Genomic DNA, 89,174 nt, shown 5'->3' on the forward strand with positions numbered 1-89,174 from the left:
CATCACCGCTTGCATGATCGCGCTGGTCACGACGGTGGAGGCGGGGGCGAAGGGGGCTTCGATGCCCTCGTGGGTGAGCTCGGCGTCGCCGACCGCGATCTTGCTGTCGAGGACGATGTCGCAGTGGTCCTTGAGGAAGGTGCCGGAGACGTGGCGGGACTTGGTGTCGGTCGCGTAGGCCACCGAGGTGACGCCGATGACCTTGAGGCCGATCGCGCGGGCGTTCATGGCCATCTCGACGGGCAGCGCGTTGCGCCCGGAGAGGGAGATGATCACGAGGACGTCGCCGTCACTGGCCGGGCTGCTGTCCAGGACCGCCCCGGCGAGGCCGTCGACGCGCTCCAGGGCGCTGCCGAGGGTGGCGGGCATGACGTCGATGCCGGCGGTTCCGGGGACGGCGAGGAAGTTCATGAGGGCGAGCCCGCCGGCCCGGTAGACCACGTCCTGCGCGGGGAGCGAGGAGTGCCCGGCGCCGAAGGCGAAGAGCTTGTTCCCGGCGGCCACGGCGTCCGCGATGACGGTGCCGGCCTCGTTGATGCGGGTGGACTCCTCGTCCCGTACCCGCTCCAGCAGACCGATCGCGGCGTCGAAGAACTGACCGGCCAGCTTGCTCTCGCTCATACGCCGATGGCCTTCCGGGGTGGGAGTGGGTGAGGTTGTCGTCCGTGTCCGCCGCTCACCGTGCGGTCTGGACCAAGGGCGTGTCAATACGAACGTCGATCCAAGGGGCGAAAGGCCCGGTGGGCGGCGTAATGAGAGGCGGACGGGGGGTCCGGGGGCGTGTTTCGGGGCAGTCCGGAACGGCCCTTGACGTCCAGCACGGGACGGTTGTCGGCACGATGGGTCAGAATTGGGTGCAGGGCCAGCGCACGCAATCCGAGGGGCACGAATGTCCGGACTGATCGATACCACGGAGATGTACCTCCGCACCATCCTCGAACTGGAAGAGGAAGGCGTGGTCCCCATGCGCGCCCGTATCGCCGAGCGGCTCGACCAGAGCGGCCCGACGGTGAGTCAGACGGTGGCGCGGATGGAGCGCGACGGCCTGGTGGCCGTCGCCAGCGACCGGCACCTGGAACTGACCGAAGAGGGGCGCCGGCTGGCGACGCGGGTGATGCGCAAGCACCGTCTCGCGGAGTGTCTGCTCGTCGACGTCATCGGCCTGGAGTGGGAGCAGGTGCACGCCGAGGCCTGCCGCTGGGAGCACGTGATGAGCGAGGCGGTGGAGCGGCGCGTACTGGAGCTGCTGCGCCACCCGACGGAATCGCCGTACGGGAACCCGATCCCGGGGCTCGAGGAACTGGGCGAGAAGGCCGAGGCCGATCCCTTCCTGGAGGAGGGCATGGTCAGCCTGGCGGAGCTGGACCCGGGCGTGGAGGGCAAAACCGTGGTGATCCGCCGGATCGGCGAGCCGATCCAGACGGACGCGCAGCTGATGTACACGCTGCGGCGGGCGGGCGTGCAGCCCGGCTCCGTGGTCAGCGTGACCGAGTCGCCCGGCGGTGTGCTGGTCGGCAGTGGGGGCGAGGCCGCGGAGCTGGAGGCGGACATTGCCTCCCACGTGTTCGTGGCGAAGCGCTGACGATGCTGGTGAAGCGCTGACGATCCTGGTGAAGCGCTGACGTTCTGGTGAAGTGCTGACGATCCTGGTGACGTGCTGACGCACGGACGTTCGATCAGGTCGCCAGTGCGAGCGAATCCGGCTGGTGTCGGCGCGTGCGGGCCGGTGCGGATCTGTATGGATGGTCCCGGCGCCTCGCGGCGCCGGGACCGGTCCTCCCCTTTTCGACCTGGAGCCCCGAGCTCTCAAGGTCATCCCTTCGGACCGTCTTCCCCGAGCGGTCCGCCTCCCTGTTGAAAGGATCTCCATCGGCAGCGGCGGTCAATCCTTGAGCAAGGTCACTCGAAAGAGCGGTGTTGTCGGCGAGAACCCCGTTTTCGAATACGGGTTCGATACTGTGACCGGGAGCGAAGGGGGTGCATCTGCGGTGGTACGACGCCTCGATGTGACGGGGGCCGACGGCGTACGCCTGGCGGCCTGGGAGTTCCGCGGAGCGGCTGCGACCGTGCCGGTGGGTGCGCCCGCGGCCGCGGAGCCGGATCCGGCGACGTCGCGGCCTGCGCTGCGGACGCCGTCGGGTGAGCCCGCGGCCCTCTTACTGCACGGTCTGATGGGCCGGGCCTTCCACTGGGCGGGCACCGCGCGCTGGCTCGGCGCGAGCCGCCGCGTGGTCGCCCTCGACCAGCGCGGCCACGGCCAGAGCGAGCGCCCCCCGGCCTCCGGCCCCGGCAGCTCGGTCGCGTACGGCCGCGAGGCCTTCGTGGCCGACGCCGAAGCGGCGGTCGAGCAGCTCGGCCTCGCGCCGGTGACGCTGATCGGCCATTCCATGGGCGCCCTCACCGCGTGGCAGCTCGCGGCCCGCCGCCCCGATCTCGTGGCGGCCCTGGTCATCTGCGACATGCGGGCGTCCGCGCTGGGCGAGGCGTCGCAGCAGGAATGGGAGGAATGGTTCCGGCACTGGCCGCTGCCGTTCCCCACCCAGGACGCCGCGCGGCGCTGGTTCGGCGAGGACGACCCGCGGGTCGAGCGCCCGGATCCCGGCCGGGGCGAGTTCTTCGCGGAGGTCATGCACGAGGCCGACGACGGCTGGCGCCCGCTCTTTTCGCGCCGCCAGATGCTGACCGCACGGGAGACGTGGGTGCACGACGCGCACTGGGAGGAGCTCGCCCAGGTCCGCTGCCCGACGCTGGTCGTCCGCGGCCTCGACGGCGAACTGGGCCGCGCGGAGGCCCAGGAAATGGTCCGCGTCCTCCCGGCGGGCCAGTACGCGGAAATCCCCGACGCCGGCCACTACCTCCACTACGACCACCCGGCGGCCTGGCGCGCGGCGGTGGAACCGTTCCTGGAGGGCATCAAGGCCTCGGCGTGAGGGCCGGGCGGTGCCCCCGGCAGGGCCCACCGGGACGGCAAGGGTCGCTCCGGGTCCGGGTGGGACGGACCTCTGGCGCCCCCTGAGGGGCCCTGGGGTGTGCGCGGGGCCGCCGCAGGCATGCCGGGGCCGTCGTAGGCCTGCTGCGGGCTTCCGCGGGCTTCTGCGGGCTTTCCAGGGCCTTCCGTGGCCGTGTGCGGCCCTGCGCGGGGGTTTCGCGGGTCGTTCGCTGCGTCAGGTGGCCTGCGGTGGTGGGCAGTCGGCCGGCGGGGGGCCGGGCGGAGTGCCGGGCGGCGGTGGGCGCAGCATGCGCAGGGCGTCGGTCAGGGTGATGGGTTCGTCGCTCCAGGAGCAGACCTCCAGCCAGGTCAGGAAGCCGTTGCGGGTGAACGCGAGGATCTCGCCGACGCAGTCCTCGGCCGCGTCGCACAGCTGAACCTCGGCCGCGACCACGGTGCCGGCGGGCGTGGGCGCTGCTGCCACCCGGTCCGTGTCCAGGTCGAAGTACGTCGTGCCGCAGCCGCACGAGCAGCGGCCGGTCACCCGCAGGTGCGGCACTTGCCGGCGCAGCGTGCGGTGGACCGGGTGCTGTGGACTCAGTACGGCGTCCAGTACGGCGTCCAGTGCGGCGGCGACGTCCGGGGGCAACTCCCGCGTCCCGCCCGGGGTCTTCACGGGCCGCCCAGGAGGGCGAGCTGCTCCGGCAGGGGGAGGGCCTCGCCCGCGGCGAAGGCCGTCGCGAAGGCCTCCGGGCCCAGCGCCGCCCGGGCCCGGGCCGTCGCCCGGTCGGTGTCGGCGCGCTCCGCGCGGGGGCGCGGGGTGCCCGCCGAGGCGCGCAGCGCCGTCGCCGTGCCCAGCAGGGAGGCCGCCCGGGCGGGCGGGAGTGTCCCGGCCAGGCCTTCGAGGGCCAGGGCGAGCGCCCGGGGGTCCCCGGTGCGGCGGGCCGCCGCGAGGCCTTCGCGGTGGAGGGCCTCCGCCGTGCCCGGGTCGGCCCGCAGCTCCGCGACGTACCCCAGCTCCGCGAGGACCAGCGCGGCTCCGGAGTCCACCCCGAGCCGCTGGTTCCAGTCGAGCCACGGCCGCAGCAGGGCCTCGGCGCCGGCCAGGTCACCGCCGCGCCGCGCGCCCAGGGCCAGCCCGATCGTCGCGAACTGCTCGGCCGGGCGGTGGGACTGCTCCTCCGCCAGCCGCAGCGCCTGCCCGTGCAGGTCGGCCGCGCGGGCCAGGTCGCCGGTCAGCAGCGCGATGCGGCCCTGCCGGGCCAGCCGGAAGGAGGCGTGCGTCCACAACTCCAGTTCCCGCGCGTCCCGTACGCCGTCCTCGTGCAGCCGCGCCGCGGCCGCGTAGTCCCCGGTCACCTCGGCGAGGATGCCGAGCTGCTCCGAGGTCTGCAACTGGCCCCAGCGGTCGCCGAGTTCCGTGAAGACCGTGGCCGCCGCCTCCGCCTTCGCGCGCAGTTCCGCGAGGTCGCCGTCGTACAGGGCCCGGGTGGAGAGGGTGAGTAGCGCTGCCCCCTCTCCCCATTGATCGCCCCGTGCGCGGAACTGGGCGATGAGGAGAACGAGTTCGTCCTCCCGTACGCCGGGTCCCGGATCGGAGCCGGAGGCGAATCCGCACCGGGCGTGGGCCAGCAGCCACCGGTCCCGGAGTGGGGCGCCGGAGAAGTCGGCGTCCAGGTGGCCGTCGTCTCCGCCGAGCAGGGCGAAGGCGGCGTGCAGGGTCGTGGATCCGGCCGTCCGGGTGGCCTCGGTGGCTTCCCGGATCCGGCCGCGCAGGAACCAGTACCAGGACAGTGCTCCGACCAGCCGCCGCCCCGGTTCCCCGGCTCCCAAGTGGTCCAGGGCGGCCCGGGTGTTGGGGCCCTCCCGGTCGAGCCGCCGCAGCCACGCGCCCTGCCCCGGACCGTGCAGATGCCCGGCCGCGCGCTCGGCGAGCTCCGTGCAGTACTGCGCGTGCCGCTGCCGGGTCGCGTCCGTCTCCCCGGCGGCGCCGAGGCGCTCCAGCCCGTACGCCGCCACCGACTCCAGCAGCCGCAGGCGGGTGTCCCCGTATGCCGTGTCCCCGTACGCCGGGTCCGCGCAGGCCGGGTCTCCGTAGGCCGGATCCCCGTAGGCGGTGGCCACGAGCGAGCAGTCCACGAGCCGCGTGAGCAGATCGAGTACGTCCTCGGGGGCGATCCCCGCGTCCGGGTCCGCGCACACCGCCTCGGCCGCCTCCACGGTGAATCCGCCCGCGAACACCGACAGCCGGCGCAGCACCGTCGCCTCGGGCGGGGAGAGGAGCTCCCAGCTCCAGTCGATCGTCGCGCGCAGCGTGCGCTGGCGGGCCGGGGCGTCCCGGCGCACCTGGCTGAGCAGGCGGAACCGGTCGTGCAGCCGTTCCGCCAGGGCCTCCACGCCCAGGACCCGTACCCGGGTCGCGGCGAGTTCCAGTGCGAGCGGGATCCCGTCCAGCCGGCGGCAGATCAGGGCCACGGCCCCGGTGGTCTCGGGGCCGAGGGTGAAGCCGGGGGCGGCGGCCGCCGCCCGGGCCGCGAACAGTTCCACGGCCTGCGCCTCCGCGAGCGGGGCGACGGCCTCGATCACCTCGCCCGAGAGCGCGAGGGGCTCCTGGCTGGTGGCGAGGATCCGCAGTCCGGGGGCGCGGCGCAGGAGCCGGGCGGCGAGGGCCGCCGCGGCCGGGAGGAGGTGCTCGCAGTTGTCGAGTACGAGGAGCGCCGTACGCCTGCGCAGGGCCTCGGCGAGCCGCTCCTCGACGGGGCCGCCGCCCGCGTCGTCCTCGCGGAGCCCGAGCGCGGCGGCCACCGCCCCGGCGACCGACGGGCCCTGCGTGCCGGCGAGTTCCACGAACCACACGCCGTCGGGGTGGGCCTCCTCCAGCCGGGCCCCCGCGGCGAGCGCGAGCCGGGTCTTGCCGACGCCGCCGGGTCCGCACAGCGTCACCAGCCGGCCGTCCCGCAGCGCCGCGCACACCCGGGCGACGGCCTCCTCGCGCCCCACGAGGGAGCTGACGGGGGCGGGCAGATTCCCCCCGCCACCCCCGACCCCCCGGCCCCGAGCCCCGTCCACCAAGCCCCCAACCCCCGCAACCGACCCCATGCCGGGCACCGGGCCCATGCCGGGCGCCGGGCCCATGCCGGACAGCGAGCCCGCGCCCGGCGCCGAGGCTGCGCCTGGCGCGGAGGCCATGTCCGGCGCGGAGGCTGCGCCCGGAGCCGAGGTCATCCCCGGTACGGAGGCTGCGCCCGGCGCCGAGACCATGTCCGGCACTGAGCCCATGCCTGGCACGGAGGCTGGGCCAGGCGCGGAGTCGATGCCCAGCGCGGAGTCCATGCCCGGCACGGAGCCCATGCCTGGCGCCGAGGCTGCGCCTGGCACGGAAGCCATGCCTGGCGCCGAGGCTATGCCTGGCGCGGAGGCCATGTCCGGCGTGGAGGCTGCGCCCGGCGCCGAGGTCATGCCCGGTACGGAGGCTGCGCCCGGAGTCGAGGTCATGCCCGGTACGGAGGCTGCGCCCGGCGCCGAGGTCATCCCCGGTACGGAGGCTGCGCCTGGCGCCGAGGCCATGCCGGGCACCGAGCCCGCGCCCGGCGCCGGGCCGCCCCGTACGGCCTCGCCCGGGCCCAGGCTGCCCGTGATCGTGACGGCAGGGCCTCCGCCTCCCGGGACCAGCGCCGTCGTGACGGCCGGCGCCGTGCCGCTCGGCGCTGCGCCGCTCGGGCCCGTGCCGCTCGGGCCTCCGCCCGCCGGGACCGCCGCCGTCGTGACGGCCGGCACCGCGCCGCTCGGCACCGTGCCGCTCGGGCCCCCGCCTCCTGGGACCGCCGCTGTTGGGACAGCCGGCACCGCGCCGGTCGGGCCCGAGCCGCCCGGCACCGCCCCGCCCGGGCCCAGGCTGCCCGTGATCGTGACGGCAGGGCCTCCGCCCGCCGGGACCGCCGCCGGGACCGCCGCCGGGACCGCCGCCGGGACCGCCGCCGGGACCGCCGCCGTCGTGACGGCCGGCACCGCGCCGCTCGGGCCCCCGCCGCTCGGCACCGCGCCGCTCGGGCCCCCGCCGCTCGGCACCGCGCCGCCCGGCCCCGTCGGCGGCGGACCCGTCAGGGCGGGGTCCTGGCGGAGGATGGACTCGTGCAGGGCCGCGAGTTCCGCTCCCGGGTCGATGCCCAGTTCCTCGGCGAAGAGCGCGCGCAGGTGGGCGTAGACGGCGAGGGCCTCGTTCTGGCGGCCCGCGCGGTACAGGGCCCGCATCTGGCTGCCGCGCAGCCGCTGGCGCAGCGGACGGGCCGCGGCGGGGCCGGCCAGCTCGTCTGCCAGTGCGTGGTGTTCGCCCAGTTCGAGGCGGGCTTCGGCCAGTTCCTCGTACGCGGTGATCCGCTGCTCCTCCAGCCGGGCGATGGCCGCCTGCGTGAACTGCGCGTCGCGGAAGTCGGCGTACGCCTCGCCCTGCCACAGCCCGAGCGCCCGCGCCAGCAGGTCCGCCCTGGCCCGCGGCTCCGCCTCCTTGCGCGCGGCGCCGGTCAGCTCCGCGAAGCGGTCCGCGTCCACCGCCCCCGCCGGAGCGCGCAGGGCGTAGCCCGCGGGACCGTACGCGACCAGGGAGCGTGCGCCGTCCTCCGCCCGGGCGAGGGTCCGGCGGAGTTGGGAGACCTTGGTCTGGAGGGTGTTCCCCGGGTTGCCGGGGGCGGCGTCACCGGCCTCGCCCCACAGGTCGTCGATCAGCCGGTCGACGGGGACGGGCCGGCCGTCGCGTACGAGGAGGGCCGCGAGCAGGGCCCGTACCTTCGCCTCGGTGACGCGGACGGGAGCGCCGTCATCCGTGCGGACGGTCAGTGGCCCCAGCACCTCGAAACGCATGCCGCAACGTTACTTCTTGGCGGTCGGTCAGCTACGGGTGGCCGTGCGCGGGGCCGTGCGTGACGCGTGCGCGGTCCGTGCGCGGCCCGTGCGCGGCCCCGGACATGGTGTTCCTGTGACCGCGACCGAGTGGTTGCGGGACCGCCCCGGAAGGAATCGTCAGATGAGCACCAACACCAACACCAACACCAACACCGCCGCCACCACCGCCCCGTTCAGCCGCGAGATCCGCCTCGCCTCCCGCCCCGTCGGCGAACCGGGCCCGCACCACTTCGAGCTGGTCGCCACCGGGGTCCCGGAGCCCGCCGAGGGCCAGATCCTGGTCCGCAACACCTGGATGTCCGTGGACCCGTACATGCGCGGCCGGATGGACGACGTCCCCTCCTACCTCCCGCCCTTCGCCCTCGGCACGGCCCTCGAAGGCAGTGCGATCGGCGAGGTCGTCGCCTCCCGCTCCGCCTCGGTCCCGGTCGGGGCGACCGTCTCGCACTTCCTCGGCTGGCGGGAGTACGCGGTCCTCGACGCGGCCGGGGCCACCGTCGTGGACCCGGCGATCGCCTCGCAGTCCGCGTACCTCGGTCCGCTCGGCACCACGGGACTGACGGCGTACGCGGCGCTGACCCGCACCGCCCCGGTCGGGGAGGGCGACGTGGTCTTCGTCTCCGCCGCCGCCGGCGCGGTCGGCAGCGTCGCCGGGCAGCTGGCGCGGCGGCTCGGCGCCTCCCGGGTGATCGGCTCGGCGGGCGGCCCGCTGAAGACGAAGAAGCTGCTGGACCGCTTCGGCTACGACGCGGCCGTCGACCACCGCCAGGGCGACCTGCCGGGCCAGCTCGCCGAGGCGGCGCCCGAGGGCATCGACGTCTACCTCGACGCGGTCGGCGGCGACCACCTCCAGGCGGCCATCGGCGCGATGCGCCAGGGCGGGCGGATCGCCATGGTCGGCGCGATCAGCGGCTACAACGCCACCGCTCCCGCGGTGGGCCCGGACAACCTCTTCCGGGCCGCCGCCCGCGAGGTGACCCTGCGCGGGATGCTCGTCTCCAGCCACTTCGACCTGTTCCCGGAGTGGATCGGCCGGGCGGCGGGATGGCTGGCGGACGGCAGCCTGCTGACGGAGGAGACCGTCGTCGACGGCATCGAGCACGCCCCGGAGGCCTTCCTCGGCATGATGCGCGGCGCGAACACCGGCAAGATGCTGGTCCGCCTCGGCCCGGCGGCCCGATGACCGCTGTGCCCACGCGAAGCCCCCGGGTGCCCCGTCACGAGGCGCCCGGGGGCTTTGTGCCGCGGCCTGCGGCTCCGCCGGGCCCGGCGGCTACTCCGTGCCGGGCAGCCAGCCGCGCTGGACGGCGCGGACTCCGAACTCGAAGCGGCTCGCGGCGTTCAGCCGTTCCATCAGGCCGGTGGCCAGCCGGCGGGCCGTGCGCGGCGACACGGCGAGCCGCTTGGCGATGGCCTCGTCGGTGAGGCCCTGCGCCAGCAGCCGGATGACCGTGGTCTCCTGCGGGGTGAGCCCGCCGTCGCTGCGCTCCTCCGCCGTGCCGCCCAGCGGACGGGCGTTGGACCAGACGTTCTCGAAGAGGGCGCACAGCGCCGTCAGGGTGCCCTGGCCGGTCAGCACCACCGCCCCCGCCGCGCTGTCCTCGCTGCTGACCGGGATGACGGCCGTGGTGCGGTCGAAGATCATCAGCCGGGTCGGGAGGTCGGGTGCGGTACGGACCTCTCCGCCGAGCTCGCCCAGCCATGCCGCGTAGGCCACGGTGGTCTGGCTGTTGCGGACGCTGTCCTGGAACAGCGACCGCATCCGTACCCCGCGGCCCAGCAGGGCCAGGTCGCTGGCCTTCGACGCCTCCAGGGTCTCGGGCCGGTGGCCCCCGCCGGGTGCGAAGGTCATCAGGTCGGTGCGGACCCCGTGCGCCAGGCTGGTGATCCTGGTGCGGATCTCGTCCAGGCCCACCAGCTGCTCGACGCCGGGACTGGAGGCGGCCGGGCTCAGATCGGCGAACTCCGCGATCAGCTGGGCGGCGGCCGCCCGTGATGCCTCGATGCGCAGCTGCTGGGCCGCGAGGTCCGCCTGCTGGCGGGCCATGAGGATCTCCATGCCGACCTCGGGCGAGACGGCCCGCAGTTCGCCCTCCTGCTCGTAGGACGGGCGGATCAGCGCCAGTTCACTGAGCAGGTCGAGGCTGTGTCGTACCTCCGTATCGGTGACGCCGAGCCGCTCGGCGAGCGCGCTCACTCCGTCGCGCGGGCGCGCGAGCATGGTGCGGTAGACGGCCTCGGCAGTCGCATCGAGGCCAAGTGTTGCCAGCACAGCGGTTCCCCCCCCCTGTGTACACCCGTAAATCAAGGTCAGCCGATCATCGCACGCGCGTCCGGCGGGCATCCGGGGCGCCCTGGCCACTTGCGGCCAGGGCCCCAACCGTCCAGCTTCAGGGTATTTGCCCGTTGTGGAGTCGCCGGGATCGTGGTGGGCATGTATCTCATCCACGCGGCCCTGCGTGCCCCCGCGCCCGGTGTCCGACTCCCCGCGCACGCGGGCGAACTCGTCCGCGCCCTCGCCGATGCCGATCCCACGGGCTGTGGGCCGGTGGAGCACGTGTCCACGCATCCGGGTGCGCATCCGGGCGGGCTATCGGCAGGGCTGCCGGGCGGGCTATCGGCAGGGCTGCCGGGCCCGACGCTGGGCGTGTACCTGATCGCCGACAGCCTGGCCGAGGCGGAGGGGCGTACGGAGGCCCTGTGCCGCCGCGCCGTCGAGGAGGTGCCGGCGCTGTCCGGCTGGGCCGTCGGCCGCGTGGGGGTCCCCCTCGTCACGCCGTACTACGAGCACCTCCTGCTGGCCGCTTCCGGCACGCGTGGCCACAACGGTCCAGGTCCGGTTCCGTCCAACTGAAAGTACTTCCACCGGCGCTGACCTGCGACGAAAGTAGTGATCACCGGAAGGGAACACCACCTGGAAGGCAAGACCGGAGGAAACGTCACCGCGGGACGTGAGACCGGAAAAGGCCCGTCATCCCAGCTCTCGAAAAGGACCACTCCCATGCTTCGCACTCGCCTCGTCAAGGCCGCCGCGGTCGCTTCCCTCGCCCTGGCCGTCGCCACCGTCACCCCGGCCCTGGCCGCCCACGGAACCGGTGACACCAGCGAGACCCGAGTCAGCGCCACCACCGCCTGGGAGAGCGCCCCCGCCGGCAAGAAGACCACCGCCTGGGAGACCGCTCCGGTCGGCAAGAACACCACCGCCTGGGAGTAGCCGGCCCCGCCGTCCGGGGCAGCAGCGCCGAAAGCGCCACCCGGTCACGGCCCACGAACTTCACCGCAGAACCCGCAGAACCCGTAGGACCCGCACACCCGCAGAACCCGCAGAACCCGCAGAACCCGTAAGACCCGCAGGACCCGTACCACCTTCACCACCGCCTGGCCGACCGACCGCCAGTGCCGATCCGCACCGCACCACCCGGGCACCGCACCCACCGGCCCGACAGCTGCTCCTGCAGGGCAGCCGTCCCCACCGGCCCGGCGCGCCCCCACACTTCGGCCTTCACCAGGCCCGTCTGCGGTCTCCGCAGCGACACCACACTTCCTTTCACGCCATCAGGAGCTTCGCCATGTCCCGCAGCATCAAGACCATCGCCATCCGCATCGCCTCCACCTCCGCCCTGGCGGCGACGGCGTTCACCATGGTGGTCGCCAACCCGGCCAGCGCCTCGCCGCTGACCGACGGAATATCCGCCACCGCTCGTGCCGAGGAGGGCAACGGAGCCTGTGCGCACGGTGGTTACGACGGTGGCCCCAACCAGTACAACAGCTGCAGCAACGGCCGTACGGCGCACGCCTGGTGTGCTGACTTCGCCGGCTGGGTCTGGGCCCGCAACGGGGTCACGGGTCTGTCGACCCTGACCGACGCGGCGGCCAGCTTCATGGCCTACGGAAAGAAGTACGGGACGCTCTCCGACACCCCGCACGTCGGTGACGCGGTCGTCTACGACTACAACGGCAGCAACTTCGCCGAGCACGTGGCTCTGGTGACCGGGGTCTCCGGGAACACGGTCACCATCACCGGCGGCAACCAGGGCGGAGGAGCGGGTCACGTCAGCACCGCCTCCACCTCCAAGTGGCGCGTGGGCGAAACCCCCTGGCGGCAGACGATCAGCGGCTACATCTCCCCGGCCGGCAGCTCGACCCCCTCCCTCCCGAACCCGGCCTCGCTGGCCGACGGCACGCTCGTGAAGTCGGCGAGCAGCCCGGCCGTGAAGGTGCTGATCAAGGGTGCGGGACTCGCGGTGGCGGCGTCCGACGTCACACCTGACAAGTACGACATGGGCAAGGTCGTCACCATCGACGACCAGGCCTTCCACTCGCTCTTCAGCGCCCCGCCGTCGGGCACCGTGGTCCACGACCAGGCCGGCGGTGCGGACCGGTACGTGATCATCGGTGACGCCGCGCTCAAGATCGGTGGCGCGGACTGGGTCTCCGGCGGCTACAACACCCGGGCCGACATGGGCGTTCCGACCTCGTGGCTGAAGAACGCGGCCCAGCGGACGGTGGCGACGGGCATCGTGGTCATGGACCAGTCGGGCACCGACCCGTCCCGCTACGTGATGGTCGCCGGCACGGCGCTGCACATCTCCGGCACCGAGTGGACGGCGGACAAGTACAACGAGCAGACCCTGATGGGTGTTCCGGCCGAGTGGCTGAAGGGCGCCGTGGCGAAGCCGCTGGAGTCCGGCACGGTCGTCATGAACCAGTCGGCCACCGACCCCTCCCGCTACGTCATGGTCGGCGGCACCCCGGTGGGCATCTCCGGCGCCGAGTGGACCGGAGTCGGCTACGACAAGCTGTCCCTGATGGGTGTCCCCGGTGAGTGGCTCGGCTCGGCGGTGACCAAGCAGGTCGCCAACGGGACCATCGTGAAGGACGCCTCCGGGTCCTCCGCCTCGGTCTACGTCATGGCCGGTGGCGTCGCCGCGCCGCTGACCAACGCCGACTTCACCGGCTTCGGCTACGACCAGCGCCCCCTGGACGGTGCCCCCGGCACCTGGCTGGCCTCGGCGGCCGCCAAGGCGGCTCCCGCCAACGGCACGATGATCAAGTCGCTGAACGACGCCACGGTCTGGGAGATCACGGGCGGCAAGAAGCGGGCCATGGCGGGCTCCGAGTTCGGTGCCGGCAAGCGCAGCTTCGACGACGTGGTCGGTGTCGGCACCGCCTTCATCGCCAAGTTCCCGACCGCCTGATCCCGGTCGCCGCCGGCGCCGCCACTGAGCGCCGCCGCTGAGGTCCACCGCTGAGATCCACCCCTGAGCACCGCCCCTGAGCCGCCCGGCCCGAACAGCCGGGCGGCTCGGTCCCGGCCGCTCCGCCGCCGACACCCCGACCGACCTGCTCCCCGAGGGAATCCCGATGCGCTCCGCCGCCGCCCGCAAGAACTCCGCACTCGCCACCGCCGCCACCGCCCTGCTGGCCCTGGCCGCCCCGCTCCTCGCGAGCACCCCCGCCTCCGCCGCGTCCATCGCGACCTGGGACAAGGTCGCGCAGTGCGAGGCCAGCGGAAACTGGAAGATCATCGACCCCAGTGGCAGCTACTTCGGCGGACTGCAGATATCGATGCCGACCTGGCGTGCCTACGGCGGTACGCAGTACGCCGACCGGGCGGACCACGCCACCAAGCAGCAGCAGATCCTGATCGGCGAGAAGATCCTGGCCGGGCAGGGCCAGGGTGCCTGGCCCAACTGCGGCCCGGCCGCGGGCCTGGGCGCCGACCACGCGAACCCGTACCCGACCGGCCCGACCTACCCGGCCCCCTCCTCCCTGGCCAACGGCACCCTGGTGAAGTCGCCGAACGGCCCGGACGTACGGGTGATGATCGCCGGGGCGGGTGTCCCAGTGGCCGGCTCGGACGTCGCCCCGGACCACTACGACCTGGGCAAGGTCGTGACCATCGACCCCAACGCCTTCAACGGCCTGCCCAGTGCCCCGCCCGCCGGCACCGTGGTCCACGACCAGGCCGGCGGCGCCGACCGGTACGTGATCATCGACGGTGCGGCCCTGCCGATCTCCGCGTCGGACTGGACCGAGGACGGCTACAACCTCCGCGCCGACTACGGCCTCCCGACCGCCTGGCTGCAGGCCGCGGCGCAGCGGACCGTGTCGACCGGCCGCGTGGTGATGGACCAGACCGGCAACGACCCGTCCCGCTACGTGGTCGTGAACGGTACGGCGCTGCACATCTCGGGTGCCGAGTGGACCGCCAACGGCTACAACCAGCAGGCCCTGATGGGGGTGCCGACCGACTGGCTGGCCTCGGCGGCGGCCCGGCAGATGCCCAACGGCTCCATCGTCAAGGAGGTCTCGGGCGCCGACTCCACCGTCTACGTCATGGCCGGCGGTGTGGCGGTCCCCCTGACCAACGCCGACTTCACCGGCTTCGGCTACGACAAGCGCCCGCTGCTGGGCACCCCGGGCGAGTGGCTGGCCTCGGCCGCCGCGAAGGCCGCCCCGGCCAACGGCACGATGCTGCTCTCCCCGAACAGCGCCACGGTCTGGGAGATCGTGGGCGGCAAGAAGCGGGCCATGGCGGGCTCCGAGTTCGGCGCGGGCAAGCGCAGCTTCGATGACGTGGTGAGCGTCGGCAACGCCTTCACGGCGAAGTTCCCGACCCTCTGACCGGCGGCTTTCGTCCAAGCGAGCGGGCCGTGGGCCTCCACTCCCGAGGGGAGCGGAGGCCCACGGCCCGTTCCGGCTTTCGAGGCAGGCCTCGTGTCCGGTCAGCCCTTGCTGACCGCCAGCAGGATCTCCGGGAGCCTGCGCGCCACCGTCGGGGCCGCGAGGCGCAGGCCGGCCCAGGTGGCCAGGGTGCCCCAGGCCACGCCGAGGGGGAGCAGGATCCAGCTCAGGGACTGCTGGTCCGCCACGTTGACGTAGACGGCCAGGACGATCACCGGGGCGCAGACCACCGCCGAGACGAGCATGCCGCCGACGATGCCCGCCCAGGCCAGGGCGCCCTGCCCCGGGGCGACGTTCTTGAAGGCGCCCTCCGTGGGGATCGAGTACGGGAAGCGGGCCGAGGCCAGGGCTCCCGTGCACAGCATCGAGCCGAGCAGGGCCAGCGCCAGGCCGAGGGCGCCGGGGAGACCGGCCCAGTCACCGACCAGGGCGGCCGTGACCGCCGAGACCACCACCGTGTAGGGCACGGTGATCAGCCCGAGGGCCAGGGCGCGGGCGCGCAGTTCCACGTACGCGTCCCGGGTGCTCGAAATGGTCTGCGCGACCATCCAGAACGCCGAGGTGTCCTGCCCGAACTGGTTGTACATCTGGAGGCCGAGCATCCCCGAGGCGAAGCAGGCCAGGTACACCGAGCCGTTGCCCTGGAGGGAGTTGACGACCGGGATGATCAGGCCGATCGCCAGCGCCGACACCCACGCCGACTTGGTCTTCGGGTCGCGCACCATGTAGTGCAGGGCGCGCCGGACGGCCGCGCCCGTACGGTCGTCCGGCAGGAGCGACCGGCCGCCGCCGGCCGCGCCGGCCGCCCGCGTCTTCTTCTCCTTGGCGGCCGCGATCGTCGAACCGTCCGGGGTGACCATCAGCTTGGTCAGGCTGCGCTCCCAGAACCGGAGCAGCAGGCCGAGGGCCACGACCGTGATGAGGAGCTGGGCGGCCGCGATCCCGTACGAGCCCTCGCTCGCGGAGTCCACCATCCCGACGGCCGTCGCGGGCGGCAGCCAGCGCACGACCGCCTCGGCCGGCTCCAGCCGCTCCAGGCCGCCGGCCTGGAACAGCCGCTCGGCGGCGAAGTTCGCGACCTGGGCGCCGATTGCGATCAGCAGGCCGCTGAGCAGGGCGAGGTCGCGGCCCTTGCGGCTGGTCAGCAGCCTGACGTTGGCGGTCGCCACGGCCCGGGCCAGCGCGACGCAGCCGACCAGCAGCAGCGGCACGGCCAGGACGGCGGACACGATGCCCGCCGCGCCGCGCGCGAGGGCGATGACCGAGCCGATGGCCAGGCACAGGGTGAACAGCGGCCCGATGCCGACGAGCGAGGAGGCCAGCAGGGCCCGTACGAGCGGACGCGGGCGCAGCGGCAGCATGACCAGCCGGCTCGCGTCGAGGGTCTCGTCGCCGGTGGGGAAGAACAGCGGGACGAACGTCCAGCCGAGCGCCATGATCGCGGCCAGCAGGACGACGACCGTCCCGGCGTGCGCGTTGCCGCGCAGCAGGGCGAGGCCGAGCGTGGTGAAGAAGGCGACGACGAGGGAGAAGGCGAGGGCGCCGAAGTAGGCGGCCTTGCGCTTCGAGGAGCCCTTGAGCCCGTTGCGCAGGAGCGACAGCTTGAGGCGGACGAAGATCGGGGTGATGTCGACGGTCGCGGCCGGCGCGGCGGACGTCACGGATGCGGTGGAGGCGACCGGTGCGGCGGACGTGCTCATCGGACGCCCGCCCCGTTGCCCGCGGCCCCGCCGCCGAGCCAGTCCAGGGACTCGCCCGTGGCGCGGCCCTGCGCTCCGACCAGCTCCAGGAACGCGGCCTGCAGCGAGGGCGCGTCGCCCCGTACCTCGGCCAGCGGGCCCGCGGCCCGGATCCGGCCGGCGGCCATGACGGCCACCCAGTCGCACAGCGACTCGACGAGCTCCATGACGTGGGAGGAGAAGACGACCGTGGCTCCGGAGGAGGTGTAGCGTTCCAGCACTCCGCGGATGGTCTGCGCGGACACCGGGTCCACGCCCTCGAACGGCTCGTCCAGGAAGAGCACTTCGGGGTTGTGGAGCAGTGCGGCCGCCAGGCCGATCTTCTTCCGCATGCCCGTCGAGTAGTCGACGATCAGCTTGTTCTGCGAACCGGCCAGGTCCAGGATGTCCAGCAGCTGCGTGGCCCGGCTGTCCGTCTCGCGGCCCGGCAGCCCCCGCAGCCGGCCCATGTAGCCGAGCAGTTCGCGCCCGGAGAGCCGCTCGAAGAGCCGCAGTCCCTCCGGCAGCACGCCGATCCGGGACTTGACCTGCACCGGGTCCGCCCACACGTCGTGCCCGGCGACGATCACGCGGCCCATGTCCGGGCGCAGCAGCCCGGTGATCATGGACAGGGTCGTGGTCTTGCCCGCGCCGTTCGGCCCGACCAGGCCGATGAACTGCCCGGCGGGCAGCTCCAGATCGATTCCGGACACGGCCACCTGCTCGCCGAACCGCTTCCACAAACCCTCGACCCGTACGGCGGGTACGGCGGACGGCGCGGATCGCGCACCGCCGCCCGTTCCGTCCGTCGCCCCGCCCATCGCAACGCCCTGGTCCGGCATGCGCCTGCCTCTCGTCCTGTTCCCCGTGTCCTGCTTTTCTCACGATAGGAGGAGGGGAAGAGGCCGGGCAGTTACTTATGTCATGAGTTCCGGGCGGGCCTTTGCGCCGGTCAGGCCCGCGTCCGCCGGTCAGGCCCCGCGCCGGGCCCGTTCCGCCGCCGCCTCGCGCCCGCAGGCGTAGGCCAGGGCGTCGATCAGCTCCTCCACGTCCGGCAGCCACCGGTTCGCGGCCGTCGGCGGCTGCGCCCACTGCACCGAACCGCGGCCGCCGATGCGGGTCGGCGGCGCGGGCACGTACTCGCCCTCACCGCGTGCGACCAGGTCGAGCTGGGCCGGCTGCCAGCCGATCTTGCGCAGCAGGTCGGGCACCTTCGCCCCGGCGCCGGGCAGCACGAAGAACAGCATCCGCCCCGCCGGGTTGGCGATCACCGGTCCGAGGGTGCGCTGCATGCGCTGGAGCCGGGCCAGGGCCAGGAAGCCGGCCGCGTCCGGGACGTCGAGCGCGTCGAAGGTCCGGCCGGTGGGCAGCAGGATGGAGGCCTTCGGGTTCTTCCCCCACACTCGCCTGACCTGCACGGCACTGCCCGAGGCCTGCGAGGCCCAGTCCTTCCCCGCGGCGTGCGCGCCGGGCACGGGGCACTCCGCCGCCCCGCACGAGCACCGCTCCCGCCCGTCGCCGGACTCCAGCCAGGTGCCGGCGAAGACATCCCAGTGCCGTTCTTCCGTGTACCGCACGGCATGGTCCAGCAGCGGCTCACTGCGCTGCGGGGGGAGGGGCGCGGTCTCCGTGACTCCGATGGTCTTTTCCACGTGCAACACAACTCTTGCGGTCACCGGGGGTTACGGGCGTCAACCGGCCGGGCTCGGGAGCATCGATCCTGCATGCGGGGCGCATCGGTGCATCGCGGGGGGCGCGTAGGAGGCCGGGGCGCCGGAGGTGGGTAACGACAGGACGCAATGGGGAAGATTCCCCGCACATCAGGCGGGAAGTGATCATTCGAACGATCACCCGCGTCTCTGGGGGTTTTCATGGCAGCCAGGCCTCTCGTCGCCCGCCAGCCGAACGAACGGCTGCAGGCGCTCATCCAGGAAGCCGGGTGCTCCAATGCCGGGCTCGCCCGGCGCGTCAACATGTGCGGGGCCGAGCACGGTCTCGACCTCCGCTACGACAAGACCTCCGTGGCCCGCTGGCTGCGCGGCCAGCAGCCGCGCGGCCGGGCCCCGGGGATCATCGCCGAGGCGCTGGGCCGCAAACTCGGCCGGACCGTCACGATCGACGAGATCGGCATGGCCAACGGCAAGAACCTCGCCTCGGGCGTCGGCCTGCAGTTCTCCCCGACCGTCATCGGCGCGATCGAGCAGGTCAGCGAGTTGTGGCGGAGCGACGTGGGGCGGCGCGACTTCCTGTCGGGGTCGAGCGTGGCCTCCTCGGCGCTGGTGGAGCCGAGCCGCGACTGGCTCATCACCGGGGCCGACGCGCAGGTCGCGCGCAGCGGCGGCTCGCGGGTGGGGATGTCGGACGTGGAGGCGGTACGGGCCACCACGCAGGCGCTGAAGGACCTCGACCACCGCTTCGGCAGCGGGCACGTGCGCCCGGTGGTGGTGCACTACCTCAACTCGGTGGTCTCCGGACTGATCGGCGGCTCGTACCGGGAGCCGGTGGGCCGGGCGTTGTTCGCGGCGGTGGCCCGCCTCACGGAGCTGGCGGGCTACATGGCGGTGGACACCGGCCAGCCGGGCCTGGCCCAGCGGTACTACATCCAGGCGCTGCGCCTGGCCCAGGCGGCGGGCGACCGCGCGTACGGGGGGTACGTACTGGCGGCTTCGATGAGTCACCTCGCGGCCGAACTGGGCAACCCGAGGGAGATCGCGCAGCTGGCCAGAGCGGCGCAGGAGGGCACGCGGGGCCAGGTCACCCCCCGGGTGGAGGCGATGTTCTACGCGGCGGAGGCGCGCGGGCACGCGCTCCTCGGCGACGCGCGCGCGACGGGGGTGCTGTCCTCGCGGGCGCTGACGGCGCTGGAGCGGGCGGAGCCGGAGTCGGGGGACGACCCCGAGTGGATCCGGCACTTCGACCGGGCCTACCTCGCGGACGAACTGGCGCACTGCCACCGGGACCTGGGCCAGGCCGACGCGGCGGCGAAGCGCGCGGAGGAGTCCCTGCGGGACCTCCCGGCGGGCAAGGCGCGGCGCCGGGCGATCGGCCTGCTCCTGCTGGCGGCGGCGCGGGTCCAGCAGCGCGAGGTGGAGGCCGCCTGTCAGACGGCCACGCAGGCCGCGGAGCTGCTGTCGGGCCTGCGCTCGCACCGCGGGGCGGCGTACCTGGAGGACTTCCGCACCCGCCTGGACCCGTACCGGGAGGAACCGGCGGCCCGGGAGTTCACCGCCCGCCTGGAGCCGGTCGGCTGACCCGCCGCCCGGGCCGCGTACGGCGGATTTCCCCTCCGATACCGGACATCCGGTGCCCGGCCCGGGTCCCGGGGGCCGGGCCCGGCACTGGCAATCCCGGCGGGGAACGGTAGCGTGAGCCGACGGTTCCGTAGACGCGGAAGGTCGGAGAGGGAGTTCCGGTGACGGAGAGCGGACAGGGCGGCAGCCCGCAGGGAGGCGAGCCGTGGGGCCCGTACGTACCCGCGCAGCCGCCGACGCAGCCGCCCGCGCAGCCCGGCGGTGAGCCGGAGTACCTGCAGGGCGAGCCGTCCTACGGGCAGCCCCCCTACGGCCAGCCGTCCTACGGCTACCCCGCACCCGACGGCCCCGCCTACGGCTACCCGCAGGGTCACGTGGTCGGCCCCGGCTACGAGGGTCCCGGCGCCCCCCACGGCTACGGCTACCCGCCGCTGCCGGAGGCGCCCACCCAGTACATCCCGCCGGTGCCCGCCGCCCCCGCGCACGAGGAGGCGGCCACGCAGTACATCGCGCCGGTCCCCGCGGGCCCGGCGCACGGCGAGGCGGCCACGCAGTACATACCGCCCGTCCCCGCGGCCCCCTCCTACGAGGAGGCCGCGACGCAGTACATCCCGCCGGTCCCGGCCGCGCCGGCCGATCCCGCGGCCGGCTTCGACGGACTGTTCCGGGGCGAGGAGTTGCAGCACACGGCGCAACTGCCGCCCGTCCAGGAGCCGGTGCTGCGCCGGCAGCCGCCGCAGCGCTCCCATCCGCAGCAGCACCCGCAGCAGCCGCAGCAGTTCGCGCGGCAGCAACACCCGCAGCAGCACCAGCAGTTCGCGCCGCCGCCGCAGCAGTACCCGCCGCAGCCGCCCTTCGAGGAGCCGCCCGCCCCCCGCAGGGTCTCGCCCGCGATCATCGGCGCCGTGGTCATCGGCCTGGCCGTCGTCGGGCTCGGGGTCGGCGCGCTGCTCAGTGACGGCAAGGCGCAGAACAACGACCCGGCCGCCGTGGCACCCGCCCCCAAGCCCGGCAGCTCCACTGCGGACACCGGAGAGGTCGCGCTGGACCCCGCGCAGCCGCAGGCGGTCCAGCTCGACAAGCTCCTCGCGGACAGCAACGACAGCCGGGCCGCGGTGATCAAGGCCGTCGAGGACATCAAGGGCTGCAGCAACCTGGAGCAGGCGGCCACCGACCTGCGCGACGCGGCCCGCCAGCGCGAGGAGCTGGTGACCCGGCTCCAGGAGCTCAAGGTGGACAAGCTCCCCAACGACGGGAAGCTGACCGCGGCCCTCACCAAGGCGTGGAAGGCCTCCGCCGAGGCCGACAACAGCTACGCGGCCTGGGCGGACGACCTCAAGGGCGACGGCGGCAAGTGCAAGGACGGCAAGGCCAGGTCCACCGGCAACGCCTCGGACGGGAACAAGGCGAGCGGCGACGCCACCCGCGCCAAGGAGACCGCGGCCGGGCTGTGGAACACCATTGCCGGCAAGTACGGCCTCACCAAGCGGGACAAGAGCCAGCTCTAGGGCACGACGCGCCCTGGGCCGTGCCTTAGCTCGAACGGGGGGACTGTTCCAGGGTCTTGGTCATGTCCAGGGACGGCTCCCCGCCCGGCTGGGCGACCAGGCGGCCCTGCTGGACGATCTGGAAGGTGACCCGGCCGTTGACCATGCGGGGGAAGCCGGAGACGGCGCGCATGTCCTGGTAGCGCCAGCTGAGGTCGGGGGTCAGGCCGCCGGTCTTGACCGGCTCGGCCTGGTTGAGCTTGCGGGTGAGGCTGCGCCCGGTGATCTCCTCGTCCCCGCCGAAGCGCTTCACCATCTCGCTGAACACCGTGTACGCGATCCAGGTGGTCTGGGCGCCGCTGTCGTCGGGGTCCACGGCGTTGTCGCCGAAGGCGTAGTCGGCGATGACGTTGCGCATCTGCGTCCAGAGCGGGTCCGAGGCGACCGGGTACCAGCTCGTGACGTACGCGCCCTCGAAGGGGCTCTCCTTGCCGCCGGTGCGGTCGACCAGGGCCTGGCTGACCGAGCCGAGCACCGAGGAGATCTGCGGCTTGCGGTTCTGGGAGTCGGCGCGGCGGAAGGCGTCGAAGAAGGTCTCGGTGCGTGCGCCGAGCACGGCGGCCACGCAGCCCTTGTCCTTGCCGTCCTTGCCGTCCCTGCCGTCCTTCACCGAGGAGGCCCCGCCCTTCGGGGAGCCGCCGGGGGAGGAGGCGGCCAGGGCCTCGTTGGCCTGGACGGAGAGGTCCGCGGAGTCCTCGGCGGCCCGGATGTCGGTGGCCCCGGGCATCTGGTTGGCCTTGAGGCCGGAGTTGAGCTGGCCCGGCAGGGAGTCGCCGGCGAAGGTGTCGGGGCGGACCAGGGCGACCTTGGCGCAGGCGCGCCCCAGCTGGTGGCCGGCGCCGGCCACCAGGACGGGCTGGCCGCCGTTGACCGGGTAGGAGAGCGGGGACTGGAACTCCTCGGGGGAGACCCCGTACCCGCCGATGAACGGGATGCCCGCCACTTCCAGCGGGGCCAGGAAGGCGCGCCCGTGCTGGCTGTAGGAGCCGATGACGGCGACGGCCTTCTCGGCGACGGCCTTGCGGGCGCAGTCGGCGGCCCCGGTCGGGGTGTTGCGCTCGTCGCAGGTCAGCACGCGGAGCTTGCGGCCGTTGATGCCGCCCTTGGCGTTGACCCAGCGCTCGTACGCCTTGGCCATGCCCGGCATGCCCGGCATGTTGGTCGCCTTGGAGTCCCCCGGGGCGAAGGTCATGACGGTGAGGGTGTCGGCGCCCCCGGAGCCCCCCGAGACTCCGGGGAGCGCCCCGCAGCCGGCGACGAGCCACGCGCCCATCGCCATGGCCGTGGTCCGGGCCAGAAAGGTTCGGGAGAGTGCTGCTGCGGATCGCCGGGTGGTCATGTGCATGCACCATTCCGCGCCCGGGGTAACTGAAGTGTGAGGTGTACACAACATCCGGTGACGTCCAGGTGAATTACGGGTGGCGCCCACACGCTGAGTGAGCGCCGGGCGGGTCCGGGCCGTCGGGTCCGGGCGCCTCAAGATCACGCCGGACGGGAACGTACGATCGAAAGCGTGACATTCGCCCAAGGTTCGAAGAACTCTTCCCGCCGCGGCGGCCGCTCCTCCACCATGGGCGGCATGCCCCTCAACGACATGCCGTGGTGGCGCTGGCGCAGCAACGTGCGCTCGGCGCTGCACATGCTTTCCGACCCCGCGTTCCAGGAGGACACCTGGCTGGCCGGCGCCGACGGGTACGGGGACGTCACCGACGCCGTGTACCGGCTCGTCGAGGACACCTGGCTCGACAGCTGGTCCGCGGAGAAGTACGTCGGCACGATCTTCCGGGACTCGCAGGAGGCGGCCCTCGTGGACCTCGCCGTGCTGCGCGTGCTGCGGATCATGCACCAGATCGGCCCCGACGCCCCGGTCTCCGGATACCTGGAGCACCACGCCTGGCCGGAGGCGGTACGGGCCGCGCGCGAAGCCCACGTACGGCTGTCGACGGCGGACGGGGACGACCCGGACGCGCGTCCGCGCTCCCTGGACGTCCTGAGGATCCTCACGCGCGCGGTGTGATGTGGAAGGCTGTGGGGTCATGAGCGACGACCCGCAGCCCCAGGCCACGCAGCAGTACGTACTGACCCTCTCATGCCCGGACAAGCAGGGCATCGTGCACGCCGTGTCCAGCTATCTGTTCATGACCGGGTGCAACATCGAGGACAGCCAGCAGTTCGGCGACCGCGACACCGGACTGTTCTTCATGCGGGTCCACTTCGCGGCCGACGCCCCGGTGACCGTGGAGAAGCTGCGGGCCAGTTTCGCCGCGATCGGCGACACCTTCCGGATGGACTGGCAGATCCACCGCTCCGACGAGCGCATGCGGATCGTGCTGATGGTGTCGAAGTTCGGCCACTGCCTCAACGACCTGCTCTTCCGCCACCGGATCGGTGCGCTGCCGGTGGAGATCGCGGCCGTGGTCTCGAACCACACCGACTTCGAGGAACTGGTCGGCTCCTACGGGGTCCCGTTCGTGCACATCCCTGTGACGAAGGACACGAAGGCGGCGGCCGAGGCGCAGCTGCTGGAGCTGGTGCGGGCCGAGCAGGTCGACCTCGTGGTCCTCGCCCGCTACATGCAGGTGCTCTCGGACACCCTGTGCAAGGAGCTGAGCGGGCGGATCATCAACATCCACCACTCGTTCCTGCCGAGCTTCAAGGGCGCGAAGCCGTACCACCAGGCGCACGCCCGGGGCGTGAAGCTGATCGGTGCGACCGCCCACTACGTGACGGCGGACCTGGACGAGGGCCCGATCATCGAGCAGGAGGTCGAGCGGGTGGGGCACGAGGTCACCCCGGACCAGCTCGTGGCCATCGGGCGGGACGTGGAGTGCCAGGCGCTGGCACGGGCCGTGAAGTGGCACAGCGAGCACCGGGTCCTGCTGAACGGGACCCGGACGGTCGTCTTCACGTAACCGCGCACGGGCGGTCGGGCGGGCGGTCGGTCGGGCGGGCGGTCGGGCCGTCGCGCGGAGGCGCCGCGCGCCCTACATCCGGCTCAGGGAGGCCGCCGCGAAGAGGACGTCGCGGATGGCTTCCCGGTCGCCGTCCTGCCCGACCGCGGCGTCCTCCGGGGAGATGTGGCCGGCGGCGAGCTGGCAGAATTCCGTGCCGTCCAGGGCGATCCGGGCCACCGTGTGCTCCGGTGAGGGCTTCGCCGCGGGGGAGTCCAGCGCGATGTCCCAGCCGCCGCCTCCCGCGCCCTCGATCTCCAGGTGCAGGGTCCGGCCCGGCGCCCCCGCCGCGACCAGCCCGCGGGCCGGCGCCGCCAGTCCCGCCCGCCGGCGCCCGGCCAGGGCCGCCGGCAGGAGGCGGGCCGCCAGGTCGATCATCCGGTTCAGGTGGGGTGCGGCCGGCGGCCCGTACGGATAGTCCACCGCCTCCGCGATGTCCACGGCGTGCACCCAGCACTCGAAGGCGCGCTCCAGGAAGGCGTCCCCGAGGGGCAGGGCGAAGGCGCCGTAGTCCACGTCCAGTTCGGCCACGCCGCGGCCCGCGAAGGAGACCGTACGGACCAGGGTGTGGCCCTGCTCCCGCCACGGCTCGCGGACGCGGCGGGTGGTGGGGTACGGGGAGCCCTCCCAGAACCGCTCGGTGCGCTCGGTCGGGGTGTCCGCGGACGCCTCCGGGCCCAGGGGGTCGTCCAGGCCCAGCGCGGCCGCCACCAGGCCGTCCACCGCCAGCAGGTGTCCGATGACCCCGGCCACCGTGGTCCGGCGGGTCTGGCGGCGTTCCTCCTCGAACCACTTCAGCCGGACCGGGGTGTGCCACTCCGAGTCCCCGAAGTCCCGCAGCAGGGCGTCGAGCCGGGCCGTCTCGGTGTCGTACGGGCTCGCCCACAGCGGGACCGGGATGCGGGCGGGGCGCTTGCCGAGGCAGTCCTCCAGCACGCGCGAGCGCAGCAGCGGCTTGAGGTCGAGGGTCTCCTCGGGGTGCAGCAGCCCCACGGCGTCGCGCAGCCGCAGCGCCTCCTCGGCGCAGGGCGCGCATGCGGTGAGGTGGTCCTCGACGGCCTGGGTCTCCTCCGCGGAGCAGGCCGCCAGGGCCCAGGCGCCGAGCAGGGACTTCAGTACGGCATGGCTGGGCGGCGGCGCGGCCGGGACGGGCTCGGGCTCGGCGGGCGCCGGTGCGGCGGGGAAGTCGGTGACCGCCGGGTACTCCGTGAACTTGGCGTACGCGGCGTCGTCGAGGTCGTCGAGGTCGTCAAGGGCGTCGGGGGCATCGAGCTTGTCGGGGTTATCAGGCTTGTCAGGGTGGTCGAGGGTTTCGAGGTCGTCGGCAGCGCCGCGCGGGCCCGGTATGCGCGCCGGGCCGCCGCCGGGGTTCGGGGGTCGTTCGTACGCTTCGCCGTCTTCTTCACCGAAGGGGCTCGTCATCGGGGCGTTCCATATCCGGAGGGGCCGTACCCGGGCGGGACCGTGTCCTCGCGCGGGACGGCGTTGGCCGTGGACAGGAGTTGCAGGCCCAGGCGCAGCCGGCGCCGGGCCTCGTCCTCGCTGATCTGCAGGTCGGCGGCGGCCTGGCGGTAGTCGCGGCGCTTGAAGTAGGCGAGTTCGAGCGCGGCCCGCAGGGGCGCGGGCATGGAGGTGACGATGAAGTCGGCGCGGGCCGCCGCGTTGGCGCTGCGCACCTTCTGCTCCAGTTCCTCGCGGGAGCCGTTGCCCAGTTCGGCCTGGCGCAGGCGGGCCACGGCCTGCCCCTGGGTGATGCGGGCGACCCAGGAGCGCATGGAGCCCTGTTTGGGGTCGTAGGCGTCGGGGTTCTCCCAGATGTAGCCGAAGACCTCGCGGGTGACCCGGTCGGCGGCCGTCTCGTCGTTCAGGACCCGGTGGGCGAGGCTGTGCACGAGCGAGGCGAAGCGGTCGTAGAGCTCGCCGAGCGCGGCGGCCTCGCCGCGGGCCAGGCGTTGTTGCATGCGGCGGTCCCAGCGCGGTGGTGCGTCCTTCGGCATCGTGCCCCCAGCCGGATTCCCGGTTTCAGCCGTGTGTCGACCACTCGAATGTAGTGGGCATGCAGCGGTTCGCGCCTGTTTTGCCGGAACCCGTTCCGGGAGACGCGCCCTGCGTGATAGGGGCGTCGCGCGGCGTGAACGCGCATGCCGGGCCCGGACGGGGCCGTTGGGAGAACGGGTTGGAGCACGGGTTGGGGGACGGGTTGGGGGACGGAACGAGGGACGGGTTGAGGGCGTGAGTCGGGGGAACACGCCGGGGGAGCAATGGGTACAGACGTACGCGCCCCACCGCGCTCCTCGTGCGCTGGTTCGATGCGGCCACCTGCTTGCCCGCTTCGCTTAACGCGCAGGCCACGTAGGCCTTACGCTCCTGTCCTGTCTTGAACTGCACCCCACCGCATATGTGAAGGCGGAACGCCGAATATGGACAGCGCAGAATACGAGCGCAAGATCGCCGCCCGCTTCGCCACCTTCGACCAGGACGGGTCCGGGTACATCGACCGGGAGGACTTCAGTACGGCGGCCAGGGCGGTCCTGGCCGAATTCGCCGTCGCCGCCCGGTCCGACCGGGGCCAGGCCGTGTTCGCCGGGGCGGAGGCCTTCTGGCAGGGCATGGCCGGCATCGCGGACGTGGACGGGGACCAGCGGGTGTCCCGCGAGGAGTTCGTCACGGGCGCGGCGAAGCGGCTGCGGGACAACTCGGACCGGTTCGCCGAGATCGCGCGGCCGTTCCTGCGCGCGGTGATCGCGGCGGCCGACCCGGACGGGCCCGGTGCGACCCCGGAGGCGACGGCGCGCGTGCTGCGCGTGCTGGGCACCCCGGAGGAGCTGGCGGGCCCGGTCGCGAAGGCCCTGGACGCGGACGGCGATGGCCGCATCACGGAGGACGAGATCCTGGCGGCCTTCGCCGGCTACTGCGGGGTGGCGGCGCCGGACGCGTAGCGCCCGCGGCGAGCGGGGCGCGGGGACGTCACCTCCGACGGCCCGTGCCCCGGGCGGTCTTGGTCCCGGGCCGGCTGCCACCCCCGGGGGACACGACGGCCCTGAGCAGGCTCTCGTACTCCGCGGGGCGGGCGGCCAAGCCGGCCTCGGCGGCCAGCCCGTCGGGGTCGGCCCCGTGACCGCGCAGCAGGTCGGCCGAGGCCTCCGCGAAGGCCAGTGCCGCGCCGTGGCGGCGGCCTGCCTCGCTGAGCAGCCGCAGGGCTCGTACCGTGTCGGCGTCCCGCAGCGCTTCGGCCCGGCGGACGGCCTCGCGGTCGGCGGCGGTGAGCCGGTGCCCGAACCACGGCGTGGCCCGGGGCCGGGACCTCGCGCGGATGGTTCCGCCCGGCGGTGGCGGCGCAGGACGAAGCTACGCGAAGCGTTCGCGGAGCTTGTACTTGAGGACCTTGCGCAGGGCGTCGTTGCGGGGCAGGGCCTCGACCAGTTCCAGCTGCTCCGGGAGCTTGTGCGGGGAGAGGCCTTCCGCGCGGAGGTGCGAGGTCACCTCGGCCAGGGTCAGCGGGGCCGCGCCCGCGGGCTGTTCGACGACGGCGCAGACGCGTTCGCCGCGCTCCGGGTCCGGGAGGCCTATGACGGCGACGTCGGCCACGGCGGGGAGCCGGTGGAGCAGGTCCTCGATCTCCTTCGCCGAGATGTTCTCGCCCTTGCGGATGATGACGTCCTTGCTGCGGCCGGTCAGGACCAGGTAGCCGTCCTCGGTGAGGTGGCCCAGGTCGCCGGTGATGAGGTAGCCGTCGGTGTCGAAGACCCCGGCGTTCTCCGCGCGCCCCAGGTAGCCCTGGCACACCGCCTCCCCGCGCAGGCGGACCTCCCCGTCGGTGTCCGGGGGCAGGAGCGTGCCCTCCGGGGTCGTGATGCGGATCGACATGCCCTGCGGCGGCCGGCCCTCGGTGGTGGCGAGGTTCTCCGCGGTGTCGTCCGGGGCGCCCATCGTGATCATGGGGACCTCGGTCATGCCGTAGCCGTGGGTGAGCTGGCAGCCCAGTTCGCGGACGACCGCGTGGTAGATCTCCGGGGGTTTGGGTGCGCCGCCGCCCGCGAGGAGGCGCAGGCTGGGGATGAGCTTGGCGGAGGGGTCCTTGCGCTGCTCGGTGAGGAACATCGAGTAGAAGGCCGTGGAGCCGCCGGCGACCGTGACCCCGTGGCGGCGGTAGCCGTCCAGGGCGTCGGGCATCGCGAACTTCTCGAAGAGGACCGCGGGGAACCCGTAGAGCAGCAGCATCACCGTGTAGTCGGGTCCGGCGATGTGGGCGAACGGGAAGGCCATCGAGCCGACGTCGTCCGGTGACAGGTGCAGGGCGTGGGCCAGGCAGGAGCCGCCGGCGATGAGGGAGCGGTCCGTGTGCAGGACGCCCTTGGGGTCCGAGGTGGTGCCCGAGGTCCAGTAGATCCACCGGACCGAGACGCCCTCCGCGGGGGGCGGGGGGAGCACCGCCGGGTCTCCGGTCGGGAGGGAGTCGTAGGCCTCGAAGACGCCGTGGGCGCCGAGGCGGTGCGCCATCGCCGTGTGGTCGAAGCCGCGCCAGACGCCGGGGACGGCGAAGAACTCCGCCTTGGACTCGCGCAGCGCGAAGCCGACCTCGCGGTCCCGGTAGAAGGGGATCACGGGGGTCTGGACGGCGCCGATGCGGGCGAGGGCGACCGAGAGCAGCACGGTCTCGATGCGGGTGGGGAGCTGCCAGGCCACCACCGTGCCGGGGCGCACGCCCATGCCGTACAGGCCGGCCGCGACCTGTTCCGAGCGGTCGCGCAGTTCGGCGAAGGTCAGCCGGCGGTCGTGGGAGGGGTCCTCGGCGGCCTCGATGAGCACCGGGGCGTCCGGGGTCATGGCGGCCCGGCGGGTGATCAGGTCCCAGAGCGTGCGGGACCGGCTGAGTTCGACTGCGGTGCTGTTGTCCGTCATCCCGGACCCGCCTCCCGTTGGCCGCCACATGGACCTGACGGATAGTCAGATCAAGCGCAGAGCGTAGAGCGCGGACGCTTGTCGGTCCAGGGGTGGGGAGCTAGCTTGGTTCCAGATTTCTGACGCTCCATCAGATTCAGCGAGGGGACATCATGGAACTGCCTCGGATCATCAGCGTCGACGACCACGTCATCGAACCGGCCCACCTCTTCGACGTATGGCTGCCGGCCAAGTACCGCAACCGCGGCCCCAAGGCCCTCACCGCCGGCATCGGCGAGCTCGCCTACACCGGCGGCAAGTACGTGATCACCATGGACCCCGACGGCCCGCCCACCGACTGGTGGATCTACGAGGACCTGAAGTTCCCGTACAAGCGCAACATCGCCGCCGTCGGCTTCGACCGGGACGAGATGACCCTGGAGGGCATCACCCGCGAGGAGATGCGGCGCGGCTGCTGGGACCCCAAGGCGCGGCTGCTCGACATGGACCTCAACCACGTCGAGGCCTCCCTGTGCTTCCCGACCTTCCCGCGCTTCTGCGGGCAGACCTTCGCCGAGGCCAAGGACAAGGAGGTGGCCCTGGCCTGCGTGCGCGCGTACAACGACTGGATGGTCGAGGAGTGGTGCGGGGACAGCGGCGGCCGGCTCATCCCGCTCTGCATCATCCCGCTCTGGGACATCGACCTGGCCGTCGCCGAGATCCGCCGCAACGCCGCGCGCGGGGTGCGGGCCGTGACCTTCTCCGAGATCCCCACCTACCTCGGCCTGCCGTCCATCCACTCCGGCTACTGGGACCCCTTCTTCGCCGTCTGCCAGGAGACCGGCACCGTCGTCAACATGCACATCGGGTCGAGCTCCCAGATGCCCGCCGCCTCCCCCGACGCCCCGCCCGCGGTGCAGGCCGCGCTCAGCTTCAACAACGCCATGGCCTCGATGATGGACTTCCTGTTCAGCGGGGTGCTCGTCAAGTTCCCGACGCTCAAACTGGCGTACAGCGAAGGCCAGATGGGCTGGATCCCGTACGCCCTGGAGCGCGCCGACGACGTGTGGCAGGAGCACCGGGCCTGGGGCGGGGTCAGGGACCTGATCCCCGAGCCGCCGTCCACGTACTACTACCGGCAGATGTTCTGCTGCTTCTTCCGCGACAAGCACGGGATCGCCTCGCTGGACGTCGTCGGCCGCGACAACGCCACCTTCGAGACCGACTACCCGCACGTGGACTCGACCTTCCCGCACACCAAGGAGGTCGCCCTCGACCACGTCAAGGGCCTCGACGAAGAAACCGTATACAAGCTCATGCGAGGAAATGCCATCCGTATGCTCGGACTTGACTTCGACAAGGACCGGCGGACGGGGCGGTAGGCGCAGTGGACCTCACCTATACCGAGGAGGAACGCGAGTTCCGGGCCCGGCTGCGGGCCTGGCTCGCGCACGTGCTCCCCGGGCTGCCGCCCAGGCCCTCGCCCGACGACTGGCCGGGCCGCCGCGCGTACGACGCGGGCTGGCAGCGCCGGCTGTACGACGCCGGGTACGCCGGACTGCACTGGCCGGTGGACGCGGGCGGCCGCGGGGCCACCCCCACCCAGCACCTGATCTACCTGGAGGAGACCGAGCGCGCGGGAGCCCCGTACGTCGGCGCGAACTTCGTCGGGCTGCTGCACGCCGGCCCGACCATCGCCGCCGAGGGCACCGCGGAGCAGCGGGCGCGCTGGCTGCCGCCCGTCCTGCGCGGCGACGAGATGTGGTGCCAGGGCTTCAGCGAGCCGGACGCGGGCTCCGACCTGGCCTCGCTGCGCACCCGCGCGGTCCGCGACGGCGACGAGTACGTGATCACCGGGTCGAAGATATGGACCTCGCACGCGGAGGTCTCCGACTGGTGCGAACTGCTGGTGCGGACCGATCCCGTCACCGCCGAGACCCCCAAGCACCGGGGGATCACCTGGCTGGCCATGCCGATGGACGCCCCCGGGGTGACGATCCGGCCCCTGCGCACCCTGGCCGGGTCCACCGAGTTCGCGGAGATGTTCCTCGACGAGGTACGGGTCCCGGTCGCCAACCGGGTCGGCGCCGAGAACGACGGCTGGCGGGTCACGATGGTGACCCTGTCCTTCGAACGCGGCACCGCCTTCGTCGGCGAGGTCGTCGCCTGCCGGCGCACCCTCGGCGAACTGGCGCGCGCCGCGAAGGCCAACGGCCGCTGGGACGACCCGGTGCTGCGGCGCCGGCTGGGCCGGCTGTACGGGGAGTTCGGCGCGCTGTGGCGGCTCACCCAGTGGAACGTCAGCGAGTCGACACGCTCCGGCGGGGTCCCGGGCATCGGCGGCAGCGTCTTCAAGCTGGCTTACTCGCACGCCCGCCAGGAGCTGTACGACACGGCCGCCGAGGTGCTGGGCGCCCAGTCCCTCTCGCTCGACGAGGAGTGGACCCTGGACCGGCTCTCCTCGCTCTCGTACACGATCGCGGCGGGCACCTCGCAGATCCAGCAGAACATCGTGGCCGAGCGGATCCTCGGCCTGCCGAAGGGGAGGTGAGGGTTCCGTGGACTTCCAGCCGACGCAGGACCAGCGGGACCTGCGGGCGGGCGTACGGGACCTCCTGGAGGGCCGCTACGGCCGCGACGCGCTGCGCGCCTCGGTCGACGGGGCGGCCGGCACCGGCCGGTCCGTGGACCGGGCCCTGTGGCGGGAACTCGGCGGCGCCGGGTTCTTCGCGCTGCGGCTCCCGGAGGACGAGGGCGGGGTCGGACTCGGGCTCCCGGAGGCGGTCCTGGTCTTCGAGGAGGCCGGGCGGGCCCTGCTGCCGGGCCCGCTGGTCGCCACCCACCTGGCCGCCGGGCTGGTCGCGGGGGCCGCGGAGGGCGAGACGGTGGTGACGGCCTTCGACATGGAGGGCCCGCTGGTGACCCACCTCGGCGAGGCCGACGCGGTCCTCGGCGCGGACGGGGAGCCGGTGGAGGTCTACAGCGGGGAGCCGGTGCGCTCCGCGGACCCGCTGACCCCGCTGGCACGGGTCTCCGTACCGGGGCGGCCGGTGACGGCCGGCAGGTACCGCGACGAGGGGACGCTGCTGACGGCGGCCCTGCAGCTCGGCAGCGCGCTGCGCACGGTGGAGCTGGCCGTGCGCTACGCCAAGGAGCGCGAGCAGTTCGGGCAGCCGATCGGGGCGTTCCAGGCGGTCAAGCACCTGTGCGCGCAGATGCTGGTGCGCGCGGAGGTGGCCCGTACGGCGGTCTACGCGGCCGCCGTGACGGCGGATCCGGCGGAGGTGGCCGGAGCCAAGCTGCTGGCCGACGAGGCGGCCGTGCGCAATGCCCGGGACTGCCTGCAGGTGCACGGCGGGATGGGCTTCACCTGGGAGGCGGACGTGCACCTGCACCTGAAGCGGGCCTGGGTGCGGGCGGAGCAGTGGCGGACGGCGGCGCAGGCCGAGGAGGCGCTGGCGGCGGAGCTGCTGGCGGGGGCGGAGTAGGGCGCCGGCTGCTTGCTCATGGTGACGACGGGGGCACGGGAGGGACGGTGCGGGACGCATGTCCGATTACAGAGAGTTGATATCGGTTTGTGTCCTTCGCCCGACTCATTGCGGCCCGGAGGCGGGGGGCCGCTCCGGTACGCTCCCGGGAATGCGAGCGGTTGAGCGGCGCGAGCGCCGCACAGTATGCACCACGCCTACTCCTTCACGCTGGAATATGCCCGAAGCGCTTGTTGTGGTGACTGTACGTCAACCATGCTGCTCCGCAACGGGGTCACACTCGGTGACTCCGTCCTGTCGCGAGGCGAAGTGTCCGCCGGTTCGGATGGTGTGAGCGGTGCAGGTGCTTCAGGTTCAGCTGGAGGTAGGACCGGACCCCGCCGAGGTCGGCCGGGCCCGCCGATGGGCCCGCTCCCGGCTCGCGGGCTGTGGCATAGGGGATGACGAGCCGCTCGCGGAGACGCTGATCCTGCTGATCTCCGAGCTGGTCACCAACGCCGTCGTGCACACCGGCTGTCCGGCCGTGCTGCGCATGCTCTTCGGGGAGCCGGGGGTGCGGGTGGAGGTCGCGGACGCGAGCGACCGGGCCCCGTCCCCGCGGCAGGCCGCCGGAGACGACACGGGCGGGCGCGGACTGGAGCTGGTGGACGGGCTGGCGGACCGCTGGGGCTGGCAGCGCGAGGGCGCCGGCAAGCGGATCTGGTGCGAGATCGACCGCGAGGAGAAGGCCGCGGAGGGGATCGGGGACGAGGCCGCGGAGTCCCCGGGGGAGCCCCTGGACGGGTCCCTGTGCGGGCCTCTGGACGGGCTCCTGGACGGGCCTCTGGTCGGACCCCTGGACGGGCCGGAAATCCGTGGCGCGATCCGGGAACCGCGCGTGTACCTCTAACGAGGTGTTGACGGTTCGTCAACTGGTGATCACTCTTGTGTTGAACGATTCGTCGCGAGGGGACGCCAAGGGTCAGGTCCTGCCTTGACGAGTGCGGGTCGTGGGGTGGCGGCCGCCGTGCCGCGCTCGGGGCGTGCATGCGCGCCGCCGCCACCCGCAAACACTCCTCGTGCCGCGCGCGCACCTCGTGCAATGCGATGCCCCCGCCACGTCGTCTTGAGGGTGAGGGGGGTGTTGCCGGGTGGATCCATCCGAAGAATCCTTTGCGGAGTTCGTCGCGGCGGCCGGACTCCCGTTGCTCCGCACCGCGCGGCTGCTGACGGGCGACTGGCATCTGGGACAGGACCTGGTGCAGGTGACCCTGGCCAAGGTGTACGACCGCTGGGCGCGGGCCGGCCGGTACGACGCACCGATCGGCTACGCGCACAAGGTCATGGTCACCACGTACTGCACCTGGCGCCGCAGGCGCTGGCACCACGAGCTGCCCCACGCGGCCCTGCCCGATGCGGCGGGCGGGTCCGTCGATCCCGCGGCCGACGCGGTCGCGGCTGCCGACCTGCTCGAACGCGCGCTGCTCGGGCTGCCGCGACGCCAGCGGGCCGTGCTGGTGCTGCGCTACTACCAGGACCTGACCGTCGAGCAGACGGCGGAGATCCTGGGCTGCCCGAACGGCACGGTGACCAGCCTGACCGCCCGGGCCCTGACCCGCCTGCGGTCCCACCCCGACCTCTGGCCGGGCGAGGGCGAGGGCGCGAGCACGCGTACGAGCACGCGTACGAGCACGCGTACGCGTACGACCACGAGTGAGGCGGAGGCGCGATGACCAGGTTCCCCGAGGTCCTCGAAGAAGAGCTGCGCGGCGCCCTGCACGCGCTGGCGGACCGGCCGGCGGTGCCGGTCGCGGTGCCGACGGCGCTCGGCGCCGTCCGGGCGGCCGCCCGGATCCGCCGGCGCCGGAGGGCGGCCGGGGCCGGGCTGGTGGTGGCCGTCACGGGGCTGGCCCTCCTGGTCCCGCAGTGGTCGCCGGGCGACGGGTCCCGGATGCCCGCCCCGCCGGCCGCGACCGCGGGACCGCCGAGCGAACTGCCCGCGGCGACGGAGCCGGCCGTTCAGACGGCCCCGCGGCTCGGGGTCCCGTACGCCCATGACCTGTACGTGCACTGCGGGCTCCGGTTCACGAAGTTCGACGGCCGCTGGTGGCGCGCCGATCCGGAAGTGCCGGACCGGGACCTGGACGCGGCCGTCTGGGACGACCCGTACACGGCGGGCACGATGATGCTCGTCTCGGCGGCCGAGGCGCGCTTCGTCCGCCACGACGCGGGGCCCACGGTCACCTTCCGCGCCACGGAGGAGCAACCGCCGCTCTGCGCCTGAGGGTCGGGGACGTGGAACCATGAGGTGTCCATGACGTGTCTCAGTGCGGGGCACGCCGCCCCACTCCGCAGTCCCCCTCACCGCAGGAGAGAAGCGCATGGCAAACCCGTACGAGGCGACGCCTCCTCCCGCCCCGAGGCGCAGCGGGAGCAAGCTCCCGGTCTTCCTCGTCCTCGTCCTGGTCGCCGCGGCCATCTACGGAGCCTCCCAGTGGCTCGGCAAGGACGGCGGCAAGGGCGACGCCAAGCCCTCGACTTCGACCGCGGCCTCGCCCTCCGCCACGGCGTCCAAGGACCCCGGGAATCCGGAGTCCTCCTCCGACACGTCGAGCACGTGGGCGGTGGGCGACTGCGGCGGCCCCGACCCCGACAACCCGCCGGACGGCTACCGCCCGCAGAAGTGCTCGGCCTCCGGAGCCACCTTCAAGGCGATCGACATCAAGGACGCCAGCATCCTGCCGGGCGCGATCCAGTGCCCGCCCGGTACCGACCTGATGATCAAGGTGAGCATGACCTACGGCTCCGCGAAGTCGGGTGGCATCCCCACCAACACCGTCTGCGGCCGCAACCTGTCCGGCGGCCACCCCGGTGACGCGGGCGCCGGCGGCGGCCAGCTGGTGCAGGGCGACTGCGTGACGGACCAGGCGCAGGAAGTGCCGTGCGCCTCGGGCGGCTCGGGCGCGTACAAGGTCCTCGGCCTGGTCAAGACGAAGGCCGAGTGCCCGTCCGGCACCACCGAGCCGATGCAGCTGACCATGGCGGTGGGCCGCCCGTACGACGTGATCTGCGCCAAGGGCTGACCGCGGAACGGAAGGGGCGGTGGTCCTGGACCACCGCCCTTCGCGCGGGCCCGATGCGCTCCGCCCCGCCGCGCCGCGGGTCAGAGGATGGCGATCGGGGCCACCGGGGTGCCCACCGCGCCGACGAAGGGTTCCGGCATGGCCGAGAGGAGGAAGGTGTAGCGGGATTCTTCCGCACAGGCTGTGGACAACTTTTCGAGGTTCCAGTTCTGGCCCTGGTGCATGCCCATCTCGACCAGGTCCAGCGCGTGCACCGGCAGCCACAGGTTCTCGATCTCCGGCGGGAAGATCTCGAAGGTCAGGGTGTCGTTCGCGACGGCCGCCACGTCCCGGGCGTGGAACCACTCGGGCGTACGGACGGACAGGCCGGGGGACGGGTAGCCGTAGCCGTGCTTGTCGCCCGCCAGATAGACCTGCACCTGGCCGGTGCGGACCAGGACGATGTCGCCCGCCCGGACGGTGACCCCGGCGAACTCCTCCGCCTCCGCCAGGTCCTCCGGGGTGACCGCGTGGCCGCCGGGGAGCCGGTCCAGGCCCTTGGCGCGGGCCACGTCCAGCAGGACTCCGCGCGAGACGATGTGCCCGGCCTTGTCGATGCCGCTGAACTCGGCGCGGCCGTGCGCCGTGATGGTGCCGGCCGGGCGGCCGTTGTAGATCTTCCCCGAGTGCGAGACGTGCGTGAGCGCGTCCCAGTGGGTGCCGGCCTGGAGCCCGAAGGTCACCGCGTCGTCGCTGCACGCCACCGTGCCCGGGCCGAAGAGCTCCTGGTTGATCTGCACCATCGTGTGCAGCGGGTTGATCCGGCCGGGGATCATGCCGGACTGCACGCCGTCCTCCTTGAGCGGGAGGGCCAGGGGGATGCGGCGGCCGGTACGGATCTCGGTGGCGGCCGCGCGGACCACCTCGTCGGTGATCAGGTTGAGGGTGCCGATCTCGTCCTCGGCGCCCCACCGGCCCCAGTTGTTGACGCGCTTGGCGATGTCGTGGAACTCGGCGGGCATGGACATCGATCTCATCAGCTCCTCGAAGTGAAATGAACCGCGGTGACGAACTGGGTCTTGTGCTGGTGCGTCCGACTGCCCATAGAATCTAACGGACCGTCAGAAAACGCGGGAAGGGGCCGGACGTGGGGAACTTCTTGGCAGGCAAAGTCGTCGCCGTCACAGGCGCCGGCCGGGGCATCGGGCGGGCCGTGGCACTCGCCGCGGCCGCCGAGGGTGCCCGGGTCGTCGTCAACGACTACGGCGTGGGGATGGAGGGCAACGAGCCCACCAGCGAGATAGCCGAAGCGGTGGTGAAGGAGATCGTCGCCGCCGGCGGGGAGGCCGTCGCCGTCGCCGACGACATCTCGACCATGGCGGGCGGCCAGCGCATCGTCGACACCGCGCTCGCCCAGTACGGACGCATCGACGGAGTCGTGTGCGTCGCCGGCATCCTGCGCGAGCGGATGCTCTTCAACATGTCCGAGGAGGAGTGGGACCCGGTGGTCGCCACCCACCTCAAGGGCACCTTCACCGTCTTCCGCGCGGCCTCCGCCGTCATGCGCCGCCAGGGCACCGGCACGCTGATCGGCTTCACCAGCGGCAACCACCAGGGCTCGGTGGCCCAGGCCAACTACAGCGCCGCCAAGGGCGGGATCATCTCGCTCGTCCGGTCGGCGGCCCTGGGGCTGGCCAAGTACGGAGTGACCGCCAACGCGGTGGCGCCCGTCGCGCGCACCCGGATGTCGGCCAACGTGCCGATGGAGCTCAAGGAGATCGGCGAGCCCGAGGACGTGGCGGCGCTCGTGACCTACCTGCTCTCCGACCGGGCCGTGGCCGTCGGCGGCGAGAGGATCACCGGGCAGGTCTACACGATCGCCGGCCCGAAGATCGCCGTCTGGGCCCAGCCCCGTGAACTGCGCGCCGGCTACGCCGAGGGGTCCTGGACCCCCGAGAAGATCGCCGACTTCCTGCCGGGGACGGTCGGCACCGACCCCATGCCGATGCTCGCCCAGCTCGAAGCCATGGCCAAGGCGGCGGCCGCCAAGGACCGCCCCAACGCGTAGGCCCTGGCCGGAGGTTCGGACCGGGAACCCGGGACGGGCCGACGGGTACGCGTGCCACGGCGCCCGGGACCGCCGCGGGCCGGCCCTTCCGGAACGTGCCGGGACCGCCCGGCGTGCCGCCCCGGGGCGACCCACCGCACGGCACGGCTGGACCGGCACGATCCGCACGAGACGGCCCTGCGGCCGGACAGGACCAGAGGGGGGCACTGAGCATGGACTTCGGCTTCGACGAGGAGGACGAGCAGCTGCGCGGCCGCGCGAGGGCCTGGCTCGCCGAGCACCTCACCGGCCCGTACGCGCAGGCCCTCGGCCTCGGCGGGCCGGGCAGTGAGCACGAGGGGGTCGAGGTCCGCCGGGCGTGGGAGCGCGAGCTGGGGCGCGCGGGGTGGATCGGCCAGGGCTGGGAGACGGGGGAGGGCGAGGGCTACGGCAACCGGCGGCTCTCCCTCACCGGGCAGGTGGTGTGGGCCGAGGAGTACGCGGCCGCGCGCGCCCCGGCCCGGGTCGGCCACATCGGCGAGAACCTCCTCGCGCCGACGCTGATCGCCTACGGCTCCCCGGAGCAGCGGGCCCGCTACCTCCCCGCCATCGCCCGCGGCGAGGAGCTGTGGTGCCAGGGGTACTCCGAACCGGGCGCCGGCTCCGATCTCGCCGGCATCCGTACGACGGCGGTCGCGGACGCGGCCGACGGGCTGTTCCGGGTCACCGGGCAGAAGATCTGGACCTCGCTCGCCCAGGACGCCGACTGGTGCTTCGTCCTGGCGCGCACCGGGGCCGGGTCGGTGCGCCACCGCGGGCTGTCCTTCCTGCTGGTCCGCATGGACCAGCCGGGCCGGGTCGAGGTCCGGCCGATCCGGCAGATGTCGGGGACCTCCGAGTTCAACGAGGTGTTCTTCGACGGGGCCGTCGCCGCCGAGGTGGTGGGCGGGGAGGGCAACGGCTGGTCCGTGGCCATGGGACTGCTCGCGCTGGAGCGCGGGGTCTCCACGCTCGTCCAGCAGATCGGCTTCGCGGCCGAACTGGAGCGGGTGGTCCGGGCGTACGTGGACGCCGGCGCGGGCGACCCGGTCCTGCGCGAACGCCTCGTACGGCAGTGGGCCGAGCTGCGCACGATGCGGTGGAACGCGCTGCGGACGCTGGGCTCGGCGAACGCGAACACGACCGGGGGCGGGGGCGGTGACCCCGGTGCGCCCAGCGTGGCCAAGCTGCTGTGGGGCGGCTGGCACCGGCGGCTCGGGGAGTTGGCGGTGCAGGTCCGGGGCGCGGTGGCCACGGCCGGGCCGGGGCACTGGGCGCCGGGGACCCCGTACGAACTCGGACTCGACGAGGAGCAGCGGCTGTTCCTGTTCACCCGCGCCGACACCATCTACGGCGGCTCGGACGAGATCCAGCGCAACATCATCGCCGAGCGCGTGCTCGGCCTGCCTAAGGAGTCCAGGTGAGAGGCGTCGTATTCGACGGCAAGCAGGCCCAGGTGGTCGACGATCTGGAGATCCGGGACCCGGGGCCGGGGGAGGTGCTCGTCGCGATAGCGGCGGCCGGTCTGTGTCACAGCGATCTGTCGGTGATCGACGGGACGATCCCGTTCCCGCCGCCGGTGGTGCTCGGGCACGAGGGCGCGGGCGTGGTGGAGGCGGTCGGGTCCGGGGTCACGCACGTGGCGCCCGGCGACCACGTCTCGCTGTCCACGCTCGCCAACTGCGGGGCGTGCGCGGACTGCGACCGCGGCCGGCCGACGATGTGCCGCAAGGCGATCGGGATGCCGGGCCAGCCGTTCTCGCGGGGCGGCAAGCCGCTCTTCCAGTTCGCGTCCAACTCGGCCTTCGCGGAACGGACGATCGTCAAGGCCGTGCAGGCGGTGAAGATCCCCCAGGACATCCCGCTGACCTCGGCCGCCCTGATCGGCTGCGGGGTCCTGACGGGCGTGGGCGCCGTACTGAACCGGGCGAAGGTGGACCGCGGCGAGAGCGTGGTCGTCATCGGCACCGGCGGCATCGGGCTCAACGTGCTCCAGGGCGCCCGGATCGCGGGCGCCACGACCATCGTGGCGATCGACGCGAACCCGGCGAAGGAAGCGGTGGCCCGGCAGTTCGGCGCCACGCACTTCATCGACGCCTCGGCGGTGGCGGACTCCTCGGCGGCCGTCAAGGAGATCCTGCCGACGGGCGCGGACCACGCCTTCGAGTGCGTGGGCAACGTCAAGCTGATCCGGCAGGCGATCGACCTGCTGGACCGGCACGGACAGGCGGTGCTGCTCGGCGTGCCCGGCTTCAAGGAGGAGGCCGCCTTCCAGGTCTCGTCCATGTACCTGGACAAGACGATCATGGGCTGCCGGTACGGATCCTCGCGCCCGCAGCGGGACATCGCGCTCTACGCGGAGCTCTACCGGCAGGGCCGGCTGCTGCTGGACGAGCTGGTCACCGAGGTCTACCCGGTCGAGGACTTCGCCAAGGCCGTGGACGACGCCCACCACGGGCGGGTGGCCCGGGGGGTCCTCACGTTCTGAGTCCCCCAATTCTGTGCCCGACCCCGCTCCCCGGAGCGGGGCCGGGCGCGGGCGTGCACCGATGAGTTTTCCGCGCCGCGCCGGTCCGTACGGGCGAGACCGATTCACGGAAGGCTGGCGCCATGAGGAAACTGATCTACGGCATGAACGTGTCCCTGGACGGCTACATCGCCGCGCCCGGCGACGACATCGGCTGGAGCGTGCCGAGCGACGAGCTGTTCGGGTTCTGGTCCGACCAGTTGCAGGCGATGGACCTGGAGCTGTACGGGCGCAAGCTGTGGCGGACGATGAGCTCCCACTGGCCGACCGCCGACCAGCAGCCGGGCGCCACCCCGGCGGAGATCGAGTTCGCGCGCCGCTGGCGTGACCTGTCGAAGGTGGTGTTCTCCTCGACGATCGACGACACGGTCGAGCCGGTCGCCGCGGTCGACCGGAACACGCGCCTGGTCACCGGCGACGCGGTCGCCGAGATCACCCGGCTCAAGGCCGAGGACGGCGGTCCGATGCACATCGGCGGTGCGACGCTCGCGGGGGCGGCCCTGCGGGCCGGGCTGATCGACGAGTACCTGCTGGCCACCGCCCCGGTCCTGGTGGGCGGCGGCACGCCGTTCTTCACCGCGCTGGACACCTGGGTGAACCTGAACCTGGTGGAGACGCGGGCACTGCCCGGCGGCGTGATCCTGACCAGGTACGAGACGAGGCGCTGAGACCCGGCCGTGGGCGGATGGGCGGGTGCGCGGGTGCGCGGGTGCGTCGGTGCGTGGGCGCGTCAGTCGGTGAAGCGGCCGAAGCGGCCCTTGTGGAAGAGCAGGGGATCGCCCTCGCCGGCCGCGCCCATGGCCTCGACCTTGCCCACCACGATGAGGTGGTCGCCGCCGGTGTGCACGGCGTGGATGCGGCAGTCGATCCAGGCGGGCACCGCGTCGAGCTGCGGGGAGCCCGTGGCGGGGGCCGGGGTGTGGGCGACCCCGGCGAACTTGTCGGCGCCGCTGACGGCGAAGGCCCGGCACAGGTCGCCCTGTTCGGCGCCGAGGATGTTCACGCAGAACACCCCGGTGCGGGCGATGCGGGGCCAGGTGGTCGACGTACGGGCCACCATGAAGGTGACCAGCGGGGGGTCGAGGGAGAGCGAGGCGAAGGACTGGCAGGCGAAGCCGGCCGGAGTGTCCTCGCCCTCGCCGGGCGGTGAGGTGATGATCGTGACCCCGCTGGCGAAGTTCCCCAGTACGGCGCGGAATTCGGCGGGGCTGACGGGCGCGCGCTCGTGTTCGCCGACGGCACGCAGATCGGGGCGGGGCAGTGCTTCGACGGGCTCGGTCCCGGGCTCCGCGGCGGCGGAGGGGAGGGAGCCGACTGACCTGAGGTATCGGACGACGGTGGCCGCCATCCCTGCGTGTCCCATCACATCTCCGATTGAAGCTGACGGTGCGTCAGATGGGAAGGGGAGTGTGGGGTCCACCATGGATCGAACGCGTTCGATCATCGGACGGCCACCTTCGCGGACGTGATGGACGATGCTCGGAGCGCGGCACGGGGGAGCCCCGGGAAGCGGACCGCTCCTACGGCCGGGCGGCCGTGGTCCTCACCGTGCCGGACTGCGCGGAGGCTTCGCTCAGGGGGGAGGTGGCGGGCACGGCGGCGGAACCGGAGCTGTTCGTGCTGATCGGGGACCCGGACGGCGGGGACGTGCGCGTGCTGCGGAAGCGGGCGCGGTAGGCGGTCGGGGCGAGGCCCAGGGAGTGCTGGAAGACCCGCCGCATCGTCTCGGCCGAGCCGAAGCCCGACTGCCCGGCCACCGTGTCCACCGGGTCGTCACCGGCCTCCAGCAGGGCCTGGGCGGCTTCGAGACGGACGGATTCCAGGTACTGCCCCGGCGTCATCCCGGTCTCCGAGCGGAAGAGCCGGGCCAGGTGCCGGGCACTGACCCCCGCGTCCCGGGTGACCTCGTCGAGCGCGCGCCGCGGATCGGCCCCGAGGGCGTCCATGACCGTGCGCAGCACCGGGTGCCCGGCCTCGCGCGGGGTCAGGCGGGCGCTGTACTGGGACTGGCCGCCGGGCCTGGCCATGAAGACGACCAGCTCCCGCGCGACCTCCCGGGCGACGGCGGCCCCGTGGTCCTCCTCGACCAGGGACAGCGCGAGGTCGATGCCGGAGGTCACCCCGGCGGAGGTGACCACGTGCCCGTCCTGGACGAACACCGGATCCGCCTCCACGCGCACCAGTGGGTACGCGGCCGCGAGCTGCGCCGCGAGCCTCCAGTGGGTGACCGCCCGCCGCCCGTCGAGCACCCCGGTCTCCGCCAGGACGAAGGCCCCCGCGCACACGGAGGTGACCCGGCGCGAGCGCCGTACCAGCGCGCCGACCAGGCCCGTCAGCGCCGGATCGGCGACGGCCCGCCGCCAGTCGCTCCGGCCGGGGACGACGAGGGTCCCGAGGCGGGCGGGCAGGGCGCCGGGGCCGCCGTCCGGGCCCCGGTCCGGGCCGCAGTCCGCGCCGATGCGTACGCCCGAGGAGGTGCGGACGTCCGTCCCGTCCGGGGAGACGATCCGGACCTCGTAGCGGGCGCCGTGGAGGTTGGCGGTGGTGAACACCTCGGCGGGGCCCGTGACATCGAGCAGCTGCACGCCGTCGAAGGCGACGATGACCACGGGGTGAGGTGCGGTCCGCCCGGCGGGGCGTGCGGCTGCTTGTCCGGCGGTGCGGGGAGTGTGGGGAGTGCGGGGAGTGCGGGGAGTGCGGGCGGTGCGGGCGGCTACTCGGCCCATGGGGAGTCCAGGATCCGGCGTACGAAGTCCTCGCGCTCGAAACCGGGGACGTGGTGCGCGAGCACGTCGGCCTTGACGTTGCCGAAGGCGGTTCCGGGCCTGGGCGCCACGCCGTCGGCGAAGGCGCGCAGGATGCGTTCCTTGAAGCCGGGGCGCGGGTGCAGGGCGACGACCGCCGCGCGGTCCGCCTCGGCGAGGTCGTGGTAGCCGATGCCGAGCACGTCGTACTCCACGCCGGCCGTCACCAGCGCCACCTCGGGCTCCATGTGCTCCGGGATGCCCGGGGTGGTGTGCAGGGCGATCGCCGTCCACACCCGGCGCACCGGGTCCTCGGGGACGCCGTGGCTCCGCAGGAACCGGCGTGCCTGGTCGGCGCCGTCCACCTCGAAGCGGCGGCCACTGGTGTGGAAGGGCTCGGTGAGGCCGAGGTCGTGGAACATCGCGGCCACGTAGAGCAGTTCGGGATCGGCCTCGATGCCGAGCCGGCGGCCCTGGAGGCGGCCGAAGAAGTACACCCGGCGGGAGTGGTCGTAGAGCAGCTCGCCCAGGCTGTCCCGGACGAGTTCCGTCGCCTCCTTGGCGAGGGGCGAGTCCGGTACGCGGAGGGGGTGGGAGGCCCTTGTCGTCTCTGATGGCATGGATCCGTGGTCCTTTCCTGGTCCTCGGCGGTTCCCCACCAGTGTTCGCGGGCCGTGCGCCCTTCCGCCATGGCCGCCGCGCCATACATCCCACAGATACGGACACGGGTGCGGGGGCGCCGCGGCCGTACGGGTGATTCCACCGTCGTGCGGGGCTGCCCGGGGCGCGGGGTCCGTACGGGCTCGGCATCGTGGCGGGGGGACCGGGGCGCCGCTCGCCCTGGGACCCCGGACCGGCCCGGTAGCAGCGCACGCACTGGAGGAAGCTCATGCTCGGCACCGATTTCCGCAAGGGATCGCCCAACTGGCTCGACCTCGGGAGCCCCGACACCGACGGGGCCGTCTCGTTCTACACCGCCGTCTTCGGCTGGGAGTTCCTCTCCCTGGGTCCCGAGACGGGCGGCTACGGCTTCTTCCAGATCGGCGGCAAGACCGTCGCCGCCCTCGGGCCGCTCACCGAGGAGGGCGCCGCCCCGGCGTGGATGCTGCACTTCAGCACCCCCGACATCGAGGAGACGGCGGCGGCCGTCAGGGCGGGCGGCGGCGTGGTCCGGGCGGAGCCCGGGGACGTCATGGGGGAGGGCCGGCTGGCGCAGTTCACCGACCCGCAGGGCGCGGAGTTCGCGTGCTGGCAGCCGGGGAAGACCGCCGGGCTGGGGCGGACCTCGGAGGTGAACAGCCTGGTCTGGGCGGAGCTGCACGTACCCGACCCGGTCGCGGCCCTCGCGTTCTACGGGGGCCTCTTCGGGTGGCGTTCGGCCGAGATGGAAGCACCCGGGATGACCTACCGGGTGCTGAGCGTCGCCGACGGGGACCAGGAGGACGGGTCCTTCGGCGGGGTCGCCCCGCAGGGCGACGGGGTGGGTGACGAAGTCCCGCGCTGGGTCCCGTACTTCAACGTCGCCGACGTGGACGCGACGGTGGCCGCGGTACGGGGCGGGGGCGGGTCGGTGCTGATGCCCGCCGCGGATGTTCCCGACGTCGGGCGGATGGCGTGGACGGCGGATCCGACGGGAGCGGTGTTCGCGCTGCTCACGCCGGATCCGCGGATGTAGGGCGCGCCGCTCAGCGGCCGAGGTATTTCGGGGTGCGGCGCTCCACGAAGCTCGCGACGCCCTCGTTCGCGTCGGCGGTGCCCATGTTTAGCTCCTGGGCGGTGGCCTCGGCGGCGAGTGCGGTCGCCCGGTCGCTGTCCAGGGAGGCGTTGACCAGCTGCTTGGTCAGGGCCAGGGCGCGGGTCGGGCCCTGGGCGAGGCGCTCCGCCCACTCCCTGGCGGTGTCCGCGAGGGCCTCGGCGGGGACCACCTTGTTGACGAGCCCGAGCCGCTCCGCCTCGGCGGCGGGGACGGCGTCTCCGAAGAACATCAGCTCCTTCGCCTTCTGCGGGCCGAGGAGGCGGGGGAGGAGGTACGCGCCGCCGCCGTCGGGGACCAGGCCGCGGCGGACGAACACCTCGATGAAACGGGCCGGTTCGGCGGCGATGACGAGGTCGCAGGCGAGCGCGAGGTGGGCGCCTATGCCGGCTGCGGTGCCGTTCACGGCGGCGATGACCGGCTTCTCGCAGTCGAGCACGGCGGTGATCAGGCGCTGTGCGCCGAGCCGGATCATGCGGGCCACGTCGCCGACGACGCGCTCTGTGGGGGTGGGGGTGGCGGGGGCGGGGGCTCCGCGGAGGTCGGCGCCCGCGCAGAAGCCCTTGCCGGTGGCGGTGATGACGACGGCGCGGACGTCGGGGTCGGCGGAGGCTTGGGCGAGCAGCGCGATGACGCGCTCGCGCTGGTCCCAGGTGACGGCGTTCATGGCCTCCGGCCGGTTGAGGGTGATCCAGCAGACGCCGCTCTCTTGGCGGTGGAGGACTTCGTCCATGGTGACTCCTGCTCGTGGGTAGGTGGGTGGGTGCGGCGGCGTCCGTCGGTCGCCTCAAACGCCGGCGGGGCTGGGGGTGGCCTGGGCGCTGGGCTGGGCTGGCTGCGGGTGGGGGCCGGTGCCGGGGGCGAGGTGGGGTGTCGGCCTGGACTGCATGATTTAGGCGCCCTGCCCCCTACTTTTGACAGTTGTGGCTTTCCTGTGCGCCACAAATCACGCTTTACGTCCCGGCCAACACCCCACCCCGCCCCCGTCCCCGGCCCGGCACGCCGCAGCCTCCGACCCTGGGGGTCTTTGAGTTCCGGCCGGGCGGGCCAACCCTGGCCGGGAGGGCTATCGACCCCGGCTGGGAGGGTTCCGGCCTGGCCCGGGCGACGGCCCGTTCCGGGCTGGGTGCCCCTGTCCCTGGCTGGGGTGTGGTTTTTCAGCCGTCCGGCGTTTGAGGACCGGGGTCTGGGGCGGAGCCCCAGGTCTTTGGGGTCCGGGCGCAGCCCGGGGCCCTTCCCGCCCGGCCGGGTCGGCCCGGGTGCCTCCTTCAGCCTCGCCGGCGTTTGAGGCGCGGGTCCGGGCAGCGCCCGGGGAACGGTGGAAGGGTGGGTAGGGGACTTCGCCCCGCAGGGCCCACCCAGCCGCACACGGCATGCGGGCCCCGCGCCGGGCGGCGGTGGCCCCGGCCTGCCGCCGCCGGACGGAGTCCGCGACAGGGGGCGGCCGGCTCAGTGGCAGATGGCGAGGGCGTCCAGGGCCACCGCCCCCTGGCCTCGGGGGAGGACCATCAGCGGGTTGATGTCCAGCTCCGACAGCTCGTCGCCCAGTTCCAGCGCCATCCGCTGGACCCGGAGGATGACCTCCACCAGCGCGTCGACGTCGGCGGGCGGCGCCCCCCGTACGCCCTCCAGCAGCGCGTGCCCCCGCAGTTCCCCGAGCATCGCCCGCGCCTGGTCCTCGCCGAAGGGGGGTACCCGTACGGCCACGTCGTGCAGGACCTCCACCAGGACTCCGCCCAGTCCCACCGTCACGGTCGGGCCGAAGAGGTCGTCCTGGGTGACGCCGACGACCATCTCGACGCCGCGTTCCACCATCTGGCAGACGAGGATGCCGTCCAGCGGGACGTTCTCGTAGCGGGCGATGTCCGTCAGTTCGCGGTAGGCGTCGCGGATCTGGCTCGCCGAGGTGAGGCCGATCTTGACCAGGCCCAGTTCGGTCTTGTGGGCGAGCTGGGGGCCCGAGGCCTTCATGACGACGGGGTATCCGACGAGTCCGGCCGCTCGTACGGCTGCTGCGGCGCTGGTCACCAGTTGTTCGCGGGGCACGCGGATCCCGTAGGCGCGCAGGAGCTGCTTCGCCGCGTGTTCGCTGAGCTGCTGGCCGGGGCGCATGAGGGCCTGGGCCTTGCGGAAGGAGGGGGAGGTGGTGCGGGGGGCGTCCTCGAAGGGGGAGCGGTAGGCGGCGGTGAAGCGGTGGTGGCCCAGGTAGGCGCGGACGGCGGTGATGCAGTTGCCGAAGGTGCGGAAGGTCGCGACCCGGGAGGAGCCGAGGAGGGTGGTGCGGTAGGCCTCCTCCGTGCCGACGGGGGAGCCCCAGATCACGCAGATCAGCTTGTCGGTCTGTTCGGCCGCGTCGACCAGGTCCTGGGCCAGTTTGTCGCTCATCGGGGGGAAGGGGCCGGTGATCGGACAGATCAGGACGCCTACGGAGGGGTCCGCGAGGATCGCGTCGATGATTTTGCGGCCGCGCCAGTCGCCGACCGGGTGGCCGCCGTTGTCCACGGGGTTGGAGACTCCCAGGTAGGGGGGAATCCACTGGTGCAGTTCGTCCTGCTTGGCCTGGGAGAGGGTGGGGATGCTGAGGCCCGCCTCGGTGGCCAGGTCGGAGAAGTGGGCGCCGGTGCCGCCGGAGATGGAGTAGACGACCACGCCGTCGGCCAGTGGCTTGCGGGCCCGGGCCAGGAGGGCGGCGGTGTCCTGGAGTTCGTCGAGGCCGTCGACGCGGATGACGCCGAACTGCCGCATGGCGGCGTCGACGACGGTGTCCGCTCCGGTCAGCTTCCCGGTGTGGGAGGCGGCCATGCGGGCGCCGGTCTCGGTGCGGCCGACCTTGACGGCGACGACGGGGACGCCGTTGCGGGCGGCCCGGTCGGCGGCCAGGAGGAACTGGCGGCCGTCCTTGAGCCCTTCCACGTAGCAGGCGATGGCCCCGACCTCGGGCTGCTCGGCGAAGTAGGAGATGAAGTCGGAGGTTTCGAGGTCGGCCTCGTTGCCGGTGGGCGCCCAGTGGGAGAGGCGGATGCCGAGCTCCTGGAGGGTGTAGACCGGGCGGCCCTGGTGGCCGGACTGGGTGATGAGGGCGATGGCCGGGCCGTCGAGGTCGTCGCGGAACTTCTCGAAGGCGTTGAGGTTCGTGTTGGGGCCGAGGAGGCGCAGGCCGGAGCGCTGTACGGCGGCGCCCAGGCGGGCCTGGGCGGCGGCGCCCTCGTCGCCGGTCTCCGCGAAGCCGGAGGCGAAGGCCACGGCGAACTTGACCTTGGCTTCCGCCAGTTGCTCCACGACGGGGAGCGGATCGGCGACGAGGAGGACCGCGAGGTCCACCTGTTCGGGCAGATCGGCCACGGAGGCGTGGCACGGCAGCCCGAAGACCGTGGCCCGGGTGGGGTGCACGGGGTGGAGCCGGGCACCGACGCGTTCCGCCCAGGCGATGAGCTGGCGGGTGATGCCGGTGTTCGGTCTGCCGTCGGCGTCCGAGGCGCCGATGACCGCCACGGACTCGGGCCGGAAGAACCGGTCCAGGTCGGGAGCGTCGGCGTGCAGGGGCCGACCGCTGACGTCCAGCGCGACCGTGTCCTCGGCGGACGGAGCCGCTGTGGAGTGGACGGCCGTCCTGGGGGTCTCCCCGCAGGCCTCGACACGTGCGCGGAAGTCGGTGGTGAGGGTGCCGTGAGTAGATCCAAGCATCGTTCCGCCCGCTCCTGCTCGATGAACCTCGACGAATCTCAATAACTGACGCGTAGTCAGATTACTGAACTGACGTGCCGTCAGGAACAGGGATGCACAGGAAAGCTGGTGGAGGTGATGTGTGGAACGCCCGCCGGCCGGTTCCGGGGTGCGGTGTGCCGGGCCGCCCGGGGGCGTTCAGGGAACGGTCTCAGATGGCCGCGGGCCCGGTCCAGACCACTATTCGGCCGAGGTCAGCGGGCCGAGGGCCGCCGCCGGCCCCCGGTGCTCACCACTCGCGGGGGGCGATGAGTGCCTCTATGTCCGCGTCCGGGAACCCGTACGCGGAAGCCACGAAGGCGAAGTCCTCGGCGATCTCCTCGCGCGCCACGGTCTCGATCTGGCTCCCCGCGGCCTCGAACTCCGCCTCCAGCAGGTTGAACTCCTCGGTCGCGGCCCCCGTCAGCGCGTACAGCGCGGTGAGGTCCGCGGGCGGCTCTTCCTCGATGCGCGCGCACAGGCGCCGCAGGATGTCCCGGCCCTTGTCGAGGACGTGGTCGGGGTAGTAGGCGTCCGCGTAGAGCGGCTTGAGGAAGGTGCGGGCTGCTGCCCGGGCGTTCGTGAGCGGCACGGTGATCCCCCATGGTCGGGTGCTGGGTCGATGTGCCGATGGTGCACCGGGCCACTGACAACGGGCCGGATGCCGGGGGTGGGGGCTGTCGGGTGCGGGTGCGGGTGCGGGTGCCGGTGTGGGTGACGGGTGTGGGGCGTGTGGGCTACGCGCCGGTCGTGCGGGCGATGCGTTTGGCGATCTTCTCGGCGTCCAGGGCCAGTTCGCGGAGGTTTCCGCTGATCGGGTTGGTGAAGCCGGTGAAGTACAGGCCCGGGGCGCTGGGCGGGGTCTTCGCGCCGTGGACGCGGGGGCGGCCCCGGTCGTCCAGTACGCCGAGTCCGCCCACCAGGCCCTCCAGGGCGCGGCGGTAGCCGGTGGCCGCGATGACGGCGTCCGGGGTGATCCGGGAGCCGTCCGCGAGGACCACCTCGGCCCCGTCGAAGGACTCGACGGCGGCCACGGGCTCCACCCGGCCCGTGCGGACCGCGTCGATCAGGCCGACGTCCTGGATCGGGATGGCCCCCTGCCTGACCCTGCTGTACAGGCCGGTGGCGGGGCGCGGGAGTCCGTACGCGGACAGGTCCGGGACCGAGACCCTGCCGACGATCGCGCCGAGCCGGTCGACCAGCCGGACGGGGAGCCGCCGGACCAGGATGCCGGTCCGCTGGGAGGGCCATCCCGCGGTGGAGCGGCGCAGGATGTGCGGGGCCGTGCGCACCGCGAGCCGGACCCGGGAGGCGCCGCCTTCGGCGAGGTCGACGGCTATCTCGGCGCCCGTGTTGCCGACGCCGACGACGAGGACGTCCTGGCCGGCGTAGGGGGCGGGGTTGCGGTACTCGGCGGCGTGCGCGAGGGGGCCCTCGTAGGTGCCCCGGCCGGGCCAGTCGGGGACGAAGGGGGTGTGGTTGAAGCCCGTCGCGACCACGACCGCGCGGGCCGCCATGACGCGGCCGCCGGTGGCGTGCAGGGTCCACCCGGGGGCGGTGTGGTGGGGGTCCGTACTCGGCTCGAGGCGTGTCACCTCGATGCCGGTGGCGATCTCCAGCTCGTGGAACTCGGCGTACTTCTCGAGGTACCGCACCACGTTCTCGCGCGCCACCCAGCGTCCGAAGCGGCGCGGTATGGCCAGGCCCGGCAGGGCGGAGAGGCGGCGCGTGGTGTGCAGGTGGAGGCGGTCGTAGTGCCTCCGCCAGGAGGCGCCGACCGACTCCGACTTCTCCACGACCACCGCACGGACCCCGCGTGCGCGCAGCGCGGCGGCGACGGCGAGGCCGCCGGGGCCGGCGCCGATCACGTAGACCGGGCGGGGCTGGGTGGACAGGTCGAGTGCTGCGGGGACTGCGGGCATGAGGTGTGAGCGTATCGCCGTACGGGGCCGGTGGGTCTCGGACGAGGAGGGAATCGGTTGCGGATCGATCACGGGGAGTGGCGGGGCGGTGCGGGTGGGGCGATGGCGAGGGGGCGCCGGGCGCCGGGCGTTGGGCTCTTCGGGCCGCCGGCCCTCGGGAGTGAGCATGCGTGCATGAGCGGGACGTGCGGGACGGGGGCTTGTGGGATGGGGCGGGATCCGCTGAACTGACGGTACGTCAGGTAGGTGGTGGGTGTGCCCGGAGGAGTGGTGTCGTGAGTACTGGAGCCGGTACGGCTGCGCGGTTCGACCTGCCGGAGATCGACGATTTCACGCGGCCCTACTGGGACGCGGCGGCGCAGGGCCGGCTGCTGCTGCGCCGCTGCGGGGACTGCGGGAAGGCCCACCACTACCCGCGGGAGTTCTGCCCGGCCTGCTGGGCGGGGGAGGACCGCGTGACGTGGGAGACGGCGAGCGGGCGGGCCGCGCTGTACACCTGGTCGGTGATCCACCGGAACGACCTGCCGCCCTTCGGGGAGCGGGTGCCGTACGTGGCGGCGGTGGTGGACCTCGAGGAGGGCCCGCGCATGATGACCGAGGTCGTGGGCGCGGAAGGGCCGCGGCTGCGCGTGGGCATGGCCCTGGAGGTCACCTTCCGCGAGGCGGCGGAGGGCATCTGGGTCGCGGTCTTCACTCCGGCGGAACCCCCGGCCTGACACTCGCCAGGCCCCCGCCGACGGAGCCGGACCGGACCGTACCGGCCCACTGAACGATCTCCGTCCGGTCCTCCGTACGAGCCCGCGGCCTCAGGGCCACAGGAGGTGGCGGGTCCAGGGGGCGGAGGGCGTGGGGGAAGAGGGCGTACGGGTGTAGCGCAGGCGGGTGTGGAGGCGGGCCGCGTCGCCCTGGAAGAACTCGATCTCCGTGGGGGCGAGGACGTACCGGGTCCAGGTCGGCGCCGGGGCGTCCGGCTCCGCGCCGGCCCGGTCCCAGGACCGCGCCGCCGCTGCGGCCAACTCCTCCCGGGAGTCCAGCACCTCGCTCTGCCGCCCCGTCAGCGCCGCCGCCAGCGCCCCGCGCGTACGGGCGGCCAGGTCGGCCCGGCTCTCCGCCGCGTCGCAGGCGGTGACCCGTCCCCGGAAGCGGATCTGGCGGGCCACCGCCGGCCAGTAGAAGCCCAGCGCGGCCGCCGGCTGCCCGGCCAGTTGCCGGCCCTTGGTGCTGGTGGAGTGCGAGGCGAAGTGCAGGCCGCGCTCGTCGGCGTCGTGCAGCATGAGCGTCCGTACGTCGGGCCGCCCCTGCGCGTCCACCGTCGCCAGGCTCATCGTGTGCGGCTCGGGCTGCCCCGCCTTGGCGGCGTGCGTGAACCACTCCCGGAACAGTTCGAGCGGATCGGCCGGCGCGGTGGCCGTGTCGAAGGAGGGCAGCGGGCCGTCCCAGACGCGCAGGGAGTGCAGGGTGGCGTGGAAATCGCTCAGGTCGCTCGTCATGCCCCCATCGAACACCACGCGGCTTGGCCGTCACTGCGGGAAAAGCCGAACGGGGGCGCCCCGCCCGACCGGTGGGGTCGGGCGGAGCGCCCCCGTGGAACGTCCGCGTGCTCCGGCAGGACGTCAGGGCGTCACGACATCAGTCGAGGACGTCCGGGATGGGCTCGGTGGCGCTGCGCTGCAGCGAGGACGTGGCGGCCGGTCCGGCCGCCCAGTCGATCAGCTTGATCGCGTCCGGGTAGCGCTCCTCGTCCTTCAGCAGGACGCCGATGACCGTCTTGCCGTTGCGGGTCGCGGCGAAGACGATGCACTTGCCGGCGGCCGTACCGGTGCCGGTCTTGACGCCGATGGCGCCCGGGATCGCGTAGCCGCCGGGACGGGGCTGGATCAGCAGGTTGGTGTTCTTCCACGTGGCGACGGTGGACGTGCCGCCGCTGCTGTACGCGGTGGTCTTCACGATGGCCTTGAACTGCGTGTAGCGCATCGCGGTGCGGGTGAGCTTCGCGAGGTCGCGCGCGGTGATGTAGTTGTTGCCGCGCGAGATGCCGTCGAAGGTGTCGTAGTGGGTGTTGGTCATCCCAAGGTCTTTCGCCTTGGTGTTCATCTTCGAGATGAAGCTCTGGACGCGTGCCGCCCGCGTCGAGCCCTGTCCGAAGGTGTCGGCGAGCGCGTAGGCGGCGTCGCAGCCCGAGGGCAGCATCATCGCGTACAGCAGCTGGCGGACGGTGGGGGTGGCGCCGGCCTTCAGGTAGGCCGTGCTCGCGCCCTCGCGGGCGACGTAGTTCAGGTGCTCCTGCTGGATCGTGACCTTCTTGTCGAGGTCGAGGCTCGACCGGGTGAGGACGACCAGCGCCGTCATGATCTTCGTGGTGCTGGCCCCCTCACGCCTGGTGTCGCCGCCCTTGCTGGTGAGCGTGGCGCCCGTGGAGGCGTCCAGCACGAAGGCGGAGGCGGCGGTGGTGGGCGGCGCGGAGGCGGCCTGGGACGGCGAGGCGACCGTCAGGAGCGCGCCGGTGGCGACGGTGACGGCGAGAGCGGCGCGCGAACGCCGCAGCAGGTTCGATATCAAGTCAGTTCCCGTGATGGCTGGAGATTCCCCGAAGGGGCCGCGGACACCTGGGTGCCGGCCCCTCCGGGAGCTTACGCAGCCGGACGGGAAAGGAGATCGGCCGCGTCCGGGATTGATGGTGCCGGAGGTGCGCAACGGCCCTCCGCGGCGGGGGTGATGGGTCCCCGTGGGGGTTTCGCGGCGTTTGCCTACGTGGTCCGCGAGCCCGTGCCCGCCTCGCTGCGGGGGATGACGAACGGGGGCGCCCCGCCCGGCCGCGGTGGCCGGGCGGAGCGCCCCCGCGGATGTCACGGCATCGGGGCGTCAGGCGTCACTGCATCAGTCGAGGACGTCCGGGACGTGCTCGGGGACGGCGCGCTTGGTGGTGGCGCCGGCGGCCGGGCCGAGGGCCCAGTCGGTGAGCTTGATCGCGTCCGGGTAGCGGTCGTCGGACTTCAGCAGGACACCGATGATCGTCTTGCCGTTGCGGGTCACGGAGAAGACGAGGCACTGGCCCGCCTTCGTTCCGCTGCCCGTCTTGACGCCGATGGCGCCGGGGGTCTGGTAGACGTGTCCGGGCTTGATCAGCAGGTTGGTGTTCGTCCACGTGGCGTCCGTGGAGGTGCCGTCGCTGCTGTAGGAGGTGGTCTTCACGACCGACTTGAAGGTGGTGCCCTTCATCGCCGCGCGGGTGAGCTTCGCGAGGTCGCGGGCGGTGGACTGGCCCTTCCCCGCGGGGGAGATGCCGTCGAAGCTGTCGTAGGTGGTGTTGGCCATGCCGAGGGTCTTCGCCTTGGCGTTCATCTTCGCGATGAAGTCCGCGACGCGGGCCGCCCTGGTCGTGCCCGAGCCGAAGGTGTCGGCGAGCGCGTAGGCGGCGTCGCAGCCCGAGGGCAGCATCAGCGCGTACAGCAGCCGGCGGACGGTCGGAGTGGCGCCGGCCTTCAGGTGGGCCGAGCTCCCGCCCTCCCGGTAGACGTAGTCCAGGTACTCCTGCTGGACCGTGACCCGCTTGTTCAGGTCGAGGCCCGGCGTGGTGAGGACCACGTAGGCCGTCATGATCTTCGTGGTGCTGGCGATCTCACGCTTGGTGTCGCCCAGCTTGCTGGAGAGGGTGGCGCCCGTGGTGCCGTCCATCAGGAAGGCCGAGGCGGCCAGCGTCGGCGGCCCGGAGACGGCCTGGGCCGGCGAGGCGACCGTCAGGAGCGCGCCGGTGGCGACGGTGATGGCGAGAGCGGCGCGAGAACGCCGCAGCAGGTTCGATATCAATTCAGTTCCCCGTGGTGGCTGGAAGTTCCCCGTGAGGGCCGTGGGCACCGAGGTGCCCGGCCCGTCCGGGAGCTTACGCAGCCCCTCCGACAGGACGATCAGTCGCGTCCCAGGATCACGGTCCCCGACGAACAGAACCAGCCGCCCGTGCCCGAGGCGACGGCCACCTGTGGGAGGGTTCCGCCGCGTTTGCGCACCTGGCCCTCGCCCGCCTCGCCGCGGAGCTGGCGTACCGCCTCGACGAGGAGGAACAGGCCGCGCATGCCCGGATGGCAGGCGGAGAGTCCGCCGCCGTCCGTATTGACCGGGAATTCGCCGTCCCGCAGGAGGCGGCCCTTCTCCACGAACGCGCCGCCCTCGCCCTTCGCGCAGAAGCCGAGGTCCTCCAGGGTGACGAGCGTCATATAGGTGAAGGCGTCGTAGATTTCGGCCAGATCCACGTCCGCCGGGGTGAGCCCGGCGCGGGCGAACGCCCGGCGGCCCGAGACGGCCGCCGGGGAGACGGTGAAGTCCTCCCACTCCGACATGGTGGTGTGCGAGACGGAGGTGCCGGAGCCGAGGATCCAGACGGGCTCCTTGGCCGTGTCCGGTACGTAGTCCTCCGCGGCCAGCAGGACCGCGCAGCCGCCGTCCGAGCGGATGCAGCAGTTCAGCTTCGTGAAGGGGTCCGCGATCATTCCGGAGGACAGGACGTCGTCGACGGTGATGGGGTCGCGGAACATCGCGTCCGGGTTGGTGGCGGCGTTCGCCCGCGCCTGGACGGCGACTTCGGCGAGCTGCTCCAGCGTCGTGCCGTACTCGTGCATGTGGCGGCGCGCGGCCATCGCGTACTTGGAGACGAGCGTGTGCCCGTACGGGACCTCGAACTGCAGCGGTCCCCCCGCCCCGAAGGAGAGGTTCGAGGTCCGGCGGCGGGCCTTGATGTCGGCGCGCGCGGTGGATCCGTAGACGAGGAGGACCGCGTTGGCGTGGCCGGCCGCGATGGCGTCGGCGGCGTGGGCGGCCATGACCTCCCAGGTGGAGCCGCCGACCGAGGTGGAGTCGACCCAGGTGGGGCGCAGGCCCAGGTACTCGGCGACCTCCACGGGCGCCAGGATCCCGAGGCCGGCCGAGGCGAAGCCGTCGATCACCGAGCGGTCCAGGCCGGAGTCGGCCAGGGCCCGGCGGGCGGCCTGTGCGTGCAGGGCGTACGGGGTGGGTCCGTCCACCCGGCCGCAGTCCGAGAGGGCGACGCCGACGACGGCGACCCGGCGGGGCCGGGCCCGGGGGCCGGCGGTGTCGGCGTCGTCGGTGGCGGAGGCGGAGAGGGGTCCAGGCGTGGCAGGCATGGAGCGACGGTACAACTGACGTACCGTCAGATGCTAGGGGGTCCCGACGGGTTGAGCGGGGCGGTGGTTCCTCCTAGGCTGCCCGCGTGATGGAGGCCGCCGATGTGCTGTCCGTGCTGGCGCTGCTGCGCCGGGCGGGGGCGGACGTCTGGGTCGGTGGCGGGTGGGGGATCGACGCGCTCCTCGGGCGCCGGACCCGGGAGCACCGCGATCTGGACCTGATGCACCGGCGGGAACAGGAGCCCGCCCTGGTGGCGGCCCTCGTGGAGGCGGGCTTCGCGCAGACCCTCGACTGGCGGCCCGTGCGGTTCGTCGTCGCGCACGGCGACGGCCGGGAGATCGACCTGCACCCGCTGGTCTTCGCGGACGACGGCTCGGCGGTCCAGGCCTCACTGGAGCCGGAGCGCCCCTTCCGCTACCCCGCCTCGTCCTTCGTGACGGGCCGCATCGGGGGGAGCGCCGTCCCGTGTCTGTCCGCCGAGCAGCAGGTCCACTTCCATCAGGGCTACGAGCCCACCGACCGCGACCGCCAGGACATGGCGCAGCTGCGCCGGGCCTTCGGGATCGCCACCCACTTCTGAGGCGCGGGGCGGCGCCCCTGTGACGCCTTGCGCGGCGCCGCCCCGGCGATCGGCTTCGGGGCGGTCCTCCCCCTGTGCTTATGGCGCCGCTCGCCCTAACATGACGGCCCGTCAGATACGGGGAGGAGCCCGACGATGGATGCCGCCTTCACCGCGGAGCAGGACGAGATACGGCGTACCCTGCGCGAGATCCTGGGCAAACGCTGCGGCCCGGACGAGGTCAAGGCCGCCGTCCGCACCGACGCCGGATACGACGCCGAGCTGTGGCAGCGGCTCGCCCGGCAGCTCGGGCTGCCCGGCACGGCCGTGGCCGAGGAGTACGGGGGCGCCGGCTGCACCTCCGCCGACCTGGTCCTGGCCTGCGAGGAGACCGGGCGGGTGCTGCTGCCCTCGCCCCTGCTGGCCACCGCCGTGCTCGCCGTACCGCTGGTCACCGCCCTGGGGACCGCCGCCCAGCGCTCCGCCCTGCTCCCGCCGCTCGCGGCGGGCGGGCTCACCGCCGCGCTCGCCGTGCCCGGCCCCGCCCTGGCCACCGCCCTCGCGCTGACCGGGGACAACGCCCCGGGCGACTGGGCCGGCGGCGGCCGCGCCGGCGGGGTGCAGGCCCGCGCCGTGGACGGCGGCTGGCGGCTGTACGGGGAGGTGGCCCAGGTGCTCGACGGCCACAGCGCCTCGCTGCTGCTGGTCGCCGCGCACACGGGCGGCTTCGCCCGCAGCCGTACCCTGCTGTTCCTCGTACGGGAGGACGCGCCCGGCCTGGTACGGGCCCGGCAGGCCACCCTGGACGAGACCCGCCCGCAGGGCCGCGTCCAGCTCCGCGACGTCGAAGCCGAACTCCTCGGCGGCGAAGAGGCCGACGTGGCCGGAGCGCTCGCCGCCACCGGACGCGGAGCCGCCGCCGTCCTGGCCGCCGAGGCGGTCGGCGCGGCCGGGCAGGCGCTCGCCCGCACCGTGGAGTACGTACAGCAGCGCGAGCAGTTCGGCCGGGCCATCGGCTCGTTCCAGGCGGTCAAACACCGCCTCGCCGACCTCTACGTGCAGGTCCAGGCGGCCCGCTCCGCCGCCTACTACGCCGCCTGGGACCCGGAACAGGGCGCACTCGCCCTGGCCCAGGCCCTCGAAGCGCTGCGGATCACCGCCGGCGAGGCCATCCAGCTGCACGGCGGCATCGGCTTCACCTGGGAGCACGACGCGCACCTGTACTTCAAGCGGGCGGCCGCCGACGAACTGCTCTTCGGCCCCGTCCACCGGCTGCGCGCCCACGCCGCGGAAGCCGCCGGGCTGTTCGCCCCCGCGGCCCCCGCATCCGTGCGCGGAGCAGCACCAGCCCCCGCCCCCGCCCCACGGAACGAGAAGGTGGCCGTCTGATGGCGCCCGGAGTCAAGCTGATGCAGAAGGTCTCCTCGACCATGCTGTTCGCCAGGATCGCACCGCACTTCATCCCCGCCATGGACAAGGCGGTGCACAGGCTGACCCGCGGCAAGGTCATCCTCAGCGCCCAGATGCTCCCCGGCGTGATCCTCACCGCCAGGGGAGCCAAGACCGGCGAACCGCGCACCACCCCGCTCGCGTGCATGCCGGAGCAGGACGGGGCGAGCTGGATCCTGATCGGCTCGAACTTCGGCCGCCCCGGACACCCGGCATGGACCGGGAACCTGCTCAAGAACCCTGACGCGGAAGTGAGTTGGAAAGGTCAGGACATCGCCGTACGCGCCCGCCTGCTGGCGGGGGAGGAACGCGCGGCGGCGTGGCAGGCGGTGCTGAAGTTCTGGCCGCCTTACGCGGCGTACCAGGCGCGCATCGAGCGCGAGATCCGGTTGTTCCGCCTGGAGCGTCGCTGATCGCGGCGGAAGGCCCGTAGGGGCGGCGGACCCGGTGCGGGTCCGCCGCCTACTTCGTGGGCTTCTTGCCCGTGATGCCCAGGTGGACCAGGAGGGCCAGGTTCGGCTTGAGTTCCGCCTGCTTGACGCCCCAGGTCTGGAACCCCTTCTGGTGCGAGGCGACCGCCGCGAGCATGGCGACCAGCGAGCCGGCCATCGCCGCCGGACTCACGTCCTTGTCGACCTTGCCCTTGGCCTGGAGCTCCTTCATCGACTCCGTCAGGGAGTTGGTGACGGAGTTGAGGATCTTCATGCGGATCTTGTAGAACCGCTTGTCGCCCTCGGCCGCACCGAGGTCGACGACCCGCAGGATCGCGTCGTTGCGCCGCCAGAACTCCAGGAAGCCGTCGACGAGTTCCTCGGCCGCCGCCCAGCCCGCCTTGCCGACCCACGCGCGCCCCTCGACCAGTGAGGTCAACTGGGCGCCCTCGTTGGCCATGCGCTCCGCGATCTCCAGGACGGCGCCCTCGACGTCCGGGAAGTACTGGTAGAAGGTCGCGGGGGAGGTACCGGCCTTGCGGGCGACGTCGATCACTTTGACGTCGCGGTACGGCGAGGAGCTGAGCATCTCGCTGAGGCAGTCGAGCAGCTTCTGCCTCGTCGCCTGACCGCGCCGGCCGGCAACGCGGCCGTCGACGGTGCGTACTTGTCCTGTCATGCCGTCAGCTTACCGAGGGGTGATCGGCGCGCGATTCGGCCGCCTGCAAATGGGGTGACGGGACGCCTGGCCTGGGCGTACGCCCGTCCCGGCCCCCCGGTGCGATGGATTCCGGCCGGTCGGTCGCCCCGGGCGCGCCGTCCGTCCGCGGGCCTTGTCCCCCGAATAGTCTTATCAACAGGCTGTGGACAAGTTTTCGGGCACATCATGATCCGGAGGACATGACTGGGCGAACGAGGCAGAACGTGCGCGGAGGGTCCACACCCTTGCACACCCCCGCACAACGGAAGGAACCGGGCTCATGGCCGCATTCGCGGAAGGCTCACCCTGCTGGGTCGACGCCTCCCTGCCGGACGTGGAAGCCGGCAAGCGCTTCTACGGTGAGCTCTTCGGGTGGACCTTCGCCGACAGCGCGGGAGCCGAGTACGGCCACTACACCCAGGCCTACAGCCGCGGCCGCAACGTCGCCGCGCTCGCGCCCAAGCCCGACGGCCGCATGCCGACCGTCTGGGGGGTCTACCTCTACACCACCGACGCCTACGCCTGCGCCCAGCGCATCCGCGCCGCCGGCGGCCAGATGGTGATGGACCCGATGCCGGTCGGCCCGTACGGGACCGCCGCGATGGCCGCCGACCCCGGCGGGGCCGTCTTCGGGCTGTGGCAGCCCGGCACCCACCACGGCTTCGACGCCCAGAACGAGCCCTACACGTACTGCTGGTCCGAGGTGTACACCCGGGCCCGCGACGCCGTGGACGTCTTCTACGCCAAGGTCTTCGGCTACGTCCCCGAGGACCAGAACGACGAGGCGTCGGGCATCGAGTACCGCGTCTGGTCCCCGCCCGGCAGGGCGCCCGGCTCGGAGACCGCCGTCCTGGGGCGCAGCCTGATCACCGACGCCTTCCCGGAGATCATGCCCGCGCACTACCTCGCGTACTTCGCCGTCCCGGACTGCGACCAGTCCGTCGCGATGGTGCAGCGCCTGGGCGGCCGGGTCACGGCCGACCCCTTCGACACCCCGTACGGGCGCATCGCGGTGGTCGCGGACAACCAGGGCGCGGTCTTCGGGCTGCTCTCGGAGCCGCGGACGAGGACGGGCGGCTAGCGCCTCGCCGCTACGGCTTCACGGTGACCTCGTCGTGGCGGCTCTCGGCGTCGAAGTGCTTGCCGTCCGCGTCGCGGTAGCGGGCGATCCAGGTGCCGCTGCCGTCCGCGGTGAAGGCGTGGCTGAAGGTGCCGTCCCCGTCGGTCCGCGAGTGGCCCTGGTAGACGTACTCCTGGCTGCCGGCGGGCTGGAAGTAGAACAGCACGAGCTGCCCGCCGTAGGCCTTCGCCGGGGTTCCGTGCCGCAGGGTGCCCTTGACGGAGAAGGTCTCGCCCTTGCGCGGCGGCTCCGGCGTCACGTTGAACTTCGTGAACTCCGTCGCCGTGCGGGTCAGCCGCACGGGCTCGGTGACGGAGCCCTGCATGCGGGCCGCGGCGGCGTAGCGCAGCCGCCAGTAGCCGTCCGCCTCGCCCGGCACGGTCCGGTCGAAGCGGGCGGTGCCGAGGTCCACGGTGAAGACGGTGCGCGTCTTCCAGTCCGTCCTGCCGTCGGCCGAGTACTGGACCTCGACCAGGGTGGGGGCCGGGCTGAGGGGCTTGTGGGCGAGGCCTCCGGTGAAGGTCACGCCGGCGGAGCCGATCGTGGTCCGGACATCGGTGAAGTAGCCGACCTCGACGACCTCGACGTCCGTACTGACGCTGACGTACCGCAGCCACGGGGAGCGGCCGCCCGCCCAGGTGGTCCGCACCGGGCCGCGGCGGACCGTCGTCAGCTGCCGCTCGAACCGGCCGTCCGCCGTGGTCCTCGGCTCACCGGTGAGGTCCGCGAGCATCGGCGTGCCCTCGGGGACGGGCTTGCGCGTGCCGTCCGCGGCGGTCCTGAAGGCCTGGCCGGTGATCGTGGTGGTGGATCCGTACCGGGCCTTGATCTTCCGGGACCCGGGGTCGAGGACGATCTCGGCCTTCTGGCGGACCGCGCGCGCGGTCTCGCTGCCGCTCCCGGGGCTCAGGTCCGGGGTCTCCAGTACGTCGACGCGCACATCGGTGTGGTCCTCCGTACCCCGGAAGGTGAACGGGGACGACACGTGGCCCCGCGCGTCCGTGGTCGCCTCCTGCGAGGTGCGGTCGCCGGAGAGGCGGACCCTGGCGTTCCTCAGCGGGGCGCTCGCACCGGTCCGCGGGTCGAGGGTGGTCACGTCCGCCGACACGGTGGTCCCGAGGTGGTCGAGGGAGACCCCGTCCGCCGCGTCGACCTCGCCGACCACCGAGCGCAGCCGGTAGTCGAAGTCCCCGCAGACGACGGGCTCGGCGTCGGGGCCGAGTTCGAGGGTGTACACCCCGAGGGCGGCCAGCTTGAGCGGTTCCGAGACCAGCTGGAAGTCGGGGAAGACGCCCTCCGGGTCGGTCACCTTGCGGAACGTGCCGACGGAGGCGGTGCGCAGCCCCGTCCCCTTGTCCCGCAGGTGGACGACGAGGCCGTCGGGCACGCCCGTCCCGTCCTGCGCGCTGTGGACGCTGAGGGACCCGTCCTGCCGGGCGTACATGTCCGGCGGGCAGACGGCGGCCGCTGCGGGTGCGGCGGGCACGCCGGCATCCGCGGGTGCGGCGGAGTCGGGGGCCGCGGCGGACGGGCCGGGCGCACCGGACGGACCGGCCCCGTCGGCCGCGGCGTGCACCGACCCCGTCACGGCAAGGCCCCCGAGCAGCGCTGTGGCGGCCACTACGGCTGAAGTCAAACGGTGACGCACGGATCCCCCCGGACATGGACGAGCCCGACCGGACGTGGACGGGCTCAACGCGGGCTTAGACCCGCGGCACCCCCGAGGGGTTGTACGCCTTTCCGCGCGGGTTGCCGGCGACGGGTGACGGGCCGCGTGCTGCGCGGGCCGATCGGTGCGCGTTCGTGGCGAGGTCGTCCCGGCTCACCCGCCGTGCCGGGGCCGGACCGGGCGCGGGCCTGACAGAATCGGGGGTGCGCGACCCGGGCGGCCCCCGGGAGTGAGACGCTGCACCGGGCAGGACCCCGCGGCGGATCGCGCGCATCCGGTGACGTGACGGCGATGACGGCGGCGCCACCGGCGACGGCTGGAAGAGCGGGGCCCGCGAGGGACCCCGTACGGGGATGGGTGTGGAGGCGAGTGGTGGAGCAGCTGACGCAGCACGACCCGAGACGGATCGGCCCCTTCGAGGTGCTGGGACGGCTCGGCGCCGGCGGCATGGGGCTGGTCTATCTCGCCCGCTCGGCGTCCGGACGCCGGGTGGCGATCAAGACGGTGCGCACCGAGCTCGCCGAGGACCAGCTGTTCCGCGTCCGTTTCACCCGTGAGGTGGAGGCGGCCCGCGCCGTCTCGGGCTTCTACACCGCGGCCGTGGTCGACGCCGACCCGCGCGCGGCCGTGCCGTGGCTGGCCACCGCCTACGTGCCGGCGCCCTCCCTGGAGGAGATCGTCCACGAGTGCGGGCCCATGCCCGCCCAGGCCGTACGGTGGCTCGCCGCCGGCATCGCCGAGGCCCTGCAGTCCATCCACGGGGCGGGCCTGGTCCACCGCGACCTGAAGCCGTCCAACGTGCTCGTCGTCGAGGACGGCCCGCGCGTGATCGACTTCGGCATCGCCAGCGGGGTCTCCAACACCCGCCTGACCATGACGAACGTGGCCGTCGGCACCCCCGCGTACATGTCGCCCGAGCAGGCCAAGGACTCGCGCAGCGTCAAGGGCGCCAGCGACGTCTTCTCGCTCGGCTCCACACTGGTCTTCGCCGCCACCGGGCACCCGCCGTACCACGGGGCGAACCCGGTGGAGACGGTGTTCATGCTGCTGCGCGAGGGCCCCAACCTGGAGGGGCTCCCCGACGAGCTCCGCCCGCTGATCGACTCCTGCATGCAGATGGACGCCACGCAGCGGCCGACCCCGGCCGACCTGCAGGCGCAGCTCGCCCCGCACCTCTTCGAGGGCGGCGACGAGAGCGGTACCGCCTCGGCGTGGCTGCCCGAGCGGGCCGTCGCGATGATCGAGGCCCGGCGCGCCGGGCACCGCAACGCGGCCGCCGCTGCCGCCGCGGCGGCCGCCGCCGTACCGAAGCCGGCGCTGCCCCGGGCCGGGGTCTCCGCGCCCATCGAGAGCGCCGGTCCGGCCGCCGGTCCGGCCGCCGGTCCCGCCACGCACCGCCGCCCGCGCGGCGGCGCCGACCCCTGGGCCGACCCGCGGACCGGCCAGGCCGTCCCGCAGCGGCCCGAGCACCCCCCGATGGCGCCCTCGGGCGACCCGGTCCGGCTCGGCGGCTCCCCGGTGCCCATCGGCCCCGGCCCGCAGGCCTCCGCCGCGGCCCCGGCCGCCCACGCCGCCGCCGCGGACTCCGCGACCGGCTGGATCCGGCCGCCCGCAGGCACCCCGGCGGCGGGCCCCGCGCCCTCGGTCCTGGTACCGAACCCGGGCCCGGCCCCCGACAGCGGCCGCTGGCGGCCCTGGCGGTTCCGGATGTCCAACGAGGTCTGGGGCACCCCGACCGTCGCCGGCGACCTGCTCTACGTCACCTCCTTCGAGGTGCACGCCCTGGACGTGGCCAGCGGCCGCCGCCAGTTCAAGACCCGCGACGTCGCCTGGTCCATGGCCGTCTCCGACGGCCGCATCCACGCCTCCGACGGCCCCTCCCTCTACGCCCTCGACGCCACCGACGGCTCCGAGCGCTGGCGGCTGTCCGCCGACGCCTGGGTGTACGCCCTGCGCGCCGACCGGGGCACCGTCGTCACCGCCACGCGCGGAGGCGGCGTACAGGCCTGGGAGTCCTCCAGCGGGCACAAGCTGTGGGAGCTGACCGGCGCGCAGAGCGAGTTCGAGACCGCCGAGGCGGCCCCCGTCCTGCACGACGGCACGGTCTACGTGTGGCAGGACGCCCGGCTGCGCGCCCTCGACGCCCGCTCCGGCCGGGAGTCCTGGTCGTACCCGGTCGGCGACGCGTCCTCCTGCGGGAACGTGCCCGTACGGGTCACCCCGGCCCCCGACGGCAACGTCTACGTCGCCGCCGGGACCCGGGTGATCTCCGTGGACCGGGCCTCGGGCCGGGTCCGCTGGCACTTCGAGGCCCCCGCCGTGTTCCTCGCGCCCCCGGCCTTCGCGCCCGGCGCGGCCGTCACGGGCGGCGGGGTCTACCTCGCCGACTACCTGGGCACCGTCTACGCCCTGGACGCGGCCACCGGCAAGGACCGCTGGCGCATCGCCACCGAGCCCCGGCAGTCCGCCGACCCGGTCCTCGTCGCCGCGGGCAACGTCCACCTGGCCGCGGGCAGCGCCGTGTACACGCTCGACGCGGTCACCGGCACCCCGAAGTGGCGGTTCGCGGCGGGCGGGGAGATCACCGGTTCCCCGGCGGTCGCGGACGGCCGCGTCCACTTCGGCTCGGCCGACCACTGCCTGTACACCCTCGACGCGGCGGGCGGCCAGCTCCGCTGGAAACTGGCCACCGGCGGGGAGATCACCGGAGCCCCGGTGGCCGAGGCGGGCGTGGTCTACGCGTGCAGCAAGGACCGCTGCGTCTACGCCCTGGACGCCGCCAAGGGCACGGGAACCCGTACGGGGACCTGACCGGAACCCGTACGGCAACCGGACCCGGCCCGGCTCCGGCCCGCCCCGGGCCCGCCCCCGGCCCGGCCCCCGCCTGAGCTGCGGCTGAGCCGTCCGGGGGCCCGGTCGCGGCCCCCTAGGGGGCGCGCACCGCACCGGGAGTGACAGGATGGACCCCATGAGCAACGTATTCTTCGACATCAAGATCGACGGCGCCGACGCCGGCCGCATCGTCTTCAACCTCTTCGACGAGGTCGTCCCGCTGACCGCCCGCAACTTCCGCGAGCTGTGCACCGGCCAGAACGGCTTCGGCTACGCCGGCTCCGGCTTCCACCGCGTCATCCCGCAGTTCATGCTGCAGGGCGGTGACTTCACCAACCACAACGGCACGGGCGGCAAGAGCATCTACGGCGAGAAGTTCGCCGACGAGAACTTCAACCTGAAGCACGACCGCAAGTACCTGCTGTCGATGGCGAACGCCGGCAAGAACACCAACGGCTCGCAGTTCTTCATCACCACCGTCCTCACCCCGTGGCTCGACGGCAAGCACGTCGTCTTCGGCGAGGTCGTCCAGGGCCAGGAGATCGTCGACGCGATCGAGAAGCTCGGTTCCCCCTCGGGCTCCACCAAGGGCAAGATCGAGATCGCGGCGTCCGGCGTCGTCGAGGCCTGATCCCCACCCCGCCCGCAACGGCTGGCCGGCCCCGCCCCCTCAGGGGGCGGGGCCGCCGTCATGTCAGGGTGCGGGGCCCCAGTCCCGCAGGGCCACGAGCCGCACCCGCCCACCGGACGAAGCGCTACGAACGGTCCTGCGGCGGAGGCGGCCAGGCCGACGGGCCCGGGGGATGGGCGGGGTCCTCGACCGGCTCCCGGTAGGGCTCCTGATACGGCCCCGGGACGGGCTCCCGGGCACCCCGGTCACGCCGGTCGCGCCGCCGGGGCCGCCCGCTCATCACGGCCGCCGCGAGGAGGAGCAGCGCACCCGCGCCGAAGGCGTTGGCGAGCCCGTCACCGAGCCCCGCGCCGTCCCCGCCGACCGACAGGCTCCCCGCCGCCTGCCCCTGCCGAACCATCCACAGCACGGCGAAGCCGAGGACGACGACCCCGGAGAAGGCCATGAGCAGCCGGGAGCGCAGCACGATCGCGCTCAGCGCGACCAGGGCGGCGAAGAGGAACGGCAGCAGCAGCGAGCCCAGCAGGGCGGCCTTGTCGTCGGTGATCCCGGCGGAGCTGAACAGCTCCTCGATGCGGTAATCGCGTCCGTGACGGCCGTCGTACCAGGCGCGGAAGGGGCTCCAGACGGCGGCCGTCGCTCCGATCAGACCCAGGAGCGAGCCGAGTACGTTGCGGATCATGCCCGGCCCTCCGGGGGGAGTGGGTCTGGATCTCGATCCCGACGCTACGCCCGCCCCCGGAGTCCCGCATGCGGAGTCCTACGAGGGGAGCGCCGGCGGGAAGACCCGTACGACCGGCGCCCCGGCCAGCAGGGCCGCCGTGCGCGACAGGGCCGCCGCCAGGTGCGGGGAGGCCAGGTGGGCCTCCCAGGAGGCGCCGTCCGCCCACTCCTCCAGGACGACCCAGGCGCCCGGAGCGCTCGGGTCCTCGTACGCGCGGTAGGAGACGTTGCCCGGTTCGGCCCGGGTCGGCGCGACCAGGGACAGGGCCTGGGCGCGGACCTCCGGCTCCAGACCGGGCCGGGCCTGGAGGCGGGCGATCGCCGTGATGACGCCGGCGCCCGTGGCGGCGGTGGTGGTGGCCGTGGTCTCGTCGGTCATGGTGTGTCCCCCCGGGGATCGGTCGTGACGCGTCGCCGTCACGGTACCGGGGCGCCCTGCACGCCTCCTGGTAGCGTGCCGCCCGTTGTTCGACGGGGAGGAATGCAGGCCATGGTGGTCACGGGGCGGCGGGTCAGGCTCACGGCGGTACTGGTGGGCGTGGTGCTCGCGTTGACGGGGTTCTCGTCGACGGGCGGTAGCGGCAAGAGCAAGAGCAGGAGCAGCGGGGGCGGGTGCTCCAGCTCCAAGAGCACGTCGAAGTCGAAGACGAAGACGAAGAGCTACGGAAGCACGGGCGGCGGCAGCGGCAGCGGCGGCTCCACGGCCACCGCCACGGCCACGCCGACCGCGACCCGCCCGCTCGCGCACGCCGAGGTCGTCACCTGTGCCGGGCCGGCCGCGCCGAAGGCCACCGTCAAGGTCACCTCGGACGCGGCCTCCGGGCACACCTTCCGTGTCCCGCTGGTCTTCGAAGGCGCCTCGGGCCCGGTCGACTCCGGTTCCGTGGACCTCACCCTCAAGGCGGGCGAGAGCCGCACCGTCGACCTCCCGATGACGAACGCGGCCAAGGCGGCCGAGGTCCGGCGCTGCACCGTGGGCGCCATCCAGAACCTCTCGACCGCGTCGCCCGCCCCGACCTCGACCTCGACGTCGGGTTCCGGGACCACCGGGTCCACCACGGGCGGCACGAGGCCGGCGAAGCCGAAGCCCAGGTCCACGAGGAAGACCCGCTAGCCGGGGGGCGAAGGGAGGGGCCGGCCCGCTGAGGCGGCCCGCACCCCCCGCCCGTCAGCGGATCCGGGGCTCCTGCCCGCCCCCGCCGCGCCGCCCGGCGAACAGCTCCGCCTGCCGTTCGGGCGGCAGGTTCCCCAAGGCCACCAGGCCCGGAGCCTGCGCCAGCGCCTGCTGGAGCGCGGCCTGCTTCGCCGCCCACAGGGACCGTACGGTGCCCTGGACGGCCTCCGTCGGGAAGCCGGCCAGCGTCCCGGCCGCCCGCAGGGCCGCCGGGAGCAGCTCCGCGGGCTCCGCCAGCTCGGAGACCAGGCCGATCTCGTACGCCCGCCGCGCGGAGAGCCGTTCCGCCGTGCCCATCAGGGACATCCGGGCCGCCTCGCCGAAGGGCATGCGCTGCGCCATGTAGATCGCCTCGTAGGCGCTGACCATCCCGTAGCTGGTGTGCGGGTCGAAGTACGTGGCGGACGCGGAGGAGATGATGAACTCCGACTCGCCCAGCAGGTAGAACGCCCCGCCGCAGGCCATGCCGTTGACGGCGGCGATCACCGGCTTCCACAGGTCGTTCGCCTTCGGCCCGATGGCGACGAGCGGATCGTCCACCGAGTACGGCGAGGACGGCTGCGGCACCTCCACGCCCCGGTCGATGCCGGTGCAGAAGGCCGCCTGCCCGGCGCCCGTCAGGACGATCGCCCGTACCTCGTCCTCGTAGCGGAACTTTCGCCACACCTCTGCCAGTTCGGCGGCCGTCACCAGGTCGATCGCATTGTGCTTGCGCTCCCGGTCCAGGGTGACGACCGCGACCCCGGTGGCCTTGTCCCGCTCCACCCGCAGCCCGGGCGTCCCGGCGCCCGTCACGACTTCTCCAGCACCCAGCGCGGCACCGCGATCCCGCCCGTCTCGGTGAACACCACCTGGACGCGCGCGCCGATGCGCAGCCGCGCGGGGTCCATGGAGTCGAGCGGGGCGTCGGCGGAGGTGACGAGGTTCCCGACGAGGCGGATCTGCGGGGCGTCGGCGAGCTCCACGAGGATCACGTTGTACGGGGCCATGGCGGCGTACGCGGGCAGCAGCGGCGGGTGCGGCCGTACGTACGACCAGATCCGGCCCCGGCCGCTCATCCGGCGCCAGTCGGAGTCGAAGGACCGGCAGTGCGGGCAGCAGGGGCGGGGCGGGAAGCGCAGTTTGCCGCAGTCGGGCGCCGTGCAGGCCTGGACGCGGAGTTCGCCCTGGGCGGCGTACTCCCAGAAGGGGGCGCCGTCCTCGTCGGGGACGGGGAGGAGCAGCTCGTCCGCGGGGGTGGTCGTGGTCATGATGTTCCTCTCCTCAGGCGCGCAGCAGGATGGCGGACGTGGGGACGCCCTCGCCGGCGGTCACCAGGCAGGTCGCCGCGTCGGGCACCTGGGCGGTGGAGATGCCGCGGAGCTGCTTGACGCCCTCGTTGATCAGGTTGAAGCCGTGCACGTAGGCCTCGCTGAGGCCGCCGCCGCCGGTGTTGATGGGGAGCCGGCCGCCCATCTCCAGGGCCCCGCCCTCGGTGAAGGCGGCGCCCTCGCCGCGTCCGCAGAAGCCGTAGCCCTCCAGGGAGAGCGGGATCAGCGGGGTGAAGGCGTCGTAGATCTGGGCGACGTCCACGTCCTGGGGGCCGAAGTCGGCCTGCTTCCACAGGTGCCGGGCGGCGGTCCAGGCGGGGCCGGACAGCGGGTCCTCGTTCCAGTAGTTGACCATGCCGTGGTGCTGGGAGGGCAGGCCCTGGGCGACGGAGTGGACGTAGACGGGCTTCTGGCGGCAGTCGCGGGCGCGCTCGGCGCTGACGATGACGCAGGCCAGCGCGCCGTCGGTCTCCAGGCAGTTGTCGAAGAGGCAGAGCGGGTCGCTGATCATGCGGGCGGTCATGTACATCTCGCGGGTCAGCGGGCGTTCGTACATCATCGCGGCCGGGTTCTCGTTGGCGCGGTTGCGGCAGGCCATCGCGACGTTGAAGAGGTGGTCGCGGGTGGCGCCGTACTCGTGCATGTAGCGGCGGGCCAGCATGCCGATCTCGTCGGCGGGGCGCAGCAGTCCGAAGGGGCGGGTCCACTGGCCGGGGGTGGGGAGCTGGACGGCGGTGTTCTTCCACGGGCGCGGGCCCGAGCCGCGCTTGCGCGAGCGCCAGGCCACGCCGACGCCCGCCTGGCCGGTGGCGACGGCGGCGGCCAGGTGTCCGACGGTGGCGCAGGAACCGCCGCCGCCGTAGCCGATCTTGGAGAAGAAGGTGACGTCGCCGGCGCCGATGGCCTTGGCGACCTCCACCTCGTCGGTCTCCTCCATGGTGTAGGAGGAGAAGGCGTCGACCTCGGACGGGTCTATGCCCGCGTCGTCGAGCGCCGCGAGAATGGCCCGGCAGGCCAGTTCCTTTTCGGACTGCGGCAGTCGTTTGGCAAAGGCGGTCTGCCCGATGCCGACTATCGCCGTAGCGTCCTTGAGCGTTGCCGCCATCGCCACCTCCGGGGTGCACCAGTACTGACAGCCGCGAAGGCTACAGCTAATCTGACGGATAGTCAGCTACTGGTGTTGCAGGGAAGGGCGGACGATGACCGAGGACGAGGACGAGCGCGGGCGCGGGATCCTGAACACGGCCGACCCGGCGGGCACGGCCGACCTGGCGGGCACGGCCGACCTGGCCGACCTGGCCGACCCGGCCGACCCGGCGGAGGACAGCCGGGCCGATCTCGCGCGGACCAGCATCGGCGGACTCGTCCGGTACGCCGCCGCGCGCTACGCCGGCCGCGAGGCCGTCGTCGACGGGCGGGTCCGCATCGACTACGCGCAGCTCGGCGAGCGCGTCGAACGGGCCGCGGCCGCCTGCATGGCCGCCGGTGTGGAGCCGGGGGACCGGGTCGCCGTCTGGGCGCCCAACACCCTCGAATGGATCGTCTCCGCCCTCGGCGCCGTCTCCGCGGGAGCCGTCCTCGTCCCCCTCAACACCCGTTTCAAGGGCTCCGAAGCCGCCTACGTCCTGCAGCGCAGCCGCGCCCGGCTCCTCTTCGTGACGGGCACCTTCCTCGGCACCTCCTACGTCGCCTCCCTGCGCCGCGCCGCAGCCGAGGGCGAGGGCTCCGGGCCGCTGCCCGGCCTGCCCCACCTGGAGCAGGTCGTCGTCCTGTCCGACGACGCCCCGGACTCCTTCCGCACCTGGAAGGAGTTCCTGACCGGCGGCGACTCCGTATCCGCCGAGGCCGTCCGGGCCCGTACGGACGCGATCCCCGCCACCGCCCCCTCGGACATCATCTTCACCTCCGGCACCACCGGCAGCCCCAAGGGCGCCGTCATCTCCCACGCCCAGTCCCTGCGCTGCTACGAGGTGTGGAGCGAGCTCGCCGGACTGCGCGAGGGCGACCGCTACCTGATCGTGAACCCCTTCTTCCACACCTTCGGCTACAAGGCCGGGGTCATCGCCTGCCTGATGCGCGGCGCCACGATGGTCCCCCAGCCCGTCTTCAACGTGGACACCGTCCTCGCCAACATCGCCGCCGAGCGGATCTCCGTACTCCCCGGCCCGCCCACCCTGCACCAGTCCCTCCTCGACCACCCCCAGCGCGACCACCACGACCTGTCCGCCCTGCGCCTGGTCGTCACCGGCGCCGCCGTGGTCCCGCTCCAGCTCGTGGAACGGCTCCGCGGCGAGCTGCGCATCGGCACCGTCCTGACCGCGTACGGGCTCTCCGAGGCGAGCGGCATCGTCACCATGTGCCGCCGCGGCGACCCGGCGGAGACCATCGCCTCGACCTCGGGCCGGGCCATTCCGGGGACGGAGGTGAGGATCGTGGACCCGCAGGGCGCGGCCCGGCCCGCGGGCCGGGCCGGAGAGGTGTGGGTGCGCGGCCACAACGTCATGAGCGGCTACTTCGAGGACCCGGCCGAGACCGCCGAGGCCATCACCCCCGAGGGCTGGCTCCGCACCGGGGACGTCGGCGTCCTCGACGCCGCCGGGAACCTGCGCATCACCGACCGGATCAAGGACATGTTCATCGTCGGCGGCTTCAACGCCTACCCCGCCGAGATCGAGCAACTCCTCGGCCTGCACCCCGACATCGCCGACGTGGCGGTCGTGGGCGTCCCCGACCCGCGGCTGGGCGAGGTCGGCAAGGCGTACGCGGTCCGCCGCCCGGGGGCGGTCCTCACGGCCGACGACCTGATCGCCTGGTCCCGCCGGGAGATGGCCAACTACAAGGTCCCGCGCGAGGTGGAGTTCGTCTCCGAACTCCCGCGCAACGCGAGCGGAAAGGTCCTCAAACGCGAGCTCCGCACCCGCTGAGGGGCGCGGCGCCCGGGCGGCGCCGGCAGGGCGGTGGCGGCGGAGCCCGTACCGCCCTCCGGGCTACCCGACGCGGTCGAGGAAGCCGAGCACCCGCTCGGTGAGCCGCCCCGCGGCGTCCTCGTCGTACGACGGCAGGCTGCTGTCGCAGAACAGGTGACGGTCGCCGGGGTAGAGGAACAGCCGGGCGTCCGCCGCCGTCCCGGCGAGCGCGCGGGCCGCGTCCACGTCGCCCTCCCCGGCGAAGAACGGATCGCCGTCCATGCCGTGGACCTGGACCGGAAGGTCCCGGGGCCAGGCGCCGCCGAACTCCGAGACCGGGACGCACGCCTCGATCAACAGCGCGCCCCGGGCGCCGGGGCGGGTCTGGGCCAGCTTCTGCGCCGGCAGGACACCGAGCGAGAGGCCGACGTAGACGAGCTCCGCGGGCAGCGCCCCGGCGGCGGCCTCTCCGCGCGCGATGATCGTGCCGAACCCGGTCCGGCCGGCGTGGCCGATGCCCTCGTCGAGGCTGTCGAAGACCCGCCCCTCGAACAAGTCCGGTACGTGGACGGTGTGTCCGGCCTCGCGCAGCCGCTCGGCGAAGGCCCGTACGCCGGCGGTCAGCCCCTGCCCGTGGTGGAAGACCAGCACCTCGGCCATGTCGCAGCTCCCCTCGTCCCGCGGCTCCGGGCGGCGCCGCGGCACGAGTATGCCGCCCGGCACTGACACCCCCGCGCGAAGCCCGCCCGCCACCTACCCGGCGCGCGTGCTCCCGGTCGGCCCGGCGCCGGACGGGCTCCTGCCGGATCCGGCCATGCCGCCCCGGCTCCTGTGCCGTGCTGGTCCGATCGGTCGGATCTGACGGTGGGTCGCGTCGGGACACTCCGGGCGGCCTCGGCGCCGGGGCTAGGAATGGTGCATCCACCATCCATGAGCCCCGATCCCAGGAGCCCTCATGCGCCCCATCCGAACCGCCGGTCTCGGCGCGACCACCGCACTGGTCGCCCTCCTCGCCTGCGCCCCCCTCGCCTCCGCCTCCGCCCCGGCCCACGACGGCGACAGCGACGGCGACAGGGGCAACGGCAAGGGCCAGGTCATCACCCTCACGGGCCGCCTCGCGGAGCAGTCGCGCTTCCCCGTCAACCCCGGCGGTCCCGCCGCCCAGGGCGACCGGACCGTCTTCCGCTCGCTCCTCTTCGACAAGGACGGCAACCAGGTCGGCGAGACCGGCGGCACCTGCACGACCACCCGGGTCGACAACGGCGGAGCGGAGGCCTGCGTCGTCACCTACACCCTCCCGGGCGGTCAGATCGCCGCCCAGGGCATGATCTTCGGCCACCTCGTCCCGGGCCCGCCCCCCGCGTTCGACAACGCGATCACCGGCGGCACCGGGAAGTACGACCGGGCGCGCGGCTCGGTCCACGCCGAAACGATCGGTACGGGCACGCGGCGCTTCACCCTCGACGTCGAGCGCTGACACGCGCGCGGCGCGAAGCCGGGCGCGCGGGGCAGCGGCGCCGGCGCCGGCGCGAAGGCCGGCCGGTGGGCGCTCGGCCCCGCGCCCCGGCCGGTCCTCGCCCCCGCCCGCGAGGTACGTTCGGTCTCCAGCACCCAAGGCCGAGACGGAGACGGGCGGGACCGGCGTGATCATCGCGGAACAGCGGGAGTTCGACCCCCAGGAGATATTCGAGCTCTACGACTCGGTCGACTGGCAGGGCTACACCCGCGACCCCGGCAAGCTGTACCGGAGCCTGGCGAACTCGCACGTGGTCGTCACCGCCAGGGACGAGTCCGGCGCCCTCCTCGGGCTGGCCCGCACGATCTCCGACGACGAGACCGTCTGCTACGTACAGGACCTGCTGGTCCACCCCGAACACCACCGGCGGGGCATCGGCCGCGCGCTCATGGAGCACGTGAAGGGGCGGTACGCGCACTGCCGCTTCTTCCTGCTGTCGACCGACCACGAGTCGACCCCCGAAGGCCCGCGCAACCACGCCTTCTACCGTTCCCTCGGGTTCCTCTCGTACGAGGAGAAGAAGATGTCGGCCTTCGGCCTGCCCAGGGTCCGCTGACGACGCACCCGCGGCACTCGCGGCACTCGCGGCCGGCCCGCGCGAAGGGGTGGGCGCCGGTGACGGCGAGCGGACCGGTCAGCCCGTGAAGGCTTCCGGGCCGAAGCGGCCCCAGGCCACGAAGGCGGCCAGCAGGACGTAGACCAAGTCCACCGCCAGGTACGCCGGTTCGTGGCGGCGGTAGCGGGTCAGGGCGGCGCCCAGCATGAGGAGGACCAGGCCGAGTGCGGCCAGGGGGACCAGGACCGGGGCGGTGTTCAGGACAGCCGGGAGGATCAGGGCGATCGCGGCCAGCATCTCCACGGCTCCGATCGCCTTCACCGCACCGGCGCCGAAGTCCTCGACCCACCGCGCGCTGGCGCCGCTCGCGGCGATCTTCTGCTTCGGCGTGAACACCTTGAAGGCGCCGCCGAGGAGGTACGCGACGGCGAGCAGTCCGGTGACGATCCACAGCGCGATGTTCATGGGAGGGCTCAGTCCTTGGAGACGGGGGTGGGAGGTGGCGGGCGGGGGTGGGAAGGGAGATCGGGGAGGGGGCGGGCGCCGGCTCCGCCCGTGGGGGCGGAGCCGTGCTGCGCGGGGGGTCAGTGCTGGAGCTGGCCGGGCTGGTAGTCACCGGCCGGGGTCTGGACGATGACGTTGCCGCGGTTGAAGGCGTTGATGAGCGCGATCTGGGTCACCAGGGCGGCGAGTTGCTCGTCGTCGAAGTGCTTGGCGGCGTTCGCCCAGACCTCGTCGCTGACCCCGCCGGCCGCGTCCGCGATGCGGGTGGCCTCCTCGGTCAGGAGCAGGGCCGCGCGCTCGGCGTCGGTGTACACGGTGGCCTCGCGCCAGGCGGCGACCAGGTTGAGGCGTACCGCGGTCTCGCCCGCGGCCGCCGCGTCCTTGGTGTGCATGTCGATGCATCCGGCGCAGCCGTTGATCTGGCTGGCGCGGAGCATCACCAGTTCGCGGGTCGAGGCCGGCAGGGTCGAGTCCCCGAGCGCCTTGGACGCGGCGATGATGTGCTTCCACGCCTTGACGGCGACCGGGTCGGCGAAGAGGTTCAGGCGAGCGGTCATGGCGGATTCCCTTGCTGTGGTGGGGCGATCGGTCGGTGCATCTGGTGTGTCCGGTGTTTCGCGTCGTGCTCCCTCTAAGACACGGCACCCCCGCGCCCTGTGACAGATGGCGGATGTGACCCGGGTCACGGACCCCGTCCATGATCAACAAGGTGGGTGCACTCGGGTACCCTGCCGACGGCGCGCAGCGACTCGGGGGAGGATTTCGTGCAGGGACCAGCGGTGCAGGGACCAGCGGTGCAGGGATCAGCGGTGCAGGGATCAGCGGTGCAGGGATCAGCGGTGCAGGGGTCGGCCGTACAGGGGTCGGCCGTACAGGGATCCGTCGACGTGGCGGACGCGGTGGGGTACCGGCCGCTGCTGTTCTCCATCGCCTACGGGATGACCGGGTCGGTGGGCGACGCGGAGGACATCGTCCAGGACGCGTTCCTCGGGCTCACCAAGGCCCGGCAGGCCGGGACCGGGATAGCCGCGCCGAAGGCGTACCTGACCACGTCGGTGACGCGGCTGGGGATCAACCACCTGACGTCGGCGCGGGTGCGGCGGGAGACGTACGTGGGGGAATGGCTGCCCGAGCCCGTCGTCGTGTCCGACGGCCGGCCGGGGCCGGCCGAGCACGCCGAGCTGTCCGACTCCCTGTCGATGGCGTTCCTCGTCCTGCTGGAGGCGCTGTCCCCGGTGGAGCGCGCGGTGTTCATGCTCCGCGAGGTGTTCGGGTACGCGTACCCGCAGGTCGCCCGGGCCACCGGCAAGTCCGAGGCGAACTGCCGTCAGATCTTCGCCCGGGCCAGGAAGCACATCGCCGCGGGCGGCCCGCCGCCCCCGGGCCGGCGGGCGGAGGGCGAGCAGCTCGCCCGTACCTTCTTCGATGCCGCGGCCGGCGGTGAGCTGGACACCCTGCTCGACCTGCTCGCGCCCGACGTCGTCTACCACGGGGACGGAGGCGGCAAGGCCCGCGCGGTCGCGCGGTCGGTGACCGATCCGCACCGCGTCGGACAGCTGCTCATCGGCGGACTCCGCCGGCTCCGCTCGCTCGGCGCCTCCCTGCGGCCGGCCCTGATCAACGGCCGGCCGGGAGCCCTGATCGTCGACGCCGGGGGGCGGGTGGCCAGCGTGGTCGAGCTCGACATCGTCGACGGCGTGGTCCGGGCGCTCCACACCGTGTCCAACCCCGACAAGCTCGGCCACCTCGGGCCGGTCTCCGACATCGGCCGCCTGCCCGAGAAGCACGAGGGGTGAGACCCGCCGGGGCTCAGCCCGCCCGGCGCGCCAGCACCAGCCGCCACCTCGGCGTACCGTCCGGCCGGCGGCCGAAGTGGTCCAGGGGGAGCGTCTCCACGGTGAACCCGGCGGCGCGCAGGTCCGTACGGACGCCGCCCAGCGGGAAGGTGCGGTAGTACATGACGAACGGCGGGCGCCGGACGGCGTTGCGCACGCGCATCGCCGCGTCGAAGCCGCTCAGGGCCCACCACGCCGGGCGGCTCGGCGGGATCGGGGCGCCGATCGGGAAGGCGAACACCCCGCCGGGGCGCAGCGCCGCGTGGACCCCGGAGAAGACGGCGGGGCGCTCGGCCGGGAGGAAGTGGCCGAAGGCGCCGAAGCTGACGGCCAGGTCGTACGAGTCCCCGAGCGCGGCGGGCAGGGAGCGCGCGTCGGCCCGCAGCAGGTCCACCTCTGGGTGGGCGAGCCCGGCCTCGGCGAGCATCCCCGAGCTCAGGTCCACCCCGGTCACCCGGCCCCGGCACAGCCGTCGCAGCAGGCCGAGGCCCGCGCCCGTACCGCAGCACACGTCGAGTCCGGCGTCGAAGGGGCCTTCGTGGCGGGCGAGCGTCTCCTCGACCGCGTCGAGCATCCGGTCGGGGGTGCGGAAGGGGGTCCGGTCGAACTTCGGGGCCAGGAGGTCGTAGCCCCGCTCGACGGAGGACAGGGCCTGTACGGCCAGTTCGCGGAGGGTCGGGCCCTGGGAGGTGAACACACGGTCAGCCTAGTCAGCGGGGGCGCGGCGGACCGGCATTTCGGGCCCTTCGGCCCCGGGCAAAACGGGCATCCCGTGACGTAGGGTGAAGCGAACCGTTTTGCCAACCCTTGGGGATTCCGTGGTCAGTGCTATACGAAACGGGAGTGCCCTGGAGAAGACCCTGCGGATCACCGAGGCGCTGACCGCCTTCGGCGGCCCGCACCGGCTCGCGGAGCTGTCGGCCGCCGCCGGGATACCCAAGTCCAGCACGTACCGGATCCTGGTCTCCCTCGTGGAGCAGGGCTACGCCGTCACCGACGGCGAGGGCAGCTACGGAGTCGGCCTGCGCCTGCGCACCCTGGCCGCCGAGATCTCCGCCGACCGGCCCGAGGGCATCGTCGAGCTGCTCGAATTCCTCCAGAGGTGCACCGGCCAGGCCGTCCACCTGGCCCTGCGCAGCGGCAACGCCCTCACGTACATCCGCACGATCGAGGGCTCCGGGTCCCACCGGACCTCCCCGCGCGTCGGCACGAGCGTCCCCCTGCACGCCACCGCGATCGGCAAGGCCGTCCTCGCACACTTGCCGCCGGGGGAGACCGAGGGCATCCTGCGGACCCACACCGGGCGGAAGGACCTCGCGGACGAACTGCGGACGGTCCGGGAGCGCGGCTACGCCGTCGACGACGCGGAGTACGAGCGCGCGGTCCGCAGCCTGGGTGCCCCGGTCTTCGACCGGGCGGGCGTGCCGGTGGGCGGGGTCGGCCTGGCCGCCGCCGCCGCGCTGCACACGCGGGAGGAGCTGGAGCGGTTCTCGCCCGCCCTGCGGGAAGCCGCGCGGGGCGTGGAGCGGCTGCTGCAGCTCGGCTGACCGCCGTGCGTGCGGGCATGGAAATGCGGCGGCCGCGGTGGCTCCCCTCCAGGCCACCGCGGCCGCCGTCCCCCGTACCCCCCCATGGGTCCCCGTACCCCCGTACCCCCGTACCCCGTGGGTCCCCGTGGTCTTGTGCCGCCGTTACGGCAGCGTGCCGGTCGCGTGGTTGTCGAGGGTCACGATCTCCTCGTCGGCCACGGACGCGGGCTTGCCCGACGCCGCCGTGAGCGGTTCACCCGTGGCGTGGTTGTCCAGGGGCTTGAGCTCGGTGCCGGTGGCGTGGTTGTCCATCGGCTTGATGTCGCCGTCGGTCGGCAGGATGTTCTCGTTCGTCGTCATCGCGCACTCCTGATGGTGGGTCGGACCCGTTCGGCGATTCCCCCGCGGACCGCCGAACGGGTGGTCCAGCCGACCCGCGTGCCCCCCGACGCGACGAGTCGATGTACCTACGATGACCCGAAGAGATAAACGAACGATGAACGTCCCATTCAGCGCCCGGTTCCCCCGCCCGGGCTCTGCCGCCGGCTCCGGCTCAGGCCGCGATCTCGGCCGCCAGCAGCGCCTGCACCTCTGCCAGTTCCGAGGACCCCAGCTCCGCGAAGACCACCTCCGCGTCCCGCCAGCACACCCGCGCCCGGTCCCGCTGACCGAGCCGGCGCAGCGCCCGGCCCAGGACCATCAGGACGCACGCCCGCCGCCACTCGCCGCCCATCACGCGCAGCGCGATGGCCTGTTCGGCGTGGGCGGCCGCCAGCGTGGCCCGCCCGGCCGACAGGTGCACCTCCGCCAGCCGGTAGTGGGTGATGCCCTCCCACAGCGGCTGGCGGTGGTCGTGGAACAGCGCCAGCGCGTCCGTCAGCTGGGCCAGCGCGTCCTTGGTCCGCCCGGCCTGGGTGAGCGCGATGCCCAGCGCGTAGCGGCCGTTGGCCAGGCGCAGGGTGAGTCCCATCCGGTCGTAGATGGCGATGCCCTGCTGCGCGAGGTCTATGGCACTGGTCAGCCGGCCCAGCGCCACGTGGATGCGGGAGAGGTTGCACAGGGCGCTCGCCTCGCCGACGCGGTTGGCGTCGGCCCGGAAGTTCGCGATGGCCTCCAGGAGGTACCGCTCGCCGTCGTCGTACCGCCCCTCGCCCAGGGCGATGATGCCCCGGTCGTTGGGCGCCCAGCAGCTGGGCAGCGGGTCCCCGGCGGTGCGGGCGAGCAGCATGGCCCGGCGGGCCTCCGCGTCGGCCTCGGCGAAGCGGCCCGCGATCAGATGGGTGTTGGTGAGGGTGGTGCGGGCACGGCCCTCGGTGTACGGGTCCTTCGCGGCCTGCGCGGCGTCCCGCAGGGAGGTGGCCGCCGCCTCGTACTGCTTGGAGTTGGCGCCCGACTCCGCGAGGTCCTTGGCGGCCCACAGCAGGTCGACCGCCCGGCGCAGCACGTCCGGTGCGCCGTCCGGCCCGGGCGTGCGCGCGGCGGCCTGCCGTACGCACGCCAGCAGCGGGTCGGCCTCGGCGTACAGCCAGTCCTGAGCGGAATGCGGCTCGGTGAAGTGCAGCCCGGGGTGGCGGGTGGCCGACAGGTGCGCCACGAGCCGGTCCCCGGGCCGCTCCAGGGCGTACACCCCGGCGGCGGTGGCCAGGTAGAAGTCCAGCAGCCGGTCGAGGGCGCCGTCGCACTCGCTCGGCGGCTGCTCGTCGCGCTCCGCGCAGGCCCGCGCGTAGAGGCGTACGAGGTCGTGGAAGCGGTAGCGGCCGGGCGCGGCCGATTCGAGCAGGGAGCAGTCCACCAGGGCTTCGAGCAGGTCCTCGGTGTCGTGCTCCGGCCGGTCGAGCACGGCCGCCGCGGCCGCGAGCGAGATGTCCGGCCCGTCGGGCAGCCCCAGCAGGCGGAACGCGCGCTGCTGCGCGGGCTCCAACTGCCCGTAGCCCAGCTCGAAGGTGGCCTTGACGGCGAGGTCGCCGGCCTGCAGCTCGTCCAGGCGGCGGCGCTCGTCGGCGAGCTTCGCCGCGAGCACGGACACGGTCCACGTACGGCGGGCGGCGAGCCGGGAGGCGGCGATGCGGATGGCGAGCGGCAGGAACCCGCAGGCGCCCACCACGTCGAGGGCGGCCTGCCGCTCGGCGCCGACCCGCTCGGCCCCGACGATCCGGGTGAACAGCTGGAGCGCCTCCTCGGGGCTCATCACGTCGAGGTCGACGAGGTGCGCTCCGGCCAGGCCCGCCATCCGGACCCGGCTGGTGACGAGGGCGGCGCAGCCCGCGGTGCCCGGCAGCAGCGGGCGGACCTGGGCGGCGTCGCGGGCGTTGTCGAGGAGGACCAGGACGCGCCGGCCGTCGAGGGTGGATCGGTAGAGCGCGGCCCGCTCGGCGGGGGAGTCGGGGATCGAGGCGTCGGGGGTGCCCAATGCGCGCAGGAAGGAGCCGAGGACGGCCTCGGGCTCGGCGGGGCGGGCCTCGGTGCCCTGGAGGTCGACGTAGAGCTGCCCGTCGGGGAAGTGCGGGCGGGCGGCGTGCGCGACGTGCACGGCGAGGGTGGTCTTGCCGACGCCGCCGATGCCGGCGAGGGCGGAGACCGCCATCACCTGCCCCTCGGCGCCGGAGAGGATCGCGCCGAGGTCCCGGACGAAGCTGGAGCGGCCGGTGAAGTCCGAGACGGTGGCGGGCAATTGGGCGGGCCTCACGTGTGCGGGTGCGGCCGCCGGTGCCGGGTCCTCGGCGCGGGCGAGCTCGGAGTCGGCGCGCAGGATGCGCTGCTGGAGCTCGGCGAGTTCGGGCCGCGGGTCGACGCCGAGTTCGTCGGCGAGGAGCCTGCGGGTGTCGGCGTACACGGCGAGGGCCTCGGCCTGCCGGCCGCTGCGGTAGAGGGCGAGCATCAGCAGCTCGCGCAGCCGCTCCCGCAGGGGGTGGGCGGCGGTGAGCGCGGTCAGCTCGGAGACGGCTTCGGCGTGGTGGCCGAGCTCCAGGTCCAGGTCGAGGCGGGTCTCCAGCAGCTGGAGGCGCCACTCGGCGAGCCGGGTGCGCTCGGTGTCGGCGTGCGGTCCGGGGACGCCGGCCAGCGGTTCGCCGTCCCAGACGTCCAGGGCGCGGGCGAGCAGCGTCCGGGCGAGCGCGCGGTCGCCCTTGCCTGCGGGGGTGCCGGGGGCGCCGTGCGCGACCTGGGCGCCGGCGGGGCCCTTGCCGGCGCCGGGGCCGGCGGGCTTCGGCCTGCCGGCGCGCGCGGCCTCGGCGTCGGCGGCGAGGGCCCGGGCGATGCCGAGGTCGAGGGCCTCGGGGTGGGGCAGGCGGATCGCGTAGCCGCCGGACTCGCTGACGAGCAGCCCGGGTTCGAGGACCTTGCGCAGGCGGGAGGCGTACGTACGGATGGTCGCGAGGGCCTGCTGCGGCGGGTCCTCGCCCCAGATGGCGTCGATCAGCTCGGGCGCGGTCGCGGTGCGGCCCTCGCGGAGCAGGAGCACCGCGAGCAGGGCCCGCTGCTGCGGGGTCCCGGAACTCAGCGCCTCGCCGCCGCGCCAGGCCCGGATGGGCCCGAGCACGGAGAACCGGTTGCCCCCGGTGGCGGGGTCGGGGGCGGGGGCGGTGGTGGTGGCGGCGTTGGCGTTGGCGGTGGCCGGGTTCGCGTCGGGCGCCGCTTCGACTCCGGCCGCACCTCCGGGTCCGACTGCGGCTTCGACTCCGGGTCCGACTCCGGCGGCTGCGGCAATGGCGGTGTCACCGGACTCGGGGTGGTTCCGCTGGTGCGGGATGGCCGGTGTGCCGTCCATCTGGTCTCCCCCCTGCCTTCCCTAGGTGTAAGGGCCAGTCTGCCCTGTGTTGCGCGTACACGTCAGTCCGTAGCGGACCCAGTCCGTACGGATCCTGCGTCCCGTCCGTGCGGATCCTGCATCCGGCCCCGTTCAACTAGCTGACGGTTCGTCAGATTGACGCTACCGTGAGGGCATGGAGACCTTCCCGAAGATCATCTCGGTGGACGACCACACGGTTGAGCCCCCCAACGTCTGGCGGGACCGGCTCCCGTCCAAGTACCACGACGTCGGCCCCCGCGTCGTCCGTGCCCCCCTGAAGGAAATGACCTTCCTCGGAGGCAAGTTCGCCCCCGTCATGGGGGCCAAGGGCGACGACGGACCGATAGGCGACTGGTGGGTGTACGAGGACCTGCACCGACCCCTCACCCGACTCGACACGGCCGTCGGCTACGACCGCGACGAGATCAAGCTCGAAGTCATCACGTACGAGCAGATGCGCCCGGGCTCCTTCTCGGTTCCCGACCGGCTCGCCGACATGGACGTCAACCACGTCCAGTCCGCCCTTTGTTTCCCGACCTTCCCGCGCTTCTGCGGCCAGACCTTCACCGAGGCCAAGGACCGCGAACTCGGCCTGCTCGGCGTGCGCGCGTACAACGACTGGATGGTGGAGGAGTGGTGCGGCCCCGAGGCGCAGGGCCGCCTCATCCCGCTCACCCTCATCCCCCTCTGGGACCCGCGCCTCGCCGCCGCCGAGGTCCGCCGCAACGCCGCGCGCGGGGTCCGCGCGGTCGCCTTCTCGGAGATCCCGCCCCACCTCGGGCTCCCCTCCATCCACACGGACGAGTGGGACCCCTTCCTGGAGGCGTGCAACGAGACCGGCACGGTCATCGCCATGCACATCGGCTCCTCCTCGCGCATGCCCTCCACCTCGGCGGACGCCCCGCCGGCCGTGGGCTCCACCATCACCTTCGCCAACTGCTGCTTCTCGATGGTGGACTGGCTGATGAGCGGCAAGTTCGAACGCTTCCCGAACCTCAAGATCATGTACGCGGAGGGCCAGATCGGCTGGATCCCGTACATCCTCGAGCGCGCGAACGTGGTCTGGGAGGAGAACCGCGGCTGGGGCGGCGTCGCCGACAAGGTGCTGCGCCCGCCGTCGGAGCTCTTCGCGGAGCACGTCTTCGGCTGCTTCTTCGACGACGCCTTCGGACTGAAGAACCTGGACTCCATCGGCGTCGCCAACGTCCTCTACGAGACCGACTACCCGCACTCCGACTCCACGTGGCCCAAGTCCCGCGAGGTCGGCGAGTCCCAGATGGGCCACCTGGCCCCGGACGTGGTGGACCGCATCGTGCGCGGCAACGCGATCGACCTGCTCGGCCTGACCCCCGAGGGGCTCTGGCCGGGGGCGTAGCGGGTGACGGCGTACGGGGCGGCGGCCTTCGGGGGAGTTCCCCGGGGGCCGCCGTTTCGCTTCCGCCATGTACGACGTGCCCGCAGAAGCGATATCTCTTGCGGCCGATCTTGATATCGTTTAAGTGGACAGGGGTCGCCCGCCGCCCCGCGCTGAGGAGGCTCACGATGACCAGAACCGTGATCGACGTCGATGACGCCCTGCTGGCGGAGGCCGCCGAGCTCTTCGGTACGAAGACGAAGGTGGCGACGGTGAATGCCGCGCTTCAGGACGCGGTCAACCGGCGCAAGCGGGAAGACTTCCTCAACTGGATCGCCGAGGGTGGGCTGCCCGACCTGACCGGCCCGGCCGAACCGGCCGTCGAGACCTTCGCGGATGCGGAGCACGTGCGGGACAGGGCGGCATGACCGAGCGCTTCCTGATCGACAAGTCGGTACTGGCGCGTTACCCCAAGCCGGCTGTGCACAAGGTCGTCTTTCCCCTCCACGTGGCGGGAGTCCTCGCCGTGTGCGGCGCCGTGGAGCTGGAGGTGATGCACGGCGCCCGCTCGAAGGCCGATGCGGACCGGGTCCGCAAGGGCATGGGCGCCTTCGACTGGCTCCCCACTCCCGATGAGACGTGGGACCGGGCTCTGGACGTGCAGGGAAAGCTCATCGAGGGGGGCAACTGGAAGGCGCCCTCCCTCCCGGACCTGATCATCGCCGCGACCGCGGAACGGCACGGAGCCACCGTCCTGCACTACGACGGCGACTACGACATGATCGCCGAGGTCACCGGCCAGCCGATGCGGTGGGTCGTGCCGCGGGGAACGGCCGACTGAGGGATCCGGGCCGGGCTGGTGCGGGCCGCCGGGGGTCGCTGGTGGTCAGACGGCGGAGTGGCGCTCGCCCGCGATCACCGGGCGGACGTGGGTCCGGAGCAGCTCCAGGAAGCGGTCCGGTCGGGCGAACGAGGCGAAGTGGCCGCAGTCCTCGATGAGGGCGAACCGCTTCACCGGGGCCTCGACCTCGTCGAAGAAGGCCTTGGCGGCGGCCGTCGGGGTGAGGACGTCGTGCTCGCCCTGGAAGAGGAAGAACGGGATCTCGAAGCGGGTGCCGTCGGCCCGGTCGTCGAACCCCGCGGTCCCCTCGGTGATCCGCTCCGAGAAGGACTGCCCCCGGAAGAAGTCCCGCAGATCGCGCAGCGAATGCAGCGGCGACAGCCACATCGAACCCAGGACCACCTTCTTGAGCGTGGCGAGCGTCAGCGGATCGCTCTGCGCGGTGAGCTTGGCGTACGTCGCCCGGTCCCGCGCGGTCCAGGCGTGCGGGTCGGCTCCGATGGCCTCGACCTGCGCGAGCTGCTTCGCCTTCCCGGCGGTGCGCAGCCGCTCCCGCAGGGAGTCGTGGGCGGAGGTGTCGCGGCCGGCGGTCTGGATGTTCTGGTCGGTGCCCACGTACGCGGAGTAGAGCTCGGGGTGGTTGCGGGCCAGCCGGAGCCCGAAGACGCTGCCGTAGGAGTTGGCCAGGAGCACCACCCGCTCGGCGCCCAGCAGGTCCCGGGCGTAGCGGGTGACCTCAAGGGCGTCCTCGTAGAGCCGCTCGAAGGTGGCCTCACCCTGCCCGGCCGGGCCGCCGCGGCCGAAGGTCTTGCCGGCGCCGCGCATGTCCCAGCGGACGATCGTGAAGTGCCGCTCCCAACTGCGGGTGCGGGCCGTGTGGATGGAGTTGGCGGCGCCGGGGCCGCCGTGGATCTCGACGAGGACCGGGTTGGCCCGGTCCTCGCCGCGGACCGAGATCCACTGCTCGATGCCGCCGATGCGGACGAAGCCCTGCTCGTCGATGCCGTGCGGGGAATCGATCCGCAGGGTTCTGGCCGCCCGGGCGCGGCGCAGGGCGCGGTGGGTGAGGAGCGTGAGGAGGGCGGTCGCGGGGGCGGCGACGGCGGTGGCGGAGGCGAGGGTGGTGACGGTGGTGAGGGCGGCAATCATTCTGTGTCCTCCGTAAACTGTTTCCATCGGATACGGAGGAGTCTGAGGGGTGGGCGGGACCCTGTCAATGGCTGGGGGCGGGTCAGCCTTGCGGGGGCTGCCGGGCGCAGGGCATGCTTCGCCGGAGCAAAGGGGGAGGGGTGGCTCTGATGGACAGGCGGAGCGTGGTGACCGCGGTGCTCTGCGCGGCGGTGGCGCTGGGCGCCTCCGCGGCCATGACGAAGGTGGTCCCGGCCGACGACGGCACGACCCCCGGGTCCACGAAAGCGGCCCCCATGGGGGCGCCGGCGCCCGACCGCCCGTCACCCGCCGCTCAGCCGTCCCGCCCGTCGCCGTCCCCGTCGGGGCCGCAACCGCAGTCGCAGTCGCAACCCCTCGAACAGCGTCAGCCCGCTGCCGGCGGGACCCCCGGGGCGTCGGTCTCACCCTCCGTGCCGGGCGGGCCCGCAGCCTTCGCCGGAGCGCTGTTCGAGGGCAGCGCGACCGGTGATCACTACTGCACGGCGACCGTCGTCCACAGCCCGGGGCGGAACCTGATCGCCACCGCCGGCCACTGCCTGCTCGCCGGCCGGGCGGGCGAAGGGGGAGCCTCCTTCGCACCCGCGTACGCGGACGGGCGGGCTCCGTACGGCACCTGGAGGATCGCGGAGGTCTTCGAGGACCCGCGCTGGTCGGACGGGACGGACGACGACTACGACCTGGCCTTCGCCCGGCTGGCCCCCGACGCCGAGGGCCGCGACATCGAGGACGTCACCGGCGCCGCCGTCCTGGACACCTCCGGCCGCACGGACGAGCAGGTCACGGTGACGGGCTACCCGTCGGGCCGCCAGGTCCCGCGCACCTGCGTGTCCCGGGCGGTACGGCTCAGCACCACGGAACAGCGCTTCGACTGCGCGGACTTCCCCACGGGAACGAGCGGCAGCGCGTGGATCGCCGCCGACGGAAGGATCATCGGCGTTCTGACCGGCGGCGACACGGACGACGTCTCGACGAGCACGATCCTGACCGACTACGCGGGGAAGCTGTACACGAGGGCGACGGGCGGTGCCGGCGGGGGCCGTTGAGGCGGCGCCGCCGCCCAGGCTGTCGGGGCCGGGCGGGGCGGGGCCGGGCCTGGCGGGGCCGGGCGGGGCGGCGTCGGGTGGTGGTCAGGCGAGCAGCCCCAGGTGCACCGGCTCGGTGGGGGCCTCGTGGAGCAGCTCGGCGAGGCGCGGCGGCCACAGCGGTTCACCGAGCGTGGCGAGGTTCTGCGGGGACAGCCAGCGCCAGTGGGCCTCGGGGTACTCCGGCACCGGATCGCGGTGCGGGCCGGTGGTCACGTAGATGTGCTCGTACTGGCGCACGGGGGTGCCCGTGTGCGTGAAGTCGTGCTCCCAGGTGCAGAGCAGCCGCTCCGGCTCCAGGTCGGTCCAGCCCGTCTCCTCCCGCAACTCCCGCCGCACGCAGTCCTCGGGCGTCTCCCCGGGATCGATACCACCACCGGGCGGCAGCCAGTGAATGCCGACTTCCACGTTGTTCTCACGGAAGAGGAACACGGACCCGGCGGGGTTGAGGACGACAATTCTCGCTGCTTGGCGTGGAGTTCGAGGCGAAGGGCGCATCAGACCAGCGTACGACGGGGGGTGCGGGGGGCGGGAGAGGTCGGATGGGGGCGGGCGGTGGGTCTGGGGGATTACGAGTGGGACGTCGTCCCGGTCCAGGCCGGGGAGCGTTTCTGGGTGAAGGCCCGGGCGCCTTCCGCGGCGGCGCTGGTGGCGAACACGGGAGTGCTGAGAGGGTCCTGGACGCAGTACGCGGCGTGATCGTCCAGGCCACGGGTGTTCTGGACGATCCGCTTCGTGATGCGGACGGCGTGGGGGGAGTGCTCCTGGATACGGGCGCTCAGGGAGAGGGCCGCTTCAAGGGCCTGGCCTTCGGGGGTGAGGCGGTTGACCAGGCCGTAACGGGCCGCGTCGGGGGCCGGCAGGGGAGCCGCGGTCAGGAGCATCTCCATGGCCACGTGGTACGGGAGCCGGCCGGGCAGACGGATCGCTCCGCCTTCGGCGGCGATGAGGCCGCGGGCCACCTCGGGCAGGGCGAAGAACGCGGTGTCGGCCGCGGTGATGAGGTCGCAGGCGAGAGCCAGCTCGAAGCCGCCCGCCACGGCCGCGCCCTCGACGGCGGCGATGAGCGGCTTGCGCAGCCGGGCCCGGGTCAGCCCCGCCAGCCCGCGCCCGGCGATGACGGGGACGCCTTCGGTGGGAAAGGCCTTGAGGTCCATGCCGGAGCAGAAGTGGCCCTCCGCGCCGGTGAGGATGCCGACGGCCAGCGAAGGATCGCCGTCCAGCCGGGTGAGGGCCGCGTCCAGGGCCTCGGCGAGGGGCCGGTCGACGGCGTTGCGGACGTGCGGCCGGTTGAGGGTGATGAGGAGGACGCCCGGGGCGGGTTCGGTCACGAGTACGGAGGGGTCGGGCATGCGGGGGGTGCTCCTGGGGGGAGTGGGTGGGCTGGGCTGGGGCGCGGTGGGCTGGGGTGATCCGGTGGACCTTGGGGAGGGTTCAGGTGCGTACCACCGGTAGCGCGGCCAGTCCGCGCATCACGCGGGTCGGCCGCCAGGGCAGTTCTTCGGCGGACTTGGCCAGTGCGACGCTGCCCAGGCGCTGGAGCAGGAGGGGGAGGGCGACCGCCCCTTCGAGGCGGGCCAACGCGGCGCCGATGCAGAAGTGGGCCCCGTAGCCGAAGGCGAGGTGGTCGTTGGGCGTCCGCCCGAGGTCGAGCCGGTCCGGCTCGGGGAAACGGTGGCCGTCCCGGTTCGCCGAGCCGATGAGCAGGCTGACGATGTCCCCCTGGCCGATCACCTGCCCGTGGAGGGTGATCGATTCTGCTGCGCAGCGGAAGGTGGCGTCCCGCACGGGGGAGTCGTAGCGCAGGAGCTCCTCCACGGCCGTGGTGACGGCATCGGGTGCCGTCACCCCTGTGAGCCGCGCGGCTTCGGCGGGGTTGCGGAGCAGGGCGAGCGTGCCGTTCCCGATGAGGTTCATGGTGGTGTCGTGTCCGACCAGCAGCAGCAGGTACGCGGTGGACCGCAGCTCCTCCTCGCTCATGGCGCCGCTCTCGTCGCTGGCCCGTACGAGCGCGCCCAGCAGGTCCACTCCGCTCTGCTCGCCGCCCGCCGTACGTTTCGTGGCGACGAGCCGGTCGAGCAGCGCGTGCAGCGCGCCTTCCACCCGTGCCGGATCCAGACCGGGAGCGGGCGCGATGGTGGCCATGAGGGTGTCGCGGGTCTCCGGGGTGTCCAGCTCCTCGGGGACACCGAGGATCGCGCAGATCATCCGGAAGGTGAGGGGCGCGGCGAAGTCCCCGATCACGTCCACGTGGACGTGGCCCTCGATCCGGTCGAGGAGCAGGTGCGCGGTGGCGGTGATGAAAGGTTCCAGCCGGGCGATGCGGCGGGGCACGAACGCCGTGTTCACCAGCGTCCGCAGCCGGGTGTGGTCCGGTGGATCGGCATGGACGAGATGCCGGTTCAGCCCGGCGGGCCCCGCCACGTAGCCGGGCACCCGCCCCGGGTCCTTGCTCAGCCGGTCGTCGGTGAGCAGCGCCCGGACGTCCGCGTAGCGGGAGACCTGCCACACGGTGGGGCGCCCGTCCCGGCGCTCCGGACGGACGGGTGCGTGGTGGCGCAGCCAGGCGAAGTAGGGGTACGGGTCCCGAACCCGCGCGGCCAGGAGGTTGGGGGGTGGGGAGGGGAGGGGCGCAGACGGCACGGAAGCTCCGGAATCGGCAGTCAGGACGGACACCGGTTCAACGGGCATGTGCGTGAGGAGGATGCGGATGTACGGGGGTGGGGTGGCTGGGGTGGCTGCTTGAGCTGCGGGTTCGTGCTTGGCTGCGTGGGGTTCCGGGGGGAGCCCGGCAGTCCAGTGTCCTTTCGGTGCGGGCCGGTCCCTCAAGGGCGCTCCCTGCGGTCGCGTCGCTTCGCGATGGCCTTCGGCCACCCTTGACCGACCGACCCACCCCGAAACGCCACAAGACTTCCGGGATCCCCCCGAGGAACGGCCGGGAGGGAGGAGAGGGAGGAGCGGCCTTGTCGCGGATGCGCAGCCCCCTTCGGCCAGTGGGCATCTGGACACCGCCCCGGCAGGACCGTGACCTCAGCCAGTACGGACGCGGAGGGCGATCGGAGCATCCAGGGACGGGCGTCTGGACACCCTTCCCGAGACCGTCGCCCGCCACCCAGAGTGAGAGGACGACATGGACCCCTCTGGATGTCGGGGGGCGCGACAGATCGCTACACACTGCCACTCGGCTCAGCGACTACCGACCGGCCGTGGCTGATCTAGCGGGCTGGTGCGCCGGAGGGACGAGAAGGCGGTGGGCTGATCGGCGGACGGAAAAGCAGTGGACAGCCCCCATGGGCTGGGTGAGCATCGCCGCGATGAGCAATGAACTTCTCCCCAAGCGCGTCCGTTTCGTCAAGCTCAACGCCAAGGCCCTGCGGGCCCTTGCCGATGGCGACTTGGCAGGTGGCAGCGCCGAGGCCGGTGTGGCCCTGGACGAATACTTCGTATCCGACCGTGCCCGCTGGATCTTCGGCTATCGCGCCGACCAGCACGCCAAGGACCCGTCCGCCGCGCCCTGGACCACCCGGGCCGCAGTGTCGGAGCCGGACGGGACCGTCATCGGCGACGCGGGGTTCCACGGCCCGCCGGACGAAGCCGGCGTGGTCGAGATCGGCTACAGCGTCGTGTCCACCTACCGCCGCCAGGGCTACGCCCGCGCCATGCTGACCGCCCTCCTGGCCAGAGCCGCCGAAGAACCCGAGGTCAGGACCGTCCGCGCCACCATCCGGTCTGACAACACGGCCTCCCTGGCCGCCATCGCGGGTTTCGGCTTCACCCGCGTAGCCGAGCGGGGAAACGAGACCGACGGAATCGACCTCGTCTTTGAACGCCCCGCAAACCCCCTCTAGATCAGCCCCCTCTTCCGCTAGATCAGCCACGGCCGGTCGGTAGTCGCTGAGCCGAGTGGGAGTGTGTAGCGATCTGTCGCGCCCCCCGACCCCAAGGGCATGTATGTCCCCCTTGCGCTCGTGTTGGCGGGCGACAGTCTCGGGAAGGGTGTCCAGACGCCCGTCCCTGGATGCTCTGATCGCCCCGCGCCCTAGGTTCTGGCTGAGGTCACGGTCCTGCCGGGGCGGTGTGTGGATGCCCACTGGCCGGAGGGGGCTGCGCATGGCCGACGAGGCCGCTCCTCCCCACGTCTCCCTCCCGGCCGTTCCTCGGGGGGATCCCGGAAGTCTTGTGGCGTTTCGGGGTGGGTCGGTCGGTCAAGGGTGGCCGAAGGCCATCGCGAAGC

At 73.2% G+C, this 89,174-nt stretch carries 82 protein-coding genes and 1 pseudogene (1 of these 83 running past the window's edge); 42 read left to right on the forward strand and 41 right to left on the reverse strand.

From position 1 onward, the window contains the following. Positions 1-621: the 5' portion of an SIS domain-containing protein gene (locus ACWCP2_RS15815; protein ID WP_450909143.1), read on the reverse strand. 135 nt of this gene lie to the left of the window's left edge; 621 of the gene's 756 nt are visible here — the first part of the coding sequence; the start codon lies at positions 619-621; its stop codon lies off the left edge, out of view. A gap of 268 nt (positions 622-889) precedes the next feature. On the opposite strand from ACWCP2_RS15815, the gene ACWCP2_RS15820 reads away from it, so the two are divergent. Both ACWCP2_RS15820 and ACWCP2_RS15825 read left to right on the forward strand, forming a co-directional pair. Beyond that, positions 890-1,582, forward strand: a complete 693-nt coding sequence (locus ACWCP2_RS15820) for a metal-dependent transcriptional regulator (RefSeq protein ID WP_266878626.1) — start codon at positions 890-892, stop codon at positions 1,580-1,582. 406 nt (positions 1,583-1,988) lie between these two features. After that, positions 1,989-2,930 (forward strand): alpha/beta fold hydrolase, encoded by a 942-nt coding sequence (locus ACWCP2_RS15825; protein ID WP_450909144.1) that lies wholly within the window; start codon positions 1,989-1,991, stop codon positions 2,928-2,930. 234 nt (positions 2,931-3,164) lie between these two features. Here ACWCP2_RS15825 and ACWCP2_RS15830 read toward each other — a convergent pair whose 3' ends face one another. The 3 genes and pseudogenes from ACWCP2_RS15830 to ACWCP2_RS15840 form a co-directional block, all read right to left on the reverse strand. Next, positions 3,165-3,605, reverse strand: a complete 441-nt coding sequence (locus ACWCP2_RS15830; RefSeq protein ID WP_450909145.1) for a hypothetical protein — start codon at positions 3,603-3,605, stop codon at positions 3,165-3,167. After that, the gene (locus ACWCP2_RS15835) at positions 3,602-6,496 is read right to left on the reverse strand and encodes an AAA family ATPase (protein WP_450909220.1); all 2,895 of its coding nucleotides are present in this window, start codon (positions 6,494-6,496) and stop codon (positions 3,602-3,604) included. Before ACWCP2_RS15835 ends, ACWCP2_RS15830 begins: the two co-directional genes overlap by 4 nt. Positions 6,497-7,060: 564 nt before the next feature. Then, positions 7,061-7,555 (reverse strand): annotated as a pseudogene (locus ACWCP2_RS15840) (AfsR/SARP family transcriptional regulator); the annotation flags it as partial. A gap of 394 nt (positions 7,556-7,949) precedes the next feature. Here ACWCP2_RS15840 and ACWCP2_RS15845 point away from each other — a divergent pair. Continuing rightward, entirely contained in the window at positions 7,950-9,011 is a 1,062-nt protein-coding gene (locus ACWCP2_RS15845; RefSeq protein ID WP_450909146.1) for an NADP-dependent oxidoreductase, read from the forward strand. Between the two features lie 90 nt (positions 9,012-9,101). Here ACWCP2_RS15845 and ACWCP2_RS15850 read toward each other — a convergent pair whose 3' ends face one another. Continuing rightward, positions 9,102-10,100: a helix-turn-helix transcriptional regulator gene (locus ACWCP2_RS15850; RefSeq protein ID WP_450909147.1), complete on the reverse strand. Its 999-nt coding sequence runs from the start codon at positions 10,098-10,100 to the stop codon at positions 9,102-9,104. Between the two features lie 162 nt (positions 10,101-10,262). On the opposite strand from ACWCP2_RS15850, the gene ACWCP2_RS15855 reads away from it, so the two are divergent. The 4 genes from ACWCP2_RS15855 to ACWCP2_RS15870 all read left to right on the forward strand — a co-directional run bounded on the left by ACWCP2_RS15855 (position 10,263) and on the right by ACWCP2_RS15870 (position 14,455). Then, on the forward strand, positions 10,263-10,682 hold the full coding sequence (locus ACWCP2_RS15855) for a hypothetical protein (protein WP_450909148.1): 420 nt from the start codon (positions 10,263-10,265) through the stop codon (positions 10,680-10,682). A gap of 147 nt (positions 10,683-10,829) precedes the next feature. Next, positions 10,830-11,042, forward strand: a complete 213-nt coding sequence (locus ACWCP2_RS15860; RefSeq protein WP_450909149.1) for a hypothetical protein — start codon at positions 10,830-10,832, stop codon at positions 11,040-11,042. A gap of 355 nt (positions 11,043-11,397) precedes the next feature. Beyond that, positions 11,398-13,026, forward strand: coding sequence for a CHAP domain-containing protein (locus ACWCP2_RS15865; RefSeq protein WP_450909150.1), 1,629 nt, complete (start codon positions 11,398-11,400; stop codon positions 13,024-13,026). A gap of 166 nt (positions 13,027-13,192) precedes the next feature. After that, the gene (locus tag ACWCP2_RS15870; RefSeq protein ID WP_450909151.1) at positions 13,193-14,455 is read left to right on the forward strand and encodes a transglycosylase family protein; all 1,263 of its coding nucleotides are present in this window, start codon (positions 13,193-13,195) and stop codon (positions 14,453-14,455) included. Between the two features lie 101 nt (positions 14,456-14,556). Here ACWCP2_RS15870 and ACWCP2_RS15875 read toward each other — a convergent pair whose 3' ends face one another. From ACWCP2_RS15875 to ACWCP2_RS15885, 3 genes are all read right to left on the reverse strand, one after another. Continuing rightward, positions 14,557-16,215, reverse strand: a complete 1,659-nt coding sequence (locus ACWCP2_RS15875) for a transporter (protein WP_450909152.1) — start codon at positions 16,213-16,215, stop codon at positions 14,557-14,559. Then, positions 16,212-17,075, reverse strand: coding sequence for an ABC transporter ATP-binding protein (locus ACWCP2_RS15880; RefSeq protein ID WP_450909153.1), 864 nt, complete (start codon positions 17,073-17,075; stop codon positions 16,212-16,214). The genes ACWCP2_RS15875 and ACWCP2_RS15880 overlap by 4 nt, the downstream gene beginning before the upstream one ends. A 129-nt stretch (positions 17,076-17,204) precedes the next feature. Then, positions 17,205-17,894, reverse strand: a complete 690-nt coding sequence (locus tag ACWCP2_RS15885; RefSeq protein WP_450909154.1) for a bifunctional DNA primase/polymerase — start codon at positions 17,892-17,894, stop codon at positions 17,205-17,207. Positions 17,895-18,104: 210 nt separating this feature from the next. Here ACWCP2_RS15885 and ACWCP2_RS15890 point away from each other — a divergent pair, with 210 nt between their 5' ends. Next, positions 18,105-19,484: a transcriptional regulator gene (locus ACWCP2_RS15890; RefSeq protein WP_450909155.1), complete on the forward strand. Its 1,380-nt coding sequence runs from the start codon at positions 18,105-18,107 to the stop codon at positions 19,482-19,484. A 161-nt stretch (positions 19,485-19,645) separates the two neighbouring features. Continuing rightward, positions 19,646-20,992 (forward strand): hypothetical protein, encoded by a 1,347-nt coding sequence (locus ACWCP2_RS15895; RefSeq protein ID WP_450909156.1) that lies wholly within the window; start codon positions 19,646-19,648, stop codon positions 20,990-20,992. Between the two features lie 25 nt (positions 20,993-21,017). On the opposite strand, the gene ACWCP2_RS15900 is transcribed toward ACWCP2_RS15895, so the two are convergent. Continuing rightward, positions 21,018-22,370 (reverse strand): ABC transporter substrate-binding protein, encoded by a 1,353-nt coding sequence (locus ACWCP2_RS15900; RefSeq protein ID WP_450909157.1) that lies wholly within the window; start codon positions 22,368-22,370, stop codon positions 21,018-21,020. A gap of 231 nt (positions 22,371-22,601) precedes the next feature. Here ACWCP2_RS15900 and ACWCP2_RS15905 point away from each other — a divergent pair, with 231 nt between their 5' ends. Together ACWCP2_RS15905 and purU are read left to right on the forward strand one after the other, a co-directional pair. After that, the gene (locus ACWCP2_RS15905; RefSeq protein ID WP_450909221.1) at positions 22,602-23,048 is read left to right on the forward strand and encodes an SCO4402 family protein; all 447 of its coding nucleotides are present in this window, start codon (positions 22,602-22,604) and stop codon (positions 23,046-23,048) included. Positions 23,049-23,067: 19 nt separating this feature from the next. Continuing rightward, a complete protein-coding gene (gene purU, locus ACWCP2_RS15910) occupies positions 23,068-23,943 on the forward strand; it encodes a formyltetrahydrofolate deformylase (protein ID WP_450909158.1) in 876 nt (291 codons plus the stop codon). Between the two features lie 72 nt (positions 23,944-24,015). Here the strand turns inward: purU and ACWCP2_RS15915 are convergent, their stop codons facing one another. Both ACWCP2_RS15915 and ACWCP2_RS15920 read right to left on the reverse strand, forming a co-directional pair. Then, the gene (locus ACWCP2_RS15915) at positions 24,016-25,404 is read right to left on the reverse strand and encodes a maleylpyruvate isomerase N-terminal domain-containing protein (RefSeq protein WP_450909159.1); all 1,389 of its coding nucleotides are present in this window, start codon (positions 25,402-25,404) and stop codon (positions 24,016-24,018) included. After that, complete coding sequence (locus tag ACWCP2_RS15920; RefSeq protein ID WP_450909160.1) at positions 25,401-25,979, reverse strand: sigma-70 family RNA polymerase sigma factor; 579 nt, start codon at positions 25,977-25,979, stop codon at positions 25,401-25,403. The genes ACWCP2_RS15915 and ACWCP2_RS15920 overlap by 4 nt, the downstream gene beginning before the upstream one ends. 423 nt (positions 25,980-26,402) lie before the next feature. Here ACWCP2_RS15920 and ACWCP2_RS15925 point away from each other — a divergent pair, with 423 nt between their 5' ends. Continuing rightward, positions 26,403-26,921, forward strand: coding sequence for an EF-hand domain-containing protein (locus ACWCP2_RS15925; RefSeq protein WP_450909161.1), 519 nt, complete (start codon positions 26,403-26,405; stop codon positions 26,919-26,921). Between the two features lie 409 nt (positions 26,922-27,330). Here the strand turns inward: ACWCP2_RS15925 and ACWCP2_RS15930 are convergent, their stop codons facing one another. After that, entirely contained in the window at positions 27,331-28,884 is a 1,554-nt protein-coding gene (locus tag ACWCP2_RS15930; RefSeq protein WP_450909162.1) for a class I adenylate-forming enzyme family protein, read from the reverse strand. Between the two features lie 152 nt (positions 28,885-29,036). On the opposite strand from ACWCP2_RS15930, the gene ACWCP2_RS15935 reads away from it, so the two are divergent. The 7 genes from ACWCP2_RS15935 to ACWCP2_RS15965 all read left to right on the forward strand — a co-directional run bounded on the left by ACWCP2_RS15935 (position 29,037) and on the right by ACWCP2_RS15965 (position 35,413). Continuing rightward, a complete protein-coding gene (locus tag ACWCP2_RS15935) occupies positions 29,037-30,245 on the forward strand; it encodes an amidohydrolase family protein (protein ID WP_450909163.1) in 1,209 nt (402 codons plus the stop codon). A 5-nt stretch (positions 30,246-30,250) separates the two neighbouring features. Continuing rightward, entirely contained in the window at positions 30,251-31,414 is a 1,164-nt protein-coding gene (locus ACWCP2_RS15940; protein WP_450909164.1) for an acyl-CoA dehydrogenase, read from the forward strand. A gap of 7 nt (positions 31,415-31,421) precedes the next feature. Next, on the forward strand, positions 31,422-32,351 hold the full coding sequence (locus ACWCP2_RS15945; protein WP_450909165.1) for an acyl-CoA dehydrogenase family protein: 930 nt from the start codon (positions 31,422-31,424) through the stop codon (positions 32,349-32,351). Positions 32,352-32,688: 337 nt separating this feature from the next. Continuing rightward, positions 32,689-33,240, forward strand: a complete 552-nt coding sequence (locus tag ACWCP2_RS15950; protein ID WP_450909166.1) for an ATP-binding protein — start codon at positions 32,689-32,691, stop codon at positions 33,238-33,240. Between the two features lie 241 nt (positions 33,241-33,481). Next, on the forward strand, positions 33,482-34,063 hold the full coding sequence (locus ACWCP2_RS15955) for a SigE family RNA polymerase sigma factor (protein WP_450909167.1): 582 nt from the start codon (positions 33,482-33,484) through the stop codon (positions 34,061-34,063). After that, a complete protein-coding gene (locus ACWCP2_RS15960) occupies positions 34,060-34,614 on the forward strand; it encodes a hypothetical protein (RefSeq protein WP_450909168.1) in 555 nt (184 codons plus the stop codon). Before ACWCP2_RS15955 ends, ACWCP2_RS15960 begins: the two co-directional genes overlap by 4 nt. 97 nt (positions 34,615-34,711) lie before the next feature. After that, positions 34,712-35,413 carry a hypothetical protein gene (locus ACWCP2_RS15965; protein ID WP_450909169.1) on the forward strand — a complete coding sequence of 234 codons (702 nt, stop codon included), beginning with the start codon at positions 34,712-34,714 and terminating at the stop codon, positions 35,411-35,413. A gap of 80 nt (positions 35,414-35,493) precedes the next feature. Here ACWCP2_RS15965 and ACWCP2_RS15970 read toward each other — a convergent pair whose 3' ends face one another. Beyond that, positions 35,494-36,420 carry a cyclase family protein gene (locus tag ACWCP2_RS15970; protein WP_450909170.1) on the reverse strand — a complete coding sequence of 309 codons (927 nt, stop codon included), beginning with the start codon at positions 36,418-36,420 and terminating at the stop codon, positions 35,494-35,496. 119 nt (positions 36,421-36,539) lie between these two features. Here ACWCP2_RS15970 and ACWCP2_RS15975 point away from each other — a divergent pair, with 119 nt between their 5' ends. The 4 genes from ACWCP2_RS15975 (at position 36,540) to ACWCP2_RS15990 (ending at position 40,673) form a co-directional block, all read left to right on the forward strand. Next, positions 36,540-37,460, forward strand: a complete 921-nt coding sequence (locus ACWCP2_RS15975; protein WP_450909171.1) for an SDR family NAD(P)-dependent oxidoreductase — start codon at positions 36,540-36,542, stop codon at positions 37,458-37,460. Positions 37,461-37,672: 212 nt separating this feature from the next. After that, entirely contained in the window at positions 37,673-38,902 is a 1,230-nt protein-coding gene (locus ACWCP2_RS15980) for an acyl-CoA dehydrogenase family protein (RefSeq protein ID WP_450909172.1), read from the forward strand. Then, positions 38,899-39,966 (forward strand): Zn-dependent alcohol dehydrogenase, encoded by a 1,068-nt coding sequence (locus tag ACWCP2_RS15985; RefSeq protein WP_450909173.1) that lies wholly within the window; start codon positions 38,899-38,901, stop codon positions 39,964-39,966. Before ACWCP2_RS15980 ends, ACWCP2_RS15985 begins: the two co-directional genes overlap by 4 nt. 122 nt (positions 39,967-40,088) lie before the next feature. After that, complete coding sequence (locus ACWCP2_RS15990) at positions 40,089-40,673, forward strand: dihydrofolate reductase family protein (protein ID WP_450909174.1); 585 nt, start codon at positions 40,089-40,091, stop codon at positions 40,671-40,673. A 62-nt stretch (positions 40,674-40,735) separates the two neighbouring features. Here the strand turns inward: ACWCP2_RS15990 and ACWCP2_RS15995 are convergent, their stop codons facing one another. From ACWCP2_RS15995 to ACWCP2_RS16005, 3 genes are all read right to left on the reverse strand, one after another. Then, a complete protein-coding gene (locus ACWCP2_RS15995; RefSeq protein ID WP_450909222.1) occupies positions 40,736-41,353 on the reverse strand; it encodes a flavin reductase family protein in 618 nt (205 codons plus the stop codon). Positions 41,354-41,525: 172 nt separating this feature from the next. Beyond that, positions 41,526-42,614: a GlxA family transcriptional regulator gene (locus ACWCP2_RS16000; protein WP_450909175.1), complete on the reverse strand. Its 1,089-nt coding sequence runs from the start codon at positions 42,612-42,614 to the stop codon at positions 41,526-41,528. Between the two features lie 104 nt (positions 42,615-42,718). Continuing rightward, a complete protein-coding gene (locus ACWCP2_RS16005; protein WP_450909176.1) occupies positions 42,719-43,369 on the reverse strand; it encodes an HD domain-containing protein in 651 nt (216 codons plus the stop codon). Between the two features lie 269 nt (positions 43,370-43,638). Between ACWCP2_RS16005 and ACWCP2_RS16010 the strand changes: the two genes are divergently transcribed. After that, complete coding sequence (locus tag ACWCP2_RS16010) at positions 43,639-44,424, forward strand: VOC family protein (protein ID WP_450909177.1); 786 nt, start codon at positions 43,639-43,641, stop codon at positions 44,422-44,424. A gap of 10 nt (positions 44,425-44,434) precedes the next feature. Here the strand turns inward: ACWCP2_RS16010 and ACWCP2_RS16015 are convergent, their stop codons facing one another. From ACWCP2_RS16015 to ACWCP2_RS16030, 4 genes are all read right to left on the reverse strand, one after another. Continuing rightward, positions 44,435-45,235 (reverse strand): enoyl-CoA hydratase/isomerase family protein, encoded by an 801-nt coding sequence (locus ACWCP2_RS16015; protein WP_450909178.1) that lies wholly within the window; start codon positions 45,233-45,235, stop codon positions 44,435-44,437. Positions 45,236-45,951: 716 nt separating this feature from the next. Continuing rightward, a complete protein-coding gene (locus ACWCP2_RS16020) occupies positions 45,952-48,186 on the reverse strand; it encodes an acetate--CoA ligase family protein (protein WP_450909179.1) in 2,235 nt (744 codons plus the stop codon). Between the two features lie 268 nt (positions 48,187-48,454). Then, the gene (locus ACWCP2_RS16025; RefSeq protein WP_450909180.1) at positions 48,455-48,796 is read right to left on the reverse strand and encodes a DUF5713 family protein; all 342 of its coding nucleotides are present in this window, start codon (positions 48,794-48,796) and stop codon (positions 48,455-48,457) included. Positions 48,797-48,941: 145 nt separating this feature from the next. Beyond that, positions 48,942-50,126, reverse strand: coding sequence for a flavin-containing monooxygenase (locus ACWCP2_RS16030; protein ID WP_450909181.1), 1,185 nt, complete (start codon positions 50,124-50,126; stop codon positions 48,942-48,944). 275 nt (positions 50,127-50,401) lie between these two features. Between ACWCP2_RS16030 and ACWCP2_RS16035 the strand changes: the two genes are divergently transcribed. Then, entirely contained in the window at positions 50,402-50,842 is a 441-nt protein-coding gene (locus tag ACWCP2_RS16035; protein WP_450909182.1) for a Zn-ribbon domain-containing OB-fold protein, read from the forward strand. A gap of 90 nt (positions 50,843-50,932) precedes the next feature. Here the strand turns inward: ACWCP2_RS16035 and ACWCP2_RS16040 are convergent, their stop codons facing one another. The 4 genes from ACWCP2_RS16040 to ACWCP2_RS16055 form a co-directional block, all read right to left on the reverse strand. Next, positions 50,933-51,616, reverse strand: a complete 684-nt coding sequence (locus ACWCP2_RS16040; RefSeq protein ID WP_450909183.1) for a pyridoxine/pyridoxamine 5'-phosphate oxidase — start codon at positions 51,614-51,616, stop codon at positions 50,933-50,935. Between the two features lie 139 nt (positions 51,617-51,755). Further along, on the reverse strand, positions 51,756-52,685 hold the full coding sequence (locus ACWCP2_RS16045; RefSeq protein WP_450909184.1) for a D-alanyl-D-alanine carboxypeptidase family protein: 930 nt from the start codon (positions 52,683-52,685) through the stop codon (positions 51,756-51,758). 318 nt (positions 52,686-53,003) lie between these two features. Further along, positions 53,004-53,933, reverse strand: a complete 930-nt coding sequence (locus tag ACWCP2_RS16050; protein ID WP_450909185.1) for a D-alanyl-D-alanine carboxypeptidase family protein — start codon at positions 53,931-53,933, stop codon at positions 53,004-53,006. A gap of 98 nt (positions 53,934-54,031) precedes the next feature. Further along, the gene (locus ACWCP2_RS16055) at positions 54,032-55,261 is read right to left on the reverse strand and encodes an acetyl-CoA acetyltransferase (protein WP_450909186.1); all 1,230 of its coding nucleotides are present in this window, start codon (positions 55,259-55,261) and stop codon (positions 54,032-54,034) included. Positions 55,262-55,350: 89 nt separating this feature from the next. Between ACWCP2_RS16055 and ACWCP2_RS16060 the strand changes: the two genes are divergently transcribed. The 3 genes from ACWCP2_RS16060 to ACWCP2_RS16070 all read left to right on the forward strand — a co-directional run bounded on the left by ACWCP2_RS16060 (position 55,351) and on the right by ACWCP2_RS16070 (position 57,683). Further along, the gene (locus ACWCP2_RS16060; protein WP_450909223.1) at positions 55,351-55,842 is read left to right on the forward strand and encodes a nucleotidyltransferase domain-containing protein; all 492 of its coding nucleotides are present in this window, start codon (positions 55,351-55,353) and stop codon (positions 55,840-55,842) included. Positions 55,843-55,977: 135 nt separating this feature from the next. Beyond that, positions 55,978-57,210 (forward strand): acyl-CoA dehydrogenase family protein, encoded by a 1,233-nt coding sequence (locus ACWCP2_RS16065; RefSeq protein WP_450909187.1) that lies wholly within the window; start codon positions 55,978-55,980, stop codon positions 57,208-57,210. Continuing rightward, entirely contained in the window at positions 57,210-57,683 is a 474-nt protein-coding gene (locus ACWCP2_RS16070; protein ID WP_450909188.1) for a nitroreductase family deazaflavin-dependent oxidoreductase, read from the forward strand. Before ACWCP2_RS16065 ends, ACWCP2_RS16070 begins: the two co-directional genes overlap by 1 nt. A 49-nt stretch (positions 57,684-57,732) precedes the next feature. On the opposite strand, the gene ACWCP2_RS16075 is transcribed toward ACWCP2_RS16070, so the two are convergent. Beyond that, positions 57,733-58,380, reverse strand: coding sequence for a TetR family transcriptional regulator (locus ACWCP2_RS16075; RefSeq protein ID WP_250742709.1), 648 nt, complete (start codon positions 58,378-58,380; stop codon positions 57,733-57,735). Positions 58,381-58,681: 301 nt separating this feature from the next. On the opposite strand from ACWCP2_RS16075, the gene ACWCP2_RS16080 reads away from it, so the two are divergent. Beyond that, a complete protein-coding gene (locus ACWCP2_RS16080) occupies positions 58,682-59,482 on the forward strand; it encodes a VOC family protein (protein WP_450909189.1) in 801 nt (266 codons plus the stop codon). A gap of 10 nt (positions 59,483-59,492) precedes the next feature. On the opposite strand, the gene ACWCP2_RS16085 is transcribed toward ACWCP2_RS16080, so the two are convergent. Beyond that, positions 59,493-61,157, reverse strand: coding sequence for a hypothetical protein (locus tag ACWCP2_RS16085; protein WP_450909190.1), 1,665 nt, complete (start codon positions 61,155-61,157; stop codon positions 59,493-59,495). 405 nt (positions 61,158-61,562) lie between these two features. Between ACWCP2_RS16085 and ACWCP2_RS16090 the strand changes: the two genes are divergently transcribed. Together ACWCP2_RS16090 and ACWCP2_RS16095 are read left to right on the forward strand one after the other, a co-directional pair. Beyond that, entirely contained in the window at positions 61,563-64,001 is a 2,439-nt protein-coding gene (locus ACWCP2_RS16090; RefSeq protein WP_450909191.1) for an outer membrane protein assembly factor BamB family protein, read from the forward strand. Between the two features lie 157 nt (positions 64,002-64,158). Further along, positions 64,159-64,653, forward strand: a complete 495-nt coding sequence (locus ACWCP2_RS16095) for a peptidylprolyl isomerase (protein ID WP_450909192.1) — start codon at positions 64,159-64,161, stop codon at positions 64,651-64,653. Between the two features lie 124 nt (positions 64,654-64,777). Here the strand turns inward: ACWCP2_RS16095 and ACWCP2_RS16100 are convergent, their stop codons facing one another. Together ACWCP2_RS16100 and ACWCP2_RS16105 are read right to left on the reverse strand one after the other, a co-directional pair. Beyond that, positions 64,778-65,335, reverse strand: coding sequence for a hypothetical protein (locus ACWCP2_RS16100; RefSeq protein WP_450909193.1), 558 nt, complete (start codon positions 65,333-65,335; stop codon positions 64,778-64,780). Between the two features lie 78 nt (positions 65,336-65,413). After that, entirely contained in the window at positions 65,414-65,755 is a 342-nt protein-coding gene (locus ACWCP2_RS16105) for a putative quinol monooxygenase (RefSeq protein WP_450909194.1), read from the reverse strand. A gap of 102 nt (positions 65,756-65,857) precedes the next feature. Between ACWCP2_RS16105 and ACWCP2_RS16110 the strand changes: the two genes are divergently transcribed. After that, complete coding sequence (locus ACWCP2_RS16110) at positions 65,858-66,490, forward strand: hypothetical protein (protein WP_450909195.1); 633 nt, start codon at positions 65,858-65,860, stop codon at positions 66,488-66,490. Positions 66,491-66,544: 54 nt separating this feature from the next. Here ACWCP2_RS16110 and ACWCP2_RS16115 read toward each other — a convergent pair whose 3' ends face one another. From ACWCP2_RS16115 to ACWCP2_RS16125, 3 genes are read right to left on the reverse strand one after another with little or no spacing between them, the layout of a single operon-like run. After that, positions 66,545-67,345, reverse strand: a complete 801-nt coding sequence (locus ACWCP2_RS16115) for an enoyl-CoA hydratase/isomerase family protein (protein WP_450909196.1) — start codon at positions 67,343-67,345, stop codon at positions 66,545-66,547. Then, positions 67,342-67,800: a Zn-ribbon domain-containing OB-fold protein gene (locus tag ACWCP2_RS16120; RefSeq protein ID WP_450909197.1), complete on the reverse strand. Its 459-nt coding sequence runs from the start codon at positions 67,798-67,800 to the stop codon at positions 67,342-67,344. Before ACWCP2_RS16120 ends, ACWCP2_RS16115 begins: the two co-directional genes overlap by 4 nt. 13 nt (positions 67,801-67,813) lie before the next feature. Further along, complete coding sequence (locus tag ACWCP2_RS16125; RefSeq protein WP_450909198.1) at positions 67,814-68,965, reverse strand: lipid-transfer protein; 1,152 nt, start codon at positions 68,963-68,965, stop codon at positions 67,814-67,816. A 94-nt stretch (positions 68,966-69,059) separates the two neighbouring features. Here ACWCP2_RS16125 and ACWCP2_RS16130 point away from each other — a divergent pair, with 94 nt between their 5' ends. Beyond that, positions 69,060-70,784, forward strand: a complete 1,725-nt coding sequence (locus tag ACWCP2_RS16130) for a FadD3 family acyl-CoA ligase (RefSeq protein WP_450909199.1) — start codon at positions 69,060-69,062, stop codon at positions 70,782-70,784. Positions 70,785-70,847: 63 nt separating this feature from the next. Here ACWCP2_RS16130 and ACWCP2_RS16135 read toward each other — a convergent pair whose 3' ends face one another. Then, positions 70,848-71,426: a dienelactone hydrolase family protein gene (locus ACWCP2_RS16135; protein WP_450909200.1), complete on the reverse strand. Its 579-nt coding sequence runs from the start codon at positions 71,424-71,426 to the stop codon at positions 70,848-70,850. A gap of 295 nt (positions 71,427-71,721) precedes the next feature. On the opposite strand from ACWCP2_RS16135, the gene ACWCP2_RS16140 reads away from it, so the two are divergent. Both ACWCP2_RS16140 and ACWCP2_RS16145 read left to right on the forward strand, forming a co-directional pair. Next, positions 71,722-72,243, forward strand: coding sequence for an allene oxide cyclase barrel-like domain-containing protein (locus tag ACWCP2_RS16140; RefSeq protein ID WP_450909201.1), 522 nt, complete (start codon positions 71,722-71,724; stop codon positions 72,241-72,243). Positions 72,244-72,409: 166 nt separating this feature from the next. Further along, positions 72,410-72,838: a GNAT family N-acetyltransferase gene (locus ACWCP2_RS16145; RefSeq protein WP_450909202.1), complete on the forward strand. Its 429-nt coding sequence runs from the start codon at positions 72,410-72,412 to the stop codon at positions 72,836-72,838. 78 nt (positions 72,839-72,916) lie between these two features. On the opposite strand, the gene ACWCP2_RS16150 is transcribed toward ACWCP2_RS16145, so the two are convergent. Next, complete coding sequence (locus ACWCP2_RS16150; RefSeq protein ID WP_450909203.1) at positions 72,917-73,303, reverse strand: DoxX family protein; 387 nt, start codon at positions 73,301-73,303, stop codon at positions 72,917-72,919. 119 nt (positions 73,304-73,422) lie between these two features. Then, positions 73,423-73,899, reverse strand: coding sequence for a carboxymuconolactone decarboxylase family protein (locus ACWCP2_RS16155; protein ID WP_450909204.1), 477 nt, complete (start codon positions 73,897-73,899; stop codon positions 73,423-73,425). Between the two features lie 381 nt (positions 73,900-74,280). Here ACWCP2_RS16155 and sigJ point away from each other — a divergent pair, with 381 nt between their 5' ends. Then, positions 74,281-75,138 (forward strand): RNA polymerase sigma factor SigJ, encoded by an 858-nt coding sequence (gene sigJ, locus ACWCP2_RS16160; protein ID WP_450909224.1) that lies wholly within the window; start codon positions 74,281-74,283, stop codon positions 75,136-75,138. Positions 75,139-75,151: 13 nt separating this feature from the next. Here the strand turns inward: sigJ and ACWCP2_RS16165 are convergent, their stop codons facing one another. Then, the gene (locus ACWCP2_RS16165; RefSeq protein ID WP_450909205.1) at positions 75,152-75,874 is read right to left on the reverse strand and encodes a class I SAM-dependent methyltransferase; all 723 of its coding nucleotides are present in this window, start codon (positions 75,872-75,874) and stop codon (positions 75,152-75,154) included. Positions 75,875-75,995: 121 nt separating this feature from the next. Between ACWCP2_RS16165 and ACWCP2_RS16170 the strand changes: the two genes are divergently transcribed. Beyond that, entirely contained in the window at positions 75,996-76,724 is a 729-nt protein-coding gene (locus ACWCP2_RS16170; RefSeq protein WP_450909206.1) for an IclR family transcriptional regulator, read from the forward strand. A 144-nt stretch (positions 76,725-76,868) separates the two neighbouring features. On the opposite strand, the gene ACWCP2_RS16175 is transcribed toward ACWCP2_RS16170, so the two are convergent. Further along, complete coding sequence (locus ACWCP2_RS16175) at positions 76,869-77,066, reverse strand: hypothetical protein (RefSeq protein WP_450909207.1); 198 nt, start codon at positions 77,064-77,066, stop codon at positions 76,869-76,871. Positions 77,067-77,259: 193 nt separating this feature from the next. Then, positions 77,260-80,472 carry an AfsR/SARP family transcriptional regulator gene (locus tag ACWCP2_RS16180; protein ID WP_450909208.1) on the reverse strand — a complete coding sequence of 1,071 codons (3,213 nt, stop codon included), beginning with the start codon at positions 80,470-80,472 and terminating at the stop codon, positions 77,260-77,262. A 175-nt stretch (positions 80,473-80,647) separates the two neighbouring features. Between ACWCP2_RS16180 and ACWCP2_RS16185 the strand changes: the two genes are divergently transcribed. From ACWCP2_RS16185 to ACWCP2_RS16195, 3 genes are all read left to right on the forward strand, one after another. Continuing rightward, positions 80,648-81,868 (forward strand): amidohydrolase family protein, encoded by a 1,221-nt coding sequence (locus ACWCP2_RS16185; RefSeq protein ID WP_450909209.1) that lies wholly within the window; start codon positions 80,648-80,650, stop codon positions 81,866-81,868. A 167-nt stretch (positions 81,869-82,035) separates the two neighbouring features. Further along, the gene (locus ACWCP2_RS16190; RefSeq protein WP_450909210.1) at positions 82,036-82,275 is read left to right on the forward strand and encodes a type II toxin-antitoxin system VapB family antitoxin; all 240 of its coding nucleotides are present in this window, start codon (positions 82,036-82,038) and stop codon (positions 82,273-82,275) included. After that, positions 82,272-82,688: a PIN domain-containing protein gene (locus ACWCP2_RS16195; protein WP_450909211.1), complete on the forward strand. Its 417-nt coding sequence runs from the start codon at positions 82,272-82,274 to the stop codon at positions 82,686-82,688. The genes ACWCP2_RS16190 and ACWCP2_RS16195 overlap by 4 nt, the downstream gene beginning before the upstream one ends. Before the next feature lie 45 nt (positions 82,689-82,733). Here ACWCP2_RS16195 and ACWCP2_RS16200 read toward each other — a convergent pair whose 3' ends face one another. Further along, a complete protein-coding gene (locus ACWCP2_RS16200; RefSeq protein ID WP_450909212.1) occupies positions 82,734-83,837 on the reverse strand; it encodes an alpha/beta fold hydrolase in 1,104 nt (367 codons plus the stop codon). A 149-nt stretch (positions 83,838-83,986) separates the two neighbouring features. Between ACWCP2_RS16200 and ACWCP2_RS16205 the strand changes: the two genes are divergently transcribed. Beyond that, the gene (locus tag ACWCP2_RS16205) at positions 83,987-84,901 is read left to right on the forward strand and encodes a trypsin-like serine peptidase (RefSeq protein WP_450909213.1); all 915 of its coding nucleotides are present in this window, start codon (positions 83,987-83,989) and stop codon (positions 84,899-84,901) included. A gap of 84 nt (positions 84,902-84,985) precedes the next feature. Here ACWCP2_RS16205 and ACWCP2_RS16210 read toward each other — a convergent pair whose 3' ends face one another. The 3 genes from ACWCP2_RS16210 to ACWCP2_RS16220 form a co-directional block, all read right to left on the reverse strand. Next, complete coding sequence (locus tag ACWCP2_RS16210) at positions 84,986-85,438, reverse strand: NUDIX hydrolase (protein ID WP_450909214.1); 453 nt, start codon at positions 85,436-85,438, stop codon at positions 84,986-84,988. A gap of 71 nt (positions 85,439-85,509) precedes the next feature. Beyond that, positions 85,510-86,292 (reverse strand): crotonase/enoyl-CoA hydratase family protein, encoded by a 783-nt coding sequence (locus tag ACWCP2_RS16215; protein WP_450909215.1) that lies wholly within the window; start codon positions 86,290-86,292, stop codon positions 85,510-85,512. A gap of 82 nt (positions 86,293-86,374) precedes the next feature. Next, the gene (locus ACWCP2_RS16220; protein ID WP_450909216.1) at positions 86,375-87,583 is read right to left on the reverse strand and encodes a cytochrome P450 family protein; all 1,209 of its coding nucleotides are present in this window, start codon (positions 87,581-87,583) and stop codon (positions 86,375-86,377) included. A gap of 671 nt (positions 87,584-88,254) precedes the next feature. Here ACWCP2_RS16220 and ACWCP2_RS16225 point away from each other — a divergent pair. Further along, a complete protein-coding gene (locus tag ACWCP2_RS16225) occupies positions 88,255-88,788 on the forward strand; it encodes a GNAT family N-acetyltransferase (protein ID WP_450909217.1) in 534 nt (177 codons plus the stop codon). Positions 88,789-89,174: the final 386 nt, after the last annotated feature.

Source organism: Streptomyces sp. NPDC002104, from assembly GCF_053593795.1.

Excerpts from the sequence above, each read along its gene's own strand:
- ACWCP2_RS15845 (WP_450909146.1), top strand. The coding sequence starts at position 7,950 with ATGAGCACCAACACCAACACCAACACCAACACCGCCGCCACCACCGCC.
- ACWCP2_RS16155 (WP_450909204.1), bottom strand. The coding sequence starts at position 73,899 with ATGACCGCTCGCCTGAACCTCTTCGCCGACCCGGTCGCCGTCAAGGCG.
- ACWCP2_RS16200 (WP_450909212.1), bottom strand. The coding sequence starts at position 83,837 with ATGATTGCCGCCCTCACCACCGTCACCACCCTCGCCTCCGCCACCGCC.
- ACWCP2_RS15935 (WP_450909163.1), top strand. The coding sequence starts at position 29,037 with ATGGAACTGCCTCGGATCATCAGCGTCGACGACCACGTCATCGAACCG.
- ACWCP2_RS16120 (WP_450909197.1), bottom strand. The coding sequence starts at position 67,800 with ATGACCACGACCACCCCCGCGGACGAGCTGCTCCTCCCCGTCCCCGAC.
- ACWCP2_RS16110 (WP_450909195.1), top strand. The coding sequence starts at position 65,858 with ATGCAGGCCATGGTGGTCACGGGGCGGCGGGTCAGGCTCACGGCGGTA.
- ACWCP2_RS16080 (WP_450909189.1), top strand. The coding sequence starts at position 58,682 with ATGGCCGCATTCGCGGAAGGCTCACCCTGCTGGGTCGACGCCTCCCTG.
- purU (WP_450909158.1), top strand. The coding sequence starts at position 23,068 with ATGAGCGACGACCCGCAGCCCCAGGCCACGCAGCAGTACGTACTGACC.
- ACWCP2_RS15980 (WP_450909172.1), top strand. The coding sequence starts at position 37,673 with ATGGACTTCGGCTTCGACGAGGAGGACGAGCAGCTGCGCGGCCGCGCG.
- ACWCP2_RS15965 (WP_450909169.1), top strand. The coding sequence starts at position 34,712 with ATGGCAAACCCGTACGAGGCGACGCCTCCTCCCGCCCCGAGGCGCAGC.
- ACWCP2_RS16150 (WP_450909203.1), bottom strand. The coding sequence starts at position 73,303 with ATGAACATCGCGCTGTGGATCGTCACCGGACTGCTCGCCGTCGCGTAC.
- ACWCP2_RS16190 (WP_450909210.1), top strand. The coding sequence starts at position 82,036 with ATGACCAGAACCGTGATCGACGTCGATGACGCCCTGCTGGCGGAGGCC.
- ACWCP2_RS16175 (WP_450909207.1), bottom strand. The coding sequence starts at position 77,066 with ATGACGACGAACGAGAACATCCTGCCGACCGACGGCGACATCAAGCCG.
- ACWCP2_RS15855 (WP_450909148.1), top strand. The coding sequence starts at position 10,263 with ATGTATCTCATCCACGCGGCCCTGCGTGCCCCCGCGCCCGGTGTCCGA.
- ACWCP2_RS16030 (WP_450909181.1), bottom strand. The coding sequence starts at position 50,126 with ATGCCCGCAGTCCCCGCAGCACTCGACCTGTCCACCCAGCCCCGCCCG.
- ACWCP2_RS16060 (WP_450909223.1), top strand. The coding sequence starts at position 55,351 with ATGGAGGCCGCCGATGTGCTGTCCGTGCTGGCGCTGCTGCGCCGGGCG.
- ACWCP2_RS15860 (WP_450909149.1), top strand. The coding sequence starts at position 10,830 with ATGCTTCGCACTCGCCTCGTCAAGGCCGCCGCGGTCGCTTCCCTCGCC.
- ACWCP2_RS15820 (WP_266878626.1), top strand. The coding sequence starts at position 890 with ATGTCCGGACTGATCGATACCACGGAGATGTACCTCCGCACCATCCTC.
- ACWCP2_RS15970 (WP_450909170.1), bottom strand. The coding sequence starts at position 36,420 with ATGTCCATGCCCGCCGAGTTCCACGACATCGCCAAGCGCGTCAACAAC.
- ACWCP2_RS16225 (WP_450909217.1), top strand. The coding sequence starts at position 88,255 with ATGAGCAATGAACTTCTCCCCAAGCGCGTCCGTTTCGTCAAGCTCAAC.
- ACWCP2_RS15890 (WP_450909155.1), top strand. The coding sequence starts at position 18,105 with ATGGCAGCCAGGCCTCTCGTCGCCCGCCAGCCGAACGAACGGCTGCAG.
- ACWCP2_RS15905 (WP_450909221.1), top strand. The coding sequence starts at position 22,602 with ATGGGCGGCATGCCCCTCAACGACATGCCGTGGTGGCGCTGGCGCAGC.
- ACWCP2_RS16055 (WP_450909186.1), bottom strand. The coding sequence starts at position 55,261 with ATGCCTGCCACGCCTGGACCCCTCTCCGCCTCCGCCACCGACGACGCC.
- ACWCP2_RS16105 (WP_450909194.1), bottom strand. The coding sequence starts at position 65,755 with ATGACCGACGAGACCACGGCCACCACCACCGCCGCCACGGGCGCCGGC.
- ACWCP2_RS15990 (WP_450909174.1), top strand. The coding sequence starts at position 40,089 with ATGAGGAAACTGATCTACGGCATGAACGTGTCCCTGGACGGCTACATC.
- ACWCP2_RS16215 (WP_450909215.1), bottom strand. The coding sequence starts at position 86,292 with ATGCCCGACCCCTCCGTACTCGTGACCGAACCCGCCCCGGGCGTCCTC.
- ACWCP2_RS16195 (WP_450909211.1), top strand. The coding sequence starts at position 82,272 with ATGACCGAGCGCTTCCTGATCGACAAGTCGGTACTGGCGCGTTACCCC.
- ACWCP2_RS15900 (WP_450909157.1), bottom strand. The coding sequence starts at position 22,370 with ATGACCACCCGGCGATCCGCAGCAGCACTCTCCCGAACCTTTCTGGCC.
- ACWCP2_RS16125 (WP_450909198.1), bottom strand. The coding sequence starts at position 68,965 with ATGGCGGCAACGCTCAAGGACGCTACGGCGATAGTCGGCATCGGGCAG.
- ACWCP2_RS16130 (WP_450909199.1), top strand. The coding sequence starts at position 69,060 with ATGACCGAGGACGAGGACGAGCGCGGGCGCGGGATCCTGAACACGGCC.
- ACWCP2_RS15835 (WP_450909220.1), bottom strand. The coding sequence starts at position 6,496 with ATGGCCTCGGCGCCAGGCGCAGCCTCCGTACCGGGGATGACCTCGGCG.
- ACWCP2_RS15865 (WP_450909150.1), top strand. The coding sequence starts at position 11,398 with ATGTCCCGCAGCATCAAGACCATCGCCATCCGCATCGCCTCCACCTCC.
- ACWCP2_RS16100 (WP_450909193.1), bottom strand. The coding sequence starts at position 65,335 with ATGATCCGCAACGTACTCGGCTCGCTCCTGGGTCTGATCGGAGCGACG.
- ACWCP2_RS16210 (WP_450909214.1), bottom strand. The coding sequence starts at position 85,438 with ATGCGCCCTTCGCCTCGAACTCCACGCCAAGCAGCGAGAATTGTCGTC.
- ACWCP2_RS16015 (WP_450909178.1), bottom strand. The coding sequence starts at position 45,235 with ATGGACGAAGTCCTCCACCGCCAAGAGAGCGGCGTCTGCTGGATCACC.
- sigJ (WP_450909224.1), top strand. The coding sequence starts at position 74,281 with ATGACCGGGTCGGTGGGCGACGCGGAGGACATCGTCCAGGACGCGTTC.
- ACWCP2_RS16020 (WP_450909179.1), bottom strand. The coding sequence starts at position 48,186 with ATGCTTGGATCTACTCACGGCACCCTCACCACCGACTTCCGCGCACGT.
- ACWCP2_RS16185 (WP_450909209.1), top strand. The coding sequence starts at position 80,648 with ATGGAGACCTTCCCGAAGATCATCTCGGTGGACGACCACACGGTTGAG.
- ACWCP2_RS15960 (WP_450909168.1), top strand. The coding sequence starts at position 34,060 with ATGACCAGGTTCCCCGAGGTCCTCGAAGAAGAGCTGCGCGGCGCCCTG.
- ACWCP2_RS16205 (WP_450909213.1), top strand. The coding sequence starts at position 83,987 with ATGGACAGGCGGAGCGTGGTGACCGCGGTGCTCTGCGCGGCGGTGGCG.
- ACWCP2_RS16010 (WP_450909177.1), top strand. The coding sequence starts at position 43,639 with ATGCTCGGCACCGATTTCCGCAAGGGATCGCCCAACTGGCTCGACCTC.
- ACWCP2_RS15880 (WP_450909153.1), bottom strand. The coding sequence starts at position 17,075 with ATGCCGGACCAGGGCGTTGCGATGGGCGGGGCGACGGACGGAACGGGC.
- ACWCP2_RS15920 (WP_450909160.1), bottom strand. The coding sequence starts at position 25,979 with ATGCCGAAGGACGCACCACCGCGCTGGGACCGCCGCATGCAACAACGC.
- ACWCP2_RS16180 (WP_450909208.1), bottom strand. The coding sequence starts at position 80,472 with ATGGACGGCACACCGGCCATCCCGCACCAGCGGAACCACCCCGAGTCC.
- ACWCP2_RS16005 (WP_450909176.1), bottom strand. The coding sequence starts at position 43,369 with ATGCCATCAGAGACGACAAGGGCCTCCCACCCCCTCCGCGTACCGGAC.
- ACWCP2_RS15875 (WP_450909152.1), bottom strand. The coding sequence starts at position 16,215 with ATGAGCACGTCCGCCGCACCGGTCGCCTCCACCGCATCCGTGACGTCC.
- ACWCP2_RS16065 (WP_450909187.1), top strand. The coding sequence starts at position 55,978 with ATGGATGCCGCCTTCACCGCGGAGCAGGACGAGATACGGCGTACCCTG.
- ACWCP2_RS16135 (WP_450909200.1), bottom strand. The coding sequence starts at position 71,426 with ATGGCCGAGGTGCTGGTCTTCCACCACGGGCAGGGGCTGACCGCCGGC.
- ACWCP2_RS16040 (WP_450909183.1), bottom strand. The coding sequence starts at position 51,616 with ATGACGAGCGACCTGAGCGATTTCCACGCCACCCTGCACTCCCTGCGC.
- ACWCP2_RS15915 (WP_450909159.1), bottom strand. The coding sequence starts at position 25,404 with ATGACGAGCCCCTTCGGTGAAGAAGACGGCGAAGCGTACGAACGACCC.
- ACWCP2_RS16070 (WP_450909188.1), top strand. The coding sequence starts at position 57,210 with ATGGCGCCCGGAGTCAAGCTGATGCAGAAGGTCTCCTCGACCATGCTG.
- ACWCP2_RS16140 (WP_450909201.1), top strand. The coding sequence starts at position 71,722 with ATGCGCCCCATCCGAACCGCCGGTCTCGGCGCGACCACCGCACTGGTC.
- ACWCP2_RS15925 (WP_450909161.1), top strand. The coding sequence starts at position 26,403 with ATGGACAGCGCAGAATACGAGCGCAAGATCGCCGCCCGCTTCGCCACC.
- ACWCP2_RS16095 (WP_450909192.1), top strand. The coding sequence starts at position 64,159 with ATGAGCAACGTATTCTTCGACATCAAGATCGACGGCGCCGACGCCGGC.
- ACWCP2_RS15930 (WP_450909162.1), bottom strand. The coding sequence starts at position 28,884 with ATGACGGACAACAGCACCGCAGTCGAACTCAGCCGGTCCCGCACGCTC.
- ACWCP2_RS16075 (WP_250742709.1), bottom strand. The coding sequence starts at position 58,380 with ATGACAGGACAAGTACGCACCGTCGACGGCCGCGTTGCCGGCCGGCGC.
- ACWCP2_RS15870 (WP_450909151.1), top strand. The coding sequence starts at position 13,193 with ATGCGCTCCGCCGCCGCCCGCAAGAACTCCGCACTCGCCACCGCCGCC.
- ACWCP2_RS15995 (WP_450909222.1), bottom strand. The coding sequence starts at position 41,353 with ATGGCGGCCACCGTCGTCCGATACCTCAGGTCAGTCGGCTCCCTCCCC.